This window comes from Metabacillus indicus LMG 22858, assembly GCF_000708755.2.
GTDB classification, from domain to species: domain Bacteria; phylum Bacillota; class Bacilli; order Bacillales; family Bacillaceae; genus Bacillus_P; species Bacillus_P indicus.
This window is the reverse complement of the sequence record NZ_JGVU02000005.1, coordinates 230,686-335,445: the sequence shown is the minus strand read 5'-3', so window position 1 is coordinate 335,445 and position 104,760 is coordinate 230,686. Positions and strand designations below refer to the sequence as shown.

The following is a 104,760-nucleotide window of genomic DNA, read 5'->3' as shown; positions in this document are numbered from 1 at the left end:
TAGAAAAGCGGAAGCGCCCGTTTTGCTCCGGCAGTCAGATAAGAAATCACCCGAAAAGTCCGGGTTTGACTTTTTGGGGGATTTTGTTCTGACAGAGGAGTTGGGCGCTGCAGCTGGACAAGGAGTCAAGTGCCTTCCGCTGCATTCCACTATCTGATTATAATTTCTCCACACGTTAAAAACATTTCTAAATGTCCTTTATGAAATATTAGCATTCAGAAAATCAAACGCCGCACCCGGGAAGATTCCGAGCAGGATGGTTGCAGCGACGCAGACGGCAGTGACGATGATGAGCGGCGCGCTCCATGTGAACGGCTCGTCGGTTTCTTTTTTCCGGAAGAAGACCTGGGTCAGGATTCCGAAGTAGTAGAAGTACGAGATGACGGTTGTAGCGATCATGATGCTTGCAAGGACGATTTGCGGCGTGCTGTTTGTGAATGCGTTCATGAAGATGGTGACTTTACCGATAAAGCCGGCTGTTCCGGGCAGTCCTGCGAGAGAGAGCAGGAAAATGGCGACAGCGATTCCTGCTGCCGGAGATCTGCGGTAAAGTCCGGCAAAGGCCGAGATGTCTTCAGATCCCGTTTTGCGGGAGACAGCCCCAACAATGGCGAAGATTCCGACGTTCATGATGACGTATGCGAGCAAATAGAACCAGATGGCATCAAAGTAAAAGTAGCCTCCAAACGCGACGAAGCCTACAAGGACGTATCCTGCGTGGGCAATGGATGAGTAGGCGAGCATGCGCTTGATGTTTTTCTGCCTGAGGGCGACGGTGTTTCCGACAATCATGGTCACAGCGGCCAGGATGGCGATAAAGCCCTGCAGCGACTGGAGAATCGACTGCATGCCGCCTTCGTCTGGAATGTTCCCGAAGACGGAAAGGCAGATTCTTAAAATGATAACGAAGCCTGCTGTTTTTGAGACGACGCTCAGGAATGCCGTAACGGGTGTCGGTGCGCCTTCATAAACGTCAGGTGCCCACATGTGAAAAGGCACGGTTGCAATTTTGAAGGATAAGCCGACAAAGACGAGCAGAAATGAGATGGACGCTATATAGACGTAGCCTGATTCCGTCAGCCCGTTCAGCTGGGGGATCATTTCAGACAGGCTTGTCGTTCCTGTCAGTCCGTAGATGTAGCTCATTCCAAACAGCGTAATCGCCGTTGAAATGCCGCCGTTAATGACGTATTTCATGGCCGATTCGTTTGACTTTAAATCCCGTTTTCTGAGGCCGGCCAATATATAGGAAGAAATGGACAGCAGTTCAAGTCCGGTGAACAGGGTGATTAAGTCTCTGCTTGAGGCCATCATCATCGCGCCGAGAAGAGCGGCAAGCAGCAGGTAATAAAATTCTCCCCGTTCTTTCATTCCCTCGCGCGGCTCATAGTCGATAGCGAGCAGAAAAATCAGCGCCCCGCCAAGAAGCAGGATGAATTTGAATGCTTTTGCGAAAGAGTCGAGGACAAAAGTGTCATAAAGAATGACGGCATCCTCTGCCCCGATCATGAGCGCAAGGCTGACAATCGCGCCAACAATTCCGGAAAGTCCAAGCCATCCAAGCCACCTGCGGCTGCTTCCCTCTTTCATGAAAAGGTCGGCAAGCGACAGGATGAGGGCGGTCCCGAGAATGATGAACTCTGGCATCATCGCGCCCCAGTTATAGCTGAGCAAGGTTTGCATATCCATGATTCATCACCCTCCTATCCCTTTCATGATCGTTTCTATCGTCAGCTGCAGCGGGACGGAAAGTCCATTTGGAAACACGCCGATCAGCACAATCAGCAGCAGCAGGATGGAAACCGGAACAACTTCATGCCATTTCAGGTCATACAGTTTCTCATTCTTCTCCGCTCCAAACGTGATGGAAAGCACCGCTCTCAGCAAATAGGCAGCTGTAAGGATAATCCCAATCGCTCCGATGGCACCAAGCTCCGGATGCTGATCAAAGACACCCATGAACGCGGTCAGTTCGCTGATAAAGCCTGACATCCCCGGCAGTCCGAGCGACGCCATGGCTCCTGCCATCAGAAAGCCTGCTGCAAGCGGCATCGATTTTGCAAGGCCTGAGAGCTTGCCGAGCTCCGTTGTTCCGGTTCGTTCCAATAAAACACCTACGAGGAAAAACAGCAGCGCTGAAATCAGTCCGTGCGAGACGACCTGAAAAATCGCCCCTTGAATCCCCGCTTCATTTAATGCACCAAGGCCAATGAGCACAATGCCCATATGCGAAATACTTGAGTAAGCAAGGACCATTCTGAGTTCATTTTGAATGAGCGCAAGGAATGCGCCGTACAGCAGGTTTACAAGTCCGAGCACGATGACGATTGTGCCAAGCTTTGAAAACTCAGCCGGAAACAGCCCCAGGCCGAATTTGATTAAACCGTAAGCCCCGATTTTAAGAAGAATGCCTGAATGCAGCATGACGATAGGCGGCGGCGCCTGAACGTGCACCCTGAGCATCCATGTGTGCAGAGGGAAAATCGGGAGCTTTACGCCAAATGCAACGAGCAGGGCAATTAGAAGGCCTAGCCTGAAATCCTCTGACATCGGGCCGATCAGCTGAGCATCCGGCATCGTCATGAGCTGTGTGAGCAGCGGAAAATTTGTTGTTCCTGTTTTTGATAAAAGAAGGATGATCACAATCAGCAGGATAGCAGATCCAAACCCGTTATATAGAAGGAACTGATAGGCTGCCTTTTCCCGTGCAGCGAAGCCCCACTTGCCGACGAGGAAAAACATCGGGATCAGCGTGATTTCGAAAAAGATGAAAAAAAGTACGAGATTCTGTGCCAGGAAAACGCCGAGCATTCCTGTTTCAAGAAGGAGAAGCAACATGAAGTAGCCCTTCCAGTCCTTCTTTATCGAAACCGACGCGGCAGCAGCCAAAGCGGCAAGAATGGATGTTAAAAGCACCATAACAAGCGAGAATCCGTCCAGCGCAAGCTCGTAGTCGACCGTGAAAACGCCGGGCTGCATCTCATGGTACTGGCCAAACGTGATCCAGCGGACCTTTTCAGAAAACCGCTCAAGCTCTTCCCCTGCAAGATACTGGGCAAACACAATGCCTGACAGCAGGACGGCTGGAAGAGTCGCGAGGAATCCAACCAGCTTCAGGGAGGATTCCTGATCGCGTTTCATAAATGAGAGTACGAGAATGCCGAGGACAGGCGAGAAAACAAGGGCTGTCAGCAAGATTGAAGTCATTATAAGTTCCCTCCTGTCACAGCATACAGCACAAGCAGCAGGGCAAGCCCGACAAACGCAACCGTTCCGTACATTTGCACCTGACCATTCTGCATTTTTGAACCTAGTGCCCCTGCAGAGCGGACGATTCCGGCCACTCCTTTTACGGCACCTTCTACAAGGAATTTCTCCAGGTACTTGCAGAGCATGCTGACCGTGTTCGTCAGCCAGACCACAGTGACACTGTAAAGCTCATCGATAAAGTATTTGTTTTTCAGAACCGAATGGATCATCGGCATGCGGGCTCTTGTTTTTTCCGGTGAAATAGAGCCTTTCTTGTACATAAGATAAGCAAGCAGAATGCCGAGCAGCGAGACCGCTGTTGCAAGGATCATAATCCAGGCCGGACCTTCGATGTGCCCATGGCCAAGCTGAGGCGAGCCTTCTGTCAGCCAGTCTCCGAGGAACGTCCCGAACCAAGGCGTATTGACGTAGCCTGAAAAAACGGCAAGTACAGCAAGCACACTCATCGGAATCAGCATGGAAGACGGTGATTCATGAACAGATGCAAGGTCTGTTTTCGGACGTCCGGTAAAGACGAGGAAGAAGAGCCTGAACATGTAAAAGGCAGTAAAGAAAGCAGCGATGACCGCAAGCCAGAACAGCGCAGGATTTCCGTGCTCCCAGGCGGCGATGAGAATTTCATCTTTACTGAAGAAGCCTGAAAAGAGCGGAACACCGCTGATGGCAAGGGTACCGATTAAAAACAGCGGGCCGGTGAATTTGAGTTTTTTCCAAAGACCGCCCATCTCGTCAATGTTCTGAGTGTGGACTGCGTGGATGACGCTTCCTGCTGCAAGGAACAGCAGTGCTTTGAAAAAGGCGTGCGTCATCAGATGGAAGACGCCGGCGACATAGCCTGCAGAACCAAGGGCAAGCATCATGTAGCCGAGCTGGCTTACAGTCGAATAGGCAAGCACCCGCTTGATGTCTTTTTGAACAAGCCCGATGCTTGCGGCAAAGATGGCGGTGAATGCACCAATCGTTGCGACAACGAGCAGCGCCGTTTCACTTGCAGCAAACAGCGGATACATGAGGGCGACAAGATAAACACCCGCTGCAACCATCGTCGCGGCGTGGATGAGGGCGGAAACCGGCGTCGGCCCCTCCATCGCATCAGGCAGCCACGAATGTAGCGGGAACTGGCCGGATTTCCCGATGGCCCCGATGAAAATCAGGATGCCGGTCAGGGTGATCATATCGAGCGAAAGCATACCATCTGCCACACTTGCAAAAATGCGGTCATATTCAAAGCTTCCGACCTGCCAGAACAGGAGCAGCATTCCGACAAACAGGCCGACATCGCCAATCCTTGTCATAATGAACGCTTTTTTCGCAGCAGCCTTCGCTTCTTCTTTGTAAAAGTAGAATCCGATCAAAAGGAAGGATCCGACGCCGACAAGCTCCCAGAAAATATAGAGCTGCAGCAGATTGGTCGTCATGACGAGCCCGAGCATGCTGAAGGTGAATAGGCCAAGATAGGCATAAAACACATGAAAACGGGGATCTCCGTGCATGTATCCTTTGGAATAAATATGTACAGCTAAGCTGACGAGCGTGACAATCACAAGCATCAGTGCATTGAGCGGCGTAATTTCAAAGCCTGCCGTAAGCTCCATGCTGCCGATTGTGAGCCACACAGCTTCTGCTTTATAGGTGTTTTGTGCGAACCGGTCTGCGAGCACCGCAAGAGCACCGGCGAATGAGAGGGTCATCAGGATGCCTCCCACATAGACGCTTCCTTCTTTCAGCCGTTTCCCGAACAGGAGCAGCACGAGAAAGGAGACAAGCGGAAACAGCGGGATGATCCAGGCGTATGGCATCATTGTATTCAATCCCCTTCTTGTTAGAGGTGTTAATGCTTCATAGATTCATAGTCATCAATATTGACAGATCTCCGGTTGCGGTAAAGGGCAAACAAGATGGCAAGTCCAACGGCCGCCTCCGCTGCAGCAATCGTGATCGTAAAAAGCGAAAACACCTGGCCGGTAATGGACGGAATCACTCCGTACTTGCTGAAGGCAACCAGATTGATATTGGCCGCATTCAGCATCAGCTCAATCGAGATCAAAACGATCACAGTGTTCCGCTTCGTCAGGGCCCCGTACAGTCCGATGCAAAAGAGAATCAGAGCGAGCACAAGAAAGGCCGATAAAGGAATCGAGCTCATTTTTCGTCCTCCCCTTTTTCATCTTTTCTCGCCAGAATAATGGCCCCGATTAACGCCACAAGCAGGAGAACAGACGTCAATTCAAACGGAATGACAAAGTGGGAATAAAGCGAGATTCCGATTTGCTCCGTATTTTTCACATGCAGATCTGCCTGCTCTTCCCCGAGCTGCAAATCATAGATTCCGAGATACATCACGAGGGCAAACGCCGCAATCCCAAGAAACACGATGAGCTTTTTTCCGATGCCGGCAGACGGCTCATCTTCGTCCTGATGGCGCGTCAGCATGATCCCAAACAGCATGATGATCGTGATCGCACCCGAGTAAATCAAGATCTGGACCGCAGCCACAAACTCCGCCGAAAGGAGAACGTACAGACCGGCGATGCTCACAAATGTGAACACGAGGGATACAACCATATGAACCACTTTCGTCACATTCAGCATGAGAATGCCGCCGCCGATGGCCACCATGGCGAGTGCGACAAAGGCAACAAACTCTCCGGTTATACTCACACCTTATTCTCCTCCCTGATGTTCTCATCGTTTTCATCGAGCCACTCCAAGTTCTTAAACAGCTGATCGCGGCTGTACTCGGCAAGCTCGAAATTGTTCGTCATCACAATCGCTTCTGTCGGACATACCTCCGTGCAAAGATCGCAGAGGATGCAAATTTCAAAATTTATATCGTACGTGTCGATGATCTTCCCTTTCTTCGCCGGATCCGGATGCTTCTTGCCAGTTAGCTCTATGCAGTCAGTAGGGCAAATAGCCGCACACTGATTGCACACAATGCACTTTTCCGGATAAAACTTCTGAATGCCCCGAAACCGGTCAGGCAGCGCAAGTGCCTCATTTGGGTAATCATACGTCACTTTCTTCTTCGTCAGGCTGTTCAGGGTATACGTCAAACCTTTTGCTAAACCTCGCATGTTTTCACCCCTTGTTTGTGTTTGGCGTTATTCATCTGCTACTTAAAGAAAATCTCCTTCACAATCGCTGTGATAAAGATGTTTGCGAGTGCGACCGGCAGGAGCACTTTCCAGCCGAATTCCATGAGCTGGTCGGCACGGATCCTCGGGAAGGTGACGCGGAACCAGATGAGGATGAAGATTACGACACTGAACTTGAGTCCGAACCAGATGGCGCCCGGGATGAAATCAAGGAAGGCAACAGGCTGCCAGCCGCCGAGGAAAAGCACGGTCGTCAGCGATGCCATGGCGAAGAAGTAAACGTATTCCGAGAGCATGAAGAACGCCCAGCGGAAGCCGGAATATTCGACATGGTAACCGGCGACAAGCTCTGATTCCGCTTCAGGCAAGTCAAACGGCGTCCGGTTCAGCTCTGCGACAGATGCAATTAAAAAAATCAAAAAGCCAATCGGCTGCAGGAAAATAAACCAGACATTCTCCTGTGCATCGACAATGGTGTTCAAGTTCAGACTTCCGGATAAAAGCACGACGCCGATGACTGACATGACAAGCGGGATTTCGTAGGAAATCATCTGTGCTGCGGCCCGCATGCCCCCGAGCAGCGAGTATTTGTTGTTCGATGCCCAGCCGCCGGTGACAATGCCGATTGTCGTCAGCCCGGAAATCGCGATGTAAAATAACAGTCCGACTCCAAGATCTGCAAATTGAAAGGAATCTGTAAAGGGAATCGTCGACAGCACGATAAAAGCAGGTGCAAAGGCAATGACTGGTGCGAGAATAAACAGCGGTTTATCCGCAAGCTTCGGGATCGTGTCCTCTTTTATCAGGAGCTTCAGAACATCAGCCACTGTCTGCAGCAGGCCCCACTTGCCGCCTACCTGATTCGGCCCGATCCTGCCCTGCATGAAGCCCATGACTTTGCGTTCGGCCAGGATGCCGTAGGTGACAAATCCAAGGACAACGAACAGGAATGCTGTTGCGAGTCCGAAAAAAATGGCGAAATTGCCTAGACCAGGGGACGATTGCAGCAGATCCTGCACCATCAGCCGTCCACCTCCCCGAGAACAATGTCAATGGCGCCGAGAATGGTAATGAGGTTCGCCATGTTTTCTCCCTGTAGCAGCTTTGGCAGGATTTGCAGATTGTAAAAAGACGGCCGTCTGAATTTCAGGCGGTACGGCTCTTTTTTCCCATCACTGGCAATGTAGCAGCCAATCTCGCCGCGCGGGGATTCAATCCGTACATACGCCTCTCCCTTTGGAGCCTTAATGATTTTCGGCACCTTAGCCATGATCGGCCCGTCACCAGGAAACTGTTCAACCGCCTGCTCCAGTATTTTCAGAGACTCCTCGATTTCAGCCATACGGCATTCATAGCGGGCAAAAGCGTCGCCTTTTGTCCGGACCGGAACGTCAAAATCAAAACGGTCGTAGATGGAATACGGCTCATCTTTTCGAAGGTCCCATTTCACACCGGTGCAGCGGAGGTTAGCGCCGCTCAGGGAATACTCAAGAGCTTCTTCTTTTGTATAAATGCCGACCCCTTTTACACGGTTTAGGAAAATTTCGTTCCCTGACACGAGATCGTGATAACCTTTCAGCTGCTCTCTCATGTAAGGGATGAACTCGGCGACTTTCTCGATCCAGCCCTCCGGTGCATCCCACTTCACTCCGCCTACACGCATGTAGTTGAACGTCAGTCTCGCGCCCGACAGTTCTGTCAGCAGATTAATGATCATTTCCCGCTCGCGGAAAGCATATAAAAACGGGCTTACCGCCCCAATATCAAGCAAATACGTTCCCCACCAGACAAGGTGGCTCGCGACCCGGCCAAGCTCCATCGCAATGACGCGCAAATAATCCGCGCGTTCCGGAACTTGAATGCCAGCCATCGTCTCCACTGCATGGCAGATCACATAGTTGTTGGTCATCGCGGACAGGTAATCCATGCGGTCTGTATAGGGAATGATCTGCGTGTACTGCAGATTCTCCGCGAGTTTTTCCGTGCCTCTATGTAAATAGCCGATCACCGGTGTAGCCTCTTTAATGATTTCTCCGTCAATTTTTATGACCAGCCTGAATACGCCGTGCGTACTCGGATGCTGCGGGCCGACATTCAGGAGCATTTCTTCTGTCCGGATCAAAAGCTACACCTCCACATCATAAGGTTCATAATCTTTTCTGAGCGGATGCCCGACCCAATCATCCGGCATCATGATTCTCGTTAAATTCGGATGGTCAGTGAAGCGGATGCCGAGCAAGTCGTAGGCCTCGCGCTCAGGCCAGTCCGCGCCTTTCCAAAGAGGCACAAGCGACTGGATTTCAGGCTGGTCCCGGTCAAGCTTCACCTTCAGCACAACGGTGTGCCTGTGTGTATAGGAAAAGAGGTACGCGTAGATTTCCATATGGGTCTGAAAGTCGGTGCCATGCAGTTCGGACACATAATCAAACTGTAATTCTTCCTGTTCTTTCAGCAGTTTTGCTATCGTAAAATAGGATTCTTTCTTCGCAGTAAGGGTAGGAACATCTTTCGACAGCCTATTAATGACTGACTCTTCCAGGACATCGGTGCCGAGATGCTTTTCAATGATGCTGATGTATTTCTGCAGGATCGGTTCATTCGGTGAGGGTTCTTCTTGCTGCGGTTCTTCCTTGACTGCCATTTGCTTCGCTTTAGCTGCAGCGGCAGCCTTTGCCTTGGCGGCGGCAATCGCTTTTGCTTTTTCTTTCGCCAGGTCGTCTTCTGACATGTTTTCACGGGATGCCTTAGCCTTTGCGGCTGCAGCGGCTTTTGCTTTGGCGGCGGCGACCGCTTTTTGCTTCGCTAATGCAAGATCGTCCCCTGAGGTTTCGCTTTCTCCCGCTTCTTTCGCTTTCTGCTTGGCGAGTGCGGCAGCTTTTGCCTTTGCTGCGGCGACGGCTTTTTGCTTTGCTAATGCCAGGTCGTCTCCTGACGATTCGCTTTCTCCGGCTTCTTTCGCTTTCTGCTTAGCAAGTGCAGCGGCTTTTGCCTTTGCTGCTGCGGCAGCTTTTTGTTTGGCTAATGCCTTGTCGTCTCCTGAGGATTCGCTTTCTCCGGCTTCTTTCGCTTTCTGTTTCGCGATGGCGGCGGCTTTTGCTTTGGCGGCTGCAACAGCTTTCTTCTTCGCTAATGCAAGGTCGTCTCCTGATAATTCGCTTCCGCCGGCTTCTTTCGCTTTCTGTTTAGCCAGCGCGGCGGCTTTTGCCTTTGCTGCTGCGGCAGCTTTTTGTTTGGCTAGAGATTCTTCGCTTGCAGGTGCGTTACCGGCCTGCTTTTCGGCAAGTTTTTTCAGGGCAGCTTCCTTTGCCTTTTGAGCGGCTTCTCTCTTTTGCTGCTGGAGGTCCTTTTCATCGCTCATGGATTATCTCACTCCCTGTTTTTGCCTCGTAACGGATTTTTTCTTTCAGCTTGTTGATTCCGTAGATGAGGGCGGCAGGATTTGGCGGACAGCCCGGGATATAGACGTCAACCGGCACAATCTGGTCGACCCCTTTTACGACGGCGTAGGATTTGATGTACGGTCCGCCTGCCGTTGCACATGAACCCATGGCAATGACCCATTTCGGTTCAGGCATCTGATCGTACAGACGTTTTAAGACAGGAGCCATTTTTTTCGTAACAGTCCCTGACACGATCATGACATCCGACTGCCGGGGCGATGTTCTGAAAAATGACCCAAAACGGTCAAGGTCATAGTGTGATGAACCGACACCCATCATTTCAATGGCACAGCATGCAAGACCGAACGTCAGCGGCCACAGGGAGTTGCTTCTGGCCCAGCCCTTTAAATCCTCAAGTGTCGTCAAAAAGACGCTGCGCTTGAGTTCTTCCATTTCATCCTGAGGGATATTCGTTAGCTTTAAGTCCATTTCAGCACCTTCTTCTTCCATGCGTAGACTAGCCCGATCACGAGCATGATGACAAAAATAAGCATTTCAATCAGAGCAAAAACACCAAGCTTCTCATACGCGACAGCCCACGGATACAAAAACACCGTTTCTACGTCAAAAATGACAAACATCAGACCAAACATATAGTACCGGACATTAAATTGAACGCGTGAATCATGAAATGGATCAATCCCGCTCTCGTAAGTAGTGGCCTTCGCCTCACTCGGCTTGTGCGGCCTTAAAATCCGGCCGATACCGAGCGCCACGACCGGCAGCAAGATACCAAGCAGCAGGAAAACAACAACAATTAGGTAATTATTCAAATAGACGTTGAGTGATTCCATCCCTTTCCCCCGTTATGTGAAAGTTGGTAAAACTTTTTTAATATTCAAAATGTAACCGCTAACATTATAACACTGTTGCCCAAAACGTGTCGATAAGGGATATTTTCATAAGAGCATATCCAGTTTCATCCTCTTTTGTAGCATTGCTGTAAGCTGCTCATTTACGGCCTTCAGGATGTTATACTAGCTCATGAATAAAAGACGCGAGGTGACAGAATGCCAGAATCATATCAGCATGACTTTGAAACGGATTACGGCAAGAATCTGCCTGTGTTTGAATCGGAAGAAGCGGCTAAAATCTATTTTTATGAACAGCGGAAAGAGAACTTGTCTCTTTTAGAAGATATATATGCAGAACTTGGCTTACCATTAACCTATTCTCCAAAAAGTTTGATTGAACTTGAAGAAGTCTACTTTGATTTTTTCAAAGAAAATAAATTCCGTGATTTTCAACTAACGGTTGCCGATCTTGAGGAATGCATGAGCATTTACTTTGGTGAGGTGGCAGTGATTCATCTTGATCATGCTGCATGGGCTGTGAAAGAATACTCGTTCACAGAAAATGCGTATGTGTCAGGAATCCAGTGCGGGCGCACCGTCACTTACTTTTCAAATCTGTTTGAGAATCATTTTTTGTCTGCAAAAGATGCGTCTGAGCAGAAAATATATGAGATGTATCAAAAATATGAGCGAAAGAGCAAAAAATTGGGACCAAACTGAGTGTTTGGTTCTTTTTTTGTGCGCCGGATTGTTAGAGGCGGCTTTTGGATCGTTAGAGTGCTGGTTTGGACTGTTAGAACGCCGATTTGGATTGTTAGGGCACTAATTTGGACCTGTTTTTTCAAAAAAGGAGCAAATCCGGCCGGAATGACGAGTTCCGGCCGGATTCTTTTAAAATTCGACGGACACTCTTTGCTTTTCTGCATTGGATTTGATCGCCGCTTCATTAACTGCGGTCAGGAACAGGGCATCCTCATTCGTAATGAATGGCGCTGCATCAGACAGAATCGCGTCAGCCCATTGCTCCATCGGAATCGGCAATTCTTCAGGCAGATTTTCCACAATGCGGACGCCTTCTGCATTCCGAAGCTCGATTTTCCCGTCCTGAATAAGGAGACACCCTTCTGTTCCGTACAGTTCCAGAGAAAACGGACTGCCGAATGAAACGAATGATGTTTCCAGGACGGCTGTGGCACCGTTCTCATACGTGACAAGCACCGAGGCCTGGTCCTCCACTTCCTTGCCGTACACAAAATCAAAATGTGCGGAAACTTCTTTCGGTTTTCCTGCAAGCCGGTTCATTAAATAGATTGGATGTGCACCAAGGTCAATCAGCGCTCCGCCGCCGCATTGCTCGGCGTTGTAAAAGTGTGCAGGCAGCCAGCCCTGCGGATTTTCTTCTGTCGGAACTGATCCATTATGGGCTACACGGCATCTCGCGTTTTTCACTTCTCCGAGCAAGCCTTCCTTTACCGCTTTTTCAGCATAAAGGTAATAGTCTGTGCTCAGCCTTGGCATAGAAACAACCAGAGAAACTCCTGCTTCCTCTACCGCCTTGAAAATTTCTTTGCAGTCTGCTGCTGTCAGTGCAAGCACTTTTTCTGTGAAAATGTGCTTACCGTGTTCTGCTGCCTTCACAATGACTTCCTTATGCATATTTGTCGGAGTGTCTACCACGACTCCCTTAATTTCCGGGTTCCCGAGAACTGCCTCGAGGCTCGCCTCAAACGGCACTCCAAGTTCATTTGCCCACTTCACTCCGCGCTCTTTGTCTTCATCCCAGACCATCGCAATTTCCACTTTCGAACTGTTATGTATATCCCGTGCATAATCAACGGCATGCACGTGCCACTTGCTCAGCATCGCTGCTTTTATCATGTCTGTTCCCTCCTAAACGTTGTCCCTATACTATTTCCGTTTCGCACCGCTGATTTCCTTTTCCTTATTTGGATAAAATGAAAAGAAAAGCGCACAAAAAGGTTTCCCGTCTGGATAAAAGAGGGAATATCCCTGTATGACTTCTAGGAGGAAAATGAATGAAACTGCATAATGGTTCACTTTATTGGCCAAAAACGATCAGCAGCACACAAAAATATCCCGAGCTCCGCGAATCCCTTACATGCGATGTTCTCATTGTTGGCGGGGGGATGTCCGGCGCCTTGTGCGCCCACACTCTTTCTGCCTATAATCTGAAAACCGTGCTCGTTGAAAAAAGAATTGTGGGAAGCGGAAGTTCGTCTGCCAACACCGGGCTGCTTCAATTTTCAAATGACAAAATGCTGCATGAATTTATAAAGGAAATCGGCAAGGATCAGGCCGTGCGTTTTTATAAGATGTGCTTAAAAGCGGTGGACGAGCTTGAGAAAACGGCAAGGAGCCTGTCTAAGCCGGTCGAATTTAACAGACGGAAAAGCTTGTATTATGCGAGCGACTCAGGAGATGTGTCAAAGCTGAAAAAAGAATATAAGGCGCTTTCCAAGCATGGGTTTCCAGTCACTTTTTTAGAAGAAGATGAGATTGAGGAACGATTTGGTTTTAAAAAGCCTGCTGCGCTTCTGACTGACGGGGATGCAGAGGTAAATCCATACAAATTTGCTCAGACCCTGCTCGAAGATGCCCATACCCGCGGCGTGCAAATTTATGAGAACACGGCTGTTGAAGAGGGTGACCGCGAGGGAGAGTATGTCATAATGCACACTCCGCACGGAACCATCCGTGCAAAGAATGTCGTTTACTCAACCGGATATGAAACCATTCCATTCGCCAAAAAACTGGGTGCGGATGTAAACAGAACATATGCGATTGCCACCACTCCTGTTGCATCGTTAGAAAAGTGGGAGGATAAAAGCTTAATCTGGGAGACGAAACGGCCCTACTTTTACATGAGGACAACGGTCGACGGAAGAATCGTTGCCGGCGGACTTGATGAAGACAAGATGGAAGCCCCGAGCAATGAAGACATCATCCGTGAGCGCGGACAGCGTCTGCTTGATAAAATTAAAGAACATTATCCTTCATATGACATGGAGGTCGACTCCGCCTGGGGAGCAAGCTTCGGCGAATCAGACGACGGCCTTCCCTTCATCGGACAGCATCCGAAAAAAGACAACATCTACTATTGTCTTGGGTTCGGCGGCAACGGCACCGTCTATTCGATGCTAGGAGCTGAGATTATTAAAGATCTAATTCTATATCAATCCCATCCGGATGCGGACATTGTCCGGCTGGACAGATAGGGAAAGCTGCGGCTTTTCCTTTTTTGTTGGAGAAAAACAAAAAACCGGCCGAAGCCGGTTTTCATTACTTTTGCTTTTCATCATAATATTGAACGGGATACATGGAGCCTTCTGAGACCATTTTGTTGTCATCGATGTCTTCCGGATCCGGGTTGCCCGCTTTTTCAACAGGGAATGAATCTGTGTTTTTGCGCGAGAAATAAGGAATTTTATTTTTCGTGCTTTGTACGAATTCAGTTACCTTTTCACGGTTTGCTTTGTCCTTTAATAGGTAGGATGTGACGCCTACTCCGACTGTCGAGATGGCAATGCCTGATATTAATGCTTTTTGTCTCATGCTTGATGCTCCTTCCGTTTTGCATTTTTTTTAAGTGTTTCTTACTTTTACCCGCTTATCAAAATGCAAAACATGGGCGCTTAAGATTTTAGGATTGATTCCGCACTTAAAGCCGTTTCGTTCATAAGGTCTGCGATTTTTTTATTATCATCACTGAGGGTTTCAATCGTCGCACTCATCTCCTGCATACTTGCGGAGGCCTGCTCAATGATTGCCGCAAGTTCATTGGTTGAACGCTCGACATTTGCCGTGTTTGTCTCTACGTCGCCAGAGATAGCTTCAAAGCCTGTGAAGCTTTCTGTCATATTGGCCAATTTCTCTTTCAGCTGCTGGAAATTCTCGTGGACTTCCCGGGTTGCCTCGAGGCTTGTCAGCAGGTTGGCGCTGCTTGCCGCCATTTTTTCTTCTGCTTCCCCGCTCGTTTGATTCACCTGTTTCAGATTTTCCGTGATTTTTTTATTGGCATCATTCGTTAATTCAGCAAGCTTGCGGATTTCCTGGGCAACGACCGAAAATCCTTTGCCGGCCTCTCCCGCTCTTGCCGCTTCGATCGATGCATTTAATGCCAGAAGGTTTGTCTGCTCGGTTATCTGGCGGATTGTGTTTGTGAACTGATTGGTTTCTTCAATCTTCAGGTTCAGGTTTTTAAACGTCGTATTCAAAGCCGTCACGATTTGATTCAATTCATTCATTTCTGTCATCAGCCTGCTAACTTTTTCACCGCTCTTATCTGCAATGCGGCTTGCCTGTCTGGAGTCTTCGTTTAATAAGGAAGAAATCTCGTTCAGCTCGTTCATGGAAAGCATGTTGTTGTGGGCACTTTCCGCAATTTCGCTGATTTGTTCGCTCTGGATCTGGCTGCCCGCAGAGACTTCATTAATGGCAATCGTCATTTCTGCCTGGGCGCGTGTATTCATCTGCACTCTCTCGTTCGCTTTGGACACACTGTCAGCAATCCGCGAAGCGGCCTGTTCAAGCTTGTGTCTCTGCTCTTCTTTTCTGCCTGCATCAGCTTCGGCATCCGCTATGAACTGCTGCAGAACCTTGAACTGTTTTTTATTCAGATGGATGAGCACGCCAAGCAGGACCCCTGTTAAAAGATAGGCCAGGATAATAGCGCCCATGCTGCCCGCTATGATTTCCTGTTCTGCAGAGGGAACCGATGCATTGACAAAAAGGGTCACAAGGCCAAGGCCAAATCCAGTTGCGAAAACCGTCGAGTAGTAAGGGACCGCTGAAAAAACGGCCTGAAAAAAGAGGACTGTAATAAGTGCAAGATTCGCGCCGGTTATGAAGATCGAGGCGCATGCAAGAATAGAAATCATCACAACAGTGAAATACGGAAACAGCCTGTCCCTTTTCAAATAACGGAACAAAACATAAAAGCCAATCAGCAGCACACATTCTGCTGAATAGATCGGTGCCTGCTCCATCTGACCTGTTACCAGGACATAAATCAGAGCAAATAAAGAGGACGCTCCAAACGTAAACAGCATCAACTTGTTTTTGCTCAATAAATCATCGTGTTTTACCTTTTCAATCGCTGTCATACATGTTCTCCCCTGTGTTCAAGTTGGTTTACTTACTATATCGACAGCGCTTACAGATTTTTTATATGACGAAAAAAAGAAACGCTGCATTCAGCGCTTCTTTTTATTCCGGCTGTAGATATCAAACCAAACCGCAAGAACCAGAATACTTCCTTTTACAATCAGCTGCCAGTAGGCATCAATGTTCATGATGCTCATGCCGTTATCAAGGCTCGCCATTACGAGCGCTCCGATGATGGCACCTGGGATGGTCCCGATTCCGCCCATCAAGCTTGTGCCCCCGATGACGCAGGCTGCAATCGCATCGAGCTCATACATGTTCCCTGCTCCAACAGTTGCCGCGTTAACACGGGCAGTCAGGACAAGTCCTGCGATGGCTGCAAGTGTGTTCCCGAGAACAAAAACGAGGAGAATTCTGCGCTTCATGTTAATGCCTGAGAGAACAGCGGCCTCGGGATTGCCCCCAATGGCATATACCTGTCTGCCGAATACCGTCTTTTTGGCGATAAAGTGAAAAAGAACAGCTAGTATAATGACTGTGATAAAAGGAACCGGAATTCCCTGGTACTGATTCATCAAGTAAATGAACGTAAAGATCAGAAGACCGATGCCCACTGAAGCAATCAGCGTCCAGTTCATGGAAAGAACATCAAATCCGTACTTGATGCGCGCGTTTCTTTGTCTGATCAAAAAGTACACGGCAAGGATAAAGGCAATCGCTCCCATGATAAGACCTGCAGCAGGCGTCACATATCCCTGTCCGATGATTTTGAGGCTTGGTGAAAGCGGAGCTACCGTCATGCTTCCGGTTATACCGGTCAGTATTCCCCGGAAAATAAGCATCCCTCCGAGCGTGACGATGAAAGCAGGCACGGCCCTGTAGGCAATCCACCAGCCCTGCCACAGACCGATCAGCGCACCCAATACCACTGTTGCAATAATAACGGGTATCGTATCCAAGCCAAGCCAGACGTTCAGGATCGCTGCAACTCCTCCGGTCAGTCCGACAAGCGATCCGACTGAGAGGTCAATCTGTCCGGATACGATGATCAGGACCATTCCAATTGCCAGAATGGATGTAACGGACATCTGCAAAAAGAGATTGGATAAGTTCCGCGGGGTTAGAAAGGTATCATTTAAGACGGAAAATAGAATCCAGATGATGAGAAGGGCGCCAATCATGGAGTAAGCGCGGATATCGATTGTAAACAAATTGATTTTCTTTTCTTTTACTGCCGGCTGTTTCACGGTTTCGGGATTTGTGCTCATCCTGCAAGTCCTCCTGTCGCTGCTCTCATAATGTTTTCCTGGGTGGCATTTTCCGCATGGAATTCACCTGTGAATTTCCCTTCTGACATCACCAGAATTCTGTGGCTCATGCCAAGCACTTCAGGCAATTCAGACGAAATCATGATGATGGCCACTCCCTCTTTTACCAGCTCGTTCATAATGTGATAGATTTCAAGCTTCGCGCCAACATCAATTCCCCGGGTCGGTTCATCGAGTATCAGAATTTTAGGCTTCGTCATCAGCCATTTTCCGATAACAACCTTCTGCTGATTTCCCCCGCTCAGAGTGCCGGTTACCGTTTCAACAGATGGCGCTTTTATTCTCAGCTGTTTTAAATACTGATTCCCGCTGCGGATTTCTTCATTCTGGTTGATGACGCCGAGGGATGAGACGCGCCTCAGGCTCGGAAGCGTCACGTTATTTTGAATATCCATGTTCAGTACGAGGCCGAATTTTTTCCGGTCCTCTGATACGAGCGCCAGTCCGTTTTCGATTGCCTGCTTGACGGATTTGTTTTTCGCATTCTTCCCGTCGATCTCCACACTGCCTTCTGAATAGCCCGCATAAGCGCCGAACAAGCTCATCACAAGCTCTGTTCTTCCTGATCCCATCAGCCCTGCAATTCCAAGGATTTCACCTTTTTTCACCTGGAATGAGACAGAATCGATAACTTTTTTCCCCGGCAGATCAGGATGATACACCGTGTAGTCCTCAACCTTCAGCATGGTCTCTTTCGGGTTTGCGGCCATCCGGGGGTAACGGTCTTTGATTTCGCGACCTACCATATAAGCGATGACTTTATCCTCCGTGAGATTCGCCGCTTTCTGGGAAGTGACCGTTTTTCCGTCGCGGAGAACAGTAATCGTATCGGCAATATCAAACACTTCTCCGAGCTTATGGGAGATGTAGATGCAGGTGACGCCCCGCTCCCTGAATTCTTTTAAGATCGCAAGGAGAATTTTGACTTCCTGTTCAGTCAGTGCAGCAGTCGGTTCGTCTAAAATCAGGATCTTGGCGTTTTTTGAAAGAGCCTTTGCAATTTCGACAAGCTGCTGCTGGCCGATGCCGAGAGTTCCGGTAATCGTATCCGGGCTTACGCCTTTCAGACCGACCTCGGCAAGCCATTTCTCGCACATCTGAATCATCTTATTCTGATCAATGATGCCGAAGGTTGCCGGCTCATTACCGAGAATAAGGTTTTCTGCCACCGTCATTTGCCGGACAAGAGCGAGCTCCTGATAAATGATGGAGATGCCCGCTTTTTCTGCATCCTTAATCGTTTTAAAAGACTGCACTTCTCCGTCCACCGTTATATCGCCTGAATAAGAACCTGACGGATAAAGCCCGCTCAGCACTTTCATAAGTGTGGATTTCCCGGCACCGTTCTCTCCGCAGAGTGCATGGATTTCGCCTTTTTCCACTTGAAACGTGACGTCATCAAGAGCCTTCACGCCCGGAAATTCTTTCGTAATACTCGTCATTTCAAGAATAGATGACACGACTTCCCCCTCCAATTCGGTAAAATGTCTAGAAAAAAATGCGGAATTAGTTAGAATTCCGCATTTTTCAATGGTTGGTACAGCTGAAGAAGCGCCTCTTACTTGTACACGTCCTCTTTCTTATGGAACCCGTCTTTAATGATTGTGTCATCGATGTTGTCTTTATTTACCGCTACCGGGTCAAGCAGAAGCGAAGGGACATCGATTTTTCCATTATTGACTTTGCCGTTTGTTTCAACCTCTTCGCCATTGGCCATTTTCACTGCAAGGTCAGCAACGGTTTCTGCGATCAGGTTGATAGGTTTGTAAACTGTCATCGTCTGTGTGCCTTCTACGATCCGCTGTGCAGCCGCAAGCTCGGCATCCTGTCCTGATACTGGAATCTTTCCTGCAAGGCCCTGTGCAGCAAGAGCCTGAATCACACCGCCTGCCGTACCGTCATTTGCTGCTACAACAGCATCGACTTTGTTGTTGTTCGCTGTAAGAGCATTTTCCATATTGGCAAGGGCATTTGCCGGATCCCACTCTTCTGTCCATTGGTCGTAGACGACTTTAATGTCGCCGCTGTCAATTAGAGGCTGAAGCACGTTCATTTGTCCCTTTTTGAAAAGATGGGCATTGTTGTCTGTATCCGCGCCTTCAATCAGCACATAGTTTCCTTTTGGAACAAGCTCAGTGATGGCAGTTGCCTGCATTTCCCCTACACGCTCATTGTCAAAAGATACATAGAGATCAACATCTGAATTTTTGATCAGACGGTCATATGAGATGACTTTTACATCTTCCTGATGAGCCATTTCGACGATGGACGCAGCAACCTCCGCGTTATGAGGCACCACTACCAGAATGTCTACACCCTGGCTGATCAGATTTTCAGCTTGTGCAATTTGTTTCGCATCGTCGCCGTTTGCTGACTGAACATTTACTTTTGCGCCAAGCTCTTCAGCTTTTGCCACAAACAGATCACGGTCGCGCTGCCAGCGCTCTTCTTCAAGCGTGTCCATTGAGAATCCGATGACAAGCTCATCATCTTTGCCCGCCTTTTCGCCGTCCCCTTTAGTTGGCTCTGAGCCGGAGCTGACACAGGCAGTAAGCCCAAACACAAACATCATCAGCATTAGTAGCATTAACCCTTTCTTCATTTCCCCATTCCCCCTTGGAATATCAATCTTACAAGACTAACTTTATCACCTTTGTAAGCGTTTTAAATAAAGCGTTTGCTGTACTTTTTTAAGATATATAGCATTATTTTCAGAATAATAGAAACCGCTTTCTTTTCTCTCCAAAAAAGACTGCACCTCCAATTGTTCATCAGCGGTACAGTCTTTCCCGGTCAATGAGAATGACCCTCTTCTTTTCCCTCATAAACATATGGCTGTGAAGGAGGATCTGTTTTTGAGATTTTCTTAATTTGCAGATAGGGAATTTCAGTGGATGAATACACAGTTGTCTTCAGCTCCCCTGATACACTGACCCACTGCCGGTCTTTAAAATCCTTTGCTTTTTCTGTCGCGGAAAAGAGACCGTATAACCCGTCATGCTCATCCGTGCAGCACGGGTCACCGCTTCTTGCAACGACAAACTGTGTCTGTTTAAAATCCTTTTCTCGGTGGACAAATCCAGTCAGTTCAATCTGTTTCCCCTCAAATTCTTTCGGAAAACGGTCAAGAACATCCAGGACGGATGTGTAATTTTCATTTGTAAGAATGATTGTATCCATCTTCAACATTTCATTTTTTTGATTCTGGTAATAATCATCCGGCTTCTCTTCTGCATGATGATCATCTTCAAGCTCAGGCTTATACTTTTCATCCAGCTCTTCCATATAGCTGTCCGGGTCTTCTAAATACTCTTTCGCATTTGCGAAAGGCTCTTCTGTTTTCTGTGCAGCTTTTTGTTTTTCCGGCTCTGCTTTTTCCGGCTGCATGCTCATTCCAAAAATAAAAACAATACTTCCTATTATGACGAGACCGAAAGCGGCCATTAAGAAATTTTTCACTTGAATAACTCCCATTCCATTGATAAGAATTGCTCTTTTCAGTGTAACAAAAAAGAAGGAAGTTTCGTTAAGAAGAAACTCCCGATCACTTATCTTTTTGTCCGATGGAGACCAGCGAATCCTTATACTGGCTGGGAGATTTTTTGCATACTTTTTTAAAGACACGGCTGAAGTAGTTCGGATCGTTATAGCCGACCTCAAAAGCAATTTCCTTTAAGCTGCGGGAGCCTTTTTCCATTAGCTTTTTTGCTTTTTCGATCCGGCATTTTGTCAGATAATCGATATAGCTGATGCCGAGCTCTTCTTTGAAGATTTTGCTCACGTACTGCGGAGAAAGGTTGAATTCCTTTGCCATTGCCTCAAGCGACAGGTCAGTGTGGCAGTTTTTCCTGATATACTGCTTCATGCGGTTCGGGATATCCTCCTGAAGATTTTCTGTCACCCGCTTGTATTGGCTAATAACATCTTCAAGGATAAAATTCACTTCTGTTTTCATTTGTAAATAAGAGGCTGCGCTGAATGAAAAGACTGGTTTTCTGATCACAAAACCCATTTCATCCAAGTAGCGGATCATTAATGTCATCGTGTCATAGACTTTTTGCTCTGCTTCAGCAAGCGGGTGCTGAAATTTCTCAAAATACGCGGTCATTGCCTGAAAATGACTGCGCACTCCTTCCCACTCACCAATCCGCAATTCCTCGAGAATCAGCTCTTCAATGCGGTGCATGTCCCTGTCTTTAACTTTTTCATTGGAAATGATATCGCTGTAAAAGCTGTATCTTGCTTTAGAACCTGCTGATATAGAGGCACGGAGCGCTTCGTAGTACGACTGTCTGATTTGCTCTAGCGCCGGGTATGCCTTGCCGATTCCGATTGCTGCAGATGCAGAAAATACACCGCTTAGATTATGCAGGATTTTTTGTACAAGTGATACGGCGTTTCTGCGGTACTGGTGAATCTCTCCTTCTGCAAACACAATAATCGGCACCTGCAGGCCGGACATCGGCCCTACCCAGCCTTTTGTGTGCAGCTGGATCGTCCGTTTCAGCTCTCCGTACATTTGCTCAAGGCGTCCGGCAAGAGTATCCTGGGAAAAGTGGATCAGGACTACATAGGAAGGCTGCTTCTGATCCACATCCAGTAGGCCCATGCACTCATGGAGATGAACGTCGTGAACATGGTCAAATAAGAGCTGTGTGACGAGGTCGGCCTCTACGATTGGTATCATTTTCTGCATGCGTTCTTCTGTTTGCTGCTTTCGTTCCGATTCGAGCCTGTCTTTTTTAATATCATCGATGACCTTCTGAATGGTAGAAAGAATGACCTCCCGCTTGCTCGGCTTCAGCAGATAATCCTTTACCCCGAGCCGCAGCGCCTGCTGGGCATAATCAAACGTATCGTAGGACGATACAATCAGGATTTTAGCGTCCGGCACGATTTTCTGGATTTCCTTGATCGCTTCAAGACCATTGATGCCGGGCATTTTTATATCCATGAGCAAAATGTCGGGCTTGTGCTCTGATGCAAGCTCAATCGCTCTTCTCCCGTTTTCGGCAAGACCGACAATTTGAATGTCCCTGAATTCTGTTTCTATGATTTTTTTTAGTGCAATTCTTTCAATCTCTTCATCTTCCGTGATTAAAAGCCTCATCTCTTTCACCCCTCTGAAGGAAATTTGACGAAGATGACAGTGCCCCCAGCTGATGACTGAATGTCCATCACATTCCGTTTGTTTGTAAAAAGACGCAGTCGCTGAACAACGTTTCTCAGGCCGATCCCGGTTGATTTGCTTTGAATGAACCCTGTCTGCTGCTCTGACAGGACCTGTTCTTTCACATCATCTGTCATCCCAAGGCCGTGGTCTTCTACGGAGACAACAACCTCTCCGTTTTCTCTAAACACCTTTATTCCGATGTATCCGCCTTCCTCAAACGGCTCCACACCGTATTTAAACGCGTTTTCTACTATCGGCTGCAGAAAGAACGGCGGAACTTCATAGTCGAGGCACGCTTCCTCTAACTTAAAATCATAGGTAATGCGGGATGAAAACCGCGCTTTTAAAATCGTCAAGTATTCCTTCACAAGCTCAAGCTCATCCCGGAGTGACACATTTTCATCCACACTTCGGAGGTTATACCTCAGAAGGTTTGCGACTGTCGAGATTAAGTCGCTTGTCTCTAGGGCATCCTCCAAATAGGCTTTTTTCGACAGGGTATTCAGTGTATTGAACAGAAAATGCGGATTGATCTGGTTATGCAGTCTCTTTAACTCACTTTCTTTTAAAAGCAGCTGATACTCTTTGATTTCTTTTTCAAGCTTTGCTTTCTCCTGAATTTCAGCCACCAGCTCTTTGATGTTTTCCCGCATCCTGTCAAACGTCTTGGCCAAAAACGATATTTCATCGTTGCTTTTAACCCTGATCGGATGATCAAAATTCCCAGCCGCCACCTCTTTTGCACCTTGAGTTAATAGATAGATCGAGCGGGTGATGCCTTTTGAGAACCAGTACGAAAATCCGACCGAAATAATCAGGACGATTCCGAGAATCCAGAGGCCGAGAGACCGAAGCCTGTTTGTAACCTCAATCATCGATTCATAAAACTGCTTCTGATTCGTCAGTTCTTTTTTAAACAGCAGCAGCGTCGTTTCATCAATGAATTTGGAGATCTGCAGCGCTTCGTCGTAGGCAGCCTGTGAGTTCTGGCGCTTATCGAGCTTATGCATCATCATCGTCAAATCCATTGCTTCAATCTGGCTGTCGAGCATGAAAATATAATCTGTCAGAGCAATCGCATTCGCCTGATTTTTCAGCAGATCCAGCTTCTTTTTGGAGTCGTTCAGTCTTTTGCGGTGCATTTCATAGCTTGCCTGATTGGCAGGTGAAGGGGTGCTGACATACTGGCTGAGCTTTGCAAGCGCAGTCTGGCTCGTCGTTGAAACTGAATTCAGCAGCAGATACCGTTCAAGAATATTGTTGTACTCATAAATGGATTTCTGATTAATATAGCTGATGGCTGTCCAGAAGGCGCCCATAATCATGATGATGATGAGCGACATCGTGAGGATTTTTCTCTGAATTCTCGTCACGGCCTGCTTCCCTCCGTCATGACGCCTGTTTTCGTGTAAGTCGTGACGGGCAGAGGCAGGTCCTTCTTTTCAAGCCATTTCACGATGGTTTCGACGCCTTTTTCACCCATTAAGGCATGACTGTGGCTGATCGTGCCTTCAATCTTTCCGCTCCGCAAAAGATTCATCGTTTCCTGGGTATTATCAAATGTATAAACCTTAAACCCTGAAAGGGCCGATCTCGCTTCAATCGTACGGACGATGATGTCCCCGTCATCCACTCCCGTCCCTATCAGCACCTTCATGGCCGGATACTGATTGAGGAGCTCATTGGTCTGGTCCTCAGGATGCTGCTTATTTGTTTCAGCCAGTTTAATAGAGGAGCCCTGAAGGCTGTCCATCAGCCCTTTCATTCTTTCGTTTTCAATAGATGTCACCATGTTCCCTTTGATTATGCCGATCGTTTCATTGCCTGAATGCGTCTTTTTTAAGTAGTTTCCAAGCTCGAGGCCGGTCTCATAGTGATTGGATCCGATGTAGGATTTCCGGAGACTGTCAGGCAGGTCTGCCATGATTGTCACCACCGGAATCCCCTGTACCGTGGCCTTTTGGATCGTCTCTTTAAAAGAAGCATCGTCAATGCCAAGCAGCAAAATGCCGTCAACCTGAGAGGAAATCGCCATATTCATCGCTTTTTGCAGCTCTTCATTATCAGGCAGATTGGTCCCTTTAATGTCGAGGCTGACCTTGGCCTGAGCGGCGGCAGATTCTACCCCTGTAATCACCTGATTCCAGTAGGCATCGCCAAGATAAGGAGAGATCAGCACAAGCCGGTACCGATACTCCTCCGCTTCAGCCTGCGCAGAAAACGATTGACTGGATTGATAGATTTGAAAAAGCTGATAAAGAGGAAAAAGAGAAAGAAGAATAAAAGCAATTAGAACCATTTTTATACGACGTGTCATGAAATCACCATTTTTATAGGACTTTTCATTCATTATAAGGGATTGGCCGGCATTGTAAACGCTTTTATTTTAGCGTTGCAATCAAATATGGGGCTGCTGCTTTGGCAAACAGTCCAATTTTGAACGGGTACGGTCCAAAACAGGCTGCTAACAATCCAAACCAGTCGTTTAACAAGCCAAGTTTAGGATCTAACAAGCCAAAGTCAGGCTCTTACAATCCAAACCGTCAATCTAACAATCCAAACTCACGCTATTCTAAGCCAACCCTGCAACTAAAAAAGCCGGCGGGAAAACTGGCGGTGTATACCTTCGATTTCAGCCCAAAACAAAAACCCCCGGGAATCCCGGGGGTTATATGTCAAATCTTATTCTGTGATACGTTAATACGATTCATTGCCCGGCGCAGTGCAAGCTCGGCACGCTTGAAATCGATGTCGTCTTTGTTTGTGTTCAGACGTTCTTCAGCGCGGTCCTTTGCTGCTTGTGCACGAGTTAGATCAATATCTTCTACAGTCTCGGCAGCCTGTGCCAAGATTGTGACTTTGTCAGGCCGTACTTCTAAAAAGCCGCCGCTAACAGCCACGAGTTCCGTGGATTTTCCTGTTTTCAACCGGACTGCTCCGATTTGAAGAGGAGCTACCAGCGGAATATGACCTGGCAAGATTCCAAGCTCACCGCTTTGAGCTTTTACACTTACCATTTCGACGTCTGCATCGTAAACTGGGCCATCGGGAGTAACGACATTGACTTGTACTGTCTTCATACTCTATACCCTCCTGCGTCCCAAAATTAGACTTCTACACCCATGCTCTTCGCACTTTCGATTACATCTTCAATGCGTCCTACGAGACGGAATGCATCTTCAGGAAGATGGTCGTATTTGCCTTCAAGGATTTCCTTGAAGCCTTTAACTGTTTCTTTAACAGGAACGTAAGAACCTGCTTGACCAGTAAACTGCTCAGCAACGTGGAAGTTTTGGGATAAGAAGAATTGAACTCGGCGTGCACGGTGCACGACTAATTTATCTTCATCAGAAAGCTCATCCATACCAAGGATGGCAATGATATCCTGAAGTTCTTTGTAACGCTGCAGTGTTTGCTGTACTTGACGTGCAACCGCGTAGTGCTCTTCTCCAACAATTTCAGGAGACAGTGCGCGTGATGTCGAAGCAAGCGGATCCACCGCCGGGTAGATACCCATTTCAGATAGTTTACGCTCAAGGTTCGTTGTAGCATCCAAGTGAGCGAATGTTGTTGCAGGAGCCGGATCCGTATAGTCATCGGCAGGTACATAGATCGCCTGGATCGATGTAACAGAACCAACGTTAGTAGACGTGATACGCTCCTGAAGCTGACCCATTTCAGTTGCAAGTGTAGGCTGGTAACCTACCGCAGATGGCATACGGCCAAGAAGGGCTGATACCTCTGAACCTGCTTGCGTGAAACGGAAGATGTTATCCATGAAGAAAAGAACGTCCTGTCCTTGGTCATCACGGAAGAATTCAGCCATTGTAAGACCTGTAAGTGCAACACGCATACGTGCGCCAGGCGGCTCATTCATCTGTCCGAATACCATGGCAGTCTTCTTGATAACACCAGAGTCTGTCATTTCATGGTAAAGGTCGTTTCCTTCACGAGTACGCTCACCTACGCCGGCGAATACAGAGATACCGCCATGCTCCTGAGCGATGTTGTTGATAAGCTCCTGGATAAGTACTGTTTTACCTACACCCGCACCACCGAAAAGACCGATTTTTCCGCCTTTGATGTATGGAGCAAGAAGGTCAACTACTTTAATTCCAGTTTCAAGAATTTCTACCTCAGTAGAAAGCTGATCGAATTTTGGTGCCTGTCTGTGGATTGGATCACGACGAGATTCAGCAGGAATTGCTGCATCCAAATCGATATTGTCTCCAAGTACGTTGAATACACGTCCAAGTGTAACGTCTCCAACCGGTACAGAGATTGCAGCACCTGTATCCAGTACTTCACTTCCGCGAACAAGGCCGTCTGTTGATGCCATCGCAACGGTACGAACTGTGTCGTCACCTAGGTGAAGGGCAACTTCCAATGTTAATTCTGACGCAGCTTCGCCTTCAGTGCGTCCTTGGAAAGTAACTTTAAGGGCGTTATAGATTTCAGGAAGCTGACCGCTTTGGAACTTTACGTCAACAACCGGACCCATAACTTGAGTAACGCGTCCTTTATTCATCGTTTTCCCTCCTAACTTGCTGTCTGAAAGCCCTTAATGGGCATAATTTCTATTCGAGTGCCGCAGCTCCGCCGACGATCTCCGTAATTTCCTGAGTGATCGCAGCCTGACGTGCACGGTTGTATGAAAGAGTAAGACTGTTGATAAGTTCTTTTGCATTGTCCGTCGCATTTTTCATTGCCGTCATACGGGCAGCATGCTCCGAAGCTTTGCTGTCTAAAAGTGCTCCGTAGATGAGACTTTCAGCATATTGTGGTAATAACACTTCTAAAATCTCTTCCTCAGAAGGTTCGAATTCATAAGATGTTTTCTTTGCTGATGTCACATCAATGTCAGAAAGAGGAAGAAGCTTTTTCTCTGTTACGTCCTGCTGGATGACACTTACGAAATGGTTGTAGTACACATAGATTTCGTCGAATGTTCCATCATTGAACATATTTACAGTATTTGCTGCAAGATCTTTAATCTCGGCAAACGACGTGTCGTCTGCAATGCCTGTTACTTCAAGAGCGATTTGCACGCCTCGTTTCTTGAAGAATTCGCGTCCGATCTTACCCATAGCGATAACAGCATACTCATCTTTCGACGAATGGCGCTTTTGGATTGCCTGGTACACAGTACGAAGAACGTTACTGTTGAGAGCACCTGCAAGTCCGCGGTCAGACGTAATGACGAGGTAAGCCGTTTTCTTCACCGGACGGCTGACAAGCATTGGATGGGATACACCCGTGCTGCCAAGAGCGATGTTTGCAACCACCTCTTGAATCTTATCCATGTAAGGCACAAATGACTTCGCATTGTTTTCGGCACGGTTCAGCTTCGCTGCTGAAACCATCTCCATCGCCTTTGTAATCTGGCTCGTCTTCTTTGTTGAGGTGATTCTTGATTTAATGTCGCGTAATGATGCCAAAGGTTCTCACCACCTTTTTATAAAAATCAACCTGATTCATTTACGTGAAGATAAAGTATGAAGGCAAACCTTCATACTTTACCAAGTTTATTCAGAAATCGCGAATGTCTTTTTGAATGCCGTGATCGCAGCCTGGAAGTCGCTGTCTTCAGGAAGATTTCCAGTTGTGCGGATATGTTCAAGCATCGCTTTATTGTTTTGCTCGAGGAATGAGAAGTACTCTTCTTCAAAGCGTTTGATATCTTCGACTGGAATGTCATCCAGGAATCCTTTAGTCAATGCATAAAGAATCGCAACCTGCTTCTCAACTGCAAGCGGTTTGTTCAAGCCCTGTTTTAGAACTTCAACAGTACGCGCACCGCGGTTAAGTTTAGCCTGAGTCGCTTTATCAAGGTCAGAACCGAATTGAGCGAATGCTTCAAGCTCACGGTATGAAGCAAGGTCAAGACGAAGTGTACCTGATACTTTTTTCATTGCTTTGATCTGAGCAGATCCTCCAACACGTGATACGGAAAGACCGGCGTTAACCGCTGGACGCACACCTGAGAAGAAAAGGTCAGACTGAAGGAAAATCTGTCCATCAGTGATGGAGATAACGTTTGTCGGGATGTATGCTGATACATCGCCCGCCTGTGTTTCAATGAATGGAAGGGCTGTAAGTGAACCTGCACCTTTTGCATCACTGAGTTTTGCAGCACGCTCAAGAAGGCGTGAATGCAAGTAGAATACGTCACCAGGATATGCTTCACGGCCTGGAGGACGGCGAAGGAGCAAGGAAAGTTCACGGTATGCAGATGCCTGCTTAGTTAAGTCATCATACACAACAAGAACATGCTTGCCGTTGTACATGAAATGCTCACCCATTGTTACACCTGCATAAGGAGCTAAGAATAATAGCGGTGCAGGCTGTGAAGCAGATGCAGTAACAACGATTGTATAATCAAGTGCGCCGTTTTTGCGGAGCGTTTCAACTACGTTACGTACCGTTGATTCTTTTTGTCCGATTGCAACGTAGATACAGATCATATCTTCGTCTTTTTGGTTAAGGATTGTATCGATGGCTACAGATGTTTTACCAGTCTGACGGTCACCGATGATAAGCTCACGCTGTCCGCGGCCGATTGGAATAAGAGCGTCAATCGCTTTAATTCCTGTTTGAAGCGGCTCATGAACAGATTTACGATCCATAACGCCTGGAGCAGGGCTCTCAATTGGGCGTGTATGTTTTGTTTCGATTGGACCAAGGCCGTCAACAGGCTGTCCCAGAGAGTTTACAACGCGTCCGATCAGTTCCTCACCTACAGGAACCTCCATGATGCGTCCAGTGCGGCGCACTTCGTCGCCTTCACGGATGTCTGCGTATGGTCCGAGGATGATGATACCCACGTTGTTTGACTCAAGGTTTTGAGCCATACCCAATACGCCGTTTGAAAATTCAACAAGCTCTCCAGCCATGACATTGTCGAGGCCATGAGCACGGGCGATACCGTCACCAATCTGGATAACTGTACCTACATCACTAACTTTGATATCAGACTGATAGCTTTCGATTTGCTTTTTAATCAGTGCACTAATTTCTTCTGCTTTGATGCTCATGAGTTTCACCCCTATCTACGATCTTTTTGCAACTAATTGTCGCTCTATACGTTCAAGCTTACCGCTTATACTTCCATCATAAATGCGATTGCCGATACGAAGCTTGACTCCGCCGATCAGATTCTGATCAATTACGTTTCTTAAACGAAGTGAAGTTTTGCCGATTTTTTTGGCAAAAGTATCAGACAGCGCTGTTAATTCATCCTGATCAAGCAGCCTTACAGAGTAGACAATCGCATCCTCTGTGCCGCGCTCGTCATTTGCAAGTTTCACAAAATGCTCAGCAAGCTCAGGAATCACGCTGATTCGCTGACGCTCAATCAATAGAAGAACCGTACTTAAAACAGGTTGAGATAAAGAAGCGAACGCTTCACTCATCATGGATTTTTTCTTTTCTAGCAGCACTTTTGGATGTGTAAGCACGTTCAGTAATTCAGGATTCTCCGCTGTTACCTTCTGGATGACAAGCAGTTCCTCTTCAATCTGGTCAATCGTGCGGTTTTCCTTAGCGATTTGAAAAAGAGCCAATGCATAGCGAGCTGCAACTATTTCTTTACTCATCGACCTTCGCCTACCTCTTTGATATAATCGTGGATAAGCTTTTCTTGTTCTTTCTCATTCAATTCTTTTTCAATTACTTTCGTAGCAATTAAAATAGAAAGTGATGCAACTTGCTCACGGAGAGCTGTAATGGCCTGCTCTTTTTCCGTCGCAATTTCTTTAAGCGCAGATTGTTTGATGCGTTCTGCCTCTGAACGAGCTACCAGAATAATATCTTCCTTTTGCTTTTCACCAAGCTTCTTCGCACTCTCCACTAAACTTTGCGCTTCTGTTCTTGCCTGTTTTAAAAGTTCACGCTGTTCTTCAGCAAGCTTCTTTGCTTCCGCATGCTTTGCTTCAGACGCATTAATTTCGCTTGCGATGTGCTCTTCACGCTGTTTCATGATGCCCATGACTGGTCCAAGAGCATATTTTCTCAGCAATGCGAGTAAGATTAAGAAGATAACCAGCTGGAATAAAATATCTCCAGTGTTTAATGTTAAACCTGCACCTGCTCCAACAACTAAGTTTGACGTTACCATTGCCCGGTTTCACTCCCTTCAAGTGTTCCATGATGGGTTACTATGAAAAAAAGCTCGAGATTGTACGTTTTGATTCTCGGCCGAATCTTTCCTGCATGAATATAAAAACATAAAGCAATGGCGAAGAAGGGTACAACACGATCTTCGCCATTTATGTAGAGACGGGAGTCTCTTTATTAACTTCCAAGTACGATAAACGCGATAACTACTCCGATGATCGGAAGTGCCTCAACTAGTGCGATACCGATGAACATGATTGTTTGAAGCTTACCTTGAAGTTCAGGCTGACGAGCAACACCTTCTACTGTACGTGAAACGATAAGACCATTACCAATACCAGCACCAAGTGCCGCTAAGCCGATTGCAATTGCAGCTGCGATTAAATTCATTATTTAAATCCCCTCTCAAAATAGTAAAAGTTTTTTTAAAAACAGTTGTTACCTATTAATTAGTGGTCGCTGCTCACTTTGTGAGACATATAAACCATAGTTAACATGACAAAGATAAATGCTTGGATCGAACCTACAAAAATACTGAACGCCTGCCATACCATCATTGGAAGTGCGGCTGATACAGCGCCGAGCACGCCTGTTGTAGCAAGGCCCGCCAGAAGACCCAGAAGGATTTCACCAGCATAGATGTTACCGTAAAGACGAAGACCAAGCGTTAATGTGTTGGCAAACTCTTCAATGATCTTGATCGGGAAAAGAAACGCCATCGGACGGAAGAAATCCTTCCCATATTCAGATGTTCCTTTCATTTTCACACCGTAGTAGTGTGTAAGAGCCACGATCATGACTGCAAGAGTAAGTGTAATCGTCGGATCTGCTGTCGGTGATTTCCACCATAGCTCGTGGTTAACTGCAATTGAGAACGGCAGTCCCAGCATATTTGAGACAAATATGTACATTAACAGGGTAACGCCGAGCGTGAGAAATCGTCCGCCGGTATGCCAGTCCATTGAACTGTTGATGATTCCTTTGACGAAATCGACCACCCATTCAAAGAAGTTCTGCATGCCTGTCGGCTTCATCGCCATTCTGCGTGTTGACATTACCGCAATCACAAATACGATAACACTGGCAACAGTGATCATTAAAACATTGGATAAGTTAAAAGTAAGACCTAAAAACTCAACTATAGGAGCTCCGTGATGCAATAGATTCACCTCTCTTCCGGCTAAGCGCGTGAGTGTTGGAAAACATAATCTATCATAATGACGATATAAACTGTCATTAATCCAATAATGACACTAACCATATTCAGGTATTCCGGGTACTTCATGGCAAGGAGTGCAGCGAGTCCCGCTGACGCAAGCCTTGTTGCCGTACCAAGTGACCTGACCTTCTTATTCTGCTGAACAGCCTCACCAAATTGCAGTTGTTTGCGGACCATTGACCATAAGTTAAACAAACTGAGTGATGTTCCGAGCGCAAGCCCCAAAAAGACAGACTGATGCCCTGTGAATCCCCAGCCCAAGGCATAAAGAGACAGCAGGAGGAACATATATTTCCGGTATCTTCGGTACATCTGGTGCAAATCAAACATGAATGATTCAGTCTCCTGAAAAAAAGTGGTGGACGAGCTTGATCATGGCAGTAATTCCTGCTGCCAGGCCTATGAAAAGGCCAACGATCATAAAAAGCGGTTCAGTATGGAAATATCGGTCGAGCCATCTTCCTGAAAAGATGCCAATTAGTGTTGAACCGACTAGCTGAGACAGAATGCCTGTCATAAGGGCCATTGCCTGCATGGGATGACGCTCTTTTTTGCGCATTCGACCGCCTCGCTAATAGATTAATAAAGGGTTTATCTGGGGATAGAAACGGGTAATTGAAAGCGTTATGAAAACCTTATCATTTACCCTCGTCTAGCATACAATAGGCTCTATTTAATGTCAATTGCTTTAAAACCAAAAACTTGACAATCAAAAAAGCCTATCACAAAAAGTTCACAATTACTCAGTTTCCCAGATTTCTCTTGGGATTTTCTAAGATAAGATCTGTTTCAAACGTGTCTTCCCTGTCCCCTTTTCTTGCAAAAACGACTGCTTTGTAAAGCCCGTCTTCAAGACCCAGATCCTTTTGTCTGAACGTCTTTTTAACGGCCCCCTTCTGAAGATCCCTGCCCCAGTCCAGAAACGCCACAAACCTAAGTGTGTCCGGATCATAGAGTGCGATGCCCATTTCATCCGCGCCTCCCGGCAAGTACAATTCATACTGATAGACTCCTGCCGAATCTCCGAATCCGAACTCAAAGCCCATCACCCGCGGGTAATCCGGTTCATCCACTACAAACAAGTACGGAAGCTCCCTGACCGTTTCGTCCGCTTCTGCTTTAATCCATCCCTGATGCAGGCCTTTTTCCAGCTTGTTTGCATAGATATTCACTTTTACGTATACATCCTTTTTTCCGCCTGGTTCCACTGCCGTTTTCTCGGGCATGTCCCACTGCAGACCATTCTTATAGAAAGGATAGGAAAACGAATAGACGACTTCTTTGTCTGATTGATTATCAAGTGTCAGCTTTACCTTTTTCTGAGTGCTTCCCCCGCCTTTTGTAATAACCTGGCCAAACGACAGCGCACCCGGATACATCAGTGCTTCTGTTTCAAGTGCCCTCATAACGTCTATTCGTCCGGCACCTTGTTCGATCGGCTGATAATAGTCCGCCTTTCTCCCACTCAGAGGCCTGGAGGAATTCATGAGGGCAGCCTTGATCTGCTCCGGTTTCCATTCCGGATGGGCCTGCTTGATCAGTGCGGCCGCCCCTGCCACATGAGGTGCTGACATACTTGTACCCTGGAGGCTTAAATACCCTTCAGGGACCGTGCTGTCAATCGCTACTCCGGGAGCTACAACATCAGGCTTGATCTCCCATGTCCGGGTAACTGGGCCCCTTGAACTGAAATCAGCCATCTGATCTGATTCGTTCCGGTAAACCGTTCGGATCACCGGTTTTTCGTTCAGCTGTTTTTTCAGCCACAAGCCGTCCTCTTTTGAAATGGAGACAACCGGAATGTTTGCCGGAAGTTCAAGATTGCCCGCAAAGCTACCTTTCATATTGTTATAGATAACAACCGCTTTCGCGCCGATCTTTTCAGCAAAAAGAGCTTTTTCGGTAAAAGTGATTTTCCCGCGTTCAACAAGCACTACCTTCCCTTTCATGTCTGGAGAATACTGATGTTCCTCGCCAATTCCGGCAAATACCATCTCTTCTCCCTGGTGCAGCGTCCACTCTTTTGCACCAGCCATCTGAGTGACCGGTATTTCTCTCCTTGAGCCGCTTGCTGTGAGGTAGGGAATCCGCTGCGGAGGAGTTGAGGCGCCAACAGAAATAGCCTTGCTGGACGTCCCAGGCGAACCGACTGTCCAGACACCGGGACCGGAATTACCGGTGGATACAACCGCTGTGATGCCGTGCTCTACCGCGCGGTCAAGCGCAAGACTAGTCGGCCAGTCCGGTCCATTGACCATATTGCCGAGCGACAAATTCAGCACATCCACCTTGTCTTCAATGGCTTTTTCAATCGCTGCAATGACCTGTTCGCTTGTCCCAAAGCCTCCAGGGCCGAGTGCGCGGTATGCAATGATTTCCGCTTCAGGCGCTACCCCCTTCAGCCTGCCGTTTGCCGCAATAATCCCTGCCACATGTGTGCCATGGAGAGTTTCCGTGCCGTCAGTCGCTTTTGTCTCCATTGGATCATCATCACCGTCAATGATGTCTGTCCCGCCGGCATAGCTGCGGTATAAGTCCGGGTGGGTATAATCAATGCCCGTATCAATGATGCCTACTTTTACTCCCTCTCCTGTCAGGCGGTGCTGCTTTGAATCAAAGAGCCCCCTCACATCGTCACCGCCTATGAACGGTACACTTTCTTCAAGATCCACCTGATAAGACGCGACCGGACTGGCATGGATAATATGTGGCTCCTTTTGGAGAGCCATTAAATCGTTATGGCTGCCTTCAAGCGAATAGCCGCTGAACACTTTTTCGAACGTCCGGCGGATTTTCACTCGGGGATAGTTTACTTTGATTTTTTCAGAGAAGTCCTGCGCATGAGCTTTCTCTACAATGATCATTACTGTTTCTGTGCGGCTGGGAGATACGTCCGGAATGGAAGGCACTTCCGGATAGGTTACTGCACTTGTATGTATTGGAAAAATGGAAGCCATGAGAAAAATAGAGAGAATGAATTTGCTTGTCATCACCGTCACCTCTCTTTTATCCTTCTCAAATGGGTATAAAAAAATCCCCCTTGTAAAAGGAGGATTTGTTGTTCACTTAGTTCCAAACATACGGTCTCCGGCATCACCTAGGCCAGGAACGATATATCCGTGATCATTTAATTTTTCATCAAGTGCCGCGATGTAGATGTCGACATCAGGATGAGCTTCTTTCACAATTTCAACGCCTTCAGGAGCTGCAATCAAGCACATGAACTTGATGTTCTTGGCGCCGCGCTTTTTCACGCTGTTAATCGCCTCTACTGCTGAGCCGCCTGTAGCAAGCATTGGGTCGACGACGATGAACTCGCGCTCTTCTACGTCTGATGGAAGCTTCACGTAATATTCAACCGGTTTTAGCGTCTCCGGATCACGGTAAAGCCCTACATGTCCAACTTTTGCAGCCGGAATCAATTTAAGGATTCCGTCAACCATTCCAAGACCGGCACGCAGAATTGGAACAATCGCAAGCTTTTTGCCTGCAAGAACCATGGATTTTGCTACTTGTACAGGTGTTTCAACCTCTACTTCTTCAAGAGGCATGTCTCTTGTGATTTCAAACATCATCAGGCTCGCCACTTCATCAACCAGCTCGCGAAACTCTTTCGTGCCTGTTTTGACGTCGCGGATATATGTCAGTTTATGCTGTATAAGTGGATGATCAAACACGTAAACTTTGCCCATCAGCTCATCTCCTTTTCTAATGCACTTCAATAGATTTTACAGAAAAAGAAGAGCCGTTTCAAGGAGGATGGGAGATTTATTTTATGGGTTTATATGGATTGGCAACTTTCATAGAACATACACAATTTGAAAAACCATCTATGTTAACATAAAGCTATACTGGCTATACATTCACTTTTTTGGAGATGAACGATAGATGACAACCGGTTTTATCATTCTGACAATTGCAATTAGTTTGCTTAAAGTAATTATTGCAAGCCCGCCAACCTTCGTTGTTGAATGGCTGCTCGGCAAATTCGCCCTTCATTCCAAGCTCAGTGAAGAGAGCGCCACTGTAACCCTCAGTGGAAAGCGTTTAGAAGGCGAAGAAAAAACTCAATTTATCCGCATGTTTAATGAAGCAACATTTTTTGATAAATACAATGAATACAATCTGCCTGCAAGCAAAACGGGCACTCCTTTTATTATTGATGTAAATACGGGAAAAAGGGGTGTAACGCTGTCTGTGTATATTTACAGCGGCCATGCAGATGTATTCAAGCACGGGAAAAAGAAAACAGTGGCTTATAGCCTGCGGTCTGAGAGTCTGCAAGAATGTTGAATGCAGCAGCTGAAATGGCCATATTTATAACCTAGTCAAAGCTGCCGGCAACGTGTCCGGCAGCTTTTTTTGCTTTGCAGCATTTAATTTTGAAAGCTTGAAACGGATGTTCCCGGTCCGCTTGCCCACACAACGTTTCCTACTATATAAAATGGCCTGGCCGAGATTCACCTAAACGCCGTTTTACGATATGCGAAGTTGTGTCATTTAGACCAGTCCCTCTTTACATCAATTGACAATTTCATGAAATACATAGACTTCTTCGTGTATAGCGTTTAAAATCATCAAAGAGTGTTTTTTAATTAGACAGACATGAGGTGAATGGAATTTTGAATTTGTGGGAGATTTTTGTTGCAGTTGTACTTGGCATTGTTGAAGGATTAACAGAGTTTGCACCGGTATCTTCTACTGGACATATGATTATATTTGATGATCTGCTGTTTCAGTCCAAAGAATTGTATGGCCAGCAAGTTGCCAATACATTTAAAATTGTGATTCAGCTCGGATCCATTCTTGCGGTTGTCATCATTTTCAGAGAACGATTCATCAGCCTGCTCGGGCTTAAAAAAGAAACAGCAAAAGAAAAGCAGACAAAATTAAAGCTGTCTCAAGTGTTTGTCGGCCTGCTGCCTGCAGGAATCTTTGGTCTTTTGTTTGAAGACTATATTGATGAACATCTATTTTCCATTAACACGGTTTTAATCGGACTTGTAGTCGGTGCTTTCCTGATGATTGCGGCCGATTTTGTACAGAAAAAACGAACGGTTACAACTGAAACAGTGGACAAAATCACGTATAAACAGGCCCTTATGGTCGGCCTGATTCAGTGTTTATCGCTGTGGCCCGGTTTTTCCCGTTCAGGCTCTACGATTTCCGGAGGCGTCATGCTCGGAATGAACCACAGAACGGCATCAGATTTCACGTTTATTATGGCCGTGCCGATCATGGCCGGAGCAAGCGGGCTTTCCCTTTTGAAAAACTGGGAGTACTTCACCCTTGATGCCCTGCCGTTTTTCATTGCCGGGTTCATCAGTGCATTTGTTGTTGCCCTGATTTCGATTAAATTCTTCCTGGCCCTTATCAACAAAGTTAAGCTCGTGCCGTTTGCGATTTACCGTATCGTGCTTGCAGCCGTTATTTATTTCGTATTCTTGTAAGAGAAAAAGAGCAAATCCGCAGGGATTTGCTCTTTTTGTATGGAAAAATCACACGTATAAATCGAATTTAGCCGTAAGTGTTTCAACACGGTTTTTCGCTTCTTCGAGTTTCGCCTCGTCTTCATGGTTGCTGAGAGCAAGAACCATAATAGAAGCAATCTCGTCCATGTCCTCAAGACCGAAGCCTCTGCTTGTTACTGCAGCCGTTCCAATGCGCACGCCGCTTGTTACAAACGGGCTTTCAGGATCAAATGGAATCGTGTTTTTGTTCACTGTAATACCGACATCATCAAGTACTTTCTCAGCCACTTTTCCAGTCAGGCCAAGTGAGCGGACATCGATCAAAATGAGGTGGTTGTCCGTTCCGTCAGATACGAGATTCAGACCCTGGCTTTTCAGGCCTTCTGCCAGGCGGTTTGCATTCGCAATAATGTTTGATGCATACGTTTTGAACTCATCCTGCAGGACTTCTCCAAACGAAACAGCTTTTGCAGCGATCACATGCATAAGCGGACCGCCCTGAATGCCAGGGAAGATGGATTTGTCGATTTTTTTAGCATATTCTTCTTTGCAGAGAATCATACCGCCGCGCGGACCGCGAAGCGTTTTATGCGTTGTTGTTGTCACAAAATCAGCGTAAGGAACAGGGTTTTCATGAAGGCCTGCAGCCACGAGGCCTGCAATGTGGGCCATATCGACCATAAAGTAAGCGCCGACTTCATCTGCAATTTCACGGAATTTCTTGAAGTCAATGGCACGCGGATAAGCACTCGCACCTGCTACAATCAGCTTAGGCTTGTGAAGGCGTGCTTTTTCAAGGACGTCCTCGTAATTGATGCGGTGTGTTTCTTTATCAACGCCGTACTCAACGAAATTATACTGAACTCCGCTGAAGTTAACCGGGCTGCCGTGAGTTAAATGGCCGCCGTGTGAAAGGTTCATACCTAGAACAGTATCTCCATGCTCAAGAATCGTAAAGTAAACAGCCATATTCGCCTGTGCACCTGAATGAGGCTGCACGTTGACATGCTCAGCACCAAAGATTTCTTTCGCGCGGTCTCTTGCAATGTTTTCCACAACATCTACGTGCTCACAGCCGCCATAATAGCGGCGTCCCGGATAGCCTTCTGCATATTTGTTCGTTAACACAGAGCCCTGGGCTTCCATGACTGCTTCTGTTACGAAGTTTTCAGACGCGATCAGCTCAATTTTCGTGCGCTGGCGCTGCAGTTCATCCTGGATTGCTTCAAATACACTAGTATCCTGCTTGCTTAAATGTTTCATGCTAAGAATCCCCCTATCCAATTCAAACGATTTTGCTGACAGTTTCACATTTTCATTCATCTACATTGTACACGTTCAGAAAGCAGAATGTAATAGATTTATGCGTGATTTTCGTTCAATTGCGTTATTTTTGATAAAAAAGCACTAAAATAACGAATAAAACACTATTATATAATTTTATCGTTCGTATTTATCACGTACATTGTTTATTCTCTTTTTTTGAAGAAGAATAGACCGCTCTCTCTCCGCCAATCAGCTTGGGACGGGTTTTGGCCATCGTTACATGGGCATGTCCGACTTGATTTAAAGAGCTTCTCACCGGAACCGCCACATGCTTAAGGTGCATGCCGATAAAGGTATCACCTATGTCAATTCCGCCGTCTGCCTTGATAAATTCAACAACGGCAGGATTTTTAAAGACTGAATAGGCGTAAGTGGCCATCGCCCCTCCCGCTCTGCGGATAGGTGTCACCGTTACTTCATCAAGCCCGTGTTTTTCAGCCGTTTCCTGCTCCACCACAAGGGCCCGGTTTAAATGTTCACAGCACTGAAAAGCGAGATGCACGCCAGTCCGCTCTTTAAAAGCCTCAAGCTCTGAAAAGATCATCTCTGCCACTTGTTCAGTCCCTGCTGTACCAATCTTTTCGCCGATCACTTCGCTCGTGCTGCATCCGACCGCAAACACCATGCCGGGTCTGAAAGAGGACTGCTCCTCCAAGTCGGCAAGCATGGTTCCAAGCTGAACCTTCCACTCCTGAATGTCAGTCATTTTCTCTTCACCCTCAGAGCTTATTTTCAAACTCAGTGATTTTATTCACGCGGTTTTCATGCCGGCCGCCTTCAAACTCTGTTGTCAGCCAGATTTTCGCTATTTCGCGTGCAAGTCCGGGTCCGATTACGCGCTCTCCCATTGCAAGCATGTTGCTGTTGTTGTGCTCGCGCGTTGCTTTCGCACTGAACGTATCATGCACAAGCGCACAGCGGATGCCCTTCACTTTGTTGGCAGAAATACTCATGCCGATACCTGTTCCGCAAATCAGAATCCCGCGGTCAAATTCCCCGTTTGCCACTTTTTCAGCAACAGGAAGTGCATAGTCCGGATAATCAACAGACGTTTCGCACTCACAGCCGAAATCTTCATATGGAATATTCATCTCATCCATCAAGCTTTTTATTTCCTCGCGCAGTCTAAGACCGCCGTGATCAGATGCAATTGCAATTTTCATGAAAATACCCTCCACTTTGATTAGTCTTTGAGCTTATCCATTAATCGTCCAATCATCTTCTCCAGTTCTTCGCGTGTCATTCTGTACACATCAAGCGACCCGCCGAAAGGATCCATGACATCCCGGCGCGCAAGCTCATCTTCAGCCGTAAATTCTGAAAGCGTAAACGTTTTTTCAATTGCCTGCGGATACCTTTCAAAAATCAGCTCTTTATGGCTTTCTGTCATCGTCAAAATGTAGGTTGCCCATTTAATATGCTCCCCGTTCAGCAGAGACGACTGATGACTGCAGGCAATGCCCTTTTCATCGAGCGCCTGTTTGGCAAAATGCGAAGCATCGCTGCCGTCGCTTGCAAATACACCGGCAGACTTAACGGACAGCTGCCTGTCTTCTTTCATATGATTCAACAATGCTTCAGCCATCGGGCTTCTGCATGTATTTCCCGTACAAACAAAAAGGATATTCGTCATTCGTGTTCCCCCTTTTCTGTTATTATAACCTGAAAAACGCCGGGAACATAGTGACCGGGCTTCTTATCATTTTTGCATGAAAAAAATAGAAGTTATGCCGATTTTAACGCACAAAAAAAGCCCGTTTCCGGACCCTTTTCTACATTGGAAAAATAAGCTTCAGTCCAAAGCCAAGCAGGATACTGCCGCCAAGCGCTTCGCCGTATGTACCAAGCCAAGTTTGTACGCGTCTGCCAATCAGCAGGCCGGTCCACGTGAGAAGCATACTCACAACACCAAACATCAAAATGGTCAAAAGCGTTCTTGCCCCGTAAATCCCAAGCGTCAGGCCAACTGAAAAACTGTCTAAGCTGACACTCAGCGCGAAAAAAAGCAAGCCGAATCCAACTGGAGTGATCATTGATTCCTGGTCCTTTTTAAACGAGGCCAGAATCATCTGGACGCCAAGAATGATAAGCAGCGCCCCGCCTGCAAGCGAAGCAATATGGCCAAATGTTCCTGAGAGCACTTTGCCGATCCACATGCCGGCGAGCGGCATCCATATATGAAACAGGCCGATTGTCAGGCCAATATAAAAAATCTGCCGAAGCCTGAGTTTGATCATCCCCATGCCAAGTCCGACCGAAAATGCATCCATTCCAAGCGCAAACGCCATCATAAATAACGTAATCAGTTCGCCAATCAATGCTTCCAGATTCATATACAAGCCTCCCCGGACACGCCTCAATCAAACTTATGCATGTCCGGGAAGGCTTAGAACATTTCTATTTTCCGGTTTGGATCATTCGCCCTATTCCTTTATTAAACGGTGGCCGGCCGCCTTCATGAGCCTGTTCATCACTGCCTGGCCCACACCGGCGGACGAAAAACTTTCGCTGAAAATACAGTCTACATCCGTTTCATTAAATGCTCTTAGAACGTCATAAAGCTCTGAAGCGACTGTGTGCATATTTGCTCTGCTTCCGCAGGAAAAGACCACATCTGCCTCATAGTTTCCTGCCGTCTCTTTTGCAGAGAGAACGCCGACTTTTTTCCCTTCGCTTTTTGCCTCGCTGATTAATCCCTGAAGGAAAGAAGGGGTGCCGTCAACAATCGTCATCGGTGCAGCTGGGGCATAGTGTGTATATTTCATTCCCGGTGATTTCGGCGCCTGTGTCTCGTCGGTCAGCGCCTGGTCAACGGTCACTTCTCCAATCAGTGCTTGGAGCTGTTCCTTTGTAACGCCGCCCGGTCTCAGGATGACAGGGATTTGCTGTGTACAGTCCAAAACGGTGGATTCCACGCCTACGCCTGTTGAACCGCCGTCTACGATTCCGGCAATTCTTCCATTTAAATCATCAAATACATGTGACGCGCGCGTCGGGCTTGGTTTTCCCGAGAGATTCGCACTCGGTGCTGCTACTGGAAGATTCGCTTCCTTTATAAGAGCAAGCGCAAGCGGATGATCCGGCATTCTCACTGCGACTGTATCAAGCCCCGCTGTTACACGGTCTGACAAACCGGCTTTTTTAGGCAATACAAATGTAATTGGCCCCGGCCAAAGAGCCTCAATCAATTTATCCACATAAACAGGCACATGCGCCGCAACTTCATGCAGCTGCTTAATGGATGCGATGTGGACAATCAGTGGATTATCACTCGGTCTGCCTTTCGCCTCATAGATTTTACCCACAGCTTCGTCCGATTTTGCGTTGGCGCCAAGGCCGTAAACGGTCTCCGTAGGAAAAGCAACAACCTCATTTTCCCTTAATTGTGCTGCTGCCTGTGCAATTTGTGGATAACTTGAAGATAAATCCTCCAAATTATCCACAATCCAAACATTTGTCTTCATTTTTCTTACTCTCCTGTCTAACATGTGAATAACTTAGTATTTCCCGCACTTTTCATTCATTCCTCATGAAAGTATAAAAGAACCCCTAAAAGAATACAAGCCTTATCCACAAAATGTGGATAAGGCGAGTGAATTAGTGGATAACTATGTGGATATATCCACATCAGGATGTTTTTGCCATCACTTCTGCATGTTCCTTGCTGAAAGACTCCTTAAAATGCGCTGACTGCAGCAAATGCTGCGGAATGTTCTCTTTTTCCACAGCCTGAAAGCCAATGATGTTTAGAAAATCTACTGCACTCCTGCTGTTTGCCACAAGGTAACAGCTCCCCAACCCCTTCTCTTTCGCGAGCGCATAAACACTTTCAAAAAGAGAAAGCAGGTGGGCCTGGTTCATAGACTCCGAAACCGCAAGCGAGCGCAGCAGGCCGTCTCCTCCGACCGGTTCAACACCAAGCGTAGCCGTGATCTGTCCATCACTCTCTAGGAGGGCAAAATACTCCACAAACTCTTCTATTCCGTCCGATCTCAAGCCGGCTTTCTCAATAAACGCTTTTATAGCCTGTACATCCTTTTTTCCAGCAATTCTTAACTGATAGTACATCCAATCCCCCCGTTTTTCGTTTCTACTTCAACTCTATGACGAAAAATGATGGGATATGACCCGAGATATATTCCAGTATTGAAAAAAAGAGAGACGCACGGTCAAACCGTACGCCTTTCAGGAAAATACTCCTTCAAACCACTCTACTAAAAAGAATTTCACTTCTACTTGTTCTTTTTCCTCTTCTTCATCCACAATCAGGGAAGTCATCTCTTCAGATGCTTTTTCCACTGTCTCTTCTTCATCTGCAAGCAATGAAGCAAGCTCCTCAGATGCATCTGCCTCTTCAGCAGCAGGCGCCGCTTCTTCCTCAAGTTCAGCTGCCTGAACTGCCTGCCCGTTTGAAAAATCAAGGAAACATAGAGGCGGGAACAGTACACACCACCAGTTAGCGCCTTTTCCTTCGCCGAGCGTAATCAAAATCGCTTCATAATCACCGGCAGGGTAAATGTAGCTGCCGTACATCTTCGTCGGAAAGCTTACATTATTGAAATCAACCGTAAACTCCTGAACCATGTTCTCTCTCACAAGTGTCGCCTGGACAATCTTCTCAATCTCAGGAAGCCTTGACTTGATCAGCTCTCTTGCCTCTTCAACCGATGTCAGCTTCTCAACCCAAACAGTGATTTCCTTGTTTACCTCATCGCGGATCTTGCGCTTCAGCACCTGATCCTCTTCAGAATCACTATTTGCAAGAATCCGCAGGCGAATCGCCTCTTCCGGAATGACAACCGCCTCATTCACCTGCTGCGCCCCGGCTGCAAGCGGCTCCTTATAAACGTTCATAACCGCCCCGATCATTAATAATGAAATATATATAAATGCCATATAATGTTTCTTCATTTTCATCACCATCCCCTTCTAGCAACCAGTATGGACAGGGAGGCAGAATCTTAAACTAGCTTTTTGAAAACTAGTAATCTATTTTTTTGGAGTGTTGTTTCGTGTATATGGGAGATTGAGCTGTCCTATGCAGTCCAGGAAGGCAAATCAAGTGAAAAAATCAACTGATAAATGCCCAAGATCTTGCTAGAAAAAGAGGTAGTTAGGGGTTGGGATGGGGTTTGGGTGTAAAAAAAATCGCCTCAATCATGAGGCGCTCCTTCTACAACAGCAAATACCATTCTGTCCTTGCCGTTGATGTCGTATCTAACTTCAGCCTGTGCGTGCGGAAGCTGTTCCAGCAGCAGCGCTTTAACGTCTTCGCCCTGTCCGGCTCCGACTTCGAATGCAATCAAGGCACGCGTACTGATGACGCGCGGGATGTCAGCTGCCAGTCTGCGGTAAAAGTCCAGTCCGTCCGCTCCGCCTGCAAGGGCGCGGTGGGGTTCATGGTCCCTTACGACCGGTGAAAGCTCAAGCACTTCTGCATCCGGGATATAAGGAGGGTTTGAGACAACCACATCCATTTTCGTTCCGCTTTCCATCAGCGGCGCAAGCAAGTCTCCATGCATGAATTCCACTTCAGCCCCAAGGCTTTCTGCGTTCATGCTTGCGACTTCGAGGGATTCTGGTGCGATATCGACAGCCCTTACTTTAAAAGCCGGATTTTCAAGTGCAAGGGAAATCGCAATGGCTCCGCTGCCTGTCCCAATGTCGGCTGCGGCAATCGTATCATAGCCTTTAAACAGGCTTTTCGCTTTAAGCAAAATCCCCTCAACCAGTTCCTCTGTTTCAGGGCGCGGAATTAACACTTCTTTATTGACCGTAAATGAACGGCCGTAAAACTCTTCTGATCCAATCATGTGCTGTACAGGAACTCCATCTGCATGACGGTGAACGTCTGCTTTGAATGGTTCCCAGACTCCGTCGGGCAGGTCCATCCTCAAGGAGGCAAGCATTTCCGAACGGCTCATGTTCAGATGGTGGCGAAGCAGGAGCTCTCCCGCATTATGATCACGCTCTGCTTCTGCCAAAAAAGAAGAAGCCCACTTCAGGGCTTCGTACACCTTAATCATGCTTAACGGTCTGCCTGGTCGAGTCTGCTTGACTGATCCTCTACGATTAGAGCATCGACAAACTCATCCAGTTTCCCCTGCAGAATTTGATCAAGCTTTTGGATCGTCAGGCCAATGCGGTGGTCTGTTACACGGTTTTGCGGGAAGTTGTACGTGCGGATCCGTTCTGAACGGTCACCTGTTCCAACAGCAAGCTTGCGGTTTTGATCGTATTCAGCCTGTGCCTCGCGCTGGAATTTGTCATATACGCGCGCGCGAAGTACTTTCATGGCTTTTTCTTTGTTTTTAATCTGTGACTTTTCATCCTGGCAGGACACCACTGTTCCTGTCGGCAAATGCGTCAGGCGTACGGCCGACATTGTCGTGTTGACACTCTGTCCGCCCGGTCCGCTTGAAGTAAATGTATCGACGCGGATATCTTTATCGTGAATTTCCACTTCCACTTCCTCCGCTTCCGGAAGGCAGACAACCGTCGCTGTGGACGTGTGAATTCTTCCGCCGGATTCTGTTTCAGGGACACGCTGCACACGGTGTGCACCGTTTTCATATTTTAGCTTCGAGAATGCGCCGTTTCCATTGATCATAAAGATGATCTCTTTATAGCCGCCGACACCGGTAGTGTTGGCTTCCATAACTTCTGTCTTCCACCCTTGAGCTTCGGCAAAACGGCTGTACATGCGGTAAAGGTCTCCTGCAAACAGAGCTGCCTCATCTCCGCCTGCAGCGCCGCGGATCTCCATGATAACGTTTTTGTCATCGTTCGGGTCCTTTGGAATCAGAAGAATCTTCAGGCGTGCAGCCAGGTCTTTCTCCTGTGACTGCAGCTCAGAAAGCTCCTCCTTCACCATGTCGCGCATGTCAGCGTCAAGCTTGTCATCAAGCATGGCTTTGGCGTCGTCAATCTGTTCTTTTACTGATTTATATTCACGGTATACGTCAACTGTTTCCTGCAAATCGGATTGTTCTTTTGAATATTCGCGGAGCTTCTTTGAATCGTTGATAATATCAGGATCCATCAGTAGTCCGTTTAGCTTTTCGTAGCGGTCTTCTACGGATTGTAAGCGGTCCAGCACGTTATTCACCTCTATTTTCGTCCATAACGTTATAATTATAGTATAGGTTATTGAAAGCGTCAAAAGCAAATTACGGGAAAAGCGGAGCCGACTGTTCAGGCCTGGCAGTCAGATAAGAAATCACACGGAAAGTCCGGGTTTAGACTTTTCGGGGGATTTTGTTCTGACGGAAGGTTTGGGCGATGGAGCTGGACACTGAAAAAGAAAGGGACAATAAAATGAACATCAAAAAAGTGCACCACATCGCCATTATTTGTACAGATTATGAGGTTTCAAAGGATTTTTATGTGAACAAGCTTGGTTTTGGCATTCTAAACGAGGCTTACAGGGCAGAAAGAGATTCATACAAGCTTGATCTGGCTGTCTGTGATCACACTCAAATTGAACTGTTTTCTTTTCCTTCCCCGCCGGAGCGCCCTTCGCGTCCTGAGGCGGCAGGTCTCAGACACCTTGCTTTCTCTGTTGAAAATATAGATGACGCAGTCGCAGAGCTGAATGCGCTTGGCATTGAGACAGAACCGATCCGGGTGGATGAGTTTACAGACAGGAAGTTTACGTTTTTCCAGGATCCGGACGGGCTGCCGCTTGAGCTGTATGAGGATTAAGTCGAAAGAGCTTGCGGAATTCGTAAAATCAGCACTTTCTTTGGCGAATTGATTCTTCTTTTGTCTGGCCGGAAGGGATCGGACTTTCTCTTATCGAACATGTTGATCATCGTGTTTTGTATGTTTCGGGAAAACTGGACAAGGGGGAATGGAGATGAATACAAGCCAGGTTGCCAAACTGCTGGGTGTTTCGCCGAAAACCGTTCAGCGCTGGGTGAAGCAGCTGAATCTTCAAATGGAGCGCAATGAGCTTGGTCATTACTTTTTTACAGAAGAGGACATTGGCACACTTCGTGATATTAAGGATCAGCTGGGTAAGGGGATTCTTTTTCAGGAAGTAAAAGTAACGGAGAAAAAACCGCCTAGAAAAGCGGTCGTAAAAATAGCGGAAGCGCCCCCCGCTGATCTTAATTATGAAGAAATCATGCAAAAGCTTAAGGCACTGGATCAAAAAATCAGCAGCAAGGCAGACAGCGTCGTCTCCTATCAGCTGCTGCAGCACCGGAGAGAAATCGAAGAATTGAACAGCCGCATTGAAGAGCTTGAAGCTAAGGTAGAGACACTTGAAAAGCAGAAAGAAAAGCATCCGATGGAGCACGCGCTCGTGTTTGACCATGTAAAACCGCCTAAAAAACAAAAAAGAAGAAGTCTGATCAGTTCTCTTTTCAGCTTCTAAAAAAAACAAAAACTCGTTTAAACAGAAACGAGTTTTTTATTTTGCCTCCAAGTCGACGTGGACGTCATATCTCGGGATGATGTTCTGCATTTTTCTCTGAAGTTCTTTCTGTTTATCCGCCATTTCATGATCAGACATCTCTTTTGAGGACACAACATCCACGCTGATTTTCCCGCCGTTCATCGTGATGTTCTCAATTTTCAATGACGGGTCATTGCGGATGACCTCATGAAGCTTATCCTTTTCATCCTCATTCTGCTCCCTGTTTTTGGACAGATTCAGAAAGTTCGGGTTCTGCTCGGTTGTTCCCCTGTTGTTTGAAACACCCTCCCCTGTCCTCTTCAGTTCGCTTCCTTTGTCTGATTCAGGCTGTATCTCTGATTGATTTGATGGATTGTCGCATGCCCCGAGAACCAGGATTAAAAAAAGGATCCATAACATTTTCATAAAAACACCTCCATTTGTAAGGTGCCCAAAAGAGTATGAAAAAAAGCTGCCCTTTGAAAAATTGGGGCAGCTTTCATCTTTATGACAAATTTTGAGTTTCCGGCTCTGATTGTTTTGACTGAGCCGGCTTTTCCGGCACCTCGTGGTGGTGGCGGCATCTTGGTTCGTACGATTCAGAAGCACCGACCAGTATGATCGGATCATGGTAGGATGCAGGCTTTCCGTTGATCAGCCTCTGCGTTCTGCTAGCTGGTGAACCGCACACTGAACAGACGGCCTGAAGCTTTGTGACAAGCTCCGCAACGGCCATTAACGCAGGAACGGTGCCAAATGGCTCTCCTCTGAAATCCTGGTCAAGCCCTGCAGCGATGACGCGGTAGCCCTGGTTGGCAAGTGATGTGATGACCTGGACAATTTCGTCGTCAAAAAATTGCACTTCATCAACCGCAATCACGTCTGTTTCTGGTGTAATGTATTTAAAAAGGTCGCTTGAAGAAGCAACGGCATGACTGATGACGGCCGTGCCATTATGCGAAACAACCTCATCTTCACTGTAGCGATTGTCGATGGCAGGCTTGAATACTTTCACTTCCTGCTTGGCAAACTGCGCACGGCGGACTCTTCTGATCAGTTCTTCAGATTTACCTGAGAACATGCTTCCGCAGATGACCTCAAGCCACCCGCTTTGTTTCATAACATACATGAAAACGGCCTCCCCCTTCATTTCTTAAACGTTGTTCTATGGCCCCGAGCCTTTTGCTGCTTTCTATCTTTAAATGAACGGAATGCCGTTCATTGTAAGGTTCCATATGTACATGGATACTGCTTATTATGGCTGTTTTTCCCAAAAATAGCGGGAAACGGCGTAAAAAAACAGGCAAGACAGAAATCTCGCCTGTTTCCTTCAATCTATAATTATTTAAGACCGTATTTTTTGTTGAAGCGATCAACACGACCGTCAGCAGAAGCGAACTTTTGACGTCCTGTGTAGAATGGATGGCACTCAGAGCAAACCTCGATGCGCACCTCGTCTTTTACAGAACCAGTTTCAAATTCATTTCCGCAAGCACATTTAACCATAACTTTTTTGTAGTTAGGATGGATAGCTGCTTTCATTCCGTTTCATCTCCTTCCGCCCTGATTCGTTTACCGAACCAGAGTTATCATTTCCAGAAGAGGTTCTTCCGGAAAAGCACATAAAAAAAGTATAACAAGCTTCCAGTTAATTTGCAACTAATTTTACAATCGTTTTCCGGAAACGCCTGCTGCCTTCCATTCCGCATCAAGAATGCTGAAGAATTCTTCGTTGGATTTGGAGTTGCGCAGTTTTTTCAGGAACTTTTCTGCAAAATCAGGCGAATCTGACATCGATTTGCGGATGGCCCACAGCTTCTCAAGGTGATCTTTCGGAATAAGAAGTTCTTCTTTTCGTGTACCTGAGCGGCGAATATCGATTGCCGGGAAGATGCGTTTTTCTGCAAGGGAACGGTCAAGATGAAGCTCCATATTGCCTGTTCCTTTAAACTCTTCATAAATTACATCATCCATACGGGATCCTGTATCAACAAGAGCAGTCGCAAGAATGGTCAGGCTTCCGCCCTCTTCAATGTTCCGGGCAGCACCGAAGAAGCGCTTTGGACGATGGAACGCAGCCGGATCAATACCGCCTGAGAGTGTACGTCCGCTTGGCGGAATCACAAGGTTGTACGCACGCGCAAGACGTGTAATGCTGTCCATAAGGATAATAACGTCCTTCTTATGCTCGACAAGGCGCATTGCTCGCTCAAGAACAAGCTCAGCCACCTTGATGTGGTTTTCAGGAACCTCATCAAACGTTGAGCTGACAACGTCTCCTGCTACAGAACGCTCAATGTCCGTTACTTCCTCAGGACGTTCGTCAATGAGGAGAACAATCAGTTCAGCTTCAGGGTGATTTGTTGTCACGCTGTTTGCGATTTCTTTCAGCAGCATCGTTTTACCTGCTTTTGGAGGCGCAACGATCAGTCCGCGCTGTCCGAATCCCACAGGAGCAATCACGTCCATAATGCGTGTTGAAAGGTCACTTGGTTTTGTTTCAAGGATGATTTGGCGGTTCGGATAAAGCGGCGTCAAAGCCGGGAAATGAACACGCTCTTTCGCAGACTCAGGGTCATCTCCGTTAACGGCTTCCACATGAAGCAGGCCGTAGTAACGCTCGTTTTCCTTTGGCGGACGGACTTTTCCGGACACCTTGTCCCCATTTCGCAAATCAAAACGGCGGATCTGTGAAGCCGAAATATAAATATCCTCAGAGCTTGGAGAATAGTTGATAGGTCTTAAGAACCCGAATCCTTCAGACTGAATGATTTCAAGAACGCCTTCCATGAACAATAAGTCCTCTTGCTCAGCGTTCGCTTTTAAAATGGCAAAAATCAATTCTTTTTTCGTCAGCTTGCTGTAATACGACACTTTGTAATGACGTGCAAGCTCATATAATTCTTTTAATTTCAGATGTTCGAGATTGGAAATAGAAACCTCGCTCATAACAGCACCACACTTTATAAATTATAAATACAGTTGTTCTTCCATCTATATGCGAGAAAAAAACTAGTAAATGGATCAGATATAGAGAAGAAAGAGAAGATAGGCTAGAAGTAGGAAAAGCAGTGTGAAAGGCAGCCCTTTCAATTTACGCAGCACTCTTTAGTTTTACCTTATTTGATGGATTTAATCAATATCTTTTGAGTTTTGAAACATGATTGAAACAAACGAAAAAACAGCCGGAAATAGAACAAACCATTTCTATACCCGGCTGTCTGCAGCTTGGCTGCGTTTTACTTTATGACAAGGTTCGGTTTTTTGCTTAGGCTGTGGGTTCCGTCGATGAAGCGGACGGTTCCTGATTTGGCACGCATGACGAGGGATTGAGTCGTTCCCGCGGTGCCTGTAAACTGAACGCCTTTCAGCAGCTCGCCGTCGGTAACGCCGGTTGCTGCGAAGATGGCGTCATCGCCTTTTACAAGGTCCTCCATGCGGAGAACTTTGCTTGTGTCGATGCCCATTTTCTCGCATCGTGCGATTTCTTCGTCATTTTGCGGAAGAAGCTTGCCCTGGATTTCTCCGCCGAGGCATTTTAGGGCAACTGCCGCAAGTACGCCTTCAGGTGCGCCGCCTGAACCGAACAGGATGTCGACTCCTGTGTGGTCAAAAGCTGTATTGATGGCACCTGCGACATCACCGTCATTGATGAGCTTGATGCGTGCGCCTGCATCGCGAAGCTCTTTAATGATATGCTCGTGTCTTTCGCGGTTTAAGATTGTGGCAACGACATCTTCCACATTTTTGTTTTTAGCTTTTGCAACCGCCTTAAGGTTGTCAATGATTGGAGCGTTTATATCAATGCAGCCTACTGCTTCAGGACCGACTGCAATTTTGTCCATGTACATATCCGGTGCATTCAAAAGGTTGCCGTGGTCTGCGATGGCGATAACAGCAAGGGCATTCCAGCCGCCGGAAGCAACGATATTTGTTCCTTCAAGCGGATCAACAGCCACGTCAACGCGCGGGCCATAGCCTGTCCCAAGCTTTTCACCGATATAAAGCATCGGCGCTTCATCCATTTCGCCTTCCCCGATTACAACCGTTCCTTTCATCGGAATGGTGTCAAAAACATCTCTCATGGCTGATGTTGCAGCGTCATCTGCTTCGTCTTTTTTCCCGCGTCCCATCCAGCGTGCAGATGCAAGTGCCGCTGCTTCTGTTACACGGACTAGCTCCATTGATAAACTTCTCTCCATTGTTTCTTCCTCCCCATGTATCCCCTGTTGTTATAGGTATCTATTTACTTAAGAACTTTGAAGCTGTTCTATTTCCTGTTCTGTCAGCTTTTCGCGCCAGATTGTCGCGCCAAGGCTTGTCAGTTTTTCTTCAAGCTGGCTGTATCCGCGGTCGATATGCTCAAGACCTGTTACCTCGGTTACACCTTCTGCCATCAGGCCTGCGGCAACTAAGGCAGCTCCTGCGCGAAGATCACTCGCTTTCACTTTCGCACCCTGAAGCTTTGTCGGGCCTGTAACAATAGCAGATCTGCCTTCCACTTTAATTTTGGCTCCCATTCTTCTGAGCTCATCAATATGCTTAAAGCGCGCAGAATAGATTGTATCTGTCACGACACTTGTTCCGGTAGACTTTGTAAGAAGTGACGTAAACGGCTGCTGCAGATCGGTAGGAAAACCAGGATAGACGAGTGTTTTAATATCTACAGCTTTCAGTTCCTTCTGTCCGCCGACTATCCAGATCTGTTCGTTGTTTGTTTCAACATGAATCCCCATCTCTCTGAATTTTGCAATGAGAGATTCAAGGTGAAGCGGAATAACGTTGTCAATCAGCACTTCCTGCGCCATGGCAGCTCCAATAATCATGTACGTGCCGGCTTCGATCCGGTCAGGGATAATAGAGTGTCTGCAGCCGTGAAGGCTTTCAACCCCGTCGATACGGATTACATCCGTTCCGGCTCCCTTAATTCTTGCACCCATGCTTGATAAAAGCGTGGCGACATCGATGATCTCAGGTTCCTTTGCTGCATTCTCAATAATGGTCTGTCCTTTAGCAAGCACAGCTGCAAGCATGATATTGATAGTTGCACCAACACTGACGACATCAAGATAAATGCGGGCCCCTTTAAGCTCCTCGGCACGCAGATAGATTGCGCCCTGTTCATTTGTGACCTGTGCTCCGAGAGCTTCAAAGCCTTTAATATGCTGATCAATCGGACGCGGACCAAGATGGCATCCTCCAGGAAGGCCGATCACTGCCTTTTTGAAGCGTCCGAGCATCGCTCCCATCAAGTAGTAGGAAGCACGGAGCTTTTTCACTTTTCCGCTTGGCAGAGGCATTGAAATCATTTCCGCAGGATTCACATACATCTCGTTATTCTTAAATTCTGCGGTTCCCCCGATTTCCTCAAGCAAGTCCTTTAAAATATGTACATCTGAAATATCGGGCAAACCTTCAATGGTGACGGGTGACTGTGCAAGTATTGTCGCCGGAATAAGGGCAACCGCACTGTTTTTGGCGCCGCTGATGCTTACCGTCCCTTTTAAAGGGTAACCGCCTGCTATTTTTAATTTTTCCATGATAGTCTCCTTTCTCAAAGAAGTTGGCTTTTCGATGTCTTGTCAGGTTTCGTCCTCTCAGTTTCTTTCAGAACTGAAAAGCCGGCTCCTTTTTTGAAAAGCCATCATGTTATGAGAATAAAATGGTGGTACTGTGACCAAAATCAAGCTGACGTTTCGGGTTGAGACGAAAGAGCAACAAAAAATGCCTCTTTTCAACAAATATTTTCCATTAATCCGACAAAGAATACAAGTTCAAGTTTTTTTTCTTTAACCTATTATGACATATGAAATTATTTTAGTGCACGATATGGTTCCTGTGGAGGCATGTAAATGAGGGTCATTGCCTGAATGGATGGAAGAATCGCATTGTTTTATTTATTGCGGACTGAGTTTCAATATTCTTCATGGTCTGCTTTTCTCATTCTCCAGCTCCGCTTTTCTAGTAGAGAATGGCAAGCCTAGGCTTGCCATTCCTGTTATCTATTTGTCTTGCAATCTATTGCTGTCTGCTGTTCCAGTCTGCCAGAAATTTTTCGATGCCCTGATCTGTCAGGGGATGTTTGCAGAGCTGTTTAATGACACTGAATGGAATGGTCGCAATATGGGCGCCGTGCAGCGCTGCTTCTGTCACGTGCATTGGATGTCTGATTGATGCCGCGATAATCTTTGATTCAATTCCGTGTAAATCAAAGATCTGTGCGATCGTAGAAATCAGCTCCATGCCATTTTGGCCGATATCATCAAGACGTCCGACAAACGGCGATACATATGTCGCTCCTGCTCTTGCAGCAAGAAGCGCCTGGTTCGCGTTGAAAATCAGGGTCACATTCGTTTTGATGCCAAGGTCCGTTAAGGCTTTTACTGCTTTTAAGCCGTCCGGCGTCATTGGCACTTTCACTGTGATATTAGGGGCAATTTCAGCAAGCTCTTTGCCTTCTTCAATCATTTCCTCTGCCTTTAAGGAAATGACTTCAGCACTGACAGACCCGGATACGATTCCGGTAATCTCTCTAAGGCGGTCATGGAAGGATACATTCTCTTTAGCTACTAAGCTCGGATTTGTGGTTACTCCGGACAGGACACCGAGAGCCTGTGCTTCTTTAATTTCTTCGACATTTGCTGTATCAATGAAAAATAACATTCTGCCATCCTCCTAAGATATCAGAAAAATAGAACTTGTTTACGCTTACTTTCAATCAGAAAGGAAACCGCCTTTTCGTTTCCTGTGTATCAGAGGCGGTTTTCTATTTTAAAACAAATTATGCTCTACCAGCAGAACCGAATTCTTTCATCTTGCCTGCAACTGTTGCTTTGATTGCATCGCGAGCAGGTCCAAGATATTTGCGCGGGTCATATTCGTTCGGCTTAGCTGCAAGTGTTTCGCGGACAGCTTTAGCAGAAGCGATTTGGTTTTCAGTGTTTACGTTGATTTTAGCTGTACCGAAAGAGATTGCTTTTTGGATATCGTGAGTCGGGATACCCGTTCCGCCGTGAAGAACTAGAGGCATGCCAGTAGCTTTGCCGATTTCTTCCATCTCTTTGAAGCCAAGGTTAGGCTCGCCTTTGTAAGGGCCGTGTACAGATCCAAGTGCAGGAGCAAGGCAGTCGATGCCAGTGCGGTTAACAAGCTCTTCACACTCTTTAGGGTCAGCGTAGATAACGCCTTCTGCAATAATGTCGTCCTCTTGTCCGCCTACTGTTCCAAGCTCAGCTTCAACAGAAACGCCTTTTGAATGCGCATATTCAACAACTTTAGCTGTTGTTTCAATGTTCTCTTCAAATGGGTGGTGAGAAGCGTCGATCATTACAGATGTGAAACCTGCATCGATTGCTTCTTTACATTTGTCAAAGCTTGAACCGTGGTCAAGGTGAATCGCAACAGGAACTGTTACGTTCAGGTCTTCCATAAGACCTTCAACCATTTTTACAACTGTTTTGAAGCCGCTCATGTAACGTGCAGCGCCCTCGGATACACCAAGGATAACCGGTGATTTTTCTTCTTCAGCAGCTTGAAGAATCGCTTGAGTGAACTCAAGGTTGTTCAGGTTAAACTGACCTACAGCGTAACCTTCTTCTTTTGCTTTATTCAACATTTCTGTCATTGATACTAAAGGCATGTCGAAATATCCTCCCTATGCAGCTAATTTGCTAAACCCGAAAAGCTTACGTAACATCTAGCATGACCAGAACGATTGCAATGTATGTAATCTGATTAAAATGTACACGGGCTTTTCTCATTCACTAGCATACCAACTTCTGAGAAAAACGGCAACTTTTCGACATAAGTTTGCCGATTTAGGGAGGCGTCAGTTCGAGCGGATCGGAAGGTACTTGCGGACAGCGTCGCGGATCTCGTCAATATCAAACGGTTTTGCGAAATGCGTTAGAGCCCCAAGGTCTTTCGCCTCCTGAATCATGTCCAGTTCACCGTATGCAGTCATGATAATGACGCGGATATCCGGCTCGACCACTCTCATTCTTTTCAGGATTTCTATTCCATCCATACCAGGAATTTTCATATCAAGAAGCACCAGATCCGGCTTATGCTTGTCTACAATTTCCAGAGCCTGAAAACCGTTTGCTGCCTGGAAGGTCTGATATCCCGCTTTTTGAAACACTTCGTTTAATAAAATACGGATTCCATATTGATCGTCTACAATTAAGATTTTTTCATTCATCTTCCTGCACCTCTTCATATTTGGATTATCCAGCTATTCTGCCGGTCAGCATGTATTGCAAGGAACCAAAACGTCCGGAAAACTGCTTACATCATAAAAGCAAATAAGGCGCGAAACGCATGCCGGATTTGCCTTTCTTTAGTATAAAACAGTCCGGTGAAACATACGATAGTTATTCGGTTGTGTGTATTCTTATTCCTGCTTAAACTTATCGACAAATTTCTGAACCTGTCCGGTTAGGTATTGGCTCTCTCATTCGTTATAATGGAGTCGTAAAGGAGTGTTCAGACAGATGATGAAGATATTTATGACCCAGTTAACCGGCCATTTCAGCCGCATTCATGAGCAGGAAGAAGAAGCCATTGAAGACGGCGCAAGACTGCTCGCACAGGCTGCAGTCGGAAGCGGCACGATTTATGTGCACGGCTTTGGAGAGCTTGAAGGGATTACGCTCGAAGCGACAGCAGGTTCAAACCCTCTTCCAAGTGCAAAGCCTCTTTTCCTTGAGGACGGCACGATGAATGAACTGACAGATGCTGACCGCGTGCTTCTTTTCTCGCACCGTTCAAATGACAAAGAAGCGGTTGAGCTTGCGAAAAAGCTTCGCGAAGATATGATTGGGACCACGGCAGTCTCCTGCTATATGAAAGAAGAACCTGGCGGCTTGGAAGAGCTTGCAGATGTCCATATTGATTCAAAGCTGAAAAAAGCGCTGATTCCGGATGAAGACGGCAGCCGCTACGGCTACCCCGCTCTGATGACATCCCTTTTTGCCTATTATGCCCTGAGTTTTACGATGAAAGAGATGGTAAGTGAGTACGAGTAAGAAAACAAAGCATTCATGTAAAAAACCCCTGACAGTCCGAACTGTCAGGGGTTTTGCTTTTATTATTTCTTTTCAGATGCTGTAAGCGATGCATTGATAAACTCGCGGAACAGCGGCTGCGGTCTTGTCGGTCTTGATGTGAATTCCGGATGGAACTGGGAAGCCACGAACCAAGGATGATCTTTAAGCTCAATGATTTCAACAAGTCTGCCGTCAGGGCTTGTACCAGAGAAGATGAAGCCTGCATCTTCCATAGCCTGGCGATATTCGTTGTTGAACTCATAACGGTGACGGTGACGCTCATAGATCACTTCGTCCTGGTAAGCTTCAAATGCACGTGAAGACGTGTCAAGCTTAGCCGGGTAAAGTCCAAGGCGCAGTGTGCCCCCAAGGTCTTCGATGTCTTTCTGCTCAGGAAGCAGGTCAATGACAGGATATGGCGTAGCGACGTCAAGCTCAGAAGAATGTGCTCCTTCAAGGCCAAGAACGTTGCGTGCATATTCAATAGAAGCAACCTGCATGCCGAGGCAGATTCCAAAGAACGGCACCTTGTTTTCGCGCGCATATTGAGTAGCAAGTATTTTACCTTCCACGCCGCGGTCTCCGAATCCGCCTGGGACAAGGATTCCGTCTACATCAGAAAGAAGCTCCTGTGCATTAAGAGCATTTACTTCTTCTGCATTGATCCATTTGATGCTGATATCTGCATCAAATGCATAACCTGCATGACGAAGAGCTTCCACCACAGAAATGTAGGCATCCTGAAGTTCAACGTATTTACCGACGATGGCAATACGCACGTTCTTTGAAAGGTTGGTTACTTTTTGAACGAGTTCAATCCACTCAGACATTTCAGGCTCGCGTGAATCAAGTTTTAAGTGATCGCAAGTGATTTGATCAAGATGCTGTTCCTGAAGCGCCAATGGAATAGAGTAAAGCGTATCAGCATCACGGCACTCGATAACTGCGTTTGTATCAATGTCGCAGAACAGCGCAATTTTGTCCTTCATATCCTGTGAAATCGGCATTTCTGTACGCAGAACAATCACGTTTGGCTGGATGCCGAGGCTTCTTAATTCTTTTACGCTGTGCTGTGTCGGCTTTGTTTTCATTTCGCCGGCTGCTTTGATGTAAGGAACAAGTGTACAGTGAATGTACATCACGTTGTCGCGGCCGATATCGCTCTTCATCTGGCGGATTGCTTCAAGGAATGGAAGGGATTCGATGTCCCCTACTGTTCCGCCGATTTCTGTGATGACAACGTCTGCGTTTGTTTCTTTTCCTGCACGGAAGACGCGGTCTTTGATTTCATTTGTAATATGCGGGATAACCTGTACTGTTCCGCCAAGATAGTCGCCGCGGCGCTCTTTTTTAAGGACAGAAGAGTAAATTTTACCAGTCGTGACGTTGCTGTATTTATTTAAATTAATATCGATGAAACGCTCATAGTGACCAAGGTCAAGGTCTGTTTCTGCTCCGTCGTCTGTTACGAAAACCTCACCGTGCTGATACGGACTCATTGTTCCCGGATCCACGTTGATGTATGGGTCAAACTTCTGGATTGTCACCTTTAATCCTCTGTTTTTAAGCAAGCGTCCAAGAGAAGCTGCTGTAATCCCTTTACCAAGTGAGGATACAACGCCTCCTGTAACAAAAATGTATTTTGTCATGTGTTTTTCTTCTCCCTTCAAAAGATGTATAAGATTAATGTGCACAAAAGAAAACATTCCCAATCGAACGGGAACGATTTATCTTTTATAAGTGTTGTCAGGGGGTCTTTCATGCCCAAAAAAAGGAAAAGCGCCTATGTCAGCCTGAAGGCTTAACTGCGCTAAAAAAAGAAAGCTCCCTTGCGCGTTGCGAAAGGGAGCATGGTATATATAAACCATTGGTATAGCTTTTAAAGAGCCCAAATAAGATTCTACCTAGTTGGCCCACTAAAGTCAAGACGATTATTTATCTTCTTCTTCGTCTTCTTCAAGATCCTCATCAAGGTCTTCGTCAAGCTCTTCCTCGTCAAGATCGAAATCTTCGTCTTCAATGACTTCGTCGATTTCTTCTGCATCATCTTCGAGATCATCGTCTTCTAGATCGTCGTCCGTATCATCTTCATACTCTTCGATGTCATCGTATTCAAGTTCTTCTTCATCCACTTCATCGAAGTCTTCAAGCTCAAGCTCATCAACCACTTTTTTCGCTTTTTTCTTCTTAGGTTTTGCAACAGGCACAACCTCTTCTTCGATTTGCTCGTACGGGTACCAGCTGCGCAGTCCCCAAGTGTTTTCTCCAACACAAATATAACGGCCGTCGATGTTAAGATCTGTGTAGAATTGTGAAATTTTATCTTCTACCTGGCTTTTCGTAAGACCGATAATCTGGCTGATTTCTTTTACCAGGTCCAAGAAAACGTACGGCTGTTTCTTTTCAGTCATCAGGTCGTAGGCTACTTCAACCATTGACAATTCTTTAAGCTGGTCCTTAGAATATTGTGAAATACTCAAAGTGAGGCACTCCCTTTCTAGTCGTTCATCTATTTGTAGATAAGAGCAGGTTCTATTCTCATCTATTAAGAAATCCGGAAGTGAGATTGCTAGTACTGTCCGAATCCTATGTATTCAAGTCATACCATTCATTATAAACAAATTCTAACACTTTATGCTACCTTAATCTTCTTCCTTCTAATAAAATGGAATAATTTTTGTCAAAACTGCGCAGACTCTCGTTTTTAAAGTGTCTTTTCCAAAAGACTGTTGAACTTTGGTTTCAGTTGTACCCGTTCCCTTGCGCTCCAGTCACTTGCTTTCCGCTGCAGTTCACCGGAGTTTTGAGCATTATACTTTGACGGCTCCAACGACAATACTTCCAATTTGCAAGGTAATAGAAAAATCCGGACTATTTAAACCTCAGTCCGGATTAGTATTTGCAGTTACCTATCAGCGGCCATTATTCAGCTGCTTAAAGTTGTTCTGCAGTTCTTCAAGGCGCACTCTTCCTTGTTCGCGAAGCTGTTTGTTTTCGTCTTCGATGGCTTTTGTTTCGTGCATGCCTTTTAGGATGATGCTCCATGTTTCTTCGATTGTTTCCATTTTAATGCCGGGGCTTCCTGCAAGTCTTGCAATATCCACACTCTGTTTTGATATATTTTGTGCGTTTCGGAGAAGCATTTCATTTGTGCGCTTTTCAAGCTCGTTCATTGAATCTGCGACGAGTTTCTGTCTTTTGGCTGCTATGGCGTTGATCAGGCCGGTTTTAAAAATAGGAATCGTAGTGACAAACGCAGAATTGATTTTCCCGATCAGCTTTGTGTTCCCTCTTTGCAGGAGGCGGATTTGCGGTGCGGACTGGTAGGCTACCTGTTTGGCAAGTTCGAGATCATAGACCCGCTGTTCAAGCACCTCAATTGAGTTCCGCATCGTATCAAGCTCCATTTGGGCGAGCTGGTTGCCCTCCGCTGCTTTTGCTTCTAATGCCGGAAGCTGCTGCTTTAGTTCAGCTGCTTTCATATCTCCGGCGACAATGTATTTTTCAAGCTCCATGTAGTAGTTGAAATTCTGTTCATAAAGCTGCTCAAGCGTATTTGTTGAACGCTTCATCTCATCCTCGTATTTCACAATTTCAAGGTAGACTTTATCAATTTCGCCGCCCATTGTCTGATACTTTGACATGATTTTCTCCACCAGCTTCTGTCCGCGGCTGAAGAATTTTTTTATGCCCTTTTGCTCGGCAAAGTCTTTCGGATCAAAGCGGTCCATGATTCTCCCGAGGTGTTTCAGGAGGGCGCTTGATTCTTCCATGCTGCTTGACTTCATGGTGTTCAGGATTTTTCCTGAAAAAGCTGAAATTTCATCAGCAGGTGCTTTTCCGTATTCAAGGATTGCCACCTGGTTCTTGTGATCAATGCTCTCTGCAAGTTTTTGAACCTCAGGCTCTTTTTGAAGCTGAAGCTTCATATTGTTCGGTCCTTGTTCGAGAACCTCTTCCATCTGATCCGTTTTGCTGAGTCCAGGTACTTGAGACATACGCGAAATCCTCCTTTAATATGGTTTGGATGCCTGTTCAAACAGGTATTTCTTCTCGCATAAATAATGCTGCTTAAAAGATTTTCCGGATGAATTTCTTGAATTTCGACGGCTCCTGATAGACTTCATTAAAGCTCATTTCCTCCAGCCAGTGGCTGTCGTAATGCTTTTCATCGACAAAATTTTCAATGTCGTTGTGGCCGGGAGGATTGCAGATCACGATATCCAGTCCGAATTCATTCATCAGCAGAAGCATCGCAGCGTCTGAGCGCGTCATGTAGCCATTGTTTTCATTATTATAAAGAATGAGCCGGGGCACATGCTGGGAGTAATCAAAATTCTGCATCAGTTTTATCAGGCTTTCCGGAATATTCATCGCCTGATTGAACAGGTAAAGCTGCAGATCATAAGGACTTTCCTGTTCCAGCCTTTTAAGCTTTGGATCAGCACAATACCTTGAAATCGCATCAGCCAGCCCCTTTTGAAGGCCGGTCGGAAGGTTTGAATACTTCCACCAGTGGCTTCCCATCATTTTATCAGCCTGCAGCACTTGATTTTCGTTCAGGGCATTCTGGTAATGAAAATGCGGATTGCCTTTAGCTTCCCAAGTAAACGGAAAGTACTTGACGACAGCCGCATGTTCATAGTCAGCGAGGTCCTGAATTTTGCCCCAGTATGAGCGTCTGTTTTTTGTCACCCCGAAGATTTTCGAGAAAATAGCGGGTATATGAACCATGTTGTCCCGGACTTCAAAGTCTGGACGCAGAAATGCTCTTTCCTTTATAAGAATAAAAAGTTCATCATACGTTGTTTTCAGCGTCCGTGCATTGGGGGAATAATTTCTGAATTGCCATGGCTTATAAAGCATGGATTCGTCTGAATGAAGAACCTGGTCAATTTGTTTTGAAGCTTTGTATGCTACAGTTGATGTGCGCTCCGGCCTCACCTTTGGAAACGCTGTCAGTTCGTGAGTCCCCGGAAAACGGACGATTTTGCTGACCGCTTCTTCCGGATCTTCCTCCTTCAGGATATCTGTCCCCTCCGGATGGGCAATGATGACATCGCATCCGAACCGGATCAGGAAATGAAGGAAGAACTGTTCGCTTTTCGTTGCATTTCCGTACCAGAAAAACGCAGGCTGCCGGACACCGTCTGTTTTTTGCAGCTCAGGATGCAGGTGGTTCCAGGTCCATTTAATCAAATCAACAATGATGCGCCGGAAATCAGCGCTGTCATTCGCTTTATCAAGAAAGAATCGCGAAAGCATGTGAATGACACAAGTCCGCAGGTGGCGGTTTAACTCCGGATCGGAGAGAACCGGAAGAAGGCGGTCTCTGTCCATAAAAGCAACAAACCGGTTCACGGAGAGCTTTTCGTTTTTATGCAGAAGCAGCAGGTTCTGTATCGCCTGAAATTTTTCCTGCGGGATGTTTTTATCCAGAGATTCACTTAGAAAATGCACACCGAGTTCTTCGTGATGAACAAGGTCAAATAGCATTTGATAGTATTCGTCATCTGTTAATGGTGTTCCAAGCAGCCTGACGGCGACTTGCGGAATTTTCACTTCAGAGGGAGTGTTCACATAATCCGGACGCTCAGGCAGCGGCATAAAAAGAAGAGTCTGCCAGTCTGTGTCCAGATGTTCTGCAGGCGCAGGCTTATATGTTCTGATCATCTCTCTTCCCTCCTCTGAAAATATATCTCCACGTTACTTTCCGTTTCGTCTTTTTTCGCCAAAGACTCGGCACATTCCTTCACTCGTAACCACCCATGTTTTTCCGAACTTCCGGATGGTGCCCGGCGGAAACTGATTGACCCTTTTTCTGAGGGCAGAATCATCAATTCCCCATTCCTTGCAGGCCTGAGCGGAACTCATTATATTTTCATCCAATAGATTGGTCTTCGTTTTTTCTGCTGTTACCAAGACGTTCACTCCAATAAGAACTGAAGAAAATCAGCCGTGAAGCCATAGGTACCCTGCTTCTATTGTACCACTTTATACAGGTAAATATTTCTATTTACTGTGGACAGGGTTGATTTTCGCCAGGACATTTTCCAGAATTTCCTCTGAAGCGAAGATTCCATTTTTCGACGTTCTCTGAATGGCCCCTGACAGTCTTGCGCCTGACTCGCCAAGTTCGCCGTGCAGCGGTGAAAAGGCAAGATCGGCTTCTTCAAGCATGCAAAGGTCAAGCAGGGAGTCGCCGGCTGTCATCACGGTTTTTGCACCGGCAGCTTCTTTCACATAGGCAACGGCATCCCATTTATTGATCGGTTTCGGCACAAAATACAGCTTTCTTCCCTGCAGTGAATGCTTCCATCCGTTACGGTCCGCCCAGAGAATAAACTCCTGAAGGCGCGCCTCGGGAATATTTCCGCGTTCGATAATGTTGTATAAAAAGAGATTCTCGGCATTTTTCTGCTTCAGCACCCAGTCATCAGAAGCAATCTCCTGAAATTTAAGGGAAACATCCTCCAAACTTGTGCACTCATCTTTCATGCGTGCTTCAAGATGCTGTTTCCACTCTTCGTCAAGCTTCCCCTCTTTGAAAACATGTCCGCCGTTGCTCGTTACAGCGTAGCGCGGAAGGATTTCCTGCTGAAAGATGGAGATCCGCCCGTATTGGGACGGGGTTCTGGTTGTTACAGGAACAAACGTCATCTGTCCGGCTATTTCCTTCAGCATGGAAATCGCTTTTTTCGTCATGAACGAAATTTCCTGGCCGTCGAGAGTTTCAATCAATTGAATATCCTCTTCGCCAACCGGTTCACGGAACGATCTTCTCGAATAAATGAGCGTCTGATCCAGATCACTTGCAAAAATCACAGCAGTACCTCCTAGTTTAAGGGCTTAATAATCCCGCAGCATGAGTAAGACATATTCTTATATTCGATGACAGGGACGTTCCGTTCTTTTGCCAGCAGGAAGATATGCTCGAGGTCTTTATTGCCTAAATCCTTCACAAGGATCTTCCATGGCACTCTTCTGAGCAGTACACGCGTCGTCTCTCCCACACCCGGCTTCACATGGTGGATGTTTTCAATGCCAAACTCGTCCTGAATTTGCTTTATATCCTGAATCCCTTTCCATGTCGGCGTCCGGTCCTCTTTATCAAGCATCGAAACCTGCTTTGAGATCTCCTCTTTCACATTAGGAAACTCTGAGACTACTACGTCAATGAAATGATTGGACACGTCTTCCGGCAGCAGTTCCTCGTAATACTTTGCACCATGGAAATCATCCGGACCGATGAAGTTATCATTCAGGACCGTTCTGCTGACCAAGCCTGATACAGTTGAGTTCAGGCAGGCGCTCGGAATCAGGAAATCCTCTCTTGTCCCGTAAATGTCCGTGCAATAACCGGGATCTGCAAGTACCGCAAGCGAGTCATCAATGGCAAGGCCGTGTTTGCTGTTGAATTCCTCCATCGCTTCCCTAAGCTCTCTTGTAATGGCTCCTTTTCCTGTCCAGCCATCCACAAACTGCACGCTTTCATCCGGATGGTTCCGGGCGATATAATTCATGGCGTTGGCATCAATGCCGCGCCCTCTCACAATGGAGACACTGTAATGAGGAACATCGATTTGCTGCACCTCCTGCAAGTACCGCTTCATCAGAATTCCTACCGGAGTGCCTGCACGTGCAAGCGAAACGAGCACGATGCTTTTCCCCTTCAGTTTCAAAATCTGTTCTGACACCGTACCAACAGCAGCTGCAAGCTTTTGTTTATACATGTCTAATGAATGGTGAAAAAGCTGCAGATATTCATCAGTCGGCTTATATTCAATTGGAAGCATCTCAGAATAATGTGTTCCGCTCTGAACAGCCTGTTCCCGTTCGAGTGTTGATTTTTCAAGACTAATTTGGCTCAAGTCCTTCAGCAGGAAAACAACGTCCTTTTCTGAATAACTTCCCATTGCTGCCGGCTTCGGCAATTGCTGCTCCACCTTACTCATCAGATGCACTTCCTTTTTGGTTTGTACTGAAATAAACAAAATGAATGACCGGAATAACAGATTTCAGCTGATTAAGCATCGGCTGCAATCTCTCTTCAGGAACAGAACGTTCGAAGAAGACAAAAACTTCATCGTACTGGCCCTCTGTGACATTGTAGAAAAAGTTTGCTGTTTCCCCGTCTTCAGGATTTGAAAACGGGAACGCGCTTTTCACGGCATAATCTTCCCTGCTCACAGGGTGAATCGGGCTTCTTGTCGTAGACTGATAGAAGATGCCGTCCCCCATGTAAGAGGCTGTTTTCATCGGAATGTACATAAACTCACCTGTACCGAGACAAAGAGTTCTTTTTCCTTTTCTGGCTTCGCGCAGCCTCGCTGCAGCCTTCAGGCAATAAATATCTGCCTCCAATTGCTCTGCATCAGTCAGACCGAACCTTCCCGTATGCGTCACATAGGGTGAAGACAGCTGCTCTGACGCACATGACGTAAGGTCGCCTTCTTCCGGAGAAATGACGATCTGCGTAATTTCTGCATCACGTGAAGACAGGGATTCGCTTTGGGATTTGCTTTCTGAAACCGGATCTCCATTTGCTGTAATCAGTCCCGTTACAAGGGAAACCTCATGAATGGTAATGCCGAGCCGTTTCTCTGTATCTCTGAATCTCTTTTGATCTTCCTCTGAACGCCAGTCGAGGATGGATACGACTGTATATTCGCTGCGCGGGAATTTTTCCTGAATGGATTCAATGATATTCAGCGCCGTTTTGCCTGTTGTGACTTCATCGTCAACAAGAACAATCGGACGGGTGTCAGCAAAAAGCTTTTCATCCACATAGCACCGGTGTGAAGTGGCATGCGAGTGCTCTTCTTCAAAGTTAATAATAGAAGTCATTTCAGACACCTGTTCTCTTGTCGTATGGAAAAAAGCTGCATTTCTGAAGTTCTCAAATACCGCGTGTCCAAGAGCTGTCGCTGTTTCTGCAAACCCGATAAATAAAGCCGGTTCAGCTAATGCATGACGGTATTCGCTTTTCTTTACCTGTCCGCCCATCAAACCTGCAAGAATCTGATCCCGCTCCGGATGCGTTTGTGCCTCAACGACTTCCATGTATCTGGCTGCAAGCGCCTGACCAGTAAGAAGTGCAAGCGAAGGATCAACGGGAATATGCTTGCCGAGAACGGTGCTGACAAACAGAAACGAGCGCTTTTTGTTAATGCGCGCTGCCATCTGAAAGAGCCTGTCCAGCGGAAGAAAATAAGGATTTCCGGTCAATTCGATGTCTACTGAAAGCTGACCAAGCAGGTCAAATGTATAGCTGTTCGTTTGCGGTTTCGCTGATAAGGTCGATAAATGATTGCTGCTCATGGAACACCCCGTATAGTTTAGATTTCAAGATGATTTTCCGCGCCCAATTGTAATGGGGTTTAATTTCGTTCATTTTGTTTGAAAATTCGCTTCGGATCACACCGTTGTAGGACTGCGCCTGATCGAGGATGGAGGATGCGTCCAAATATTCCTCTCTTGTGACCGCGTTCAGCGCATTGACGATTTTAATATGAAGCGGATGTATGATTGTTTTTCCTACAAGCCCGTTCGTATTATCCAGAACGATTTCATGAATAAGTCCGTCGTCATAACGGTCGATGAGATTCGCTCTGAATTCAAGTCCTTCATGGCCATATGCCTGCTGGAAAGGGGTTTGTCTGATCTGCGGCTTTAAAATCCGCTGTCCGCCCCCAAAATACTCCCACACCGGACCTGAGATGACGTACTCTTTTTCACAGCGGCCGAAAACATTGATAATGTCTGTAATGCAGTCCCTGATAACTGAAATATCGTAGATGGTCGTATCCCTGCTTCGCCTGATTCCAAACAGACCGGACAAGTCTGTGCCTCCAAGCCTTACATTCAGCACATACTCATAAAAATCATCAAGAATCGCTTTAATGCCAAGCAGTTCGTTCATCCGTGTTTCTTTATAAATAATTTCTTTTGTTTCAAGAATCGGCATTCCGTAAAGCGTCACAGAAGAATCGGATGCGATTTCCTGCAGCGCCGTGTAATACCCTCTTCCGTTTTCAGATGTGAATTTCGGAAAGACAAATCCGCTGATCAGCTGAATGTGATGCTTAAGCTTCCGGGCCACCCGCTGCATCTGTTCCCGGCTTCTGATTCTGATAAAAATAAGCGGAAGATTTCTCTGGTCAAACTGCCCTTTCAGCACACTGTCTGAAATAGTCCCGATTTGGCTGACGGTATTTGCTTCTGCTGTCTCAACTTCTGTATCGCCGATGGAATCTTCAAGACAAATGACCATCGATGTCAGCCCTTCGTGCTTTCCATTAAGAAATTTACCAGATAGTACATCTCCTGCAATGGCTGTCCGGCTGCCAGGCATATAAAGAGTAGCGCCCAGAGCATAGGCAAGCATTTCCCGTTCGGTCTCCTTAGAAAAGTGAATCGGCTCATATAAAAAAATCTCGCTGCGTTTTTCCTTGCTTAAATACTGAAAATGTTTCAAGATTGTTCCTCCATTCAGGGACCGTGCGTGATGTACTAAGTGGTAAATGCCTTATTAAAAGCGGAACCTTCCGTTTAGCTCCGACAGACAGAAAAGAAATCACCCGAAAAGTCCGCTTTTAGACTTTTTGGGGGATTTTGTTCTGGCGGAGGAGCTGGAAGGTGGAGCTGGACACTATTAAAAGCGGAATCGCCCGGATGGCCGGGCGATTCGCCGCCTTGCTGTTCTTTCAAAGCTTTGAAAAAGGCGCGTTGTTTTATAAAAACAACGCACCCCTTCATGTTTATTTACACTTCTGCAATTAAACGTCCAAGCCGTAGTCTTTTACAAGTGAACCAAGACCGCCCTGGTAGCCGCTTCCGATTGCATTGAATTTCCACTCTGCGCCGTGACGGTAAAGTTCGCCTACAACGACTGCAGTCTCAATAGAGAAGTCTTCTCCCAAGTCATAGCGGATAAGCTCTGAGTTGCTGTCTTCGTTCAGGATGCGTACGTAAGCATTGGAAACTTGTCCAAAGTTCTGGCTGCGTGCTTCTGCATCATGAATTGTGATTGTGAACGCAATTTTGCTGATAGAAGCAGGAACTTGTGAAAGGTTAACTTTGATGACTTCATCGTCACCAGAACCTTCGCCTGTACGGTTGTCGCCAGTATGCTCAACTGATCCGTTTCCGCCAACAAGGTTGTTGTAAAAAATGAAATCTGCTTCGCTTGCTGCTTTGCCGTTTTCATCCAATAAGAAAACAGATGTGTCAAGGTCAAAGTCATTTCCGCCGTCATACTTGTTAGTATCCCAGCCAAGACCGACCAATACTTTTGTTAAACCAGGGTTTGTTTTTGTTAAATCGATTTTCTGACCTTTAGATAAGCTGATTGCCATTTTGAATTCGACTCCTTTTATCCTGTTATTTTTTATGTCTTTCAGAATCCCGTGTCAGGATTCCGGAAAGAAATTATGCGTGACGGTTTGCAATTTCTGTAATAGAAGCGTCTTTTGTTCCAGAACCGACTGCTGCGAATTTCCACTCGCCGCCATGACGGTAGATTTCTCCCGGGATAAGGGATGTCATATCTGAGTAATTGTCGCTTAAGTTATAGTGTACAAGCTCTGTGCGGCTTGCAGAATCCACTACACGGATAAAGGCATTTTGAATCATGCCGAAATGCTGTTTTCTTTGGACAGCCTGATAGATGTTTACAACAAACACAAGTTTGTGAACATTTGCAGGAACCTTGCTCAGATCGATCAGCACTTGCTCATCGTCTCCATCGCCGTCTCCTGTCAGGTTGTCTCCGGTATGTTTAACTGAACCGCATTTGCTTGTCAGGTTGCCAAAATAAATGACGCTCTTTTTATCAAGCAGACGGTCGTTTTCATCAAGCATCAATACTGAAGCATCGCAGTCAACGTTGCTTCCGCCGCCTCCGAAGAGTCCGCCAAAAAGCCCGCCGCTTTTTTGCTGGACAGGATCCCATCCTAGTCCGACCATGATATTTTTAAGACCGGCATTTCCTTTTGTCAGATCGATTTTCTGACCCTTTTGCAGTGTAATTGCCATTTCTTCACTCTCCCTTTCTGGGTAATGGGGAAACTTGCAAACAGAGACCTGAGCCATACTTCTTTATGTATTATTCGGTCTATTGTCACGATAACGTGACCACAAGTCTTATACTACCAATATCTGAGCAAATTTCAACTAAAAACCTTTTACAGGTCCGCACTATTTCATACGTTTTAAAAGAGGAAAAGTTTCATAGAAGCTAAGATAAAATAATTTCCTTTTCCAGGAAAGTTGCTTTTATATCAAGCTTTGTCTCCTGCTTTTCTACTTTTTCGCCGAGCAGCAGTTTTACAGCCAGATACGGGAAGTTCACTCCGGAGAGGCAGCTGAAATACAGGCCGCCCGACATCCGCGGATTGATTTCAAGCAGCTTCGGAAGCCCCTGGTTATATTTGACCTGGATATTAAAAATGTAGTCCAGCTTAAACTCCTCAGTGAAAGCCTCTGCAAGCTCGATTAATTCTTTGTTGTTTTCAAGAATCCGGATTCTTCCTCCGCCTTTCCTGCGAGGCACCGCTGCGATGAGTTCGCCGCTTTTGGCAAGGCAGTCAATGCTGTATTCTTCTCCTTCGAGAAACTCCATGACCATAAGCTCCGGGAACTCTCCGGCAGCCTTCAGCCCGTCATAGACTCTCTGAAACGGAATCCGGTAGCTCGGCGCCATCACTTCTTTAAGGGGATCAACATTGTCATCAATGATTCTAAACCCGTATCCTCCCTCTCCGACCACAGGCTTATAGCAGACGCCAAGTCCTTCGTTCTTCAATTTTTCATATGTATCCTTGAATTCTTCAGGTGTTTTTGCTGTATAAAAGGAAGGGATCTCAAACAAGCCCTTTTCCCTGCAAATCTCGTAAAAATCATCTTTATTATCTATTGCCTCAAGCAGCTCAGCGTCTCTATTGACTAATACCTTTACACCGAGCTCTTCAAACTTGTCCAGCGCTTTTGCAATCGGCAGCATTTTATATCTTGGAACGAACAGCTGAATGCCATGTTTACGGCAGAAATCCAGGCAGTACTGAACGTACTCCCCGTCTGTATCAAACTTGGGCTCAACCTCTGAGTAATCGCAGTTTGCAAGCATGACATGGTCAGCATCCGGGTGTGTGCCGTACACTTCAAACTTAATCCCGTCTTCATTATTCCGGATCATGTCAATGTAATGATAGGCAACCGAGAACCAGCGGTTGAACCAGATTTTATATGTACTCATTTTTCAGAAAAACCCCTCTCTTCGGAACAGTCCGAAGTTTTCTATTTCTTTCATTTTACATAAAACGGGAAGATAAGTCATTGGGAAAAAATATCTTTGGGATTAGTGGCATCAATCCTGTAATTCTTCCTTTTGATGGTTCTATTCTTCCCTATTAGTGCCATCAAACAAAACATTCTTCTTTTTGATGGTACTGCTCTCCCGGATAAGTACCATCAACCAGAACATTCTTCCTTTTGATGGTACCGTTCTCCTTTATAAGTGCCATCAACCAGTACATTCTTCCTTTTGATGGTACCGTTCTCCCTTATAAGTACCATCAACCAATACATTCTTCCTTTTGATGGTTCTATTCTCCCCGATAAGTGCCATCAACCAATACATTCTTCCTTTTGATGGTTCTATTCTCCCCGATAAGTGCCATCAACCAGAACATTCTTCTTTTTGATGGTACCGTTCTCCCCGATAAGTGCCACCAACCAAATCATTCTCCCTTTTGATGGTTCTGTTCTCCCGGATAAGTGCCATCAACCCAAGAATTTCTCTTCTTGATGGCACCATTCTCCAAAATCAGTAATCTCCTATCACAAAAAAACTCCCCGCTAAACCGGGGAGCTTCCTGTTCCTACATATTTCTGCGGTACTGTCCGCCTACTTCATATAATGCCTGCGTGATCTGGCCGAGACTTGCATAGTTGACGGTCTCCATCAGTTCAGCAAAGATGTTCTGGTTGTGGATGGCAGCCTGCTTCAGTCTTTCGATGGCTGCATCAGCTTGTGCGGCATTGCGTTCCTGGAATGCTTTCAAGTTTTGAATCTGTGTTTCTTTTTCTTCTTTAGATGCCCTGGCTACTTCCATGTTGTCAACGGAATCTTCAGATGGCTTGTTCGGATTGATATACGTGTTGACGCCGATGATCGGGAGTTCCCCTGAATGCTTCTGCATTTCATAGTACATGGATTCATCCTGGATCTTTCCGCGCTGATACTGGGTTTCCATTGCTCCAAGCACTCCGCCGCGCTCGTTGATGCTGTCGAATTCTTTAAGGACAGCTTCTTCTACTAGGTCTGTCAGTTCTTCAATGATGAAGGAGCCCTGCAGCGGATTTTCGTTTTTGGCGAGTCCGTGCTCTTTTGTGATGATGAGCTGAATGGCCATGGCTCTGCGGACCGATTCTTCTGTCGGTGTCGTGATAGCTTCATCGTACGCATTTGTGTGCAGAGAGTTGCAGTTATCCTGAAGAGCCATTAGAGCCTGCAGCGTTGTGCGGATATCGTTAAAGTCGATTTCCTGGGCGTGCAGGGAACGGCCGGATGTCTGAACATGATATTTCAGCTTCTGGCTCCGTTCGTTTGCCCCGTATTTTTCCCTCATAACGGTTGACCAGATGCGGCGTGCCACACGTCCGATGACGGTGTATTCCGGATCAAGGCCGTTGCTGAAAAAGAATGAGAGGTTCGGCGCAAAGTCATCGATTTTCATGCCTCTGCTTAAATAGTATTCGACATACGTAAACCCGTTTGCGAGTGTAAACGCAAGCTGTGAAATCGGGTTCGCTCCCGCTTCTGCAATATGATACCCGGAAATGGAGACAGAGTAATAGTTTCTCACTTTTTCATTGATAAAGTACTCCTGGATATCCCCCATCATTTTCAGGGCGAATTCTGTTGAGAAGATGCAGGTATTCTGTCCCTGGTCTTCTTTCAGAATATCCGCCTGAACCGTTCCGCGGACGGTTTGAAGGGTTCTTTCCTTCACCTGCCCCATCTCTTCTACTGTCAGCTCGCGTCCAAGCTCTGTCCGCTGCTTTTCGGCCTGCTGGGCAATGGCCGTGTTCATGAACATGGCAAGAATGATTGGCGCAGGTCCATTGATTGTCATTGATACAGATGTGGCCGGTGCGCACAAATCAAAGCCTGCATACAGCTTTTTCATGTCATCAAGCGTACAGATGCTGACTCCGCTCTCGCCGATTTTCCCGTAGATGTCAGGACGGTATGCAGGGTCTTCTCCGTAAAGCGTAACAGAGTCGAACGCAGTACTCAGGCGTTTTGCCGGGTCATCCTTTGAAAGGTAATGAAAACGGCGGTTCGTCCGTTCCGGCGTTCCTTCCCCTGCAAACTGCCGCTTCGGATCTTCTTCCGCCCGCTTGAACGGGAAAACGCCGGCTGTATACGGGAATGCTCCAGGTACATTTTCTTTGTAGACCCACTTTAGAATTTCCCCGTAGTCTTTGTATTTTGGAAGCGAGACTTTCGGGATGGCGAGTCCTGACAGGGAAACCGTCTTTAATGATGTCACAATTTCTCTGTCGCGGATTTTTGTCACAAACTGATCCGTTTCATATTTCTCCCTGAGCTCTCCCCAGCCTTCAAGGATCCGCTTTGATTCCGGAGAAAGTTCCTCTTCCGTTTTCTTTTTAATCGCTTCAAGTGAGGCAATCACCTCAGGTGCCCCGTTCTCCTCTTTGACACTCTCAATGGCGCCCTGAATCTGGAACAGTCTTCTGGCAGTATCAGCCTGATATTCGGCACTTTTGTGGTAGTTCCGGACAGATTCGCTGATTTCTCTTAAATAGTAGCGGCGGTCTGTCGGAATGATGACATTCTGTTTTTCAACATCTTTGACAATAGGCAGACTTGAAGACCAGTTTTTATTTTTCTTTTTGTTGATAAGGTCAAGCAGGGCTACAAACAGGGTGTTTGTGCCGGGATCGTTGAACTGGCTTGCAATCGTTCCGTAAACCGGAAGATCCTCAGCCGGACTTTCAAACAGCATATGGCTGCGCTGGTACTGCTTTTGCACCTGGCGCTTTGCATCCTGTGATCCTTTACGTTCAAATTTATTGATGACAATCAAGTCCGCGTAGTCGATCATGTCGATTTTTTCAAGCTGGGAAGGCGCACCGAATTCGCTTGTCATGACATACATGGACATGTCGCAAATCTCAGTGATGGCAGCATCCCCCTGCCCGATTCCGCTCGTTTCTACAATAATCAAATCATAGCCGGCTGCTTTCACAACGGCGATGGCATCATGGATGGCAAGCGACAGTTCTGATCTTGACTGTCTCGTCGCAAGACTTCTCATATACACGCGCGGTGAGAAAATCGCATTCATCCTGATTCTGTCACCAAGAAGAGCTCCGCCTGTTTTCTGTTTTGTCGGGTCAATGGAAATGACGGCAATCTTAATTTCAGGCACTTCATTTAAAAAACGTCTGATTAATTCATCAGTCAGTGAACTTTTTCCTGCTCCGCCGGTACCGGTAATCCCAAGGACAGGTGCATCAGATGAAAGCTGCTTGACCTCTGAAATGACTTTTTCTGCTGCCGCTGCCGCTTCCTGCCTGCTGCCGATTTGCGATTCAGCAACCGTGATCAGTTTTGCGATTGCTCCGGCATCGCCTGTTTTCAGCTTCTCCATCTCATCCTCAAGCTTTGCAGCTGTCTGGAAATCGCATTCTTTCATCATGAGTTCAATCATGCCCTGCAGACCGAGCTCTCTCCCGTCCTCAGGAGAAAAAATGCGAGCAATCCCGTACTCATGAAGCTCTTTGATTTCACGCGGAAGGATAACCCCGCCGCCTCCGCCGTAAAGCCTGATATGCGAAGCTCCTCTTTCTTTTAAAAGGTCATACATATATTTAAAAAACTCCACGTGCCCGCCCTGATAAGAAGAAATGGCGATGCCCTGAGCGTCTTCCTGGATCGCTGCATTGACGATCTCTTCAACCGAACGGTTATGGCCGAGGTGAATGACTTCTGCGCCGCTCGCCTGGAGAATTCTCCTCATAATATTGATCGATGCATCGTGTCCGTCAAACAAACTGGATGCCGTTACAAAACGAACGGCATGTTTCGGTTTATAGGTTTCCTTTGTATGCATGCTGGCCGCATCCCCTTTATTGTCGTTATTCCGGCTGATTTCCGCTTTTTTGTATCCCCCGCAGAATCAGCTTGGTCTGAACTTCAATGTATTCCTCAAGCGTATAGTTCCTCTGAAGGGCCCACCTTCTGAAGCCCCACATCTGTCCCTGAACGAAGATGTTGTGGGCAAGCAGCTGTCTTTCCGTTGCTGTAAGCGAGATTTCCCCTTTATCCGCACAGCCTGCTATCACCTTTTCAAACATCCCGACCATTTCAATTTCTTTTTGAAGCACATAAGGAAGCGCGTCACGGGACAGTGACTTCGCTTCCTGGTACATAACGAGAACCTCATCCTGCATCTCATCCACCACTCTGAAGTAGTTTGCGATGGCAAGCTTGAGACTCTCAATCGTTCCAAGCTTCATGTCGATGTTTTTCTCCAGCCGGTCGCGCACCTGATCATAGATCGTATCGCAGACCAGGTAGAGGACGTCTTCCTTCTGCCTGATATATTCGTAGAGCGTGCCGATGCTGAAGCCTGCCGCTTTGGCAATTTCCCTTGTGGTTGTGCGGTGGAATCCCTTTTGTTTAAAAAGATGAACCGCCCCTTTAATCATCTGGTCACGCCGCTTTTCCACAAGCCTCTCGTCTTTGACAGAGGCATGCACTTCCCGTTTAGACATGTTCCACCGCCTCCCTGTTTTGGCCTTTTATTTTGTCAGCATGCGCGAAATGACAAGTCTCTGAATCTCCTGAGTGCCTTCATAGATCTGGGTAATCTTCGCATCTCTCATGTAGCGTTCAACCGGATAATCTTTCGTATAGCCGTAGCCGCCGAATACCTGAACCGCTTCTGTCGTGACTTTCATAGCCGTATCTCCGGCAAACAGTTTGGACATGGCCGATTCTTTTCCGTACGGAAGGCCCTCAGACTCAAGCCATGCAGCCTGATAGGTTAATAGACGCGATGCTTCAATCGTTGTCGCCATATCAGCAAGTTTAAAGCCGATACCCTGCTGCTGCGCAATCGGCTTGCCGAACTGCTGGCGCTCTTTTGCATAGGCAACAGATGCATCAAGGGCTCCCTGTGCGATTCCGACAGCCTGGGCTGCGATGCCGTTTCGGCCGCCGTCAAGAGTCATCATGGCAATTTTAAAGCCTTCTCCTTCTTGACCAAGAAGGTTTTCTTTTGGAACGATGCAGTCTTCAAACATGATTTCGGTTGTAGGTGATGAGCGGATGCCGAGCTTGCTTTCTTTTTTGCCGACGGAGAAGCCTTTAAAATCCTTCTCGACAATGAATGCACTCGTTCCTTTATGCTTGCTTGAAGGATCTGTGACGGCAAAAACAACATACGTATCTGCTATGCCGCCGTTTGTGATGAAAATTTTCGATCCGTTAAGCACATAATGATCGCCGTTCAGTTTGGCAGTTGTTCTCATGCCGCCGGCGTCTGATCCGGAACCGGGCTCTGTCAGTCCGTAAGCGCCGATTTTCTCTCCTTGTGCCATTGGTTTTAAGTACTTTTGTTTTTGCTCTTCTGTACCGAATTTGTAAACCGGCCAGCCTGCAAGCGATGTGTGGGCAGAAAGTGTTACTCCGATGGAAGCGCACACTCTTGAAAGTTCTTCTACGGCTATGACGTATGCCAGGTAGTCGCTGCCGATGCCGCCGTACTCTTCCGGCCATGGGATTCCTGTCAGGCCTAGTTCAGCCATTTTGTCGAACAGCTCACGGTCGAAGCGCTCTTCTTCGTCGCGTTCTGCAGCTGTAGGCTCAACCTCGTTTTTAGCGAAATCTCTTACCATTTTGCGGATCATTTCATGTTCATCTGACAGTTTGAAAAACATTGCGTTCATCTCCCGTGTTCATTTATTGGTTGTTAATTCAGCATTGTTAATTTGGTGTTCTGGAATCGTTCCTTTCCGCTCCAGGAACTTGCTTTCCGCGGGGAGGGATGGGAGCCTCCTCGGCCAGCCTGCGGGGTCTCCCATTCCCTCTTCATCCCGCAGGAGTCAAGTTCCTTCCGCTGCAATCCACTATTGTGCAAGTGCAAACAGAAAGCGTCCACCTTTACGAAAATATCCTTCTGCTTTACCCCTTAGTTAAATGCTTGCTGATGACGATTCTTTGAATCTCGCTTGTGCCTTCGTAGATTTCGCAGACTTTGGCATCGCGGAAGTAGCGTTCGACGGGGTAGTCTTTTGTGTAGCCGTAGCCGCCGAAGACCTGGATGGCTTCTGTTGCTGTTTCCATGGCTGTTTTGGATGCGAACAGCTTTGCCATGGATGCTTCTTTGCCGCATGGCATGCCGTTCTCTCTCATGAATGCCGCTCTGTAGGTGAGCAGTTCTGATGCCTCGACGGCTGTCGCCATGTCGGCAAGCTTGAAGCCGATTCCCTGCCGGAATGAGATCGGCCTTCCAAACTGGACGCGCTCTTTAGCATATTCAATCGATTTTTCAAGGGCGGCCTGGGCAATACCGAGCGACTGGGCAGCAATTCCGATGCGCCCGACATCAAGGTTGGCCATCGCAATTTTGAAGCCTTCGCCTTCTTCGCCGAGCAGATTTTCAGCAGGCACTTCAGCATCTTCAAACGAAAGCTGAACCGTTCTTGAACCGTACAGCCCCATTTTATGTTCGTCTTTTCCGATGACAAGTCCTTTTGTGTTTTTCTCGACGATAAATGCAGAAATCCCTTTTAGGCCCGCCTCAGCGTTCGTAGAAGCGAAAACAATGTACGTGTCTGCTTCCCCGCCGTTTGTAATAAATACCTTTGAACCGTTCAGAATGTAGGTGCCGTCTTTTTTGACTGCTTTTGTTTTGAGGCTGCCTGCATCAGATCCTGATCCCGGTTCAGTCAGGCAGAATGCGCCGAGGTACTCGCCGCTTGCAAGCTTTGGAATGTACTTGTTTTTCTGCTCTTCCGTTCCGAAATAAAGGATTGGATTTGTTCCGACCGATGTATGGACGCTCAGGATGACCCCGACTGTCGCACTGACCTTTGAAAGTTCATGGATGGCGATGATGTAGGACGTAAAGTCCATTCCGGCTCCGCCGTACTGTTCCGGCACAGGGATACCCATCAGGCCGAGAGATCCCATTTTCCGGAGAATGTCCCGGGGGAATTCTCCCTTTTCCATCCTTTCGACAAACGGTTCAATTTCAGCCTGGGCAAAATCCCTGACCATTTTCCTCATCATTTCCTGTTCTTCCGTGAAGCGAATATTCATATCCCGTCCCCCTGTGATGTCCGTCTACCCTTCGTATGAATAGAATCCTCTGCCTGTTTTGCGTCCGAGCCAGCCAGCTTTCACATATTTTCTGAGAAGCGGACATGGGCGGTATTTGTCGTCTCCAAAGCCTTCATGCAGCGTTTCCATAATGTAGAGGCATGTATCAAGACCGATAAAGTCAGCAAGCGTCAGCGGCCCCATCGGATGGTTCATGCCAAGCTTCATCACTTCATCAATTGCTTCCTTCTCTGCCACCCCTTCATAAAGCGTATAGATCGCTTCATTGATCATCGGCATCAGGATGCGGTTTGAAACAAATCCAGGGAAATCATTGACCTCAACCGGGATTTTATTCAGCGTTTTCGTCATATCTTCTATCGACTGATACACTTCATCTGCTGTTGCAAGGCCCCGGATAATCTCAACAAGCTTCATGACAGGAACAGGATTCATAAAGTGCATGCCGATGACTTTTTCCGGACGGTTTGTTGCTGCTGCAATTTCCGTGATCGGCAGGGAAGAAGTGTTTGTTGCGAGAATCGTCGTTTCCGGCGTGATTTTATCAAGCTTTGCGAATATGTCTGTTTTGATCGCCATGTTCTCAACAGCTGCTTCAATGACAAGGTCCGTCCCGGCTGCGTCCTGCAAATCTGCTGACGGCTTGAGCCTGCTTAAGATCTCCTGTTTCTGATCTGCTGTGAGCTTCTGCTTATCTACCTGCCGCTGAAGGTTTTTTTCAATAGAGGCGAGTCCTTTTAAAACAAATTCCTCTTTCAGGTCGTTGACTAAAACGTTATATCCTGCCATTGCGCAGACCTGCGCGATGCCTGATCCCATCTGTCCTGCCCCGATTACCATTACGTTTTGAATACTCATCGATATCCCTCCTGCTTTTAAACTTCCACCATAATTGCGTCGCCCTGGCCTCCGCCGCTGCAGATGGCCGCAATGCCGATGCCGCCGCCGCGACGTTTCAGCTCGTGAATCAATGTGATGATAATCCGCGCTCCGCTTGCCCCGATCGGGTGTCCCAGTGCCACAGCTCCGCCGTTTACGTTCACTTTTTCAGGGTCAAGACCGGCAAGTTGATTGCTTGCAAGAGCAACCGCCGAGAACGCCTCGTTTATTTCAAATAAATCGATTTCTTCAAGCTTTCTGCCCGTTTTCTTTAAAAGCTCAAGAATGACAAGGCCCGGCGTCTTTGGAAAATCCTTCGCTTCAAGTGCAATCGCCGTGTGGCCAAGGATTGCTGCCAGCGGCTGCTTTCCTTCTTTTTGAGCCCGATCCTCGCTCATGAGAACAAGAGCGCCTGCCCCGTCATTCACTCCAGGGGCGTTGCCCGCTGTAATCGTCCCTGCCTGATTAAAAACGGGAGACAGCTTTGAAAGCCTTTCGATTGAAGTATCTTTTCTTGGTGCTTCGTCGTGCTGAACGATGACAGGATCTCCTTTTCTCTGCGGTACAGGGACAGGAACAATTTCTTCGCCCAGTTTTCCTGACTCAATGGCTGCGGTGGACCGCTCATGGCTTCTGAGCGCCCATGCATCCTGTGCTTCTCTTGAAATTTCAAGCTCTGATGCCGTTTCATTTCCGTAGGTTCCCATATGAACGCCTGTAAATGTGCACGTCAGTCCGTCATGCACCATCATGTCCTGAACCTTTGCATCTCCCATGCGAAGGCCCCATCTTGCTTTTGGCATCATGTACGGCGCATTGCTCATCGACTCCATTCCGCCTGCAACAATGACTTCCTCGTCGCCTGCACGGATAATCTGATCGGCGAGCGTTACGCTTCGAAGACCGGAAGCACAGACTTTATTGATTGTTTCGGTTTTCACTTCCCACGGCATGCCTGCGTGTCTTGCTGCCTGGCGGGAAGGAATCTGCCCCTGTCCGCCCTGAAGTACAGAACCCATGATGACTTCATCTACTTCCTCTGCTTTTACGCCAGCGCGCTCTAACGCTTCTTTAATGGCGATGCCGCCAAGCTGCGATGCTGTCAGCGTGCTCAGCCCTCCGCCAAATTTCCCAAAAGGTGTGCGCACTCCGCTTACAATGACTGTCCTGTTCATCGTTCATCATCCCTCCGTATTTTTATAAAAGATTTGTAGAAAGCGGTTACAAAATTGCCGATTGAACGCTCGCTCAGTATGGGTCCAGCCAAGAAGGTGAAACGAAATCCGTCTCACCTTCCTATTTGGACTATTGGCTGTTCACACTTTAAGCGGCACTTTCTTTTCCTTCTCCAATCACTGCTTTTTCAAGCAGCTCTGCCACATCATACGTGCTGACTGTCTCTTCAACTTCTTTTGCTTTCGTTCCGTCGCTGAGCATGGTCAGGCAGTAAGGACATCCGGAACTGATGACAGTCGGATTCACTTCAAGCGCCTGGTTCGTTCTCGCCACGTTAACACGCGTACCGGCATCCTCTTCCATCCACATCAAACCTCCGCCGGCTCCACAGCACATGCCTGTTTCCCGGTTCCGGTTCATCTCAACAAGCTTTACGCCCGGAATGGCTTTTAATATTTCGCGCGGCGGCTCATACACTTCGTTATAGCGGCCAAGGTAGCAGGAATCGTGGAACGTGATCGTTTCCTTCACTTCATGCTTTGGAACAAGCTTTCCTTCCTTCACTAGTGATGCAAGCAGCTCTGTATGATGGTATACCTCTGCTTCAAGCCCAAAGTCAGGATATTCATTTTTGAAAATGTTATAAGCATGCGGATCAATTGTGACAATCTTTTTGATCTCATTTTTCTGGAATTCATCAATGTTTTTCGTCGCAAGCTCCTGGAACAAAAATTCGTTTCCGAGACGGCGCGGCGTGTCTCCAGAGTTCTTTTCCTTGTTTCCAAGAATGGCAAACTTCACTCCCGCTTCGTTCAGAAGCTTTGCAAATGAAAGGGCGATTTTCTGGCTTCGGTTGTCATAAGATCCCATAGATCCGACCCAGAACAAGTATTCAAATTCTTCGCCTGCCTTGTTCATTTCTTTCACCGTCGGAACATGAACATCTTCGCGTGCCTCGCGCCAGTCTTCACGCTCTTTGCGGTTTAGTCCCCACGGATTTCCCTGGCGCTCAATGTTCGTCATGGCGCGCTGGGCATCTGCGTCCATTTTTCCTTCAGTAAGAACAAGATAACGGCGCATATCAATAATTTTATCAACGTGCTCATTCATTACCGGACACTGATCCTCACAGTTGCGGCACGTTGTACATGCCCAGATTTCCTCTTCTGTGATGATTTCGCCGATCAGGCTCGGATTATAGGCAAGCGATGCTGCAGCTTCCTGTGAATCCTGTCCCTGGGCCATCGCAGCAAGCTGGTTTCCCTTCGTATCTGCAAATGCATAGGCAGGAACCCATGGTGACATTGATGTGACGGCAGCGCCTTTTTCCGTTAAATGGTCGCGAAGCCTTAAGATCAGGTCCATCGGCGACAGCATTTTGCCTGTTCCTGTTGCAGGACACATATTCGTACAGCGTCCGCACTCTACGCAGGCATATAAGTCAATCAGCTGCGTCTGTTTGAAATCTTCAATTTTACCTACCCCGAAAGTCTCCTGAGTCTCATCTTCAAAATCAATTTTCTCAAGCTTTCCAGGATTCGAAAGACGTCCGAAATACACGTTGGCCGGTCCTGCGAGCAAATGTGCGTGTTTTGACTGCGGTACATAGACAAGGAATGTTAAAAGGATCAATAAATGAACCCACCATGAAATGTAAAAGATGACGGCAGCTCCCGTTTCACCGACAAAGCTAAGCAGATATGCAAAGCTTGATGCGATCGGTTCTGTCCATGTCAGCTCATGATTGTGCCAGATGAGGTTCATTCCGTTTCCAAGAAGAACAGAAAGCATAAGCCCGCCGATGAAAATCAGGACAAGACCCGCTTTGAAGTTCTTTTTAAGACGGACGAGCCTTTCTATGTATCTGCGGTGAAACGCCCATACAACCGCAACAAGAATCATCAGCGTGACGATTTCCTGGAAGAATGTAAATCCTGGATACAGCGGCCCAAGCGGCAGATGCGCATCCGGAATTAACCCTTTAATAATAAAATCAAGCGCCCCAAACTGGACAAGGATAAATCCGTAGAAGAACATGACGTGCATGATTCCGCTCTTTTTATCCTTTAATAGCTTTTTCTGGCCGAAAACATTCACCATAATGTTTTTCAGCCGCTCATTTAATCGCTGATCAAACTCCTGTTTTCGTCCGAGCTTGATATAAGCCATGCGTGAACGGATCAGGTATACAAACAAACTGACTCCGTAAGCGGTTACAAGTATGAATGCCAAAAAGTTGACCCATAGCAGTGCGTCCACTGTCTCTCCCCCGTTTCTGTGATGAAATTTCCCGTTTCCCCATGATTTCAAATACTTTAAATCCATTTAATTTTCAGAATTTAACCTATACTTACATGATAATAATGAATGAGCATTCAGTCAATGATTTTCACTCAATCTTCCCCTGATAATTTTTCATCCCGACGTAAAAGATAAAAGATAGATGAATTCATGGAGGGGTTGGAATGAGCGGCATTCTTTTTTTCACAGCGGTTATGGTTATTCTTGCTGTCATTCTCTCTATGGACTTTTATTTTGGTCGCAGACAGCATATAAAAACAGCGGCATCAACTGTCTTTCCTAAAAGAAAAAGTAATTTGGAGCTGTTCACAGTCGGCCAGCACTTTTATGAGCGGCTTTTTGAAGATATTGAAAATAGCACCCATTCCGTTCATGTGCTATTTTATATTATAAAAAATGATCCCGACAGCGAGTCCTTTCTTTCCCTCCTGCAGAAAAAAGCGGAACAGGGAATCAGCGTGCGCCTTCTCGCTGACTATGTCGGCAGCCATGAACTTGAAAATAAGAAAATCCAGCAGCTGAAAGAAAGCGGCATTTCCTTTGCTTTTGCCCATAGACCGAAATGGCCCTTCTTTTTTTACAGCTCACAGACAAGAAATCACAGAAAGATCACAGTTATTGACGGCAGAACCGGCTACACCGGAGGCTTTAATATCGGAAAAGAGTATCTTGGCAAAGATCCGAAGTTTGGCTTTTGGAGAGATTATCACCTTCGGGTTACAGGTGAAGGTGTCCGGGATTTGCAGCGGCAGTTTTTGACAGACTGGAATGCTGCGTCTGATGAGCAGCCTGAAGAGGATAAGGGGCTTTTCCCTGCTCTGTCACAAGGCCGGTTTGAGCACAGGTTTCTTACGACTCCGGGCATGGAACTTGAAAAGAATTTTCTCACTTTCATTAAAGAGGCCAAAAAGGAGCTTCTGATTTGTTCTCCCTATTTCATTCCCGGGAAGAAACTGATGAAAGAGCTTTTGAACGCAAGGAACCGCGGAGTTTCAGTCAAAATCATGGTGCCGATGAAGGCCGATCATCCGCTTGTGAAAGAAGCGTCCTTCCCTTATTTCGGTCCTCTTTTGAAGGCCGGCTGTGACATTTATCAATATTATTATGGTTTTTATCATGCGAAAGTCATTGTCGTGGATGACAGCTTCTGTGATATCGGGACAGCAAACTTTGATAAGCGGAGTCTTTTTTTAAATGACGAATTCAACTGCCTGGTTTATGACAGTTCCTTTGTAAAGGAGGTAAAGCTTACTGTGGTGGATGATATGAAGAGGTCTGCGAAATTAACCCTCGACCATTATAACAGCAGATCTGTCCGGCAAAGGGTGATGGAGAAAACCGCTTCCTTCGTATCTTATTTCTTATAAAACCGGCGAAAGGAGAATATCATGGAAATCCGGTTCGGCTATGTATCAAATGCTCTTAATTTGTGGGACTGCTCCCCTGCAAAAACGATGACTTTTGCCCGCTATTCTAAGCTTGACCGCGAAGAGGCTGATCAGGCGCTTCATACTGTTGCAAAGCAGAACCTCCAGCATACGCTGCGCATTCTGCATTATAGCGTCGCCCATGAGATTCCGCTCTACCGTTTCTCATCTTCTCTCATTCCCCTTGCTACCCACCCAGATATAAAGTGGGATTTCTTGACGCCGTTTGGCGGTCTTTTGCAGGAGATCGGCAGTTTGGTGAGAAAGAACAGTCTCCGGGTCAGCTTTCATCCTAATCAGTTCACCCTGTTTACGAGCGACAAGCCGCATATTACAGAAAATGCCGTAGCTGATATGCAGTATCACTATGATCTTTTAAAAGGGATGGGGCTTGAGGATGAGGGGTTTATCAACATTCATGTCGGTGGTGCGTACGGGAACAAAGAAACGGCGACAGAGCGCTTTCACCGCAATATAAAAAAGCTGCCGGCTGAAATTAAAGCACGGATGACCCTTGAAAATGATGATAAAACGTATACAACATCCGAAACACTGGCAATCTGCGAGAAGGAAAATATCCCGCTCATGTTCGATTATCATCACTACTTTGCCAATAAAACCGATGAGGATGATCTTGAGGAGCTGCTGGTCCGGTTTGCGCGGACATGGGACGGTACCGGAAAAAAACCGAAAATCCATATATCCTCCCCAAAATCTGAGAAGGAACTTAGAGCCCATGCCGATTATGTGGACCCCGATTTTATCATGCCTCTTTTGAAAAAGCTGAAAGAGATGGATTTGGACAGTGATTTTATGATTGAAGCCAAACAGAAGGACCGTGCCGTTTTGAGGCTTGTAGAAGAGATTTCCGCCATCCGGGGTGTAAAGCGAATGAGCGGAGGATCTGTTGTGTGGTAGGATCAGTCGGCTTACGCCCCCTGATCCTCTGTTTCTTTATCAAACAAAGTTATATAGGCGGCCCATGACATGAAGGCTGCAACAAGGCAAAACAGGGCCGCAGCGCCTGCAAGAAGATATTCGCCTTCTTTAAATGCAGCATACGTCGCATACCCCATCAAAACAGTGAAAAACGGCGTCATAATCAGCATCGCATAGTCTCCTGCTATTGACCTCGCTTTATACCGGTTTTTCCCCCACATCAAGTACAGAATACCTGCAAGAACCGCAAGAAAAACCGTGCATGCCGCTGCATATCCCATTGCTCCCGCTGAACTATTTTTTATCAGCCCGTCCGCTGTCACCCATCCAAGAAACAGGATTAATATCGTTCCCGGAATTTTCATCATGGAAGAAAGACATCCCATCTTCATGACCTCCTTTATGTATTCTGTTGATTTCATACCTCACCCTCATACAGTTTAAAACCTTTTTCAGGAAATTTAATGGGTTGATGGTACTGGATTTTGGCATATTTCAACAAAATACCGCTTAAAGCAAATAAAAAAGAACGGCCATCAGCCGTTCTTTCATACTTACATCTTTTCAGGAGCAGATACTCCAATCAGAGTAAGTGAGTTTTTCAATGTAATTTGTGTTGCTCTCATTAAAGCGAGACGCGCTTTGCTCTTCGCTTCGTTTTCAGGGTCAAGTACTTTTTCTGCGTTGTAGAAGCTGTGAAGCGCAGATGACAGATCATAAATGTAGTTTGTGATTCTGTGCGGGATGCGCTTTGCAGCTGCTTCTGTTACTGCCTGCGGGAATTCGCCGAGTTTTTTCAGCAGCTCTACTTCTTTTTCAGATGTTATATCGTTAAAGTTCTGAACATCTTCGTATGAAAGTCCCTGCTCTGCCCCCTGGCGCAGCATGCTTTCGATGCGGGCATGTGCATATTGGGCATAGAATACCGGGTTTTCGTTCGACTGTGATGCTGCAAGGTCCATATCAAAGTCCATGTGAGTATCAGCGCTTCTCATCGCGAAGAAGTAGCGTACAGCATCAAGTCCTACTTCTTCCATCAGATCGCGCATCGTCACAGCTTTGCCTGTCCGTTTGCTCATTTTCATCTTTTCGCCGTTTTTGTATAAGTGAACGAGCTGGATGATTTCAACTTCCAGTGTGTCTTTTTCGTATCCAAGCGCTTCGATTGCCGCTTTCATGCGCGGAATGTAGCCGTGATGGTCAGCGCCCCAGATGTTGATCAGCTTTGTAAATCCGCGGTCAAGCTTATCTTTGTGGTAAGCGATATCCGGCGTTAAATACGTGTAGGAGCCGTCATTTTTAATTAGCACGCGGTCTTTATCATCGCCGTATGCCGTTGAACGGAACCAAGTCGCTCCCTCTTCCTCGAAAATATGTCCTTTTTCGCGGAGAACAGCAAGAGCAGCATCAATTTTCCCGTTTTGGTAAAGAGAGGTTTCTGAATACCAGACGTCAAACGGCACGCGGAATGCATCCAGATCCTTCTTCAGTTTATCCATCTCGAATTTCAGGCCGTACTCACGGAAAAACGCAAGACGCTCTTCTTTGCTTTCTGACACGAACCGGTCACCGAATTCTTCAGCAAGCTTTTTGCCGATATCAATGATGTCCTTGCCGTGATAGCCGTCTTCAGGCATCGCCGCGTCCTGGCCGAGAGCCTGCAGATAGCGCGCTTCAACTGACAGAGCGAGGTTGTTGATCTGGTTGCCTGCATCGTTAATGTAATACTCGCGTGAAACATCATAGCCTGCTTTATCAAGAATGTTGCACAGGGAATCTCCGACCGCTGCACCGCGCGCGTGGCCCAAGTGAAGCGTGCCTGTCGGGTTGGCTGATACAAACTCAACCTGAAGCTTTTCATTGTTGCCGATGTTCACTTCGCCGTAGGCCTCTCCTGCTTCTAAAATAGACGGGATGAGATCCGTAAGGTACGAATTATTCATGTAAAAATTGATGAAACCTGGTCCGGCAATTTCAATTTTTTCGATTGATGCCTTTCCTTTATCAAAAGACGCTACAATGCTTTCTGCAATCGCACGAGGTGCTTTTTTTGCAACACGCGCAAGCTGCATCGCCATGTTTGTTGAATAGTCGCCATGCGCTTTTTCTTTCGGAAGCTCTAAAATCACATCTGGAATCTGGCTTTCTTCTGCAAGTCCAGCCTTAAGTACTGATGCTTTAATTTCGTCTTTTAACCGTTCTTTAACCTGCTCAACGATGTTCATCCTTTTTCCTCCCTAAACATGATCGTTAACATATGTGAATGCGAATCTTCTTCGCCGATTTGAAGTTCATATTGAACACGGATGATGCCGCCTGCGTTCCCGTCAGTCATCCTGACAGAAATGGCTTTTGTCCTCGTTTCAATCCTGAGCTCCCCGAACTGCGTCCTGTAGTTTGTCATGGTGTCCACATCTTTTACAAAGCGCTGTTTCATGGAGACTGCCCCGGACCTCATAATAAACACTTCATCATCCCTGAATTTGACGACTGTTTTTACTTTTCCGTACTCGTGTTCCTCGTGATAGCTTAAATAGGAGGCGTTATTTTTCACATAGTGCTCGCCGGAAGTAAAAAGCTCCAGGTTTTCTGTGTCCCCGCCCTGATTGATCTCCGTTTTTACGATCACTTGAACTGGTTTGCTTGCCGTCATTGTCACACATCCTTATAAAAGTATCCGCTATTAACTTATCCAGTATAAAGATTTCGGGCAGAAAATTCAATAGAAGGCAAGTAGTAGTTATCATCGTTGACGTTCTGGGGTCATTTATACCCAAAAATGAAAAAGCTCCAGTTTTGAACTGGAGCTTTTCTCATTATGGGCGCTTTTGCACCCAGCCTAAAATCATTTCACGAAGCAGTTTGCTTGCTGTATTGGCGGTCTGTTCAGAGTTGTCGTAGATAGGAGCGACTTCTACGAGGTCTGCGCCGACAACATGAATGTCAGAGCCTGCAATTGCATGAATGGAAGCAAGCAGTTCTTTTGATGTAATGCCGCCTGCATCAACAGTTCCCGTTCCAGGTGCGTGTGCAGGGTCCAAAACATCGATGTCGATTGTGACATAAACCGGACGTCCGGCAAGAATCGGAAGGATTTCCTTCAGCGGCTCAAGCACTTCGAATTTCGAGATGTGCATGCCGTTTTCCTTTGCCCACTGAAATTCTTCCTTCATGCCTGAACGGATGCCGAATGAATACACATTTGACGGTCCGATCAGATTGGCCGCTTTACGGATCGGCGTTGAGTGGGAAAGAGGCTCTCCTTCGTACTCTTCGCGAAGATCCGTATGGGCATCCATATGGATAATCGCAAGATCCGGATATTTTTTGTACATCGCCTTAATGACCGGCCATGAAACGAGATGCTCTCCTCCCATTCCAAGCGGGAATTTATCCTCTGCCAGTACTTTATCGATAAAATCTTCAATAATATCAAGGCTGCGCTGCGCGTTTCCGAACGGCAGCGGAATGTCGCCTGCATCAAAGTATTTTACTTCTTCAAGGTCGCGGTCTAAATACGCGCTGTATTCTTCAAGACCGATCGACACTTCGCGGATGCGCGCAGGGCCGAATCTTGAACCGGGACGGTAGCTGACTGTCCAGTCCATCGGCATGCCGTACAGGACCGCTTCGCTGTCTTCGAATGTCGGGTGGCTTTTAATAAAAACGTTGCCTGAATAGGCTTCATCAAATCGCATTTGTGTTTCCTCCTGATTATTTGATAAGATCTGCTACAAATTTCGGCAGGACAAACGCTGCTTTATGAAGCTCTTTTGTGTAATACTTCGTTTCGATCTCATGGAAGCGGTCTTCGCTCACTTCAAGCGGATCATATTTTTTCGATCCAAGTGTGAACGTCCAAAGTCCGCTTGGGTATGTCGGGATGTTTGCTGTGTAAAGACGCGTAATCGGGAAGATTTCTCTTACATCGCGCTGCACGTTGCGGATCAGGTCAGGCGTGAACCAAGGGTTGTCTGACTGTGCAACAAAGATGCCGTCTTCTTTAAGGGCTTTTGAAATTCCAGCATAGAAGCCTTTAGAGAAAAGGTTCACAGCAGGTCCTACAGGCTCTGTAGAATCAACCATGATGACATCGTATTCGTTATTGCTCTCTGCAATGTGCATGAATCCGTCGCCGACTTTTACCTCTACGCGCTCATTTTCAAGCTCTCCGGCAATTTCAGGCAGGTACTTTTTAGAGTACTCGATTACTTTTCCGTCAATATCAACAAGCGTCGCTTTTTTCACGCCTGGGTGCTTCATAATTTCACGGATTACCCCGCCGTCTCCTCCGCCTACAACAAGAACGTTTTCAGGATTCGGGTGTGTAAATAGAGGTACGTGAGCAACCATTTCATGATAGACGAATTCATCTACCTGTGAAGTCATGACCATGCCGTCCAAAAGAAGCATGTTGCCCCACTCTTCTGTTTCGACCATGTCAAGCTTCTGGAATTCTGTCTGCTCTGTATGTAAAGTGCGGTTAATTTTAATCGTAATGCCGAAGTTTTCGGTTTGTTTTTCTGTAAACCAATGTCCTCCCATATTAAAACTTCCTTTCTATATATAGTTTCTTTTAAAGCTACAGTAACGATTATTCCCTAATCGGTCATTCTGATTCGCCAAATTTCGAGTTCAAAACCTCACGGAAAAGTATAGATGAATCTAGCAAAATTGCAAGAAGAATTTTAATAGAAAAGGTTTAAAAAGACTGAGATTTTCTCATACTGATTAACAAGAAATGTTGCGGATTTCACGTATTTCGAAAAGATGCAGAAATGAGGTGGGGAACATGGAGGTTATGACGCCGCGGAGAATGCGCATAACTATTAAAGCAGTACGAGCTGCTTTTTTTATCAGTCTTATTGCCATTTTTACAGGGTCAGTCTTGCTCGGCACCGTCATGCTTACGGCAAAATGGCAGGGTGCTCCTTCCCTGGCCGTTCAGCAGTCTTCCATTATGTATGCAGGTGACGGGTCTGAGATTGCAAGAACCCATCACGGCGGCAAACGGTACTGGGTGAATCTCGAAGAAATGTCCCCTTCCCTGCTGGCAGCGACAGTAGCTGTCGAGGACAGGCACTTTTACAGTCATCACGGGTTCGACTATAAACGGATCGCCGGTGCTGCTCTTGCAGATTTAAAAGCAATGGCAAAGGTTCAAGGAGCGAGCACGATTACCCAGCAGTACGCACGGAACCTTTATCTTGGACACGATAAAACATGGAAGCGGAAGCTGTCAGAAGCTTTTTACACCATACGCCTTGAGCTGAATTACAGCAAAGAAGAGATTCTGGAAGGCTATTTAAATACGATTTACTACGGACACGGGGCATACGGGGCTGAAGCTGCCGCCAGGTACTATTTTGACAAAACGGCCGCAGAATTATCCCTCGCTGAAGCAGCAATGCTTGCAGGAATCCCTAAAGCGCCCGGCTCTTATTCTCCTTTTGACAATCAGGAGCGTGCGAAAAGCAGGCAGGAACTGATCTTAAAAACGATGGTGAACCAAGAGCTTATCACACAGGCAGAAGCAGATAAAGCCTATAATGAACCTTTAAAATACAGAGCAATTGAAGCTGTTAAAGCACCCGAAGCAGCACCGTATTTCCAGGATGCTGTCATGAAGGAGCTGTCTGAAAAGCTCAACCTTGACAGAGTCACAATTGAAACGCGGGGTTTGCGGATTTTTACGACCCTTGATCTTGAGATGCAAAAAATCGCAGAGCAGAAGATGGCAGACATCATTGATGAGGATTCAGCCATTCAGGCGGGATTTATGGCCATGGACCCGAAAACGGGGCAGGTAAAGGCGCTGATCGGCGGCAGAGACTACGCAGCAAGCCCCTTCAACAGGGCTACACAGGCTAAGAGACAGCCCGGTTCGACAATGAAGCCGTTTCTCTATTATGCCGCAGTGAACAAAGGGTTCACCCCTTCTACCCTGCTGAAAAGCGAGCCGTATACGTTCAAATTTGAGGACGGTAAATCGGTTTACAAGCCAAGCAACTATAACGGCTATTATGCAGACGGCGACATCACCCTTGCACAGGCCATTGCGCTTTCAGACAACATCTATGCTGTGAAAACACACCTTTTCCTTGGCATGAATGAGCTGATTGACTCGTCCAAAGCACTGGGCATTACAAGCAGGCTGCAGAAGGTGCCGTCACTTGCTTTAGGCACGTCTCCCGTAAAGCTTTCCGAAATGGTCGGCGGATACGGGATGCTTGCAAACGGCGGCAAGCAAATCGAGCCTTCCTTCATCAAAAGAGTGGAAGATGCAGAAGGAAACGTCATTTATCAGAAGGAAAAAACGGGTGAACAAGTACTGAACGCAGAAGCAGCCTTTGTCACATCCCATTTGATGACCGGAATGTTTGATGAGCAGCTGAATGATTATACATCCGTTACCGGCCACGCAATCATCCCGAAACTTTCGCGGGAATATGCAGGAAAATCCGGTACAACTAAGACTGACAGCTGGATGATCGGCTATGCCCCGCAGCTTGTTGCTGGTGTCTGGACAGGCTATGACAAAGACCAGACGATCGATGCAGTAGCAGAACGCAGCTATGCCAAGGACATTTGGGCAGGGTTTATGGAAGAAGCGCTGAAGGATGAGTCAGTGAAGGCTTTCTCTCCTCCTAAAGGCGTCATTGGCGTCTACATCAATCCGAAGACCGGCAAGCTCGCATCAGACAACTGTCCGGCTAAGAGGTTCGCTTATTTCGTAAAAGGCACAGAGCCGACGGAGTATTGCACAGATCACTTAGAAGACGGGAACAGCACTCCTCAAAAAGGGGAAGAAAAGCAGGAAGAAACGTGGTACAAAAAAGTATGGAAATGGTGGGACTAGGCATCAGCCGCCCCTACTAGATGAAAAACCCCGGACCGCCCATGGTCCGGGGTTTTTCGTGTCCTAGCTTTATAAGCTATCTTCAGTTTACTAAAATCGAAAGAATTTGACAATTTGTTCACAGGAACGTCACAGGATTGTCACGATTCCCCAAGCCCTGTTTTCAGCTCCGCACCGGAGTTGTTCCACATATCTGCATTGTGGTTCTTCAAAAAGTTCATCAGCACTCCTTTAGAAGGTACATCCATGTGATCAACCATAATATGGCGCTTAAGCGATTTATCCATCTTGTTTACGTGTTCAGGGAGCGACTTATAGCCTCTTCTGATTTCACGGTCGACCGTCATTTCACAAGCCGTTACGCCAGCGTAGTACGGCCCTTCTGCTTTGCGGTCAATGGTCACCCATACGAGCCAGAACGGCTTCCCGTTCGGCACATCCTCCTTGTTCGGAAGAAACTTAATACCCTTTTCAACCGTGCTTCTCGCATGCATCGCACCGATGTCGACAAAAGCTTCCCCCTCATTTACATCTATAAACACAGGAGAAATATTCTCAAGGCTCAGTGCACCGACCCCATAGCCGCCGTGGCCGTCAGTCGGATCGTTTTTGATGATATTGAACGCAACCTTTTTCTTTTTCTTATCTTGCTCCATTTAGATAACCTCCTAGAAAAACGGGGTGAGTATTGTTTGAAAAACCGTCAGCACAGCATCCGTTCCATATGAAAACGCCGGCTGAATCGTGTATTCGTCAAGCGGTGTCAGAACTAAAATCAAAAAAACAACAATCCCGTAGTTTTCAAACTGCGTCATTTTCGCCCGGATGCGCGAAGGCGCCAGATCTTCAATGATCCGGTATCCGTCAAGCGGCGGAAACGGAAACAGGTTGAAAATGAACAGGGTAATATTTAATCCCACAAGGATGTTAAAAAACTGCTCCAGACTTTCTGCCATACCTGATGACAAACCGTTCAAAACCCCTGTACTCAAAAGTATATACCATAACGCCAGGCCAATAAAAGCGACGAGCAAATTGCTGAGGGGCCCGGCAGCCGATACGAGAATTCCGGCAAGCCGCGGCTTTTTAAAATAAAACCGGTTGACCGGAACCGGCCTCGCCCACCCGAAGCCCGCAATAAATATCAAAATCGTCCCGAACGGATCAAGATGCTTCAGCGGCGACAGTGTCAGCCTTCCCTGATTCTTTGCAGTAGGATCTCCAAATTTAAAGGCTACATACGCATGGGCAAACTCATGCACCGAAAACGCAATGGCAAGCACAATCACAACGTACGGAATGAGCTCTAAATCAAACGCCAAAAATTCCACCAATCATTCTCCTCGCTAAACATTCTATTCTCCTTCAAGTATACTATAGAAGAATCCACCTAGAATACAAAAAGGAGAGTGTGACAATGCCATACGTAACTGTAAAAATGCTTGAAGGCCGCACAGAAGACCAGAAAAAAGCACTAGTTGAAAAAGTAACTGCAGCTGTATCCGAAACAACAGGCGCTCCTGCGGAGAAAATCGCTGTATTTATTGAAGAAATGAGCAAAAATCATTATGGAGTTGGCGGAAAACGCCTCAGCGATCAGTAAGCAAAAATCCCCCGGCAGAGCCCGGGGGATTTTCTATTGAAAAGCCTTCGTACGAATCGCCTCTATGTACTCATACGCCTGGCCGATTTCTTCTTCTGTATATTTCTGCTTGCTCTTAAGCGTAAAGACCTTTTCTTTCACTTCCTCTTTTTCAAGGGAATCAAAGTACAGAACTGTAGAGACAAGCTCGAGGAATCTGGCAGACTGGTCGTTTAAATCCTGCATGCATTCCTGCATCGGCGGCATGTCCGGCTCATAATTGGCAAGAAACTCTTCGCCCGACTCTGTCAGGGAATAGCGGTACTGAAAATATCCGCCTTTTTTCTCGTGCATTTCATTCAGAAACCCGAGATTGCAGAGCTCTTCAATCCTTAGCGTCAGTTCCTCTGAATATGGTCCGTAAAAGTGAAAATCATACTTTTCATAAAAAGGAAGATTGATCTTTTTGGCTATGTAGATCATCTTCTGCAGCTTTTTCCGTCCGGTAATCTCACCCGAAGAAGAAAAGACCTTCATCAGCTTTGCGTGTTCATTCAGCAAACCCCAACACTCCTAACCTTGTATTTTCACAGTATCTCTCTCTTTTTATTGTGTACTGAAGCGGCCCGCTCCCGGCCTAAACATTCAGCAATTCCATAATCCGTTTCTTCGCTGTTCGTTTTGATGACATATCCTTTATGAGATCTAATGGAAAATACAGCTTGTGGTCGGTTCTGCGCTTTCCTGATATCGCATCTACAATCTCCGACTGGCGGGAAAGCTCCCGCAAATCCCCGTTTGGCAGCTGCAGATGAATCGGAAGACGCTCCTCTTCCTCTCCCGGACGGTAAAAATCGTAAGGAAGATCAGACGATGAATCCACTACAAGATAATAGTCAGGGTCGATGCCTGCTTTTTTAAACAAAGCTGTAAGCTCCATCAGCTTCTTCATTTCCACTGTTGCAGCAGGATTAAACTCCGCATATTGAAACAGATTCCTGTTCATGAACCTTCTGCAAAGGTCGCTCAGAATCGGATCCGCTTCCTCCTGCCACTGCTGGAAATAATACATCACAACGGACTCATCAAGCTTCAGATAATCCTCCGTGGTGACTTCCTCTTCAAAAATAGAATAAAAGTGGACCGGGTCCTGCCTGAATGTGTAATAGTCTTTGTGAAGCTGCTTGGCACGGTGCAGAATTTTTGTCAGGATAACCTCTGCACTCCGTGTGACAGGATGAAAATACACCTGCCAGTACATCTGATATCTGCTCATAATGTAATCTTCTACAGCGTGCATCCCGCTTTGCTTAATGACCACCTGATCTTCGCGCGGCCTCATGACCCTGAGTATCCGCTCCATATCAAAATGTCCGTAGCTGACTCCTGTAAAATAAGCATCCCGCTGCAGGTAATCCATCCGGTCGGCGTCAATCTGGCTCGAAATGAGGCTGACGACCTGCTTATTCTCATACGTTTTGCCGATCACTTCGGCCACCTTTTTCGGGAAATCGTCACCCATCTGGCGCAGGACGGCGTTCACTTCTGTATCACCCGTCAGAATCTCCCGTGTAAATTGTTCATGATCCATGTGAAACACTTTTTCAAATGAATGCGAAAACGGACCGTGCCCCAAATCGTGCAGAAGGGCTGCGCAAAGCGAAAGAAGCCTGTCGTCATCATTCCACTCAGGACGTCCTTTAAACACGTCATCTACGATTCTCCGCACAATTTCATAGACTCCTAAAGAATGATTAAACCGGCTGTGTTCTGCTCCGTGGAAGACAAGGTAGGTCGTTCCGAGCTGTCTGATCCTGCGGAGCCTTTGAAACTCTTTCGTTCCAATCAGATCCCAAATCAGCTTGTCCCTTACATGGATATATCTGTGTACCGGATCTTTAAACACTTTTTCCTCAGAAAGCTTTCCGCTAATGGCCACTTAAAGTTCCCTCTTCCATCTTGACTTGTATCCATTATATCGATTTGGAAATGATGGCTTCAACCATTATTTTCAAAATGAATCCGATAAAAAAATCACCACTGCAGGATGTGCCAATGGTGATATTATTTCTTCAATTTTGTTTCAATTTTAACGATCAGCTCGTCCTCATTCGGAGCTGATAGCGGACGGTTATTAACAAACGCAAACGATTTTTTTCTGCCTGGACCGCAGTATGACTGGCACCCGATGTCAATTTTCGCATCAGGATCCACTTTTTTCAGGCGCGGCAGCAACGTCTTCATGTTGGTTGCCTGGCAATCGTCGCATATTCTGAATTCATTTGCCACTGTCTTACAACCCTTTCCTTCTGTGAATCACGTTCAAACACTATTTGGTATTTTACAGCTATTTGAACGCCAATGCAAGCCGGGGGAAATAACTTCTAGAAAGAATCCCTTTTCGGAAAATCTACTATCCTTGTAAAGTTTTTGTATAAAACCCGCCCAATCTGGCCAGAATGGTAACAAGAAAATACACAACTATTTATCTAATGAAAAGCGGATGCACATTTTATCTGCTTCGCATCTTAAGAAATTATTCTATCTACACTTTTATTAAGGGAGTTGGAACACATGAAACAGCGACAAGACGCCTGGTCAGAAGAAGATGATCTGTTATTGGCTGAAACCGTCCTCCGCCATGTGCGTGAAGGAAGCACGCAGCTGAATGCCTTTGAAGAAGTAGGAGACAAGCTTAACCGCACGTCGGCCGCCTGCGGATTCCGCTGGAACGCCGTTGTCCGCCATAACTATGAAAAAGCGCTTCAGCTGGCAAAAAAACAGCGCAAGCAAAAAATGCGCGCAGCCGGAAAAGGCCAGCCTGCCAAAAAGCAGCTGCTCTACTCTCCGCCTGAAACAGAGACTGTACCTGAGGAAACCCATACGGCTGTCTATGAACAAGAAGAACTGCCTGCTGTGACACACCCTGCCTACCAGGAAGATGTGCACATGGAAGAAACCTATGAGATTCCATTTACAGCCCGCAGACCTTCTGTGCCTTCGCTGCCTTCAGCACCAGCCGAACTGACCATGAATCAGGTCATTTCATTTCTAGAATCATATTCTCAGTCAAACGAGCACGTAAATGCACTGAAACTTGAGAATGAGAGATTAAAGCGCGAAAACTACGAGCTTTCCATGCGGAACCAGGACCTTGCTGTAAAAGTATCACAGCTTGAGCAGGATACCGTCATGGTGCAGGAAGATTACGAAACACTCATGAAAATCATGAACCGTGCAAGAAAGCTTGTCTTATTTGAAGAAGAAGAGCGTCCGGCCACAAAGTTCAAAATGGACCGGAACGGCAATTTGGAGAAGCTGGCGGAGTGATGCAAAAGATGTCCTGATGGGGCATCTTTTTTTAGTTGGGTACACATTGAGGAGAGAATTTAAATTGGAAAGCTGAATGCTCTTGTGTCGTGAGGAGAAAAAGAGGTTTGGACCACTTACGGCGGATCGTTATGGGGTGTTAGTGTTCTTGAACTTGGTTTGAAGCACAAACTCACGGGGTAGACACGTTTGTGCTCTTAAACCTGGTTTGCAGCACAAACTCTTAGCTGGGTAGACACGTTTGTGCTCTTAAACCTGGTTTGCAGCACAAACTCTTAGCTGGGTAGACGCGTTTGTGCTCTTAAACCTGGTTAGCAACACAAACTCTTAACTGGGTAGACACGTTAGTGTCCTTAAACCTGGTTAGCAACACAAACTCTTAGCTGGGTAGACACGTTTGTGCTCTTAAACCTGCTTTACCGCACAAACCTTGCACAAAGACACGCACAAAAAAACAGGCAAAGAGATCCCTCCCGCCTGCTTTTTCACCCTCTATTGAACTGTCCCAAATACCTTCTCATTTCTGTCATACATCCGAAGCAGGTTTTTTTCAAACAGCACCTGCTCATCAACAGAAAGGGATGCTGAATAGATTCTGCCGCTCAGTTCCTTCAGTGTCTTCAGAAAAGAAAGCATCAGCGACTGCACCGTGATGCCGTCCTGAAGCAGCTCGCTTAATGAAGCCATTGTTTCCGGGACAATTTCCGGATACGCAAATTTTGTCTGCTCCCCTTGTTTGGCTAGCTCATAAAATCTGCGGATGAGCTCAGCACGCTCTGAGCCGCTTCCATCTGCACACAGATAGATTTGGACGGCTATTCCCCCGCGAAGTCTTCGCTGCGAGATCCCTGCGAACTTTTTCCCGCCGATGCTGAGGTCATAGCTGCCTGGGCAGTACGAACCGGTTATTTCACGGGCTTCAATCTCCGCATTATAAGGCTTCAGCATCCGTTTGATCAGATCCCACATCGTGTCATAGCCGCGGTTTATATCAATTCCTTTATCTGTTTCAGGAAAAATAAGCGAAATGTTGAGGACCCCTTCATCCAGCACAACGGCAAGACCGCCGGAGTTCCGGACGATGACGCGGTAGCCCTGTTCCTTTAAAAAAGCAATGCCGTCCTGCAGATAAGGAAGCTTTGTGTCCTGAATGCCGAGGACAACCGTTTTGTGGTGCACCCATGTCCGCGCTGTTGCAGGCGACGTGCCGTTTCCGACAGCCGTGCATAAGGTGTCATCCATGGCAAAGGACTGCCTCGCATCAAAATGAGGCCCTAGACTGGACTGGTCGACAATTTTCCATTCATCCTGTTTCAGCAGTGTTTCAAAAGACATCTTCGTAGACTCCTTAGCGTTTATAAACATGTTTATTATAGCATGAGCTCAAGAAAAAAGAGACAGCGGCTGCTGTCTCTTTCCGTTCTATTAGATTGCCTGTCCGGCAGTAATCAATGCAAGTTTGTATACATCTTCTGCGTTGCATCCGCGTGACAAGTCGTTAACCGGTGCATTCAGTCCCTGCAGGATTGGGCCTACTGCTTCAAAGTTGCCCAGGCGCTGAGCGATTTTGTAGCCGATGTTGCCTGCTTCAAGGCTTGGGAAAACAAATACGTTAGCGTCGCCTTTAAGAACGGAGTCCGGAGCTTTAGAAGCTGCCACGGAAGGTACGAACGCAGCGTCAAATTGGAATTCGCCGTCAAGCACAAGCGTCGGGTCCATTTCTTTTGCAATTTTCACAGCTTCTGCTACACGCTCTGTTTCAGGTGATTTAGCTGAGCCTTTTGTTGAAAAGCTGAGCATCGCCACTCTTGGCTCAATGTTGAACATGTCTGCTGTTTTCGCGCTTTCGATGGCGATTTCAGCAAGGTCCTGGCTGTCTGGGGCAATGTTGATTGCGCAGTCTGCAAAGACATATTTTTCATCGCCGCGCACCATGATGAACACGCCTGATGTTTTTTTGATGCCTTCTTTTGTTTTAATGATTTGAAGAGCCGGGCGAACAGTATCTGCTGTAGAATGCGCCGCGCCGCTTACAAGTCCGTGTGCTTGCCCTGTGTAAACAAGCATTGTGCCGAAGTAGTTTTCATCCAATAGAATCTTTTGAGCCTGTTCTTCTGTCGCTTTTCCTTTGCGGCGCTCTACAAAAGATGCCACAAGCTCATTCATGCCTTCAAATGTCTGAGGATCATAGATCTCAACACCTTCAAGTGTAAGATTCAGTTCATTCGCTTTTGCTGTGATCTCATCTTTGCTTCCGACAAGAATCGGCACGAGAATGCCTTCTCCGGCAAGACGGTTTGCAGCTGTAAGAATACGCTCATCCGTTCCTTCAGGGAAAACAAGTTTCAGCTCTTTTCCTGATACTTTCTCTTTTAAAAGACTAAATAAATCAGACATTCCAAAACCTCCTAATTTGTTAAAAACAAACACTCTACAGACAAGGATACTCCACTTTCAAGCAAATTCAAACAAGCCGGGACCAATGCAGCGCTTACACGACAAATTCTTTATTTTCTAAATAGACAAACACTTTTCCCTTTAAACATCCCTATTTAATATGTGCAGCAGAGTCTGATTTCATTATTCCATGGACAAACTGTGGTATAGTAAATAGCGTAAATAAGTATGATGAAACGGAGTGAACGTACATGAGTGAAGCTGCACAAACACTTGACGGCTGGTATTGCCTGCATGATTTCCGCGCAATGAACTGGGCGCTCTGGAAAACGGCAAGCAGCGATGAACGCCAGTCAGCCATTTATGAGTTTCAGGGTTTGCTTGAAAAATGGGGACTTGCAGATGAGCAGAAGCAGGGAAGTCAGGCGCTGTACTCAATCGTCGGACAAAAAGCCGACTTTATGCTGATGATTCTGCGCCCTACGATGGAAGAACTGAATGTCATTGAAACAGAGTTTAATAAATCTAAGCTTGCTGATTACACCCTTCCGACCTTCTCTTACGTGTCAGTCGTGGAACTCAGCAACTATCTTCCTGCAGGAGAAGATCCATATCAGAATCCGCAGGTTCTTGCCCGTCTGTATCCTTCCCTTCCTGAAGCGAAGCATGTCTGCTTCTATCCGATGGATAAGCGCCGAAACGGCGAAGACAACTGGTATATGCTTCCGATGGAAGAACGCAAAAGCCTGATGCGCAGCCACGGCATGATTGGCCGTCAGTATGCCGGCAAAGTGAAGCAGATCATTACAGGATCTGTCGGATTTGATGATTTTGAATGGGGTGTTACGCTCTTTTCAGATGATGTGCTTCAATTCAAAAAGCTTGTATATGAGATGAGATTCGATGAAGTGAGCGCGCGCTACGGCGAGTTTGGCACATTCTTTGTCGGAAATATTCTTCCTGAAGATAAATTGTACAGCTATTTCCATATTTAACGTTCACAAGCTCTTGCCGGATCAGGCAGGGGCTTTTTTTGTGTCATAACGCTTATTTTCCGTTCATACCTATAAATGAGTGAGATTGATCTTTCATCCAGTCACACTGCTTCTTTGCGCCATCGCGGGGCAAATGATTCTGGTGTTTATTCAATTCTTACTGATTAAGGAGGGTTATTATGAATTCAGGTTTCAATCAGTTTGGAGCAGGCTTTAATCCTTATGGATATGATTACCGTCAGCAGCAGCCGCAGTTCGGGCAGCAGCAGCAATTTGGACAGCAGCAGGGCGGCGGACAGCAAGGTATGCAGGGCGGGCAGCAGCAGACTCCGACTCAGGCACAGGGCGGGATGCTGCCGCTTGAAGAATCATATGTCGAAAACATTCTGAGGCTTAACCGCGGAAAAGTTGCGACGATCTACATGACATTTGAAAACAGCAAAGAGTGGAACTCAAAAATCTTTAAAGGCGTGATTGAAGCGGCCGGCCGCGATCATATCATTCTGAGTGATCCGAAAACGTCTAAAAGGTACCTGCTTTTGACCATCTACCTTGATTACATTACGTTTGATGAGGAGATCGCCTATTATTATCCATACGATATGACGTCATATTCGCCTAGATAAGGTCAGATCTTTAGAGCATATACCGTGTATGCTCTTTTTTAGCCTTTCCAGTAATAGCGGTCGTCTTCGCCTGTATCGTCAGGCGATACGTCCTTTTGCTTCTCCTGTTTAAAAAGCGCAATGGTTTCCTGTTCTGCCTGTGAAACCGTACTCTGCACTGGTTTGGGCTCTTCTTTCACAAGTGTGTGAACATAGCTCTCCATGATGCTCGTCCTGTCCTCATATCGCTTTAAAAAAGCCGATACGGCGAGCAGAAGGCTGCCGCCGATCATCAGGTAAACAAAGATCGACAGTCCGGGAAGCATCTGAATATAAAAAAGTCCGTACGGCTCGTAATACTGCTGATTCTCTTCTGACACCATTTTATAGATGGTTGATATGGAGCTTAACCCTCCGGCAAGCCCTCCAATGATCATGATACTCGCAATAATCGTCAGTATTTTCTTCACTCTTCTCCCCGCCTTCCTTTTTCATTATTTTACCATGCAGCTGAATTTTAAGGGTAGCAAAAAGGCGGTCAGAACTCTTCTCTCAGAATAGCCCGGCCTCATGAGAAAAGCCCCGCCTCAGGCGGAGCTCTTCAACACAAATTACAAGAATTTCACGGCTGCAATGATAATCATTACCCAGGCAATAAGGAAGGAAAGTCCCCCAAGCGGAGTGATGGCACCAAGAACACTGATTTGCGTAACAGCAAGAACGTACAGGCTTCCCGAAAACAGCAGAATGCCGATAAACATCAGCCATCCCGCCCAGTTCAGCATGCCTGCCTGCGGAAGCTTGTCCATGAGAAACGCGATGACAAACAGACCGCCTGCGTGAAACATCTGATAGGTGACGGCTTTTTCCCAGATGTTCAAGTATCTCTCAGGAATTTTCCCTTCAAGCCCGTGTGCGCCGAATGCGCCGAGTGCAACTGATAAAAAAGCATTTGCAGCAGCAAGTATTAAAAATAGTTTCACAATTATCTTCTCCCCGATTTTAAAATCTGACATCTGCTTTCATCTTACCTTAACGCACCTGCAAAGCAAAGGCAGGAAGCGTATTCGTCAACGGATAATTAGAAATCAAAAAGGGAATCGCCGCTGTCTACCTCTTCTTTTTTCTTATTGAAGGATGAGGCGCCCATCATCTTCTGCAGCTGAAGAGCATCCATTTCTAAAGGCTTTGATGACTGCAGCTTCGGCTTGAACGGTTCTGAAGATTCCCCGCTTTTTTCGTCAAGGACAAGATCGCACAGAGTCTTAACAGCGAGCAGACGCTCTCTTACTTCTGACTCGCTTGACCCATTCATCGCCATGCGGACCTCTTTTTCCATTTTTGCAAGCAGCTTTGAAATATGAATATCCATTTTCGTTCCTCCATTATCATTTTTTGAGCGTATATTTTAAGCAGTTTTCACCTGAAGATCTTTTTACCTCAACAGATGGCCTTGCAGCTGATTTAAAGCCGAAAGCCCTGCATCCGTTGGGAAATTGTCTATCCCAGGTCACGTAGTAATGTGCACATTTTAAACAGTTGATCTGCTGAACGTTCATCTGATATCCTGCCTTTTTCTTTTTCCTTGCCCCCTATTATAGCAGGAGTTATTGCACACCGCCTGTAAAAAAGAGGTTTACATCACGAGCCCGGGTGATAAATAACTAGTATTACTAAACAGGAGAGTGATTGAATATGAAACCGACAGTAAAAGAATACACAAATGATGAAGTATTGAAGCAGGATGTAAATGAGCTGAAAAATCAGGGTATTGATAAGCAGGATATTTATATTCTTTCACACGATGACGAGCGCACCAACCGTGTAGCAGGCAATGCGGACGCCAACACAATCGGACTTTCTGAAATGGGTCTAGGCAGCGCAGTAGGCAACATTTTCAGCAAAAAAGGAGACGAGCTCCGCACAAAGCTTGAAGAGATCGGATTCAGCAAGGAAGAAGCTGAGCGATATGAAGAAAAGCTTGATGAGGGTAAGATCCTTCTGATGGTAACAAACCGCGACCGCGTAACCGGCGGAATTTAATGGCTGACAAAAAGGAGGTGCAGAGGCACCTCCTTTTTTCATGCAGAGCGCCTGGGAACGGATGGTCCAAGGCGTTTACTCTTATTCTATTTCCCAGTCAATTTCATCCCGTCCCAGTTTCCGCAGTGCTTCGTTTGTTTTTGAAAACGGTTTGCTTCCGAAGAACCCTCTGCGTGCAGAAAAAGGACTTGGGTGAGGCGACTCAATGATGACATGCCTGTTTTCATCAATTAGCTCTTTTTTGGCCGCTGCATGCTTTCCCCATAGAATAAACACAACCGGCTGTTCCCGTTCGTTCAGGAGCTCAATGATCCGGTCGGTAAAGGTCTCCCATCCCTGACCTTTATGGGAGGCAGCCTGTCCCTTCCGCACGGTGAGGACCGTATTCAAGAGGAGCACACCTTGGTCTGCCCATTTTTCGAGGCAGCCGTGATCCGGAGGCTCGCATCCGAGATCATCTTTCAGTTCGAGAAAAATATTGCGCAGTGAAGGAGGCTGCTTCACTCCTTTTTGCACAGAAAAACTCAGCCCGTGTGCCTGGTTCGGCCCGTGGTATGGGTCCTGACCGAGGATAACGGCTTTCACATTCTCGTAGGATGTTGCATCGAGAGCATGAAAAATATCATTCATGGGAGGGTAGACAGTTTCAGATGCGTATTCCTCTTTCAGGAATTCTCTCAATTTTGCATAATAGGATTTTTCAAATTCGGGTTTAAGCCACTGCCACCAGCCGTCGTGAAGAAGCTGTTTCAATTGTGTTTCCCCCAATCACATGCAGGTTTCTTCTACTAATGAAATCAGTTTTTTCAGCATGGAAACTGAATCTTCAAGTGTTAAAGAATAGAAGCGCTTTGTTCCTTGCTGTTCAGTGACAACCAGTCCCTGATCTTTTAAGATTTTCAGATGGTGGGAAATAGCCGGTCTTGAAAGTCTGGACTGATCCGCAATTTCGTTGACGGTCAGCCGCTCTGTTTCTGCCAGTAATAAAATTATATCCTGTCTCGCGGGATCTCCGAGAGCATGGAATAATGGGATGCAAGATCGAAATGTATCAATTGCCTGATCTCCCATTCACTTCACACCTTTCTTACGCACGTTCCTGTGTTTTTCTCACAACCCCTGTTACCGTTTTGCGGGGCATAAACCGTACGGCTGCTGCGAGCATTTTATTTTTTAGTCCAGGGATAATAACAGTTTTCTTCTTGTGCAGCCCTTTATAAGCCGCGTCCGCCACCTCTTTGACATCCATGACCCCGCTTTTGAAAAGCTTGGACTGGCCGAGGTTGGCACGGTCGCTGAAACCGGTTTTTGTCGGTCCGGGGCAAAGTACGGAAACACTGACCCCTGTCCCTTTAAGTTCATTTTCTATGGCTTCACTAAATGATAACACATATGCTTTTGTGGCGTAATACACAGCCATAAGCGGACCCGGCTGAAAGGCCGCTGTCGAAGCAACATTGAGAATATGACCGGAACCTCTTTCAGCCATATCGGGTGCGAACAGTTTGGCAAGCAGGGTAATGGATTTAATATTGAGATCAATCATATTGAGCTCTTCATCAGCAGATGTGCGGAGAAATTCTCCGTACAGGCCGAAGCCTGCGTTGTTTACGAGCACATCTACACATACACTTTCAGCCTTCAGTTCTTCGTATAGCTCCCGGACCTGGTTCATATCGCTTAAGTCTTTTCTTTTCACGATGACAGGTGCAGGCTTAAGTTCTTCTGCAAGCTTCTGTAATTTCTCCTCGCTGCGCGCAGCCAGGACTAAGCGGTATCCATCCTGCGCATATTTATAAGCAAGTTCTTTTCCGATGCCGTCTGATGCTCCTGTAATCAATACTGTTTTCATTTTTAAAGGTCTCCTTCTGTTTGTTTGTTTAAATGTTTAAACATATAATATATTGGATGTGCAAAAAAGTCAAACAACACAAATAAAAAACTCCCGCATAGCAGGAGTTAAACCAGTCTTGACCGAATCGGCCTGCCGTCCCAGACAATCCGGCTTTCGGCCTCTCTCTTTTTCAGCTCCGGCTCTTCGAGGAGCACAAAGAAGTTTTTTTGCGGAAGCTTTCCAAGCCCGTGTTTTTCACAAAGGACTTCAAGAAACGACTGTCTTTTTTTATTAAGGGAAAAAGACTGATGGCTGCCGCCTGCAGAGAAGGCATAGATGACGCTTGCCACCGGAACCCGCTTCACGGAAAATGCTTCAGACACTCTCAGGAAAAAGTCCCAGTCCCAATAATTGTGGACCTCCGGATCAAAATAGCCAATCTCACTGTGAATGCTTTTTAAATAAAGACTGCCCGACGGCACATAGGTTGAAAAGCGCCTCATCTCATCCGGATCATATGTATAGGCAAACAGCCTCCTGCTTACAGGCAGACGGACATGATTCTCTTCTTCAAACGTAACAATTTCCACATCTGAATAGACAAACTGAGCACCGTCTGAAAGCTCCCCGGCCATCCGCTCAATATGCCCGGGAGTGAAATAATCATCGTCATCACTGAGCATGATGGCATCACCGGAAGCAGCCTCAATCCCGGCATTCCTCGCATGAACATGCCCGCAGTTCTCTCTCAGATCAACCACCTTTATAGGTAATTCATGATAAAACTCCTTCAGGGAGTCAACTGACTCTCCACCATCATTCACAATAATAATTTCTTCCGGCATCCGTGTCTGGCCGGCAATAGATTCCAGCAGATCCGCCAGTGCATATAACCGGTTGTACGTCACAATAACAATCGAAATTCGCACGCTTATCCCCCTCATTTCTGTTGGTTTCTTTAATCCATTAAACCATAAACGGGCATGGGATGCTTATTGACAGAAGGATTTGGCATGCTATTTTGTTGTAATTTCCGCTATTATGGACAGATTCAAACTCAGTGTATTGAAGCGGAAGGCACTTGACTCCTGAGGGATGAAGAGGGTGTGGGCCCCGGAAGGCACAAAAGCAGTTGGACTTTTCTCTTCAGCGAGCGGAAAACAGTGTGAAGGGCGAATCTGAGCTATCAGGAACGACACTAGCTCTTCACTCAAAAAAATGTAGGTTAATTTGGTTAAACTTTTTTCAAAAGTGAAAACCTTTCTGTGTAAATGACCCTCTTCTACATTCGCGACCGCAATTTTGCCTTTCAATATCCTAGATATTTGATGGCATTCTTCATAATACAGGATACGTTCGTACTTGTTTCCTGAATATAAGCTTAAAACACCAGTGGACTGAAGCGGAAGGCACTTGACTCCTGCGGGATGAAGAGGACACGGGAGACCCCGCAAGCGAAGCGAGGAGGCTCCCGGGGCTCCCCGCGGAAAGCAAGTGACTGGAGCGAAAGGGAACGGGTACGATTTGAAATCTAGATTCAGCATAAAAACAGCTTTTTATAAAGCTTGTTTTAAAAATAATTACACGGGGTAAATATAAACCATCAGCACAAAAGGAGAGATCGATTATGAAGACATTCGTTGTTGAAAACGGCGTACAAGCCACCGAAAAAATCAATCACCTTGAAGTTGAAGGGTTCACAAAGGATGATATTTATCTATTCGCCCATGACCCGAACCGTTCTAAGCATCTTACATCGGGAACAGATACGGAAAGCGTAGGCGTTTCAGAACAAGGCGTCTTCTCGTCTATGAAAAACGTATTCCGTTCACGCGGAGATGAGCTGCGTTCTAAAATGGCCTCACTTGGCCTGACGGAAAATGAAGCAGCACACATGGAAGAAGAACTCGATAAAGGCAAAGTTGTCATTATCGCCCAGCAGTAATCACGCAATCTATATTCCCCCTACTCAATATAGATGTGAGGCGTGTCTCGTCCAGACGAGGCACGCCTATTTTTTATTTCTCACGGAACAATTATGCGCTCCACTGCGTCTCACGAATAGAATGAACGGTAAAGAAAGACTTCCTTTATCAGCATTCGACAAGAAGATTCTACACATTCCTCAAATCCAGTCTGGTAATCTTTTCTTGTATTCATTTAAAAGGGGACTAGAGAGAAATGAAAAAATGGCTGTTCGCGTTCAT

Annotated in this window: 108 protein-coding genes (1 of these 108 only partly in view); 18 read left to right on the top strand and 90 right to left on the bottom strand. The window is 46.5% G+C overall.

Features of this window, described 5'->3' with window-relative positions; translation table 11 throughout:
• Positions 1-198: 198 nt before the first annotated feature.
• From nuoN to AZ46_RS14475, 11 genes are read right to left on the bottom strand one after another with little or no spacing between them, the layout of a single operon-like run.
• Positions 199-1,689, bottom strand: coding sequence for an NADH-quinone oxidoreductase subunit NuoN (gene nuoN, locus AZ46_RS14525; protein WP_029283411.1), 1,491 nt, complete (start codon positions 1,687-1,689; stop codon positions 199-201).
• A gap of 6 nt (positions 1,690-1,695) precedes the next feature.
• Positions 1,696-3,207 (bottom strand): complex I subunit 4 family protein, encoded by a 1,512-nt coding sequence (locus AZ46_RS14520; protein WP_029283409.1) that lies wholly within the window; start codon positions 3,205-3,207, stop codon positions 1,696-1,698.
• Positions 3,207-5,072 carry an NADH-quinone oxidoreductase subunit L gene (gene nuoL, locus AZ46_RS14515; protein WP_029283407.1) on the bottom strand — a complete coding sequence of 622 codons (1,866 nt, stop codon included), beginning with the start codon at positions 5,070-5,072 and terminating at the stop codon, positions 3,207-3,209. Before nuoL ends, AZ46_RS14520 begins: the two co-directional genes overlap by 1 nt.
• A gap of 29 nt (positions 5,073-5,101) precedes the next feature.
• Positions 5,102-5,416, bottom strand: coding sequence for an NADH-quinone oxidoreductase subunit NuoK (gene nuoK / locus AZ46_RS14510; protein ID WP_029283405.1), 315 nt, complete (start codon positions 5,414-5,416; stop codon positions 5,102-5,104).
• A complete protein-coding gene (locus AZ46_RS14505; protein WP_029283404.1) occupies positions 5,413-5,925 on the bottom strand; it encodes an NADH-quinone oxidoreductase subunit J in 513 nt (170 codons plus the stop codon). Before AZ46_RS14505 ends, nuoK begins: the two co-directional genes overlap by 4 nt.
• A gap of 2 nt (positions 5,926-5,927) precedes the next feature.
• The gene (nuoI, locus tag AZ46_RS14500) at positions 5,928-6,347 is read right to left on the bottom strand and encodes an NADH-quinone oxidoreductase subunit NuoI (protein WP_029283402.1); all 420 of its coding nucleotides are present in this window, start codon (positions 6,345-6,347) and stop codon (positions 5,928-5,930) included.
• Between the two features lie 38 nt (positions 6,348-6,385).
• On the bottom strand, positions 6,386-7,390 hold the full coding sequence (gene nuoH / locus AZ46_RS14495; protein WP_029283400.1) for an NADH-quinone oxidoreductase subunit NuoH: 1,005 nt from the start codon (positions 7,388-7,390) through the stop codon (positions 6,386-6,388).
• Entirely contained in the window at positions 7,390-8,490 is a 1,101-nt protein-coding gene (locus AZ46_RS14490; RefSeq protein ID WP_029283398.1) for an NADH-quinone oxidoreductase subunit D, read from the bottom strand. The genes nuoH and AZ46_RS14490 overlap by 1 nt, the downstream gene beginning before the upstream one ends.
• A gap of 3 nt (positions 8,491-8,493) precedes the next feature.
• A complete protein-coding gene (locus AZ46_RS14485) occupies positions 8,494-9,726 on the bottom strand; it encodes an NADH-quinone oxidoreductase subunit C (protein ID WP_029283396.1) in 1,233 nt (410 codons plus the stop codon).
• Positions 9,716-10,237: a NuoB/complex I 20 kDa subunit family protein gene (locus tag AZ46_RS14480; protein WP_029283394.1), complete on the bottom strand. Its 522-nt coding sequence runs from the start codon at positions 10,235-10,237 to the stop codon at positions 9,716-9,718. The genes AZ46_RS14485 and AZ46_RS14480 overlap by 11 nt, the downstream gene beginning before the upstream one ends.
• Entirely contained in the window at positions 10,228-10,602 is a 375-nt protein-coding gene (locus tag AZ46_RS14475; protein WP_029283392.1) for an NADH-quinone oxidoreductase subunit A, read from the bottom strand. The genes AZ46_RS14480 and AZ46_RS14475 overlap by 10 nt, the downstream gene beginning before the upstream one ends.
• A gap of 216 nt (positions 10,603-10,818) precedes the next feature.
• On the opposite strand from AZ46_RS14475, the gene AZ46_RS14470 reads away from it, so the two are divergent.
• Positions 10,819-11,322: a hypothetical protein gene (locus AZ46_RS14470; protein ID WP_029283390.1), complete on the top strand. Its 504-nt coding sequence runs from the start codon at positions 10,819-10,821 to the stop codon at positions 11,320-11,322.
• Positions 11,323-11,493: 171 nt separating this feature from the next.
• On the opposite strand, the gene AZ46_RS14465 is transcribed toward AZ46_RS14470, so the two are convergent.
• Entirely contained in the window at positions 11,494-12,480 is a 987-nt protein-coding gene (locus AZ46_RS14465) for a Gfo/Idh/MocA family protein (RefSeq protein WP_029283388.1), read from the bottom strand.
• 158 nt (positions 12,481-12,638) lie between these two features.
• Here AZ46_RS14465 and AZ46_RS14460 point away from each other — a divergent pair, with 158 nt between their 5' ends.
• Positions 12,639-13,838, top strand: a complete 1,200-nt coding sequence (locus AZ46_RS14460; protein WP_029283386.1) for an NAD(P)/FAD-dependent oxidoreductase — start codon at positions 12,639-12,641, stop codon at positions 13,836-13,838.
• 64 nt (positions 13,839-13,902) lie between these two features.
• On the opposite strand, the gene AZ46_RS14455 is transcribed toward AZ46_RS14460, so the two are convergent.
• From AZ46_RS14455 to upp, 21 genes are all read right to left on the bottom strand, one after another.
• Positions 13,903-14,175, bottom strand: a complete 273-nt coding sequence (locus AZ46_RS14455) for a hypothetical protein (protein WP_029283384.1) — start codon at positions 14,173-14,175, stop codon at positions 13,903-13,905.
• A gap of 80 nt (positions 14,176-14,255) precedes the next feature.
• A complete protein-coding gene (locus AZ46_RS14450; RefSeq protein WP_029283381.1) occupies positions 14,256-15,725 on the bottom strand; it encodes a methyl-accepting chemotaxis protein in 1,470 nt (489 codons plus the stop codon).
• Positions 15,726-15,815: 90 nt separating this feature from the next.
• Positions 15,816-16,994 (bottom strand): sugar ABC transporter permease, encoded by a 1,179-nt coding sequence (locus AZ46_RS14445; protein ID WP_029283379.1) that lies wholly within the window; start codon positions 16,992-16,994, stop codon positions 15,816-15,818.
• Entirely contained in the window at positions 16,991-18,514 is a 1,524-nt protein-coding gene (locus AZ46_RS14440) for a xylose ABC transporter ATP-binding protein (RefSeq protein WP_268870727.1), read from the bottom strand. The genes AZ46_RS14445 and AZ46_RS14440 overlap by 4 nt, the downstream gene beginning before the upstream one ends.
• Positions 18,515-18,612: 98 nt before the next feature.
• The gene (gene xylF, locus AZ46_RS14435) at positions 18,613-19,656 is read right to left on the bottom strand and encodes a D-xylose ABC transporter substrate-binding protein (protein WP_051827360.1); all 1,044 of its coding nucleotides are present in this window, start codon (positions 19,654-19,656) and stop codon (positions 18,613-18,615) included.
• A 191-nt stretch (positions 19,657-19,847) separates the two neighbouring features.
• On the bottom strand, positions 19,848-20,513 hold the full coding sequence (locus AZ46_RS14430) for a TIGR03943 family putative permease subunit (RefSeq protein WP_029283373.1): 666 nt from the start codon (positions 20,511-20,513) through the stop codon (positions 19,848-19,850).
• 85 nt (positions 20,514-20,598) lie between these two features.
• A complete protein-coding gene (locus tag AZ46_RS14425; protein WP_029283371.1) occupies positions 20,599-22,164 on the bottom strand; it encodes a response regulator in 1,566 nt (521 codons plus the stop codon).
• 5 nt (positions 22,165-22,169) lie between these two features.
• Positions 22,170-23,600, bottom strand: coding sequence for a sensor histidine kinase (locus tag AZ46_RS14420; RefSeq protein WP_029283369.1), 1,431 nt, complete (start codon positions 23,598-23,600; stop codon positions 22,170-22,172).
• Entirely contained in the window at positions 23,597-24,544 is a 948-nt protein-coding gene (locus AZ46_RS14415) for a sugar ABC transporter substrate-binding protein (protein ID WP_161781216.1), read from the bottom strand. The genes AZ46_RS14420 and AZ46_RS14415 overlap by 4 nt, the downstream gene beginning before the upstream one ends.
• Before the next feature lie 358 nt (positions 24,545-24,902).
• Positions 24,903-25,307, bottom strand: a complete 405-nt coding sequence (locus tag AZ46_RS14410; RefSeq protein ID WP_029283365.1) for a F0F1 ATP synthase subunit epsilon — start codon at positions 25,305-25,307, stop codon at positions 24,903-24,905.
• 26 nt (positions 25,308-25,333) lie between these two features.
• Positions 25,334-26,755: a F0F1 ATP synthase subunit beta gene (atpD, locus tag AZ46_RS14405; protein WP_029283363.1), complete on the bottom strand. Its 1,422-nt coding sequence runs from the start codon at positions 26,753-26,755 to the stop codon at positions 25,334-25,336.
• Between the two features lie 49 nt (positions 26,756-26,804).
• A complete protein-coding gene (gene atpG, locus AZ46_RS14400; RefSeq protein WP_029283361.1) occupies positions 26,805-27,665 on the bottom strand; it encodes an ATP synthase F1 subunit gamma in 861 nt (286 codons plus the stop codon).
• A gap of 87 nt (positions 27,666-27,752) precedes the next feature.
• Complete coding sequence (atpA, locus tag AZ46_RS14395) at positions 27,753-29,261, bottom strand: F0F1 ATP synthase subunit alpha (RefSeq protein ID WP_029283360.1); 1,509 nt, start codon at positions 29,259-29,261, stop codon at positions 27,753-27,755.
• A 15-nt stretch (positions 29,262-29,276) separates the two neighbouring features.
• The gene (locus tag AZ46_RS14390) at positions 29,277-29,822 is read right to left on the bottom strand and encodes a F0F1 ATP synthase subunit delta (protein ID WP_029283358.1); all 546 of its coding nucleotides are present in this window, start codon (positions 29,820-29,822) and stop codon (positions 29,277-29,279) included.
• On the bottom strand, positions 29,819-30,343 hold the full coding sequence (atpF, locus tag AZ46_RS14385) for a F0F1 ATP synthase subunit B (RefSeq protein ID WP_029283356.1): 525 nt from the start codon (positions 30,341-30,343) through the stop codon (positions 29,819-29,821). Before atpF ends, AZ46_RS14390 begins: the two co-directional genes overlap by 4 nt.
• Positions 30,344-30,519: 176 nt before the next feature.
• Positions 30,520-30,732 (bottom strand): F0F1 ATP synthase subunit C, encoded by a 213-nt coding sequence (atpE, locus tag AZ46_RS14380; RefSeq protein ID WP_029283354.1) that lies wholly within the window; start codon positions 30,730-30,732, stop codon positions 30,520-30,522.
• Positions 30,733-30,791: 59 nt separating this feature from the next.
• The gene (gene atpB, locus AZ46_RS14375) at positions 30,792-31,502 is read right to left on the bottom strand and encodes a F0F1 ATP synthase subunit A (protein ID WP_029283352.1); all 711 of its coding nucleotides are present in this window, start codon (positions 31,500-31,502) and stop codon (positions 30,792-30,794) included.
• Between the two features lie 20 nt (positions 31,503-31,522).
• The gene (locus AZ46_RS14370; RefSeq protein ID WP_029283350.1) at positions 31,523-31,891 is read right to left on the bottom strand and encodes an ATP synthase subunit I; all 369 of its coding nucleotides are present in this window, start codon (positions 31,889-31,891) and stop codon (positions 31,523-31,525) included.
• Positions 31,892-31,898: 7 nt separating this feature from the next.
• On the bottom strand, positions 31,899-32,120 hold the full coding sequence (locus AZ46_RS14365) for an AtpZ/AtpI family protein (RefSeq protein ID WP_029283348.1): 222 nt from the start codon (positions 32,118-32,120) through the stop codon (positions 31,899-31,901).
• A 184-nt stretch (positions 32,121-32,304) separates the two neighbouring features.
• A complete protein-coding gene (locus tag AZ46_RS22515) occupies positions 32,305-34,551 on the bottom strand; it encodes a S8 family serine peptidase (RefSeq protein WP_029283347.1) in 2,247 nt (748 codons plus the stop codon).
• Between the two features lie 72 nt (positions 34,552-34,623).
• Entirely contained in the window at positions 34,624-35,253 is a 630-nt protein-coding gene (upp, locus tag AZ46_RS14355; RefSeq protein WP_029283345.1) for a uracil phosphoribosyltransferase, read from the bottom strand.
• 196 nt (positions 35,254-35,449) lie between these two features.
• Between upp and AZ46_RS14350 the strand changes: the two genes are divergently transcribed.
• Positions 35,450-35,854 carry a YfmQ family protein gene (locus AZ46_RS14350; RefSeq protein WP_029283343.1) on the top strand — a complete coding sequence of 135 codons (405 nt, stop codon included), beginning with the start codon at positions 35,450-35,452 and terminating at the stop codon, positions 35,852-35,854.
• Positions 35,855-36,189: 335 nt separating this feature from the next.
• Positions 36,190-37,011: an undecaprenyl-diphosphate phosphatase gene (locus AZ46_RS14345; protein ID WP_035319403.1), complete on the top strand. Its 822-nt coding sequence runs from the start codon at positions 36,190-36,192 to the stop codon at positions 37,009-37,011.
• A gap of 48 nt (positions 37,012-37,059) precedes the next feature.
• Here AZ46_RS14345 and AZ46_RS14340 read toward each other — a convergent pair whose 3' ends face one another.
• From AZ46_RS14340 to prfA, 10 genes are all read right to left on the bottom strand, one after another.
• Positions 37,060-38,295 carry a serine hydroxymethyltransferase gene (locus AZ46_RS14340; RefSeq protein WP_029283339.1) on the bottom strand — a complete coding sequence of 412 codons (1,236 nt, stop codon included), beginning with the start codon at positions 38,293-38,295 and terminating at the stop codon, positions 37,060-37,062.
• 193 nt (positions 38,296-38,488) lie between these two features.
• On the bottom strand, positions 38,489-39,064 hold the full coding sequence (locus tag AZ46_RS14335; RefSeq protein WP_029283337.1) for a TIGR01440 family protein: 576 nt from the start codon (positions 39,062-39,064) through the stop codon (positions 38,489-38,491).
• Between the two features lie 13 nt (positions 39,065-39,077).
• Complete coding sequence (rpiB, locus tag AZ46_RS14330) at positions 39,078-39,521, bottom strand: ribose 5-phosphate isomerase B (RefSeq protein WP_029283335.1); 444 nt, start codon at positions 39,519-39,521, stop codon at positions 39,078-39,080.
• 20 nt (positions 39,522-39,541) lie between these two features.
• Entirely contained in the window at positions 39,542-39,991 is a 450-nt protein-coding gene (locus AZ46_RS14325) for a low molecular weight protein arginine phosphatase (RefSeq protein ID WP_029283333.1), read from the bottom strand.
• A 139-nt stretch (positions 39,992-40,130) separates the two neighbouring features.
• A complete protein-coding gene (locus AZ46_RS14320; protein WP_029283332.1) occupies positions 40,131-40,691 on the bottom strand; it encodes a manganese efflux pump MntP in 561 nt (186 codons plus the stop codon).
• A 90-nt stretch (positions 40,692-40,781) separates the two neighbouring features.
• The gene (locus tag AZ46_RS14315; protein WP_029283330.1) at positions 40,782-41,822 is read right to left on the bottom strand and encodes an L-threonylcarbamoyladenylate synthase; all 1,041 of its coding nucleotides are present in this window, start codon (positions 41,820-41,822) and stop codon (positions 40,782-40,784) included.
• Between the two features lie 163 nt (positions 41,823-41,985).
• Positions 41,986-42,426 carry a GNAT family N-acetyltransferase gene (locus AZ46_RS14310; RefSeq protein WP_029283328.1) on the bottom strand — a complete coding sequence of 147 codons (441 nt, stop codon included), beginning with the start codon at positions 42,424-42,426 and terminating at the stop codon, positions 41,986-41,988.
• Positions 42,427-42,543: 117 nt separating this feature from the next.
• On the bottom strand, positions 42,544-43,269 hold the full coding sequence (gene spoIIR / locus AZ46_RS14305; protein ID WP_029283326.1) for a stage II sporulation protein R: 726 nt from the start codon (positions 43,267-43,269) through the stop codon (positions 42,544-42,546).
• Positions 43,270-43,511: 242 nt separating this feature from the next.
• On the bottom strand, positions 43,512-44,381 hold the full coding sequence (gene prmC, locus AZ46_RS14300; RefSeq protein WP_029283324.1) for a peptide chain release factor N(5)-glutamine methyltransferase: 870 nt from the start codon (positions 44,379-44,381) through the stop codon (positions 43,512-43,514).
• Between the two features lie 5 nt (positions 44,382-44,386).
• Positions 44,387-45,457 (bottom strand): peptide chain release factor 1, encoded by a 1,071-nt coding sequence (gene prfA / locus AZ46_RS14295; RefSeq protein ID WP_029283322.1) that lies wholly within the window; start codon positions 45,455-45,457, stop codon positions 44,387-44,389.
• A gap of 218 nt (positions 45,458-45,675) precedes the next feature.
• Between prfA and gloA2 the strand changes: the two genes are divergently transcribed.
• Both gloA2 and AZ46_RS14285 read left to right on the top strand, forming a co-directional pair.
• Positions 45,676-46,062, top strand: coding sequence for an SMU1112c/YaeR family gloxylase I-like metalloprotein (gene gloA2, locus AZ46_RS14290; RefSeq protein ID WP_029283320.1), 387 nt, complete (start codon positions 45,676-45,678; stop codon positions 46,060-46,062).
• Positions 46,063-46,216: 154 nt separating this feature from the next.
• Positions 46,217-46,738, top strand: coding sequence for a MerR family transcriptional regulator (locus tag AZ46_RS14285; protein ID WP_029283318.1), 522 nt, complete (start codon positions 46,217-46,219; stop codon positions 46,736-46,738).
• Between the two features lie 36 nt (positions 46,739-46,774).
• Here the strand turns inward: AZ46_RS14285 and AZ46_RS14280 are convergent, their stop codons facing one another.
• The 9 genes from AZ46_RS14280 to AZ46_RS14240 form a co-directional block, all read right to left on the bottom strand.
• Positions 46,775-47,185: a hypothetical protein gene (locus tag AZ46_RS14280; protein WP_029283316.1), complete on the bottom strand. Its 411-nt coding sequence runs from the start codon at positions 47,183-47,185 to the stop codon at positions 46,775-46,777.
• A gap of 79 nt (positions 47,186-47,264) precedes the next feature.
• Complete coding sequence (locus AZ46_RS14275) at positions 47,265-47,888, bottom strand: thymidine kinase (RefSeq protein ID WP_029283314.1); 624 nt, start codon at positions 47,886-47,888, stop codon at positions 47,265-47,267.
• 212 nt (positions 47,889-48,100) lie between these two features.
• The gene (gene rpmE, locus AZ46_RS14270) at positions 48,101-48,301 is read right to left on the bottom strand and encodes a 50S ribosomal protein L31 (protein WP_029283312.1); all 201 of its coding nucleotides are present in this window, start codon (positions 48,299-48,301) and stop codon (positions 48,101-48,103) included.
• Between the two features lie 123 nt (positions 48,302-48,424).
• Positions 48,425-49,708 carry a transcription termination factor Rho gene (gene rho, locus AZ46_RS14265; RefSeq protein WP_029283310.1) on the bottom strand — a complete coding sequence of 428 codons (1,284 nt, stop codon included), beginning with the start codon at positions 49,706-49,708 and terminating at the stop codon, positions 48,425-48,427.
• Between the two features lie 290 nt (positions 49,709-49,998).
• The gene (gene glpX / locus AZ46_RS14260; protein WP_029283308.1) at positions 49,999-50,961 is read right to left on the bottom strand and encodes a class II fructose-bisphosphatase; all 963 of its coding nucleotides are present in this window, start codon (positions 50,959-50,961) and stop codon (positions 49,999-50,001) included.
• Between the two features lie 48 nt (positions 50,962-51,009).
• On the bottom strand, positions 51,010-52,299 hold the full coding sequence (locus AZ46_RS14255) for a UDP-N-acetylglucosamine 1-carboxyvinyltransferase (protein ID WP_029283306.1): 1,290 nt from the start codon (positions 52,297-52,299) through the stop codon (positions 51,010-51,012).
• 478 nt (positions 52,300-52,777) lie between these two features.
• A complete protein-coding gene (gene fsa / locus AZ46_RS14250; protein ID WP_029283304.1) occupies positions 52,778-53,422 on the bottom strand; it encodes a fructose-6-phosphate aldolase in 645 nt (214 codons plus the stop codon).
• A 118-nt stretch (positions 53,423-53,540) separates the two neighbouring features.
• Complete coding sequence (locus AZ46_RS14245; protein WP_029283302.1) at positions 53,541-54,398, bottom strand: class II fructose-bisphosphate aldolase; 858 nt, start codon at positions 54,396-54,398, stop codon at positions 53,541-53,543.
• Positions 54,399-54,587: 189 nt separating this feature from the next.
• On the bottom strand, positions 54,588-54,959 hold the full coding sequence (locus AZ46_RS14240) for a response regulator (protein WP_029283300.1): 372 nt from the start codon (positions 54,957-54,959) through the stop codon (positions 54,588-54,590).
• Between the two features lie 292 nt (positions 54,960-55,251).
• Here AZ46_RS14240 and AZ46_RS14235 point away from each other — a divergent pair, with 292 nt between their 5' ends.
• Positions 55,252-55,785, top strand: a complete 534-nt coding sequence (locus AZ46_RS14235; RefSeq protein WP_029283298.1) for a DUF2529 domain-containing protein — start codon at positions 55,252-55,254, stop codon at positions 55,783-55,785.
• A gap of 62 nt (positions 55,786-55,847) precedes the next feature.
• Here AZ46_RS14235 and AZ46_RS14230 read toward each other — a convergent pair whose 3' ends face one another.
• The 9 genes from AZ46_RS14230 to AZ46_RS14190 all read right to left on the bottom strand — a co-directional run bounded on the left by AZ46_RS14230 (position 55,848) and on the right by AZ46_RS14190 (position 66,283).
• Positions 55,848-57,455, bottom strand: a complete 1,608-nt coding sequence (locus tag AZ46_RS14230) for a CTP synthase (protein WP_029283296.1) — start codon at positions 57,453-57,455, stop codon at positions 55,848-55,850.
• Positions 57,456-57,737: 282 nt separating this feature from the next.
• The gene (rpoE, locus tag AZ46_RS14225) at positions 57,738-58,286 is read right to left on the bottom strand and encodes a DNA-directed RNA polymerase subunit delta (protein ID WP_029283294.1); all 549 of its coding nucleotides are present in this window, start codon (positions 58,284-58,286) and stop codon (positions 57,738-57,740) included.
• 432 nt (positions 58,287-58,718) lie between these two features.
• Entirely contained in the window at positions 58,719-59,804 is a 1,086-nt protein-coding gene (locus AZ46_RS14220) for a toxic anion resistance protein (RefSeq protein ID WP_029283292.1), read from the bottom strand.
• 73 nt (positions 59,805-59,877) lie between these two features.
• Entirely contained in the window at positions 59,878-61,479 is a 1,602-nt protein-coding gene (locus AZ46_RS14215; RefSeq protein WP_029283290.1) for a YceG family protein, read from the bottom strand.
• A 33-nt stretch (positions 61,480-61,512) separates the two neighbouring features.
• Entirely contained in the window at positions 61,513-61,728 is a 216-nt protein-coding gene (locus tag AZ46_RS22085; RefSeq protein WP_051827358.1) for a helix-turn-helix domain-containing protein, read from the bottom strand.
• A 90-nt stretch (positions 61,729-61,818) separates the two neighbouring features.
• Positions 61,819-62,631, bottom strand: coding sequence for an HAD family hydrolase (locus AZ46_RS14205; RefSeq protein ID WP_029283286.1), 813 nt, complete (start codon positions 62,629-62,631; stop codon positions 61,819-61,821).
• An 11-nt stretch (positions 62,632-62,642) separates the two neighbouring features.
• Complete coding sequence (locus AZ46_RS14200; RefSeq protein ID WP_029283284.1) at positions 62,643-63,761, bottom strand: cysteine protease StiP family protein; 1,119 nt, start codon at positions 63,759-63,761, stop codon at positions 62,643-62,645.
• Positions 63,754-65,127 (bottom strand): phosphoribosyltransferase family protein, encoded by a 1,374-nt coding sequence (locus AZ46_RS14195; RefSeq protein ID WP_029283282.1) that lies wholly within the window; start codon positions 65,125-65,127, stop codon positions 63,754-63,756. Before AZ46_RS14195 ends, AZ46_RS14200 begins: the two co-directional genes overlap by 8 nt.
• Positions 65,066-66,283 carry an HpcH/HpaI aldolase/citrate lyase family protein gene (locus AZ46_RS14190; RefSeq protein ID WP_029283280.1) on the bottom strand — a complete coding sequence of 406 codons (1,218 nt, stop codon included), beginning with the start codon at positions 66,281-66,283 and terminating at the stop codon, positions 65,066-65,068. The genes AZ46_RS14195 and AZ46_RS14190 overlap by 62 nt, the downstream gene beginning before the upstream one ends.
• A 161-nt stretch (positions 66,284-66,444) precedes the next feature.
• Here AZ46_RS14190 and AZ46_RS21975 point away from each other — a divergent pair, with 161 nt between their 5' ends.
• A complete protein-coding gene (locus AZ46_RS21975) occupies positions 66,445-66,588 on the top strand; it encodes a hypothetical protein (RefSeq protein ID WP_161781215.1) in 144 nt (47 codons plus the stop codon).
• Here the strand turns inward: AZ46_RS21975 and AZ46_RS14185 are convergent.
• From AZ46_RS14185 to AZ46_RS14140, 10 genes are all read right to left on the bottom strand, one after another.
• Positions 66,585-67,163: a TerD family protein gene (locus AZ46_RS14185; RefSeq protein WP_029283278.1), complete on the bottom strand. Its 579-nt coding sequence runs from the start codon at positions 67,161-67,163 to the stop codon at positions 66,585-66,587. The genes AZ46_RS21975 and AZ46_RS14185 overlap by 4 nt on opposite strands.
• 73 nt (positions 67,164-67,236) lie before the next feature.
• A complete protein-coding gene (locus AZ46_RS14180) occupies positions 67,237-67,842 on the bottom strand; it encodes a TerD family protein (protein WP_029283276.1) in 606 nt (201 codons plus the stop codon).
• Between the two features lie 202 nt (positions 67,843-68,044).
• On the bottom strand, positions 68,045-69,061 hold the full coding sequence (locus tag AZ46_RS14175) for an ATP-grasp domain-containing protein (protein WP_029283274.1): 1,017 nt from the start codon (positions 69,059-69,061) through the stop codon (positions 68,045-68,047).
• 625 nt (positions 69,062-69,686) lie between these two features.
• The gene (gene icmF / locus AZ46_RS14170; protein ID WP_029283272.1) at positions 69,687-72,950 is read right to left on the bottom strand and encodes a fused isobutyryl-CoA mutase/GTPase IcmF; all 3,264 of its coding nucleotides are present in this window, start codon (positions 72,948-72,950) and stop codon (positions 69,687-69,689) included.
• Positions 72,951-72,975: 25 nt separating this feature from the next.
• Positions 72,976-73,614 (bottom strand): TetR/AcrR family transcriptional regulator, encoded by a 639-nt coding sequence (locus tag AZ46_RS14165; protein WP_029283270.1) that lies wholly within the window; start codon positions 73,612-73,614, stop codon positions 72,976-72,978.
• A 27-nt stretch (positions 73,615-73,641) separates the two neighbouring features.
• Positions 73,642-74,781 (bottom strand): acyl-CoA dehydrogenase, encoded by a 1,140-nt coding sequence (locus AZ46_RS14160; protein ID WP_029283268.1) that lies wholly within the window; start codon positions 74,779-74,781, stop codon positions 73,642-73,644.
• A gap of 244 nt (positions 74,782-75,025) precedes the next feature.
• On the bottom strand, positions 75,026-76,165 hold the full coding sequence (locus AZ46_RS14155) for an acyl-CoA dehydrogenase (RefSeq protein WP_029283266.1): 1,140 nt from the start codon (positions 76,163-76,165) through the stop codon (positions 75,026-75,028).
• Positions 76,166-76,189: 24 nt separating this feature from the next.
• Positions 76,190-77,044 (bottom strand): 3-hydroxybutyryl-CoA dehydrogenase, encoded by an 855-nt coding sequence (locus AZ46_RS14150; protein ID WP_029283264.1) that lies wholly within the window; start codon positions 77,042-77,044, stop codon positions 76,190-76,192.
• Between the two features lie 17 nt (positions 77,045-77,061).
• Positions 77,062-78,240, bottom strand: coding sequence for an acetyl-CoA C-acetyltransferase (locus AZ46_RS14145; RefSeq protein WP_029283262.1), 1,179 nt, complete (start codon positions 78,238-78,240; stop codon positions 77,062-77,064).
• Between the two features lie 148 nt (positions 78,241-78,388).
• A complete protein-coding gene (locus AZ46_RS14140; protein ID WP_029283260.1) occupies positions 78,389-80,500 on the bottom strand; it encodes a (Fe-S)-binding protein in 2,112 nt (703 codons plus the stop codon).
• Between the two features lie 206 nt (positions 80,501-80,706).
• Here AZ46_RS14140 and cls point away from each other — a divergent pair, with 206 nt between their 5' ends.
• Both cls and uvsE read left to right on the top strand, forming a co-directional pair.
• Positions 80,707-81,909, top strand: a complete 1,203-nt coding sequence (gene cls / locus AZ46_RS21775) for a cardiolipin synthase (protein ID WP_029283258.1) — start codon at positions 80,707-80,709, stop codon at positions 81,907-81,909.
• A 21-nt stretch (positions 81,910-81,930) separates the two neighbouring features.
• Complete coding sequence (uvsE, locus tag AZ46_RS21770; protein ID WP_029283256.1) at positions 81,931-82,887, top strand: UV DNA damage repair endonuclease UvsE; 957 nt, start codon at positions 81,931-81,933, stop codon at positions 82,885-82,887.
• An 11-nt stretch (positions 82,888-82,898) separates the two neighbouring features.
• Here uvsE and AZ46_RS14125 read toward each other — a convergent pair whose 3' ends face one another.
• The 5 genes from AZ46_RS14125 to speE all read right to left on the bottom strand — a co-directional run bounded on the left by AZ46_RS14125 (position 82,899) and on the right by speE (position 87,453).
• Complete coding sequence (locus tag AZ46_RS14125) at positions 82,899-83,330, bottom strand: hypothetical protein (protein WP_152554754.1); 432 nt, start codon at positions 83,328-83,330, stop codon at positions 82,899-82,901.
• Between the two features lie 132 nt (positions 83,331-83,462).
• The gene (gene argS, locus AZ46_RS14120) at positions 83,463-85,133 is read right to left on the bottom strand and encodes an arginine--tRNA ligase (RefSeq protein ID WP_029283252.1); all 1,671 of its coding nucleotides are present in this window, start codon (positions 85,131-85,133) and stop codon (positions 83,463-83,465) included.
• Complete coding sequence (locus tag AZ46_RS14115; RefSeq protein WP_029283250.1) at positions 85,130-85,561, bottom strand: YwiB family protein; 432 nt, start codon at positions 85,559-85,561, stop codon at positions 85,130-85,132. Before AZ46_RS14115 ends, argS begins: the two co-directional genes overlap by 4 nt.
• Before the next feature lie 163 nt (positions 85,562-85,724).
• A complete protein-coding gene (speB, locus tag AZ46_RS14110; RefSeq protein WP_029283248.1) occupies positions 85,725-86,606 on the bottom strand; it encodes an agmatinase in 882 nt (293 codons plus the stop codon).
• A gap of 16 nt (positions 86,607-86,622) precedes the next feature.
• Positions 86,623-87,453 carry a spermidine synthase gene (gene speE, locus AZ46_RS14105; RefSeq protein ID WP_029283247.1) on the bottom strand — a complete coding sequence of 277 codons (831 nt, stop codon included), beginning with the start codon at positions 87,451-87,453 and terminating at the stop codon, positions 86,623-86,625.
• Between the two features lie 247 nt (positions 87,454-87,700).
• On the opposite strand from speE, the gene AZ46_RS14100 reads away from it, so the two are divergent.
• Positions 87,701-89,767 (top strand): transglycosylase domain-containing protein, encoded by a 2,067-nt coding sequence (locus tag AZ46_RS14100; protein WP_029283245.1) that lies wholly within the window; start codon positions 87,701-87,703, stop codon positions 89,765-89,767.
• A 140-nt stretch (positions 89,768-89,907) separates the two neighbouring features.
• Here the strand turns inward: AZ46_RS14100 and AZ46_RS14095 are convergent, their stop codons facing one another.
• Entirely contained in the window at positions 89,908-90,423 is a 516-nt protein-coding gene (locus AZ46_RS14095; RefSeq protein WP_029283243.1) for a YwhD family protein, read from the bottom strand.
• A 12-nt stretch (positions 90,424-90,435) separates the two neighbouring features.
• Entirely contained in the window at positions 90,436-91,101 is a 666-nt protein-coding gene (locus AZ46_RS14090) for a site-2 protease family protein (protein ID WP_029283240.1), read from the bottom strand.
• A gap of 83 nt (positions 91,102-91,184) precedes the next feature.
• Between AZ46_RS14090 and AZ46_RS14085 the strand changes: the two genes are divergently transcribed.
• Positions 91,185-91,370, top strand: coding sequence for a 2-hydroxymuconate tautomerase (locus AZ46_RS14085; RefSeq protein ID WP_029283238.1), 186 nt, complete (start codon positions 91,185-91,187; stop codon positions 91,368-91,370).
• A 33-nt stretch (positions 91,371-91,403) separates the two neighbouring features.
• Here AZ46_RS14085 and AZ46_RS14080 read toward each other — a convergent pair whose 3' ends face one another.
• From AZ46_RS14080 to AZ46_RS14070, 3 genes are all read right to left on the bottom strand, one after another.
• Positions 91,404-91,910 (bottom strand): YwgA family protein, encoded by a 507-nt coding sequence (locus AZ46_RS14080; RefSeq protein WP_029283236.1) that lies wholly within the window; start codon positions 91,908-91,910, stop codon positions 91,404-91,406.
• Positions 91,911-91,986: 76 nt separating this feature from the next.
• Positions 91,987-93,288 carry an HD domain-containing protein gene (locus AZ46_RS14075; protein WP_029283234.1) on the bottom strand — a complete coding sequence of 434 codons (1,302 nt, stop codon included), beginning with the start codon at positions 93,286-93,288 and terminating at the stop codon, positions 91,987-91,989.
• 125 nt (positions 93,289-93,413) lie between these two features.
• Positions 93,414-93,638: a YuzB family protein gene (locus tag AZ46_RS14070; RefSeq protein WP_029283232.1), complete on the bottom strand. Its 225-nt coding sequence runs from the start codon at positions 93,636-93,638 to the stop codon at positions 93,414-93,416.
• Between the two features lie 285 nt (positions 93,639-93,923).
• Between AZ46_RS14070 and AZ46_RS14065 the strand changes: the two genes are divergently transcribed.
• Positions 93,924-94,679: an RsfA family transcriptional regulator gene (locus tag AZ46_RS14065; protein WP_029283230.1), complete on the top strand. Its 756-nt coding sequence runs from the start codon at positions 93,924-93,926 to the stop codon at positions 94,677-94,679.
• A 492-nt stretch (positions 94,680-95,171) separates the two neighbouring features.
• Here the strand turns inward: AZ46_RS14065 and AZ46_RS14060 are convergent, their stop codons facing one another.
• Together AZ46_RS14060 and pta are read right to left on the bottom strand one after the other, a co-directional pair.
• Positions 95,172-96,014: a lipoate--protein ligase family protein gene (locus AZ46_RS14060; RefSeq protein ID WP_029283228.1), complete on the bottom strand. Its 843-nt coding sequence runs from the start codon at positions 96,012-96,014 to the stop codon at positions 95,172-95,174.
• Between the two features lie 90 nt (positions 96,015-96,104).
• Entirely contained in the window at positions 96,105-97,076 is a 972-nt protein-coding gene (pta, locus tag AZ46_RS14055) for a phosphate acetyltransferase (protein WP_029283225.1), read from the bottom strand.
• 251 nt (positions 97,077-97,327) lie between these two features.
• On the opposite strand from pta, the gene hemQ reads away from it, so the two are divergent.
• Positions 97,328-98,071 carry a hydrogen peroxide-dependent heme synthase gene (gene hemQ / locus AZ46_RS14050; RefSeq protein ID WP_029283224.1) on the top strand — a complete coding sequence of 248 codons (744 nt, stop codon included), beginning with the start codon at positions 97,328-97,330 and terminating at the stop codon, positions 98,069-98,071.
• 179 nt (positions 98,072-98,250) lie between these two features.
• Positions 98,251-98,697, top strand: coding sequence for a spore coat protein GerQ (gene gerQ / locus AZ46_RS14045; RefSeq protein WP_029283222.1), 447 nt, complete (start codon positions 98,251-98,253; stop codon positions 98,695-98,697).
• 38 nt (positions 98,698-98,735) lie between these two features.
• Here gerQ and AZ46_RS14040 read toward each other — a convergent pair whose 3' ends face one another.
• The 3 genes from AZ46_RS14040 to AZ46_RS14030 form a co-directional block, all read right to left on the bottom strand.
• The gene (locus AZ46_RS14040) at positions 98,736-99,146 is read right to left on the bottom strand and encodes a hypothetical protein (protein WP_029283220.1); all 411 of its coding nucleotides are present in this window, start codon (positions 99,144-99,146) and stop codon (positions 98,736-98,738) included.
• Between the two features lie 141 nt (positions 99,147-99,287).
• A complete protein-coding gene (locus AZ46_RS14035; RefSeq protein WP_029283218.1) occupies positions 99,288-99,659 on the bottom strand; it encodes a DUF423 domain-containing protein in 372 nt (123 codons plus the stop codon).
• A 98-nt stretch (positions 99,660-99,757) separates the two neighbouring features.
• Positions 99,758-100,048 carry a YwdI family protein gene (locus AZ46_RS14030; protein ID WP_029283216.1) on the bottom strand — a complete coding sequence of 97 codons (291 nt, stop codon included), beginning with the start codon at positions 100,046-100,048 and terminating at the stop codon, positions 99,758-99,760.
• 323 nt (positions 100,049-100,371) lie between these two features.
• Between AZ46_RS14030 and AZ46_RS14020 the strand changes: the two genes are divergently transcribed.
• On the top strand, positions 100,372-100,719 hold the full coding sequence (locus AZ46_RS14020) for a YflT domain-containing protein (RefSeq protein ID WP_029283212.1): 348 nt from the start codon (positions 100,372-100,374) through the stop codon (positions 100,717-100,719).
• A gap of 81 nt (positions 100,720-100,800) precedes the next feature.
• Here the strand turns inward: AZ46_RS14020 and AZ46_RS14015 are convergent, their stop codons facing one another.
• From AZ46_RS14015 to AZ46_RS14000, 4 genes are all read right to left on the bottom strand, one after another.
• Positions 100,801-101,472, bottom strand: coding sequence for a uracil-DNA glycosylase (locus AZ46_RS14015; protein WP_029283210.1), 672 nt, complete (start codon positions 101,470-101,472; stop codon positions 100,801-100,803).
• 15 nt (positions 101,473-101,487) lie between these two features.
• Positions 101,488-101,790 carry an ArsR/SmtB family transcription factor gene (locus AZ46_RS14010; RefSeq protein ID WP_029283208.1) on the bottom strand — a complete coding sequence of 101 codons (303 nt, stop codon included), beginning with the start codon at positions 101,788-101,790 and terminating at the stop codon, positions 101,488-101,490.
• A gap of 16 nt (positions 101,791-101,806) precedes the next feature.
• Positions 101,807-102,571, bottom strand: a complete 765-nt coding sequence (locus AZ46_RS14005; protein WP_029283206.1) for an SDR family NAD(P)-dependent oxidoreductase — start codon at positions 102,569-102,571, stop codon at positions 101,807-101,809.
• Between the two features lie 107 nt (positions 102,572-102,678).
• Positions 102,679-103,482 (bottom strand): glycosyltransferase family 2 protein, encoded by an 804-nt coding sequence (locus tag AZ46_RS14000; RefSeq protein WP_029283204.1) that lies wholly within the window; start codon positions 103,480-103,482, stop codon positions 102,679-102,681.
• A gap of 698 nt (positions 103,483-104,180) precedes the next feature.
• Between AZ46_RS14000 and AZ46_RS13995 the strand changes: the two genes are divergently transcribed.
• Both AZ46_RS13995 and AZ46_RS13990 read left to right on the top strand, forming a co-directional pair.
• Positions 104,181-104,498, top strand: coding sequence for a YflT domain-containing protein (locus AZ46_RS13995; RefSeq protein WP_035207519.1), 318 nt, complete (start codon positions 104,181-104,183; stop codon positions 104,496-104,498).
• A gap of 236 nt (positions 104,499-104,734) precedes the next feature.
• On the top strand, positions 104,735-104,760 hold the 5' end (the start) of the coding sequence (locus AZ46_RS13990; RefSeq protein WP_051827356.1) for a L,D-transpeptidase. 715 nt of this gene lie beyond the right edge of the window; the window shows 26 of its 741 coding nt (coding positions 1-26); the start codon lies at positions 104,735-104,737; the stop codon falls past the right edge of the window.

What these genes read in the sequence shown, in the direction of transcription:
- nuoN (WP_029283411.1), bottom strand. Translation starts at nt 1,689, where the DNA reads ATGGATATGCAAACCTTGCTCAGCTATAACTGGGGCGCGATGATGCCA.
- AZ46_RS14520 (WP_029283409.1), bottom strand. Translation starts at nt 3,207, where the DNA reads ATGACTTCAATCTTGCTGACAGCCCTTGTTTTCTCGCCTGTCCTCGGC.
- nuoL (WP_029283407.1), bottom strand. Translation starts at nt 5,072, where the DNA reads ATGATGCCATACGCCTGGATCATCCCGCTGTTTCCGCTTGTCTCCTTT.
- nuoK (WP_029283405.1), bottom strand. Translation starts at nt 5,416, where the DNA reads ATGAGCTCGATTCCTTTATCGGCCTTTCTTGTGCTCGCTCTGATTCTC.
- nuoI (WP_029283402.1), bottom strand. Translation starts at nt 6,347, where the DNA reads ATGCGAGGTTTAGCAAAAGGTTTGACGTATACCCTGAACAGCCTGACG.
- nuoH (WP_029283400.1), bottom strand. Translation starts at nt 7,390, where the DNA reads ATGGTGCAGGATCTGCTGCAATCGTCCCCTGGTCTAGGCAATTTCGCC.
- AZ46_RS14485 (WP_029283396.1), bottom strand. Translation starts at nt 9,726, where the DNA reads ATGAGCGATGAAAAGGACCTCCAGCAGCAAAAGAGAGAAGCCGCTCAA.
- AZ46_RS14480 (WP_029283394.1), bottom strand. Translation starts at nt 10,237, where the DNA reads ATGGACTTAAAGCTAACGAATATCCCTCAGGATGAAATGGAAGAACTC.
- AZ46_RS14475 (WP_029283392.1), bottom strand. Translation starts at nt 10,602, where the DNA reads ATGGAATCACTCAACGTCTATTTGAATAATTACCTAATTGTTGTTGTT.
- AZ46_RS14470 (WP_029283390.1), top strand. Translation starts at nt 10,819, where the DNA reads ATGCCAGAATCATATCAGCATGACTTTGAAACGGATTACGGCAAGAAT.
- AZ46_RS14465 (WP_029283388.1), bottom strand. Translation starts at nt 12,480, where the DNA reads ATGATAAAAGCAGCGATGCTGAGCAAGTGGCACGTGCATGCCGTTGAT.
- AZ46_RS14460 (WP_029283386.1), top strand. Translation starts at nt 12,639, where the DNA reads ATGAAACTGCATAATGGTTCACTTTATTGGCCAAAAACGATCAGCAGC.
- AZ46_RS14455 (WP_029283384.1), bottom strand. Translation starts at nt 14,175, where the DNA reads ATGAGACAAAAAGCATTAATATCAGGCATTGCCATCTCGACAGTCGGA.
- AZ46_RS14450 (WP_029283381.1), bottom strand. Translation starts at nt 15,725, where the DNA reads ATGACAGCGATTGAAAAGGTAAAACACGATGATTTATTGAGCAAAAAC.
- AZ46_RS14445 (WP_029283379.1), bottom strand. Translation starts at nt 16,994, where the DNA reads ATGAGCACAAATCCCGAAACCGTGAAACAGCCGGCAGTAAAAGAAAAG.
- xylF (WP_051827360.1), bottom strand. Translation starts at nt 19,656, where the DNA reads ATGAAGAAAGGGTTAATGCTACTAATGCTGATGATGTTTGTGTTTGGG.
- AZ46_RS14425 (WP_029283371.1), bottom strand. Translation starts at nt 22,164, where the DNA reads ATGAGGCTTTTAATCACGGAAGATGAAGAGATTGAAAGAATTGCACTA.
- AZ46_RS14415 (WP_161781216.1), bottom strand. Translation starts at nt 24,544, where the DNA reads ATGACACGTCGTATAAAAATGGTTCTAATTGCTTTTATTCTTCTTTCT.
- AZ46_RS14410 (WP_029283365.1), bottom strand. Translation starts at nt 25,307, where the DNA reads ATGAAGACAGTACAAGTCAATGTCGTTACTCCCGATGGCCCAGTTTAC.
- atpD (WP_029283363.1), bottom strand. Translation starts at nt 26,755, where the DNA reads ATGAATAAAGGACGCGTTACTCAAGTTATGGGTCCGGTTGTTGACGTA.
- atpA (WP_029283360.1), bottom strand. Translation starts at nt 29,261, where the DNA reads ATGAGCATCAAAGCAGAAGAAATTAGTGCACTGATTAAAAAGCAAATC.
- AZ46_RS14390 (WP_029283358.1), bottom strand. Translation starts at nt 29,822, where the DNA reads ATGAGTAAAGAAATAGTTGCAGCTCGCTATGCATTGGCTCTTTTTCAA.
- atpF (WP_029283356.1), bottom strand. Translation starts at nt 30,343, where the DNA reads ATGGTAACGTCAAACTTAGTTGTTGGAGCAGGTGCAGGTTTAACATTA.
- atpE (WP_029283354.1), bottom strand. Translation starts at nt 30,732, where the DNA reads ATGAATTTAATCGCAGCTGCAATTGCAATCGGCTTAGCGGCACTTGGT.
- AZ46_RS14370 (WP_029283350.1), bottom strand. Translation starts at nt 31,891, where the DNA reads ATGTTTGATTTGCACCAGATGTACCGAAGATACCGGAAATATATGTTC.
- AZ46_RS14365 (WP_029283348.1), bottom strand. Translation starts at nt 32,120, where the DNA reads ATGCGCAAAAAAGAGCGTCATCCCATGCAGGCAATGGCCCTTATGACA.
- AZ46_RS22515 (WP_029283347.1), bottom strand. Translation starts at nt 34,551, where the DNA reads ATGACAAGCAAATTCATTCTCTCTATTTTTCTCATGGCTTCCATTTTT.
- upp (WP_029283345.1), bottom strand. Translation starts at nt 35,253, where the DNA reads ATGGGCAAAGTTTACGTGTTTGATCATCCACTTATACAGCATAAACTG.
- AZ46_RS14350 (WP_029283343.1), top strand. Translation starts at nt 35,450, where the DNA reads ATGACAACCGGTTTTATCATTCTGACAATTGCAATTAGTTTGCTTAAA.
- AZ46_RS14340 (WP_029283339.1), bottom strand. Translation starts at nt 38,295, where the DNA reads ATGAAACATTTAAGCAAGCAGGATACTAGTGTATTTGAAGCAATCCAG.
- AZ46_RS14335 (WP_029283337.1), bottom strand. Translation starts at nt 39,064, where the DNA reads ATGACTGACATTCAGGAGTGGAAGGTTCAGCTTGGAACCATGCTTGCC.
- rpiB (WP_029283335.1), bottom strand. Translation starts at nt 39,521, where the DNA reads ATGAAAATTGCAATTGCATCTGATCACGGCGGTCTTAGACTGCGCGAG.
- AZ46_RS14325 (WP_029283333.1), bottom strand. Translation starts at nt 39,991, where the DNA reads ATGACGAATATCCTTTTTGTTTGTACGGGAAATACATGCAGAAGCCCG.
- AZ46_RS14320 (WP_029283332.1), bottom strand. Translation starts at nt 40,691, where the DNA reads ATGAATCTGGAAGCATTGATTGGCGAACTGATTACGTTATTTATGATG.
- AZ46_RS14315 (WP_029283330.1), bottom strand. Translation starts at nt 41,822, where the DNA reads ATGAAGACAAATGTTTGGATTGTGGATAATTTGGAGGATTTATCTTCA.
- AZ46_RS14310 (WP_029283328.1), bottom strand. Translation starts at nt 42,426, where the DNA reads ATGTACTATCAGTTAAGAATTGCTGGAAAAAAGGATGTACAGGCTATA.
- spoIIR (WP_029283326.1), bottom strand. Translation starts at nt 43,269, where the DNA reads ATGAAGAAACATTATATGGCATTTATATATATTTCATTATTAATGATC.
- gloA2 (WP_029283320.1), top strand. Translation starts at nt 45,676, where the DNA reads ATGAACATCAAAAAAGTGCACCACATCGCCATTATTTGTACAGATTAT.
- AZ46_RS14285 (WP_029283318.1), top strand. Translation starts at nt 46,217, where the DNA reads ATGAATACAAGCCAGGTTGCCAAACTGCTGGGTGTTTCGCCGAAAACC.
- AZ46_RS14280 (WP_029283316.1), bottom strand. Translation starts at nt 47,185, where the DNA reads ATGAAAATGTTATGGATCCTTTTTTTAATCCTGGTTCTCGGGGCATGC.
- AZ46_RS14275 (WP_029283314.1), bottom strand. Translation starts at nt 47,888, where the DNA reads ATGTATGTTATGAAACAAAGCGGGTGGCTTGAGGTCATCTGCGGAAGC.
- rpmE (WP_029283312.1), bottom strand. Translation starts at nt 48,301, where the DNA reads ATGAAAGCAGCTATCCATCCTAACTACAAAAAAGTTATGGTTAAATGT.
- rho (WP_029283310.1), bottom strand. Translation starts at nt 49,708, where the DNA reads ATGAGCGAGGTTTCTATTTCCAATCTCGAACATCTGAAATTAAAAGAA.
- glpX (WP_029283308.1), bottom strand. Translation starts at nt 50,961, where the DNA reads ATGGAGAGAAGTTTATCAATGGAGCTAGTCCGTGTAACAGAAGCAGCG.
- AZ46_RS14255 (WP_029283306.1), bottom strand. Translation starts at nt 52,299, where the DNA reads ATGGAAAAATTAAAAATAGCAGGCGGTTACCCTTTAAAAGGGACGGTA.
- fsa (WP_029283304.1), bottom strand. Translation starts at nt 53,422, where the DNA reads ATGTTATTTTTCATTGATACAGCAAATGTCGAAGAAATTAAAGAAGCA.
- AZ46_RS14245 (WP_029283302.1), bottom strand. Translation starts at nt 54,398, where the DNA reads ATGCCTTTAGTATCAATGACAGAAATGTTGAATAAAGCAAAAGAAGAA.
- AZ46_RS14240 (WP_029283300.1), bottom strand. Translation starts at nt 54,959, where the DNA reads ATGAATGAAAAAATCTTAATTGTAGACGATCAATATGGAATCCGTATT.
- AZ46_RS14235 (WP_029283298.1), top strand. Translation starts at nt 55,252, where the DNA reads ATGATGAAGATATTTATGACCCAGTTAACCGGCCATTTCAGCCGCATT.
- AZ46_RS14230 (WP_029283296.1), bottom strand. Translation starts at nt 57,455, where the DNA reads ATGACAAAATACATTTTTGTTACAGGAGGCGTTGTATCCTCACTTGGT.
- AZ46_RS14220 (WP_029283292.1), bottom strand. Translation starts at nt 59,804, where the DNA reads ATGTCTCAAGTACCTGGACTCAGCAAAACGGATCAGATGGAAGAGGTT.
- AZ46_RS14215 (WP_029283290.1), bottom strand. Translation starts at nt 61,479, where the DNA reads ATGATCAGAACATATAAGCCTGCGCCTGCAGAACATCTGGACACAGAC.
- AZ46_RS14200 (WP_029283284.1), bottom strand. Translation starts at nt 63,761, where the DNA reads ATGAGTAAGGTGGAGCAGCAATTGCCGAAGCCGGCAGCAATGGGAAGT.
- AZ46_RS14195 (WP_029283282.1), bottom strand. Translation starts at nt 65,127, where the DNA reads ATGAGCAGCAATCATTTATCGACCTTATCAGCGAAACCGCAAACGAAC.
- AZ46_RS14185 (WP_029283278.1), bottom strand. Translation starts at nt 67,163, where the DNA reads ATGGCAATCAGCTTATCTAAAGGTCAGAAAATCGATTTAACAAAAACA.
- AZ46_RS14180 (WP_029283276.1), bottom strand. Translation starts at nt 67,842, where the DNA reads ATGGCAATTACACTGCAAAAGGGTCAGAAAATCGATCTGACAAAAGGA.
- AZ46_RS14175 (WP_029283274.1), bottom strand. Translation starts at nt 69,061, where the DNA reads ATGAGTACATATAAAATCTGGTTCAACCGCTGGTTCTCGGTTGCCTAT.
- icmF (WP_029283272.1), bottom strand. Translation starts at nt 72,950, where the DNA reads ATGCATACAAAGGAAACCTATAAACCGAAACATGCCGTTCGTTTTGTA.
- AZ46_RS14165 (WP_029283270.1), bottom strand. Translation starts at nt 73,614, where the DNA reads ATGTCTAAACGGGAAGTGCATGCCTCTGTCAAAGACGAGAGGCTTGTG.
- AZ46_RS14160 (WP_029283268.1), bottom strand. Translation starts at nt 74,781, where the DNA reads ATGTTTTTCAAACTGTCAGATGAACATGAAATGATCCGCAAAATGGTA.
- AZ46_RS14155 (WP_029283266.1), bottom strand. Translation starts at nt 76,165, where the DNA reads ATGAATATTCGCTTCACGGAAGAACAGGAAATGATGAGGAAAATGGTC.
- AZ46_RS14150 (WP_029283264.1), bottom strand. Translation starts at nt 77,044, where the DNA reads ATGAGTATTCAAAACGTAATGGTAATCGGGGCAGGACAGATGGGATCA.
- AZ46_RS14145 (WP_029283262.1), bottom strand. Translation starts at nt 78,240, where the DNA reads ATGAACAGGACAGTCATTGTAAGCGGAGTGCGCACACCTTTTGGGAAA.
- cls (WP_029283258.1), top strand. Translation starts at nt 80,707, where the DNA reads ATGAGCGGCATTCTTTTTTTCACAGCGGTTATGGTTATTCTTGCTGTC.
- uvsE (WP_029283256.1), top strand. Translation starts at nt 81,931, where the DNA reads ATGGAAATCCGGTTCGGCTATGTATCAAATGCTCTTAATTTGTGGGAC.
- AZ46_RS14125 (WP_152554754.1), bottom strand. Translation starts at nt 83,330, where the DNA reads ATGAAATCAACAGAATACATAAAGGAGGTCATGAAGATGGGATGTCTT.
- argS (WP_029283252.1), bottom strand. Translation starts at nt 85,133, where the DNA reads ATGAACATCGTTGAGCAGGTTAAAGAACGGTTAAAAGACGAAATTAAA.
- AZ46_RS14115 (WP_029283250.1), bottom strand. Translation starts at nt 85,561, where the DNA reads ATGACGGCAAGCAAACCAGTTCAAGTGATCGTAAAAACGGAGATCAAT.
- speB (WP_029283248.1), bottom strand. Translation starts at nt 86,606, where the DNA reads ATGCGATTTGATGAAGCCTATTCAGGCAACGTTTTTATTAAAAGCCAC.
- speE (WP_029283247.1), bottom strand. Translation starts at nt 87,453, where the DNA reads ATGGGAGGACATTGGTTTACAGAAAAACAAACCGAAAACTTCGGCATT.
- AZ46_RS14100 (WP_029283245.1), top strand. Translation starts at nt 87,701, where the DNA reads ATGGAGGTTATGACGCCGCGGAGAATGCGCATAACTATTAAAGCAGTA.
- AZ46_RS14095 (WP_029283243.1), bottom strand. Translation starts at nt 90,423, where the DNA reads ATGGAGCAAGATAAGAAAAAGAAAAAGGTTGCGTTCAATATCATCAAA.
- AZ46_RS14085 (WP_029283238.1), top strand. Translation starts at nt 91,185, where the DNA reads ATGCCATACGTAACTGTAAAAATGCTTGAAGGCCGCACAGAAGACCAG.
- AZ46_RS14065 (WP_029283230.1), top strand. Translation starts at nt 93,924, where the DNA reads ATGAAACAGCGACAAGACGCCTGGTCAGAAGAAGATGATCTGTTATTG.
- AZ46_RS14060 (WP_029283228.1), bottom strand. Translation starts at nt 96,014, where the DNA reads ATGTCTTTTGAAACACTGCTGAAACAGGATGAATGGAAAATTGTCGAC.
- pta (WP_029283225.1), bottom strand. Translation starts at nt 97,076, where the DNA reads ATGTCTGATTTATTTAGTCTTTTAAAAGAGAAAGTATCAGGAAAAGAG.
- hemQ (WP_029283224.1), top strand. Translation starts at nt 97,328, where the DNA reads ATGAGTGAAGCTGCACAAACACTTGACGGCTGGTATTGCCTGCATGAT.
- gerQ (WP_029283222.1), top strand. Translation starts at nt 98,251, where the DNA reads ATGAATTCAGGTTTCAATCAGTTTGGAGCAGGCTTTAATCCTTATGGA.
- AZ46_RS14030 (WP_029283216.1), bottom strand. Translation starts at nt 100,048, where the DNA reads ATGGATATTCATATTTCAAAGCTGCTTGCAAAAATGGAAAAAGAGGTC.
- AZ46_RS14020 (WP_029283212.1), top strand. Translation starts at nt 100,372, where the DNA reads ATGAAACCGACAGTAAAAGAATACACAAATGATGAAGTATTGAAGCAG.
- AZ46_RS14010 (WP_029283208.1), bottom strand. Translation starts at nt 101,790, where the DNA reads ATGGGAGATCAGGCAATTGATACATTTCGATCTTGCATCCCATTATTC.
- AZ46_RS14005 (WP_029283206.1), bottom strand. Translation starts at nt 102,571, where the DNA reads ATGAAAACAGTATTGATTACAGGAGCATCAGACGGCATCGGAAAAGAA.
- AZ46_RS13995 (WP_035207519.1), top strand. Translation starts at nt 104,181, where the DNA reads ATGAAGACATTCGTTGTTGAAAACGGCGTACAAGCCACCGAAAAAATC.